The sequence below is a fragment of the Staphylococcus sp. AC872 genome (genome assembly GCF_979255425.1).
Map to the genome: position 1 here is coordinate 209,030 of NZ_CEEDKW010000004.1, position 82,044 is coordinate 291,073.

At 31.6% G+C, this 82,044-nt stretch carries 94 protein-coding genes, 1 other RNA gene, 3 pseudogenes and 1 riboswitch (1 of these 99 running past the window's edge); of the genes and pseudogenes, 62 read left to right on the top strand and 36 right to left on the bottom strand.

All coding sequences use genetic code 11. From position 1 onward, the window contains the following. From rnr to ssrA, 3 genes are all read left to right on the top strand, one after another. Positions 1-1,214, top strand: partial view of a ribonuclease R gene (gene rnr, locus ACZ267_RS08215; protein ID WP_079449043.1) — the 3' portion only. 1,162 nt of this gene lie to the left of the window's left edge; only the last 1,214 of its 2,376 coding nucleotides appear in the window; the start codon falls outside the window, past its left edge; its stop codon occupies positions 1,212-1,214. A 21-nt stretch (positions 1,215-1,235) separates the two neighbouring features. Continuing rightward, positions 1,236-1,700 (top strand): SsrA-binding protein SmpB, encoded by a 465-nt coding sequence (smpB, locus tag ACZ267_RS08220; RefSeq protein WP_002466079.1) that lies wholly within the window; start codon positions 1,236-1,238, stop codon positions 1,698-1,700. A 168-nt stretch (positions 1,701-1,868) separates the two neighbouring features. After that, positions 1,869-2,230: a transfer-messenger RNA gene (gene ssrA / locus ACZ267_RS08225) on the top strand. 166 nt (positions 2,231-2,396) lie between these two features. Here ssrA and ACZ267_RS08230 read toward each other — a convergent pair. Then, positions 2,397-2,882 (bottom strand): hypothetical protein, encoded by a 486-nt coding sequence (locus ACZ267_RS08230; RefSeq protein WP_015365260.1) that lies wholly within the window; start codon positions 2,880-2,882, stop codon positions 2,397-2,399. Between the two features lie 253 nt (positions 2,883-3,135). Next, complete coding sequence (locus ACZ267_RS08235) at positions 3,136-3,744, bottom strand: stage II sporulation protein M (protein WP_002466069.1); 609 nt, start codon at positions 3,742-3,744, stop codon at positions 3,136-3,138. Between the two features lie 215 nt (positions 3,745-3,959). On the opposite strand from ACZ267_RS08235, the gene ACZ267_RS08240 reads away from it, so the two are divergent. From ACZ267_RS08240 to ACZ267_RS08255, 4 genes and pseudogenes are all read left to right on the top strand, one after another. Continuing rightward, positions 3,960-4,118, top strand: a complete 159-nt coding sequence (locus ACZ267_RS08240; RefSeq protein ID WP_019235831.1) for a hypothetical protein — start codon at positions 3,960-3,962, stop codon at positions 4,116-4,118. Between the two features lie 662 nt (positions 4,119-4,780). Further along, positions 4,781-5,246, top strand: a pseudogene (locus tag ACZ267_RS08245) (terminase small subunit). Between the two features lie 375 nt (positions 5,247-5,621). Beyond that, complete coding sequence (locus tag ACZ267_RS08250) at positions 5,622-6,530, top strand: hypothetical protein (protein ID WP_079449044.1); 909 nt, start codon at positions 5,622-5,624, stop codon at positions 6,528-6,530. Between the two features lie 688 nt (positions 6,531-7,218). Continuing rightward, a complete protein-coding gene (locus ACZ267_RS08255; protein ID WP_079449045.1) occupies positions 7,219-7,575 on the top strand; it encodes a hypothetical protein in 357 nt (118 codons plus the stop codon). A 294-nt stretch (positions 7,576-7,869) separates the two neighbouring features. On the opposite strand, the gene ACZ267_RS08260 is transcribed toward ACZ267_RS08255, so the two are convergent. Then, positions 7,870-8,223: a hypothetical protein gene (locus tag ACZ267_RS08260; protein WP_002466078.1), complete on the bottom strand. Its 354-nt coding sequence runs from the start codon at positions 8,221-8,223 to the stop codon at positions 7,870-7,872. 502 nt (positions 8,224-8,725) lie between these two features. On the opposite strand from ACZ267_RS08260, the gene ACZ267_RS08265 reads away from it, so the two are divergent. From ACZ267_RS08265 to ACZ267_RS08280, 4 genes are all read left to right on the top strand, one after another. Next, positions 8,726-8,983: a hypothetical protein gene (locus ACZ267_RS08265; RefSeq protein ID WP_002466073.1), complete on the top strand. Its 258-nt coding sequence runs from the start codon at positions 8,726-8,728 to the stop codon at positions 8,981-8,983. 24 nt (positions 8,984-9,007) lie between these two features. Beyond that, on the top strand, positions 9,008-9,190 hold the full coding sequence (locus tag ACZ267_RS08270; protein WP_015365254.1) for a hypothetical protein: 183 nt from the start codon (positions 9,008-9,010) through the stop codon (positions 9,188-9,190). Positions 9,191-9,660: 470 nt separating this feature from the next. Further along, entirely contained in the window at positions 9,661-10,233 is a 573-nt protein-coding gene (locus ACZ267_RS08275) for a TetR/AcrR family transcriptional regulator (protein ID WP_015365253.1), read from the top strand. 152 nt (positions 10,234-10,385) lie between these two features. Further along, positions 10,386-11,270: an aldo/keto reductase family protein gene (locus ACZ267_RS08280; protein WP_002466282.1), complete on the top strand. Its 885-nt coding sequence runs from the start codon at positions 10,386-10,388 to the stop codon at positions 11,268-11,270. Positions 11,271-11,777: 507 nt separating this feature from the next. Here ACZ267_RS08280 and ACZ267_RS08285 read toward each other — a convergent pair. Continuing rightward, entirely contained in the window at positions 11,778-12,281 is a 504-nt protein-coding gene (locus ACZ267_RS08285) for a hypothetical protein (protein WP_002466281.1), read from the bottom strand. Positions 12,282-12,480: 199 nt separating this feature from the next. Then, a complete protein-coding gene (locus tag ACZ267_RS08290; protein WP_002466284.1) occupies positions 12,481-13,482 on the bottom strand; it encodes a DUF4352 domain-containing protein in 1,002 nt (333 codons plus the stop codon). 448 nt (positions 13,483-13,930) lie between these two features. On the opposite strand from ACZ267_RS08290, the gene ACZ267_RS08295 reads away from it, so the two are divergent. The 3 genes from ACZ267_RS08295 (at position 13,931) to ACZ267_RS08305 (ending at position 15,825) form a co-directional block, all read left to right on the top strand. Then, entirely contained in the window at positions 13,931-14,875 is a 945-nt protein-coding gene (locus ACZ267_RS08295; RefSeq protein WP_002466283.1) for a cation diffusion facilitator family transporter, read from the top strand. A gap of 62 nt (positions 14,876-14,937) precedes the next feature. After that, positions 14,938-15,303, top strand: coding sequence for a hypothetical protein (locus tag ACZ267_RS08300; protein WP_002466279.1), 366 nt, complete (start codon positions 14,938-14,940; stop codon positions 15,301-15,303). Between the two features lie 321 nt (positions 15,304-15,624). After that, on the top strand, positions 15,625-15,825 hold the full coding sequence (locus ACZ267_RS08305; RefSeq protein ID WP_002450876.1) for a cold-shock protein: 201 nt from the start codon (positions 15,625-15,627) through the stop codon (positions 15,823-15,825). Positions 15,826-15,999: 174 nt separating this feature from the next. Here the strand turns inward: ACZ267_RS08305 and ACZ267_RS08310 are convergent, their stop codons facing one another. The 5 genes from ACZ267_RS08310 to ACZ267_RS08330 form a co-directional block, all read right to left on the bottom strand. Continuing rightward, complete coding sequence (locus ACZ267_RS08310; RefSeq protein WP_015365252.1) at positions 16,000-16,233, bottom strand: hypothetical protein; 234 nt, start codon at positions 16,231-16,233, stop codon at positions 16,000-16,002. Positions 16,234-16,461: 228 nt separating this feature from the next. After that, positions 16,462-16,701: a hypothetical protein gene (locus ACZ267_RS08315; protein ID WP_002465943.1), complete on the bottom strand. Its 240-nt coding sequence runs from the start codon at positions 16,699-16,701 to the stop codon at positions 16,462-16,464. 464 nt (positions 16,702-17,165) lie between these two features. After that, positions 17,166-17,381 (bottom strand): hypothetical protein, encoded by a 216-nt coding sequence (locus ACZ267_RS08320; RefSeq protein ID WP_002465949.1) that lies wholly within the window; start codon positions 17,379-17,381, stop codon positions 17,166-17,168. Between the two features lie 77 nt (positions 17,382-17,458). Further along, positions 17,459-17,743, bottom strand: a complete 285-nt coding sequence (locus tag ACZ267_RS08325) for a hypothetical protein (protein WP_002465939.1) — start codon at positions 17,741-17,743, stop codon at positions 17,459-17,461. Between the two features lie 90 nt (positions 17,744-17,833). Then, on the bottom strand, positions 17,834-18,586 hold the full coding sequence (locus ACZ267_RS08330) for a poly-gamma-glutamate hydrolase family protein (RefSeq protein WP_002465946.1): 753 nt from the start codon (positions 18,584-18,586) through the stop codon (positions 17,834-17,836). Between the two features lie 264 nt (positions 18,587-18,850). Between ACZ267_RS08330 and ACZ267_RS08335 the strand changes: the two genes are divergently transcribed. Continuing rightward, positions 18,851-19,084, top strand: coding sequence for a hypothetical protein (locus ACZ267_RS08335; RefSeq protein WP_002450870.1), 234 nt, complete (start codon positions 18,851-18,853; stop codon positions 19,082-19,084). Positions 19,085-19,143: 59 nt separating this feature from the next. On the opposite strand, the gene lnsA is transcribed toward ACZ267_RS08335, so the two are convergent. The 3 genes from lnsA to tsaA all read right to left on the bottom strand — a co-directional run bounded on the left by lnsA (position 19,144) and on the right by tsaA (position 20,288). After that, the gene (gene lnsA / locus ACZ267_RS08340) at positions 19,144-19,725 is read right to left on the bottom strand and encodes a lipoprotein N-acylation protein LnsA (protein ID WP_015365251.1); all 582 of its coding nucleotides are present in this window, start codon (positions 19,723-19,725) and stop codon (positions 19,144-19,146) included. Between the two features lie 100 nt (positions 19,726-19,825). Beyond that, entirely contained in the window at positions 19,826-20,011 is a 186-nt protein-coding gene (gene tsaT / locus ACZ267_RS08345) for a type II toxin-antitoxin system toxin TsaT (RefSeq protein ID WP_002465948.1), read from the bottom strand. Between the two features lie 19 nt (positions 20,012-20,030). Next, complete coding sequence (gene tsaA, locus ACZ267_RS08350) at positions 20,031-20,288, bottom strand: type II toxin-antitoxin system antitoxin TsaA (protein WP_015365250.1); 258 nt, start codon at positions 20,286-20,288, stop codon at positions 20,031-20,033. A gap of 293 nt (positions 20,289-20,581) precedes the next feature. Here tsaA and ACZ267_RS08355 point away from each other — a divergent pair, with 293 nt between their 5' ends. Next, entirely contained in the window at positions 20,582-20,785 is a 204-nt protein-coding gene (locus ACZ267_RS08355; RefSeq protein ID WP_463680309.1) for a sterile alpha motif-like domain-containing protein, read from the top strand. Here the strand turns inward: ACZ267_RS08355 and ACZ267_RS08360 are convergent. After that, a complete protein-coding gene (locus ACZ267_RS08360) occupies positions 20,777-21,010 on the bottom strand; it encodes a hypothetical protein (protein ID WP_002450865.1) in 234 nt (77 codons plus the stop codon). The genes ACZ267_RS08355 and ACZ267_RS08360 overlap by 9 nt on opposite strands. A 208-nt stretch (positions 21,011-21,218) precedes the next feature. On the opposite strand from ACZ267_RS08360, the gene ACZ267_RS08365 reads away from it, so the two are divergent. Then, complete coding sequence (locus ACZ267_RS08365; RefSeq protein ID WP_002465945.1) at positions 21,219-21,809, top strand: histidine phosphatase family protein; 591 nt, start codon at positions 21,219-21,221, stop codon at positions 21,807-21,809. Between the two features lie 132 nt (positions 21,810-21,941). Here the strand turns inward: ACZ267_RS08365 and ACZ267_RS08370 are convergent, their stop codons facing one another. Further along, complete coding sequence (locus tag ACZ267_RS08370) at positions 21,942-22,436, bottom strand: GNAT family N-acetyltransferase (protein WP_002465942.1); 495 nt, start codon at positions 22,434-22,436, stop codon at positions 21,942-21,944. 277 nt (positions 22,437-22,713) lie between these two features. Further along, complete coding sequence (locus tag ACZ267_RS08375) at positions 22,714-23,136, bottom strand: organic hydroperoxide resistance protein (protein WP_002450862.1); 423 nt, start codon at positions 23,134-23,136, stop codon at positions 22,714-22,716. Positions 23,137-23,311: 175 nt separating this feature from the next. Between ACZ267_RS08375 and aroD the strand changes: the two genes are divergently transcribed. Beyond that, positions 23,312-24,028 carry a type I 3-dehydroquinate dehydratase gene (gene aroD / locus ACZ267_RS08380; RefSeq protein ID WP_002465941.1) on the top strand — a complete coding sequence of 239 codons (717 nt, stop codon included), beginning with the start codon at positions 23,312-23,314 and terminating at the stop codon, positions 24,026-24,028. 77 nt (positions 24,029-24,105) lie between these two features. After that, the gene (locus tag ACZ267_RS08385; RefSeq protein ID WP_002465937.1) at positions 24,106-24,645 is read left to right on the top strand and encodes a nitroreductase family protein; all 540 of its coding nucleotides are present in this window, start codon (positions 24,106-24,108) and stop codon (positions 24,643-24,645) included. A 111-nt stretch (positions 24,646-24,756) separates the two neighbouring features. Here ACZ267_RS08385 and ACZ267_RS08390 read toward each other — a convergent pair whose 3' ends face one another. Further along, positions 24,757-25,080 carry a thioredoxin family protein gene (locus tag ACZ267_RS08390; protein ID WP_015365247.1) on the bottom strand — a complete coding sequence of 108 codons (324 nt, stop codon included), beginning with the start codon at positions 25,078-25,080 and terminating at the stop codon, positions 24,757-24,759. Positions 25,081-25,220: 140 nt separating this feature from the next. Between ACZ267_RS08390 and ACZ267_RS08395 the strand changes: the two genes are divergently transcribed. The 8 genes and pseudogenes from ACZ267_RS08395 (at position 25,221) to ACZ267_RS08430 (ending at position 30,492) form a co-directional block, all read left to right on the top strand. Continuing rightward, the gene (locus tag ACZ267_RS08395; protein ID WP_002465944.1) at positions 25,221-25,574 is read left to right on the top strand and encodes an arsenate reductase family protein; all 354 of its coding nucleotides are present in this window, start codon (positions 25,221-25,223) and stop codon (positions 25,572-25,574) included. A gap of 175 nt (positions 25,575-25,749) precedes the next feature. Beyond that, on the top strand, positions 25,750-26,130 hold the full coding sequence (gene gcvH, locus ACZ267_RS08400; protein ID WP_002465947.1) for a glycine cleavage system protein GcvH: 381 nt from the start codon (positions 25,750-25,752) through the stop codon (positions 26,128-26,130). Between the two features lie 308 nt (positions 26,131-26,438). Continuing rightward, complete coding sequence (locus ACZ267_RS08405) at positions 26,439-26,825, top strand: toprim domain-containing protein (protein WP_002450856.1); 387 nt, start codon at positions 26,439-26,441, stop codon at positions 26,823-26,825. Further along, on the top strand, positions 26,818-27,114 hold the full coding sequence (locus ACZ267_RS08410; protein WP_002467441.1) for a thioredoxin family protein: 297 nt from the start codon (positions 26,818-26,820) through the stop codon (positions 27,112-27,114). The genes ACZ267_RS08405 and ACZ267_RS08410 overlap by 8 nt, the downstream gene beginning before the upstream one ends. A gap of 57 nt (positions 27,115-27,171) precedes the next feature. Beyond that, positions 27,172-27,274: riboswitch (SAM riboswitch) on the top strand. A gap of 90 nt (positions 27,275-27,364) precedes the next feature. Further along, positions 27,365-28,390, top strand: coding sequence for a methionine ABC transporter ATP-binding protein (locus ACZ267_RS08415; RefSeq protein WP_002467437.1), 1,026 nt, complete (start codon positions 27,365-27,367; stop codon positions 28,388-28,390). Then, positions 28,383-29,078: pseudogene (locus ACZ267_RS08420) on the top strand (methionine ABC transporter permease). Before ACZ267_RS08415 ends, ACZ267_RS08420 begins: the two are co-directional and overlap by 8 nt. 18 nt (positions 29,079-29,096) lie before the next feature. Continuing rightward, on the top strand, positions 29,097-29,906 hold the full coding sequence (locus ACZ267_RS08425; protein ID WP_002467439.1) for a MetQ/NlpA family ABC transporter substrate-binding protein: 810 nt from the start codon (positions 29,097-29,099) through the stop codon (positions 29,904-29,906). 415 nt (positions 29,907-30,321) lie between these two features. Then, positions 30,322-30,492: a CsbD family protein gene (locus ACZ267_RS08430; protein ID WP_171001918.1), complete on the top strand. Its 171-nt coding sequence runs from the start codon at positions 30,322-30,324 to the stop codon at positions 30,490-30,492. 53 nt (positions 30,493-30,545) lie between these two features. On the opposite strand, the gene popT is transcribed toward ACZ267_RS08430, so the two are convergent. Further along, a complete protein-coding gene (gene popT / locus ACZ267_RS08435) occupies positions 30,546-31,406 on the bottom strand; it encodes a polyprenyl-phosphate transporter PopT (RefSeq protein WP_079449047.1) in 861 nt (286 codons plus the stop codon). Between the two features lie 321 nt (positions 31,407-31,727). Here popT and sufC point away from each other — a divergent pair, with 321 nt between their 5' ends. The 12 genes from sufC (at position 31,728) to ACZ267_RS08495 (ending at position 44,376) form a co-directional block, all read left to right on the top strand. Next, positions 31,728-32,489 carry a Fe-S cluster assembly ATPase SufC gene (sufC, locus tag ACZ267_RS08440; protein WP_002450848.1) on the top strand — a complete coding sequence of 254 codons (762 nt, stop codon included), beginning with the start codon at positions 31,728-31,730 and terminating at the stop codon, positions 32,487-32,489. A 105-nt stretch (positions 32,490-32,594) separates the two neighbouring features. Then, positions 32,595-33,902, top strand: a complete 1,308-nt coding sequence (gene sufD / locus ACZ267_RS08445) for a Fe-S cluster assembly protein SufD (RefSeq protein WP_079449048.1) — start codon at positions 32,595-32,597, stop codon at positions 33,900-33,902. Between the two features lie 35 nt (positions 33,903-33,937). Continuing rightward, on the top strand, positions 33,938-35,188 hold the full coding sequence (locus tag ACZ267_RS08450) for a cysteine desulfurase (protein ID WP_463680310.1): 1,251 nt from the start codon (positions 33,938-33,940) through the stop codon (positions 35,186-35,188). Next, positions 35,178-35,639, top strand: a complete 462-nt coding sequence (gene sufU, locus ACZ267_RS08455) for a Fe-S cluster assembly sulfur transfer protein SufU (RefSeq protein WP_002450845.1) — start codon at positions 35,178-35,180, stop codon at positions 35,637-35,639. Before ACZ267_RS08450 ends, sufU begins: the two co-directional genes overlap by 11 nt. Before the next feature lie 173 nt (positions 35,640-35,812). Next, positions 35,813-37,210: a Fe-S cluster assembly protein SufB gene (gene sufB / locus ACZ267_RS08460; protein WP_002450844.1), complete on the top strand. Its 1,398-nt coding sequence runs from the start codon at positions 35,813-35,815 to the stop codon at positions 37,208-37,210. A gap of 223 nt (positions 37,211-37,433) precedes the next feature. Then, on the top strand, positions 37,434-38,462 hold the full coding sequence (locus ACZ267_RS08465; RefSeq protein WP_002466682.1) for a hemolysin family protein: 1,029 nt from the start codon (positions 37,434-37,436) through the stop codon (positions 38,460-38,462). Positions 38,463-38,476: 14 nt separating this feature from the next. Then, a complete protein-coding gene (locus ACZ267_RS08470; RefSeq protein ID WP_015365243.1) occupies positions 38,477-39,547 on the top strand; it encodes an NAD(P)H-dependent flavin oxidoreductase in 1,071 nt (356 codons plus the stop codon). A gap of 161 nt (positions 39,548-39,708) precedes the next feature. Next, positions 39,709-40,557: a DUF72 domain-containing protein gene (locus ACZ267_RS08475; RefSeq protein WP_002466678.1), complete on the top strand. Its 849-nt coding sequence runs from the start codon at positions 39,709-39,711 to the stop codon at positions 40,555-40,557. Between the two features lie 13 nt (positions 40,558-40,570). Further along, the gene (locus ACZ267_RS08480; RefSeq protein ID WP_002466672.1) at positions 40,571-41,398 is read left to right on the top strand and encodes a sulfite exporter TauE/SafE family protein; all 828 of its coding nucleotides are present in this window, start codon (positions 40,571-40,573) and stop codon (positions 41,396-41,398) included. 91 nt (positions 41,399-41,489) lie between these two features. Further along, positions 41,490-42,809 carry a bifunctional metallophosphatase/5'-nucleotidase gene (locus tag ACZ267_RS08485; protein WP_002466666.1) on the top strand — a complete coding sequence of 440 codons (1,320 nt, stop codon included), beginning with the start codon at positions 41,490-41,492 and terminating at the stop codon, positions 42,807-42,809. 84 nt (positions 42,810-42,893) lie between these two features. Continuing rightward, the gene (lipA, locus tag ACZ267_RS08490) at positions 42,894-43,811 is read left to right on the top strand and encodes a lipoyl synthase (RefSeq protein ID WP_002466676.1); all 918 of its coding nucleotides are present in this window, start codon (positions 42,894-42,896) and stop codon (positions 43,809-43,811) included. Positions 43,812-44,001: 190 nt separating this feature from the next. Further along, entirely contained in the window at positions 44,002-44,376 is a 375-nt protein-coding gene (locus ACZ267_RS08495) for a YutD family protein (RefSeq protein ID WP_002466674.1), read from the top strand. Positions 44,377-44,450: 74 nt separating this feature from the next. Here the strand turns inward: ACZ267_RS08495 and ACZ267_RS08500 are convergent, their stop codons facing one another. Beyond that, entirely contained in the window at positions 44,451-44,717 is a 267-nt protein-coding gene (locus ACZ267_RS08500) for a DUF3055 domain-containing protein (RefSeq protein ID WP_002466670.1), read from the bottom strand. 105 nt (positions 44,718-44,822) lie between these two features. Between ACZ267_RS08500 and ACZ267_RS08505 the strand changes: the two genes are divergently transcribed. From ACZ267_RS08505 to dltD, 8 genes and pseudogenes are all read left to right on the top strand, one after another. Continuing rightward, positions 44,823-45,254 (top strand): DUF86 domain-containing protein, encoded by a 432-nt coding sequence (locus ACZ267_RS08505; RefSeq protein ID WP_002466677.1) that lies wholly within the window; start codon positions 44,823-44,825, stop codon positions 45,252-45,254. A 2-nt stretch (positions 45,255-45,256) separates the two neighbouring features. After that, positions 45,257-46,036 carry a TIGR01457 family HAD-type hydrolase gene (locus ACZ267_RS08510; protein WP_015365240.1) on the top strand — a complete coding sequence of 260 codons (780 nt, stop codon included), beginning with the start codon at positions 45,257-45,259 and terminating at the stop codon, positions 46,034-46,036. 23 nt (positions 46,037-46,059) lie between these two features. Next, a pseudogene (locus tag ACZ267_RS08515) lies at positions 46,060-47,022 on the top strand (2-hydroxyacid dehydrogenase). A gap of 357 nt (positions 47,023-47,379) precedes the next feature. Next, positions 47,380-47,532, top strand: coding sequence for a teichoic acid D-Ala incorporation-associated protein DltX (locus ACZ267_RS08520; RefSeq protein WP_002466673.1), 153 nt, complete (start codon positions 47,380-47,382; stop codon positions 47,530-47,532). A gap of 14 nt (positions 47,533-47,546) precedes the next feature. Further along, positions 47,547-49,004, top strand: a complete 1,458-nt coding sequence (dltA, locus tag ACZ267_RS08525; protein ID WP_002466683.1) for a D-alanine--poly(phosphoribitol) ligase subunit DltA — start codon at positions 47,547-47,549, stop codon at positions 49,002-49,004. Further along, positions 49,001-50,215, top strand: coding sequence for a D-alanyl-lipoteichoic acid biosynthesis protein DltB (gene dltB / locus ACZ267_RS08530; RefSeq protein WP_002466671.1), 1,215 nt, complete (start codon positions 49,001-49,003; stop codon positions 50,213-50,215). The genes dltA and dltB overlap by 4 nt, the downstream gene beginning before the upstream one ends. A 17-nt stretch (positions 50,216-50,232) precedes the next feature. After that, positions 50,233-50,469 carry a D-alanine--poly(phosphoribitol) ligase subunit 2 gene (dltC, locus tag ACZ267_RS08535; protein WP_002433359.1) on the top strand — a complete coding sequence of 79 codons (237 nt, stop codon included), beginning with the start codon at positions 50,233-50,235 and terminating at the stop codon, positions 50,467-50,469. Further along, on the top strand, positions 50,466-51,665 hold the full coding sequence (gene dltD, locus ACZ267_RS08540; protein ID WP_002466667.1) for a D-alanyl-lipoteichoic acid biosynthesis protein DltD: 1,200 nt from the start codon (positions 50,466-50,468) through the stop codon (positions 51,663-51,665). Before dltC ends, dltD begins: the two co-directional genes overlap by 4 nt. Before the next feature lie 64 nt (positions 51,666-51,729). On the opposite strand, the gene ACZ267_RS08545 is transcribed toward dltD, so the two are convergent. Next, positions 51,730-52,722 (bottom strand): YeiH family protein, encoded by a 993-nt coding sequence (locus ACZ267_RS08545; RefSeq protein ID WP_463680311.1) that lies wholly within the window; start codon positions 52,720-52,722, stop codon positions 51,730-51,732. A gap of 122 nt (positions 52,723-52,844) precedes the next feature. Between ACZ267_RS08545 and ACZ267_RS08550 the strand changes: the two genes are divergently transcribed. After that, on the top strand, positions 52,845-53,681 hold the full coding sequence (locus ACZ267_RS08550) for a LysR family transcriptional regulator (RefSeq protein ID WP_002466684.1): 837 nt from the start codon (positions 52,845-52,847) through the stop codon (positions 53,679-53,681). A gap of 111 nt (positions 53,682-53,792) precedes the next feature. Here ACZ267_RS08550 and ACZ267_RS08555 read toward each other — a convergent pair whose 3' ends face one another. Further along, positions 53,793-54,035: a NifU family protein gene (locus ACZ267_RS08555; RefSeq protein ID WP_002433501.1), complete on the bottom strand. Its 243-nt coding sequence runs from the start codon at positions 54,033-54,035 to the stop codon at positions 53,793-53,795. 99 nt (positions 54,036-54,134) lie between these two features. On the opposite strand from ACZ267_RS08555, the gene ACZ267_RS08560 reads away from it, so the two are divergent. Beyond that, positions 54,135-54,449, top strand: coding sequence for a YuzD family protein (locus tag ACZ267_RS08560; RefSeq protein ID WP_002466665.1), 315 nt, complete (start codon positions 54,135-54,137; stop codon positions 54,447-54,449). An 80-nt stretch (positions 54,450-54,529) separates the two neighbouring features. On the opposite strand, the gene ACZ267_RS08565 is transcribed toward ACZ267_RS08560, so the two are convergent. Further along, on the bottom strand, positions 54,530-55,594 hold the full coding sequence (locus ACZ267_RS08565) for an NAD(P)/FAD-dependent oxidoreductase (protein WP_015365237.1): 1,065 nt from the start codon (positions 55,592-55,594) through the stop codon (positions 54,530-54,532). Between the two features lie 329 nt (positions 55,595-55,923). Here ACZ267_RS08565 and ACZ267_RS08570 point away from each other — a divergent pair, with 329 nt between their 5' ends. The 6 genes from ACZ267_RS08570 to ACZ267_RS08595 all read left to right on the top strand — a co-directional run bounded on the left by ACZ267_RS08570 (position 55,924) and on the right by ACZ267_RS08595 (position 61,522). Continuing rightward, the gene (locus ACZ267_RS08570) at positions 55,924-56,169 is read left to right on the top strand and encodes a YuzB family protein (protein WP_002466668.1); all 246 of its coding nucleotides are present in this window, start codon (positions 55,924-55,926) and stop codon (positions 56,167-56,169) included. 12 nt (positions 56,170-56,181) lie between these two features. Next, entirely contained in the window at positions 56,182-56,541 is a 360-nt protein-coding gene (locus tag ACZ267_RS08575; RefSeq protein ID WP_002466675.1) for a HesB/IscA family protein, read from the top strand. Between the two features lie 262 nt (positions 56,542-56,803). Further along, complete coding sequence (locus ACZ267_RS08580; protein WP_002450823.1) at positions 56,804-58,012, top strand: NAD(P)/FAD-dependent oxidoreductase; 1,209 nt, start codon at positions 56,804-56,806, stop codon at positions 58,010-58,012. A 160-nt stretch (positions 58,013-58,172) separates the two neighbouring features. Continuing rightward, positions 58,173-59,654 carry a leucyl aminopeptidase family protein gene (locus tag ACZ267_RS08585; protein WP_047210690.1) on the top strand — a complete coding sequence of 494 codons (1,482 nt, stop codon included), beginning with the start codon at positions 58,173-58,175 and terminating at the stop codon, positions 59,652-59,654. A 155-nt stretch (positions 59,655-59,809) separates the two neighbouring features. Next, entirely contained in the window at positions 59,810-61,126 is a 1,317-nt protein-coding gene (locus ACZ267_RS08590) for a Na+/H+ antiporter family protein (RefSeq protein WP_002467043.1), read from the top strand. Between the two features lie 21 nt (positions 61,127-61,147). Further along, positions 61,148-61,522, top strand: a complete 375-nt coding sequence (locus tag ACZ267_RS08595) for a PaaI family thioesterase (protein ID WP_002467045.1) — start codon at positions 61,148-61,150, stop codon at positions 61,520-61,522. Between the two features lie 44 nt (positions 61,523-61,566). Here the strand turns inward: ACZ267_RS08595 and ACZ267_RS08600 are convergent, their stop codons facing one another. Then, positions 61,567-62,727: an NAD(P)-binding domain-containing protein gene (locus ACZ267_RS08600; RefSeq protein WP_079449050.1), complete on the bottom strand. Its 1,161-nt coding sequence runs from the start codon at positions 62,725-62,727 to the stop codon at positions 61,567-61,569. 216 nt (positions 62,728-62,943) lie between these two features. On the opposite strand from ACZ267_RS08600, the gene bioB reads away from it, so the two are divergent. Further along, positions 62,944-63,921: a biotin synthase BioB gene (gene bioB / locus ACZ267_RS08605; protein ID WP_015365234.1), complete on the top strand. Its 978-nt coding sequence runs from the start codon at positions 62,944-62,946 to the stop codon at positions 63,919-63,921. 61 nt (positions 63,922-63,982) lie between these two features. Here bioB and mnhG1 read toward each other — a convergent pair whose 3' ends face one another. From mnhG1 to kapB, 8 genes are all read right to left on the bottom strand, one after another. Beyond that, entirely contained in the window at positions 63,983-64,339 is a 357-nt protein-coding gene (gene mnhG1, locus ACZ267_RS08610; RefSeq protein WP_002467261.1) for a Na+/H+ antiporter Mnh1 subunit G, read from the bottom strand. Next, entirely contained in the window at positions 64,317-64,610 is a 294-nt protein-coding gene (gene mnhF1, locus ACZ267_RS08615) for a Na+/H+ antiporter Mnh1 subunit F (protein WP_002450815.1), read from the bottom strand. Before mnhF1 ends, mnhG1 begins: the two co-directional genes overlap by 23 nt. After that, on the bottom strand, positions 64,610-65,089 hold the full coding sequence (gene mnhE1, locus ACZ267_RS08620) for a Na+/H+ antiporter Mnh1 subunit E (protein WP_002467260.1): 480 nt from the start codon (positions 65,087-65,089) through the stop codon (positions 64,610-64,612). The genes mnhF1 and mnhE1 overlap by 1 nt, the downstream gene beginning before the upstream one ends. Beyond that, the gene (mnhD1, locus tag ACZ267_RS08625; RefSeq protein WP_002467256.1) at positions 65,089-66,588 is read right to left on the bottom strand and encodes a Na+/H+ antiporter Mnh1 subunit D; all 1,500 of its coding nucleotides are present in this window, start codon (positions 66,586-66,588) and stop codon (positions 65,089-65,091) included. Before mnhD1 ends, mnhE1 begins: the two co-directional genes overlap by 1 nt. Beyond that, positions 66,575-66,922, bottom strand: a complete 348-nt coding sequence (mnhC1, locus tag ACZ267_RS08630; RefSeq protein WP_002450812.1) for a Na+/H+ antiporter Mnh1 subunit C — start codon at positions 66,920-66,922, stop codon at positions 66,575-66,577. Before mnhC1 ends, mnhD1 begins: the two co-directional genes overlap by 14 nt. Further along, positions 66,922-67,350, bottom strand: coding sequence for a Na+/H+ antiporter Mnh1 subunit B (gene mnhB1 / locus ACZ267_RS08635; protein WP_002467267.1), 429 nt, complete (start codon positions 67,348-67,350; stop codon positions 66,922-66,924). Before mnhB1 ends, mnhC1 begins: the two co-directional genes overlap by 1 nt. Then, complete coding sequence (locus tag ACZ267_RS08640) at positions 67,331-69,754, bottom strand: Na+/H+ antiporter subunit A (protein ID WP_002467257.1); 2,424 nt, start codon at positions 69,752-69,754, stop codon at positions 67,331-67,333. The genes mnhB1 and ACZ267_RS08640 overlap by 20 nt, the downstream gene beginning before the upstream one ends. 128 nt (positions 69,755-69,882) lie before the next feature. After that, on the bottom strand, positions 69,883-70,263 hold the full coding sequence (gene kapB / locus ACZ267_RS08645; RefSeq protein WP_002467262.1) for a sporulation phosphorelay system protein KapB: 381 nt from the start codon (positions 70,261-70,263) through the stop codon (positions 69,883-69,885). 65 nt (positions 70,264-70,328) lie between these two features. On the opposite strand from kapB, the gene ACZ267_RS08650 reads away from it, so the two are divergent. The 5 genes from ACZ267_RS08650 (at position 70,329) to ACZ267_RS08670 (ending at position 75,894) form a co-directional block, all read left to right on the top strand. After that, the gene (locus ACZ267_RS08650) at positions 70,329-70,922 is read left to right on the top strand and encodes a peptidylprolyl isomerase (protein ID WP_002467266.1); all 594 of its coding nucleotides are present in this window, start codon (positions 70,329-70,331) and stop codon (positions 70,920-70,922) included. Positions 70,923-71,220: 298 nt separating this feature from the next. Beyond that, complete coding sequence (gene ygs, locus ACZ267_RS08655) at positions 71,221-71,601, top strand: S1 domain-containing post-transcriptional regulator Ygs (RefSeq protein WP_015365232.1); 381 nt, start codon at positions 71,221-71,223, stop codon at positions 71,599-71,601. A 243-nt stretch (positions 71,602-71,844) separates the two neighbouring features. Further along, a complete protein-coding gene (locus ACZ267_RS08660) occupies positions 71,845-72,972 on the top strand; it encodes an NADH-dependent flavin oxidoreductase (RefSeq protein WP_015365231.1) in 1,128 nt (375 codons plus the stop codon). 378 nt (positions 72,973-73,350) lie between these two features. Further along, positions 73,351-74,541: an ornithine--oxo-acid transaminase gene (locus ACZ267_RS08665; RefSeq protein WP_015365230.1), complete on the top strand. Its 1,191-nt coding sequence runs from the start codon at positions 73,351-73,353 to the stop codon at positions 74,539-74,541. Positions 74,542-74,649: 108 nt separating this feature from the next. Beyond that, positions 74,650-75,894 (top strand): Glu/Leu/Phe/Val family dehydrogenase, encoded by a 1,245-nt coding sequence (locus ACZ267_RS08670; RefSeq protein ID WP_002450804.1) that lies wholly within the window; start codon positions 74,650-74,652, stop codon positions 75,892-75,894. Positions 75,895-75,980: 86 nt separating this feature from the next. Here the strand turns inward: ACZ267_RS08670 and ACZ267_RS08675 are convergent, their stop codons facing one another. The 5 genes from ACZ267_RS08675 to ACZ267_RS08695 all read right to left on the bottom strand — a co-directional run bounded on the left by ACZ267_RS08675 (position 75,981) and on the right by ACZ267_RS08695 (position 81,191). After that, positions 75,981-76,274 carry a TfoX/Sxy family protein gene (locus ACZ267_RS08675; protein ID WP_002467131.1) on the bottom strand — a complete coding sequence of 98 codons (294 nt, stop codon included), beginning with the start codon at positions 76,272-76,274 and terminating at the stop codon, positions 75,981-75,983. A gap of 67 nt (positions 76,275-76,341) precedes the next feature. Continuing rightward, a complete protein-coding gene (locus tag ACZ267_RS08680) occupies positions 76,342-77,265 on the bottom strand; it encodes a glycerophosphodiester phosphodiesterase (protein ID WP_171991402.1) in 924 nt (307 codons plus the stop codon). A 249-nt stretch (positions 77,266-77,514) separates the two neighbouring features. After that, positions 77,515-78,453 carry a glycerophosphodiester phosphodiesterase gene (locus ACZ267_RS08685; RefSeq protein ID WP_019235844.1) on the bottom strand — a complete coding sequence of 313 codons (939 nt, stop codon included), beginning with the start codon at positions 78,451-78,453 and terminating at the stop codon, positions 77,515-77,517. Positions 78,454-78,616: 163 nt separating this feature from the next. Further along, positions 78,617-79,996 carry an argininosuccinate lyase gene (gene argH, locus ACZ267_RS08690; protein WP_047210695.1) on the bottom strand — a complete coding sequence of 460 codons (1,380 nt, stop codon included), beginning with the start codon at positions 79,994-79,996 and terminating at the stop codon, positions 78,617-78,619. Continuing rightward, positions 79,989-81,191: an argininosuccinate synthase gene (locus ACZ267_RS08695; protein ID WP_002465521.1), complete on the bottom strand. Its 1,203-nt coding sequence runs from the start codon at positions 81,189-81,191 to the stop codon at positions 79,989-79,991. Before ACZ267_RS08695 ends, argH begins: the two co-directional genes overlap by 8 nt. Before the next feature lie 320 nt (positions 81,192-81,511). On the opposite strand from ACZ267_RS08695, the gene ACZ267_RS08700 reads away from it, so the two are divergent. Beyond that, a partial coding sequence (locus tag ACZ267_RS08700) for a glucose-6-phosphate isomerase (protein WP_463680312.1) occupies positions 81,512-82,044 on the top strand: 533 nt, incomplete at its 3' end.

Here is an 82,044-nt window from a genome sequence, read left to right on the forward strand (position 1 = left end):
TGCGTCGTCAATATAGTGAAGTCACACCAATGCTTGACTTGGCACAAGATTTATCTAACCTTTTAGTAAATATGAGAAAACGTCGTGGTGAAATTGATTTCGACATTAACGAAGCGAAAGTACTTGTTAATGAAGATGGCATTCCAACAGATGTACAAGTGCGCGAACGTGGTGAAGGTGAACGTTTAATTGAGTCATTCATGTTAGCGGCTAATGAAACCGTAGCTGAACACTTTAATAAACTAGAAGTACCATTTATCTATCGTGTCCACGAACAACCTAAATCAGAACGTTTGAGACAGTTCTTTGACTTTATTACGAACTTTGGCATTATGATTAAAGGTACAGGCGAAGATATTCATCCGACAACGCTTCAAAATATTCAAGAAGAGGTTGAAGGACGACCAGAACAAATGGTTATCTCAACGATGATGTTACGTTCAATGCAACAAGCACATTATGATGATGTGAACTTAGGTCACTTTGGTCTATCTGCAGAGTATTACACACATTTCACATCACCTATACGTCGTTATCCGGATTTAACGGTACATCGTTTAATTCGTAAATACCTTATTGAACATTCAATGGATAAAAAGGAACAACATAAATGGGAAGATAAACTACCAGAACTAGCTGAACACACATCTCAACGTGAACGACGTGCGATTGAAGCAGAACGTGATACAGATGAGTTGAAGAAAGCTGAATATATGATTCAACACATTGGTGACGAATTCGAAGGTATCATTAGTTCTGTAGCTAATTTTGGTATGTTCATTGAATTACCAAATACTATTGAAGGTATGGTCCATATTTCAAATATGACCGATGATTATTATCAATTTGATGAACGTCAAATGGCATTAATTGGTGAACGCCAAGCCAAAGTGTTCCGTATCGGTGACGCTGTCAAAGTCAAAGTGACACATGTCGATGTGGATGAACGCATGATTGATTTCCAAATCGTAGGAATGCCATTACCTAAGAATGATAGAAGCCAACGACCAGCGCGTGGTAAGACCATTCAAGCAAAAACACGTGGTAAATCATTAGATAAATCAAAATCTGATGATAAAGGAAACGGTAAAAACAAACGTAAACAACGTAAAGGTAAAAATGCACGCCAACAAGATAAAAAAGGCAACACGAAGCATAAACCATTCTATAAAGATAAAAGCGTTAAGAAAAAATCACGTAAAAAGAAAAAATAAGCAGCAAAGAGGTGAGACAGAATGGCTAAGAAAAAATCACCAGGCACATTAGCTGAAAACCGTAAAGCAAGACATGATTATAATATAGAAGATACGATTGAAGCGGGGATTGTGTTACAAGGTACAGAAATTAAATCTATACGTAGAGGTAGCGCCAATCTTAAAGATAGCTATGCTCAAGTAAAACGTGGTGAAATCTATTTAAATAATATGCATATTGCGCCTTATGAAGAAGGTAACCGATTTAACCATGATCCATTGCGATCACGTAAGTTGCTCCTTCATAAAAGAGAAATTATTAAATTAGGTGACCGCACACGAGAAATTGGGTATTCTATTATTCCGCTAAAATTGTACTTAAAGCATGGTCAATGCAAAGTATTATTAGGTATTGCACGCGGTAAGAAAAAATATGACAAACGACAAGCTTTAAAAGAAAAAGCAGTCAAACGTGATATGGATCGCGCAGTAAAAGCCCGTTATTAAGCAATACTATTGCTTACACGGGCTACATTTGATATATTAATAAGTGCTTTGTTAGAAAAGTGGTCAAGTAAGAACATCTTATTTTAGGTGACTCAGGCGTTGTTCATCAAGTGCGAGTGACAATGATATTAATGATATGTTTGATTTCTACAAAGTACATTTTATTACGGGGACGTTTATGGATTCGACAGGGGTCCCCAGAGCTTATTAAGCGTGTCGGAGGGTTGTCTCCGTCACTAACACACTCAGTTTATAATAACTGGCAAATCAAACAATAATTTCGCAGTAGCTGCGTAATAGCACTCTGCATCGCCTAACAGCATCTCCTATGTGCTGTTAACGCGATTCAACCTAAGTAGGATATGCTAAACACTGCCGTTTGAAGTCTGTTTAGATGAAAACCAATCAAACTAGCATAATGTTGGTTGTTTATCACCTCTCATTATGCGAAACTCAATGATAAACTACACACGTAGAAAGATATGTATCAGGACCTCTGGACGCGGGTTCAAATCCCGCCGTCTCCATTATATAGCCTGCAACCCATGTGGTTGTGGGCTTTTTATTTTCGTTGCCACAGTATTGCCCCAGCACATAAAAACACTACCAATTTAATAAGCTATAGATATATATTGGGAATAATATAAAAACATTTTCGTTGAATTCATATTAAAATGGATCATGCGGAAGTGTTTTTTATTCTGAATCTTTAGGGACTGCACCATCTTTAGGCAGTCCAGTTTCAGGGTCTAATTGGTCGTTAGAATAAGATTTTTCGGAAGTAGGAACGCCTCCCATATCTCCATTAGGTATACCTGTATAGCCATTTTGTTTAGCAACTTTTGCATTAGCTTCCATTTGTTGTTTAGTTAAAGCCCTATTATTGTCTTGAGTCTGAACGTTTTGTTGTTGTGTCTGTTGATTAGTTTGTTCAGTAGATTGTTGTTGATTAGTATTCTGTTCAACAGATTGGTTTAGTGCTTCTTCTTTAGATTGCATTTTATGTTCTTTCTTCTTATCCTTCTTACTTTGTTTATCTTTCTTTGGATCATTAGATTTTTTATCAGACTTAGTTTCTGATTTTTTATTTTCGTCTTTCATTGCTTTGTCATTATTTTGACCACATGCAGTTAGTAAAACTGTTGCTGATAATAATGCAGCTCCTAATAATTTAAAATTCATGCTATTAATATCCTTTCATATGTTATATTTAATTTAATATTACAATTTAATTCCAAAATATTTAATTAAGTAAATGTTATTAAAGGTAATAATAAATATTGATTCTAAAGTAATTGTTGACAAAAAGCTAAGCTGAACGGATTTTATAAAAGTTGGATAAGCATTAATCGAATACTGATTTTCATGTTTGGGATGTATATTAAATTAGAGAAATACAAGGAAGTCCAATATCGATCGTAGAGGGCTTGTTATTTTAGGTTAGTAGATCAAATATAAATTTAGATAAATAATTCTCGAAAAAAGCTGCTATTACAAATAAAGGTAAGGCTATAAATACATATATTTTCAATAAGTTGATTATAGATAATTTTAGAGATAAATTCTCTTTTTTGTTTTTTCTAAATAAGTTGGTGATTTTTCTAATAATAGCTTGGTTAACTTTGACGAGACCGCTAGCAACAAAGCAAAAAGCTAATATTTCTACGAAGAAGTGAGGGATTGAAGATATAGTCACCATAGTCCCTTTATAAATGTCATAATTAATTACGAAACCTAGAGCTATAGCAGGAGGAATCGCTGTAGAGATAATGTTTAAATAATATAAAAAAGGGATTGGAATGATAGCTAATATTAGCATTTGAAAAGGAACTTTAAACCCATTATTTAGTATATATTCCCAAACTTTTTCTAACCCTACTGCATTGGCAACGTTACTGGGTATACCTTTAGATAGATTTTTTATGGTTTCAGTAGAAGGGCTAAATATAATTGCTAAAATAAAGGTGACTAAGAAAATTATTAATATTGTAACTAAAAATTTTATCGTTCTTCTAATATATGTCTCATCATGAATTTTAAACATAACTGCCTCCATTTTTAATTAATTGCCAATATTTGTTGATAGTAAAGGCCAAAATGAAAATGAGTTAAGTTTGAGGAATGAATAAAGTAAAGAGGTATATAAGCGTTTTTGATTTTTTGATACAGGCTATATTTATAATTCAGGTTTTGAAATAAACTGATTATGATATCATTAAAAGTAGGTAACTTATTATAATTACAAAAGGAGTTATACATATGAATAATCAAAATAAAATTTATATTCATCCAATTTTAAGTATATTAGGTTTCACTGTATTATTCAGTTTTATAATGGGGTTTCCTTTTGGAACATTTATTGGTTTAGCAATAGGCTTAGTTATTAGCAAACGAAATAAAGGTTTAGAGAATTATTAAATATGTTTACTATCTAATCAGTATGTTCTTTACTCTTAGAAACGTACTATGTCGATTACTACCTAATAGAATGAATTGTTCACTGAAGCATATAAAATAGCTCATAATTAAAGATAAATATTTGTAGATACTGAGTGCATTAAATTAATATCATTCTTGGTAATATAATTAAAAGTCTATGGAGGGCATCTATTTGGAGTTAATATTCAATATTATTGGTAGTATTTTATACGTGATCGTAGATTTTATAATTCATGGAAAATCTGATGAGGAATTTAGAGAAAGTAAGAAAAAACAAAGTAATTCATAAAAAAAGCATTATTTTGAAGTGAAGAGCAAGAGTGTGAATATTAATTTAATCAAACCTAATAGATACATAAAGCTCTTGTAATTTTTCAATTTTACACGCAACTGAAAAGACATCTTAAACATTACTACGACAAAAATTATAGCAATTTTTATGTGAAAAGATAAACGCATTAATGAACTCCAGCCGTATCCATTATATAGCCTGCGACCCATGTGGTTGTGGGCTTTTATTGTATGTGATGTGGTTAGTAGTAAATATTTGATGTAGCTCGAATAAAAGAACTAAAATATATGTCATTTGAGAGAGACGTAGTGATTATTAGGACGAATAAACAAGTAGAAAAGAGAGTTTTGTGAATGAGTAATTTTTATGATACTTAACGTTACTCAAAGCATTATAAATGCCGGTTATAGCTCAAATAGCGCATATGTAACAGGTAGCAGACTTTTGCGCAATGAGAAAGTAAAAGACTATATTCAAAGCAAGAAAGATGAGATTATAGACGATACCATTTTAACTGCGAAAAAAACACTATACTTGCTATCACGTTCAGCAGTGGGTGAGGAAACTGAAGTGAAAGAAGTTGTAGTTAAGAAAAGTTCATTTGAAAAGAACCCCGACACAGGACACATGAACCTCGTAAACAACGAACATGTGAAGTGCCCATTAAAGCGAATGATCGTTTAAAAGCTTGTGACCTTATTCGACATTAACACATTATATTTACTGATAAAGTGGATATAAATGTGGCAACACCAATATTTATTGATAGTCTTGTTCAAGACGATGAGAAGAATGAGCGAGATTTAATAGAATAGGAAAAGCAATATCCAAATACTGATTTTCATATTGATGATATTGGGAGATTTGAGGAATAAAGGAAGTTATATAAATATATGTGAGGGTATCGTTTAAGTAAAGGAGGGACGATAATATGTCTATTGGGTTATGGGTAAGTGTCATTTTTGCTGTACTTATAGGTGGTGGTGGCGTTTTATATGCCTATATCAAAGGAGAAAATAAGAAATGATTATATAATTAGTACTAGGTGCTAAAATATTGTATAATGGTATTGTGTAGTTGCAACTAATGTCATTCCCCGATATTAGTTGCTTTTTTCATATATAATCTTTTTATTTTGTAGATTTAAATATATAATGTATAAAACTACACACGAAAGAGGTTAAGGGGAAATGAATACGATTACAAAAAAATATGATTTCTTTGTTTTAACTTATGAATTTAAAGGTAAGGTTGACAAAAATTATGAAAGAATGAATGAATATTTAAAAGAATCTTTGGAAGAATTTGAAAAAAATAAAGATTTTAATTTTATTAAATGTAAAAAATCAACTTATATCGGATTTAACTATATTGAAAAATATAAGTACATAAATAATGAAGTTTGGGTTTTTTGTTTATCTAAAACGGTTACTACAAAAATTGCAGTTATAAATGAAATTAAAAAAATAGTAAAAGATGGTAGATCTGAATATGGCGATGAACCGGAGCAAGGCTTAACAGTTGATACTGTAGTGTTATTTTGCCCTAGATATGGAGTAGTGATTATTCCATCAAATAGAGGAGGGATTTCTCAATCAGATTTTAAAAGTTTTTTTTATAGAACAGTTAAGAAAAAAGGTGCCAAATTGAACGTTGCTATAAATAACACAAAAATTGATAATTTAAAACACATTGATGATCTAAAAGAAATTGAGTTTAATATTTCTAGAATTGTAGATGTAGATAAAATAAAGAATAAAAATCAGTCAACGCAAAGAGATAAAAAAATGATTGATAAACTAAATGCAGATTCTATGAAGGTAAAGTATACATCAAAAGCTTTAGATATTTCAGAGTCATTAAAACAAATAAAAAATATTTTAGCGAAAGATGAGACAAAAGAAGTCAAAAAAATGGTTATTAGAGGGGAGAATGATGGCCATGAACAAATTATTGATCTTATCGCTAACAGATTAATATATATAGATGATGATGTAGAATTAAACAACAATAATAAAATAACTATTAATTCTATGATTAAATCGATAAAAAAAGCTTATAGAGATAATTTAAAGATTATTGAAAAAGATATTCTTTAACAATTTGATAAAGGGTTGTGATTTTGTGTTTAAAAGAAACATAGATGTTGTTTTGTTTTTTATAATCCTAATTATTGTGTTCTTGTGTTTGAATGTTCAATATTCTGTTATTCAGAATAAAGAACAATATAGTGATTTTTTGGAAACAGTAATATCTTTTTCTTCTTTAACAACAGCATTTTTGTTTTTTTCTGTTACTCTTATACCACTTTTAAACGATAGAGCAAAATTGTTTGAGAAGTTAGACACAGAAAAGAAATTGATTGAAAATATTATGCTAAATACAGAGATGTTCTTATTGTTATCTATTTATACATTGGTTTTGTACTGTTTTAAATTATATGATATTGAAATTGATAACATTTATTTTGTTATTTGGTATTCAATTATATGTGCTTCTATTTTTAAACTAATAAGAACTTTCTATTTTTTGACAATCAATATTGCTAAGACCATTAAATGAAGATTAATATATATTAAAACACTTATATAAGGAATAATAAATAATGTATGACACATGATTTTAGAAAGATCTTTGTTCTAATAGTGGTGTTATCCATTCTGAGAAATGTCCTGTGTAGCAGTGAGGAATGAGTTTGTGTAACTATATAGGTAAAATATCTATTGTAACTAAATGGTATTTATTACGTAATAAATATTAATAATATGATAAAAATGAGGTAGGATTATGAACAATATTTTATTTAAAATACCCAATGACATAACTAAACAAGAGGTTATTAATAAGATGAATTACTTTAAGGAAAAGTCGCAAGAAATTAGCGAGGTATTCGAAGATGATGTTACTAATGGGAGAGATTTAGCTAGAGAGTTAAGGAAAGAGTTTGAATTAGAGTATAAAAATAATAATTTAATTAGAACTCAAAAATATTATGTTAATAATATTTATTTTAAAACTTTTAAGGTAGCTGTTAGAGATTCTTATGTTAATGTAATAGGTCAACTAGATAAAGGGCGTAAAACAAGAAGTTTTCTATATGATGTACAAGATTATATGACATATTACGAAAATGACTTTAAATGATTTAAGGGCGAAAAAGGGCATAATTTTGAAATAAAGAGCAAGAGTATGAACAGTAGTATAATCAGACCTATTCATTGCCCCAAATATCTTGTGTTTTTCAAATTTAACATTTTACACACAACTGAATAGACAATGTAAACTTTGCTATGACAATACTTATAGCGATTTTTATACAAATATATACGCATTAATGAACTCCCACCGTCTCCATTATATAGCCTGTAACCCATGTGGTTGTGGGCTTTTTTGATTTGGTTCTAAAATGGTGTATTGCACCAATCAATTTCAATTTAGTTATACGCGTATTTCGAGATAAAGTTTCTCGGCGTATGGCAGTAGTTCGGGAATATAGTTACGTGCATAGCCTTCAATAAATCTTAATGTTTGAGAATCCGTAAGGTCATCATATTTTTCAATAAACTGAATTAATATCTTTTTAAAATCATTTATTTCCATTTCTTCTGTATTTTTACTATGTGCTAATTTTAAGAATGCTATCAGTACTTTTTGATATTCTTCGAGTGTTATACCTAAATCCAAACATAAAAGGCTAATTGATTTTGTGTTGTAAGGATGGTGACCTATGATTTCAGCTAGTTCTGAAATAGCTTGATAAAGTAATGTAATATCATCTTTATTTTCGAACACGATTATTCACTCCTAAATATATAGTTTTATCTTGCAATTGGACTATATTTTCAGTTTAGAGTAATTCATATAGAGTTGTTTTGGATTTCTTAAGTGTCCAATTCTAATACATAAGTGTTAAAAAGAGAACATTTATATTAATGGTTATGAAATATTAAAAGCATCATTGAATAATTTAACTTCATCACTTTAATGACGAAATAACTAAAGTTTGTTAATGTTTTTATAAAAGAAGGTGCGAATATGGCAAAGTATTTTACTTCAATAAAATTAGGTATGTTTCTATTATTGTTAATCATATTGCAACCAATTGTTTTTAATTTATTAAATTTGAATCAATCTAAAATTTTTAGTGTAATAGGACATTTGATGTTTATATTGATTGGTATTTTATTAATTTATATTCATGCTCAATTTAATAAAAATAATTGAATTCGTAGAGCATTGAGCTAAACAATTCATTATTATGACTCTGTTATAACGCTTATTAAAGGATGATTAGATGCTACCTCATATATTAATGTGGGCTGTTACCATATTAGGAATAATATATATTGTATATAATTTTATATTAGCTAAATCCATAATTAATATTTTTTTTGCTATTTTATTTCAATCAATTTTGTTATTCTTAATTCGTTTCTTTTGGTTAGATCATTCATTTGGCGATGCATTTATACATTCGTTTGACTTGCTTACGATTATTGTTGTTGTGGTATATGTTATATATCAATTAATGGGCGATTCATCTGAAGATTAATACTTTGTATAAGAAGGGAATTTTATGAAAGATTCATTATTTTGGAAAAAAACTTTTATTCCTGTTTACTTTATTATCGCGTTATTATCATTTATACTGTTTAAATTTTATATCAAGACGGATAATATGGCTGTTTATTTGATGATTTTCTTTTTATTTTGTTTAGGAATAGCGTCTATTATTATTAACGCCAAGCAAAATAGGTGAACTCTTATATTGTTTATTGAATGTAATATCACTTCATAATATAAAGGATGATTAATATTAGTATATATGTAGCAATAATTTTAGGATTATTATTTATATTAATATATGCAACGTTTTGGACATTTTTATATCAATTAAATTATAAGCGTATGAATAGGGGACAGAGCTTGAATAAAACGCAAATTAAAATTAATATGTTTGGACATGGTGTAATTGCATTAGTATTAGTGGTAATAGCAATATATTTATCATATTTAAAATAGAACTTATATTATTATTGAAAAGTTACCTTCAATGGTAGCTTTTTTATTGTTTTATAGAAAACTTTTATGAAAACACATAGATAGACATATCTTATAATCTGCAAAAGGATAGACGAATTTAACAAGGTGGTGCTTGTATTACTAAATGGTAGACGGTATCATACAAATAGATATCAGACGATTATAAAAAGGAAAGTACTTGAATAAATGAAATACGATACAAATAAAAAGATGACTAAGTTTGCAGAACGAACATTAAAAGAATTTGCTAAAATACTCTTTTGGACATTGAAAACTAAACCATTGGAGAAAATTACCATTAATGAGTTGTGTGAGAAAGCCAACTATCCAAGAGCAACCTTTTATAATTATTTTGATGATATTAATGATCTTTTAAATTATTGTTGGCAAAGAATAGCTAGTGATATGGTCGTTGACAATTATGATTCACTTACGCCAGAAAAAAGACCTTATATACTATTTGAGCGATGTTACGACTATTTAAATGGATACAGAGATAATATTGCAAAAATTATGACGCATAATACTAATGATGGCCGATTTGCTGAATCGTTAAGAAAATATATTAGGCAACAGATTTATACTATTCTAGTAACTTGTCCACCTTCTAAAAAGTATCAATTATCATATGATCAGATGTCAGAACATTATGCCAACACCATTCATATGATTTTGGACTGGAGTTTTATTCGCAAAAATCAGATGGATAAAGAAGAGGCAATGGAGGCACTACGTTATTTAATAGGTGGGATACAGTAGTTATAAATCAGTTGTTTGGTGAAATGAAGAATACCATTTAGTTGAAAAATTAGTGACAGATTCTTTCTCTCTATCAATGCGACATTGAAATATAGCATTAATGCAAAGAAAATACAGAAATGAAACGAGACAAATCAAGGAGGAAGATATTTATGGTATTACAAGAAAAATATACACTAAATAACCAATTAGAAGTGCCAAAAATTGCTTTTGGAACATGGCAAATTTCTAATGAAAATGTGATATTAGCAGTGAAAGAGGCGCTTGAAATAGGCTATCGTCATATTGATACTGCTATTCATTATGAAAATGAAGAAGGTGTAGGTGAGGCAATTCGTGAATCTAGTATTCTAAGAGAAGATATTTTTGTCACTACAAAGATTCCGCCAGAGGTAAAAACCTATGAAGGCGCTAAAGCTTGTATTGAGAATTCTATTGAAAGATTGGGTATTGGAGTAATTGATCAAGTATTAATTCATTCGCCGAAACCTTGGAGAGAACTTCTTGTAGGTAGTCCTAAGCCATATTTTGATGAAAATCTTGCAGTATGGAAAGCAATGGAAGAAGCTGTAGAAGAAGGTAAGATTCGTTCTATTGGTGTTTCTAACTTTGAAATAGCAGACTTAGAAAATATTCTGAAGAACGGGAAGATTAAACCTGCAGTTAATCAAGTTGAAGTACATATTGGACTTACACCTAGGGATATTATGGAATACTGTGAAAAGCATGATATTTTGATTATGGCTTATTCACCTAATGCCACAGGCAAACTGATAAACGATCCGGTTGTTAAACGCGTTGCTGATAAATATGGCGTATCTGTACCACAATTATCTATTCGATATGACTTGCAAATTGGTGTTTTACCACTTCCAAGAAGTACCAATCCTGTTCATATGAAAGAAAATGCAAATCTTGATTTTGTTATCTTAGAGGAAGATATGATTACTTTAAGTAAGGTGAAAGAAAGACATAATTTGTGGTGGCGTCGGGTAAGTAAAGTAATAAGAAATATTCGAAGTTTTGGTAAAAAGTAAAAAATAAGGTGTCCTTTGAAAATGAAAGGACACCTTATTTAATATTGCATAATGATATGTAATTTCGTTTGAAAGATAAAAGAACAATACATATAAGTTATATGTTAGAGATTTTTTAATATTAGAATAGGATTGTTTTATGTTACATTACTATTATTTCGTGGTAATTATTATTAAAAGCCTATGGAGGTCATATGTATGGATTTGATAGGTAAAATGATTGCATTTATCATGGCAACGATTTCTAATTGGTTAGGATCTAGTGGTTTAATCAGAGATGTTAAAAGAGGTTTTAAATCATTAAAGAAGTAAAGACTTGTCGATAATAAAATTAGAATTTAAGCGGATGACTTAACCTGCAATTCCTAGAATTGTGGGTTATTTTCACACTAATATTTATATTTTTGGAAAATCAAAAATCCCACTCCTAATATGTTAGGAAAGCGGGACTTGAATCATAGTTTCAATATTATATAGTTAGTTCGGATTACTATGTTTTAACTATAGTTAATTTGAAGCGGGCATTGTGTTCTGACCACTAGATTGTGGTTGTTGTGTATTCTGTCCAGTGGATTGTTGAGGTTGTTGAGATTGCGATTGTTGTTGATTTTGGCCATTAGACTGTTGCGGTTGCTGATATTGTGATTGTTGTTGATTTTGACCATTAGACTGTTGGGATTGGCTTCCTTGTTGTGCATTTTGCCCGTTATTTTGAGTAGATGATTGTTTATTATGTTTAGGTTTACTTTGAGATGAAGATTGTTTTTTAGCTTTATCTTTCTTTTTATCCTTATCTTTTTTTGACTCTTTCTTCTCTTCGTCATAATCTTTGATATTATCTTTCTTAGGATCGTTTGAACGTTTGTTTTTAGACTTCTCTTTGTCTTTTTTAGAGTCATTTGACTTTTTATGTTCAATTTTTTTATGTTCTTCTTTATGTTCAGAATCATGGTTGCCACAAGCGCCTAAAATTAAACAACTTGATAATAAAATAAAAAAGGGTTTCTTCATTTCTCAATCTCCTTCATTTATATTATTTGGCTACAATGTAATTAGTGACATTGTGGTGTCATTCTAACGTATAGCGATATCAAATTTAAAGCAATATCATATCAAGGTAATATTTCAAAATATAAAAATGCCACTCCGAATATGAGTGGCAATGAAATGATACGTATTTATCTTTTAATGAGATGACAATGTTAATATTTTATTCTGACTTTGAACTACTGTCACTAGGTGCACTCGAAGGCGCACTATTTGATGAAGTGTTATTAGATGGTTTTGGTGTATTTTCACTATTTGGTATAGCTGATTTTGACTCTTGAGGTTCACTTTCTTTAGGTGCAGAAGATGATGAATCTTCTTTAGATGGTGTTGCTTTTGACGAACTACTACTAGCGTCTTGATGACTGCCAGTGTTTGATGAAGGTGATGCAGATGATGAAGTTGAATTACCGGTATTACTTGATGAAGTGTCATCCGATGAACCTGATGTGGTAGATGAAGTACTTTCGTCGTTAGTAGCATCATCATCTTTTTTATCTTTAGTAGATGTTTTAGCATCTGATAGATCCACAGTTATACTTTTAGTGCTGAATAAGCTAGATGTGATTTCTAGTTTTTTATCTTTAGTATTAGCAACTTTTTCGGAAACATCGAATACAACTTTTCCTTCGGCCGTACTGTCAGGATTAATTTGTTCTAAGAAAAATGAATTGGTGATACTTCCGTCATCACTTTGGTTAGCTGATACTGAACCAGTGGCATCTGCTTCAAATGATTTATCTCCAGATTTTAATTTAAACATTTGACTATCGATTGTTAATGCTTTGTCTCCCTTATTTTTAATTGAAACATCTGCAACAACAAATGTATCTTTCGCATTAGTAGGTGCAATTGAAGGACCAACGGCTTTAGTATTTTCAATTGATTTAACTTTAACTTCTAAATCACCGTTTTTAATTGTATCACCGATTTTATAATTTTTTGTACCGGTGGCATGATGCTTAAATCCACCATTCATACTAAAGGTCAATGCAACAATGCCAATAATAATTAAAATAAAGAAAACGAGACAACCTACACCAACCCAAATCCATGGTTTCTTAGATTTAGACTTTACATACTTTTGCTTTTCTTGTTGTCTTTGAAATTCTTGAAATTGTTCCCATTGTTTTCTTTGCTGTTCTTCATTATAGTTTTCTTCCATTCAACATAGCTCCTTTATTTGTTATTTACATATATATTAATAATACTGTTATGACAGGTTTTTTAGTAATCACTTTTAGTTATAAAGGTTGATAACTTAAATTACTTTTTATCAATTTTAAAATGATAATAGATTGTATAGATACTAATTTGTTATATAAGTCAATTTTATCTGATATAAAAATAGAAACTATAAATTGATTCGTGTCATTTTGAATTGATATAGAACAATTGGTACTATAAAGTTGAAAGAATGAAAAAATAATTTTAATGAGTTGCATTCTAGTAAAAGGAGAATTGATATGACTTTTTTCATTATCTTCTTCCCAGTATTTGTTTTTATAATACTGAACCTATATAGCCAAAATAAGAAGGGAAGAAATAAAGATTAAAAATATAACTTAAGAAACTGTATATGATTGATGTGTTTCTAACAAAGGAGACTATCTATGAATAATCAAACAAAATATTTTCATCATGTTGAACATCGTAAATTTCAAAATAGTTCTAAGACGACATTATGGTTATCTTTAATTATCACGCTCTTTTTTACAATAGTAGAGTTTGTAGGAGGGATCGTATCTAATTCGCTTGCCTTACTATCAGATTCATTTCATATGTTGAGTGATGTGCTTGCTTTAGCGCTATCTATGGTAGCAATATATTTCGCAAGTAAAGCACCCACTAAGAATTATACTTATGGTTTTATGAGGTTAGAAATTATAGTTGCCTTTTTAAATGGTTTGGCGCTTATAGTGATTTCACTAGGTATTATGTATGAAGGAATTATGAGGATTATTCATCCAAAACCTGTAGAAAGTGGTCTTATGGTTGTCATAGCTGTCATAGGATTAGTCGTTAATGTTGTTTTGACATTAATTTTAGTAGCGTCTTTAAAGAAAGAAGATAATATTAATATCCAAAGTGCATTATGGCATTTCTTTGGTGATTTATTAAATTCTATAGGTGTTATCGTAGCAGTAGTGATCATTTATTTCACAGGGTGGAATATTATTGATCCAATCATTAGTATTATTATTTCTTTAATTATATTTAATGGTGGGTTTAAAATTATTAAAAATGCATGGAAAGTATTGATGGAACGCGTGCCTGATGGTTTTAACACAGATATCATTATGGCAGACATGAAATCAGTAGAAGGGGTCATTGATATACATGAATTTCATCTATGGAGTATTACAACTAATCATAGGTCTTTAAGTGCTCACGTTGTACTAAGTGATGAATATATTAAGTCTCCTTATGAAACAATAAATAAAGTTTCTAAATTACTTAAAGATAAATATGGATTAAGACATGTCACATTGCAAATAGAGAATATACATCTCAATCATTTAGATGAAGCATATTTTAAACAATACGAAGAAGTATAGATATTAAAAATCTTTGCTCAGAATTATAAAAACATGACAATAAATGAGTAGGTGGAAATCTAATGGATAAAAATAAAGAGTTCCGCTTTTTAAAGGGAAATATGACAAGTCTTTATATGAAACTTACGAATCTATATGAAATATTACTTAAAAATTCGTCGTGCAATGTCAATGATGAGAAAATGATTTTATTGAATGAGGTGGATCATTTATTAGTAAATCTCAGTTTTTATTGTCATATTCATGATGGTTATAGTAAGTTAAATATTGAATTTATTGCTACTATGAGAACGTTTTATTTATTAGCTAGGGAGTACCTAATTAGTGAAAACGTAAATAAGGATGATATACACCTATATGTATATGAAATGGAATCAGTATATGATCAAGGTATTAATATATTAAACGAGATGTTCAATGAAAAGTAATCAAATTCAACATAGTTTAAATTAAGAAATATTGTCCGAAAAATATTTTGCTTATAAAATAAATAGCATTTATAAGTTCTAACGTATTAGATTAATTTAAAGCTGATTTTAATACAAATAGAAGTTCACAATTTTTGAAAATAAAATAAATTTAAAAGAATTTAGTAAAAAGGCTTTACTTTTCTCAAAATAAGCGTATAGTTGTAATTAAGTAATCAAGTACGTGAAGTTAATTGAGAGTTATTTATAAGAATACACTCCTTTTGATTCAATGAAATTTGTTACAAATATTTAGTGCAAAAGCACGCGGAGGTATTCTATATGAATAACGGTACAGTTAAATGGTTTAATTCAGAAAAAGGTTTTGGTTTCATCGAAAGAGAAGATGGAAGCGACGTATTCGTACATTTCTCAGCAATCGCTGAAGAAGGATACAAATCATTAGAAGAAGGACAAAAAGTTGAATTCGACATCGTTGAAGGCGATCGTGGAGAACAAGCAGCTAATGTCGTAAAAATGTAATAACATTTTTAAAGCAACCGTCATGGTTGCTTTTTTTTATGCCATTATTTAATTAGAATTATTTAAATATGAAAAACACTCCCAGTTCATTAATGAAATTGAGAGTGTTTAGTATAAATATAATATATAAAACAAAAAACTATCAATCAATGTTAATACTTAATAGATTTTAATTTAAAATTTTGCGTTATGCATAACATTAAGATTAAAAATTTTAGTTTGTCCACAGTTTTCGCAATAAGTAGCGAAAGCTTCGATGCCGTTAGATTGATTTGCTGCTGTAGGAATAAAGAAGACATCTTCTGAAAATGTAAGTTTTGGGTTTGAACAACAAACTGTTCGTCTTCTTGAATTATAGAAACGTTGAATTGTTTCTAGTTCTTCCGGACTAAATTTTGTGTCTCTCATGTTAATCACATCCTTTCCTCAGTTATGTATGTGAATAAGGATTACTATCATAAAGATGTTACAACATGGTTTACGCAAAAATATCAATTGACTATCTATTAAAGTACAAAATTGATATTAAATAGAGTTTAATACAATTAAGTACAATTTTGTTGGTTTTTGCTTAAGTGTTTGAAAAAACAGCTTAAATGTAATTAACATTTAAGCTGATATTTTTTAGTACGATGATTAATTTGTTTTATCACCATCAACGCGCTCTTTATTTCCTTTGTCATCTTGTGATTTAGGATTATCTTTCTTTTTAGCACTATCCTTCACTTTTTTGACTGTATCATCATTACTAGTCTTAGAGTCTTTTTTATCTTTTTGAGTTGATTTCTTTTCATCATGTTTTGAATCATGATCACTTTGACTACATGCACCTAAAACTAAAAAACTACATAAAACCAACCAAAATACCTTTTTCATATAATCCTCCTAAGATTCTTAATTATCTTAAGTTTACTACATATTATTGTTATTTTACATCTTTTTCTTTTTCAAAATTGTGAATATTTTTATTAATTTGTATAAATAAATGTAATAATAGTTCAAAGTAATTTATTATAATTAAAAAAGCGCCAACGTAAACTTTAATAATGACGAAAATTAAAGTTAAGTTGACGCTAACAAGAAGTAATGTTAAACACTCACAAAGTTTAACAAATTAAGATTACCATAAATATAAGCGTTTTACCACTTTATTATATTGATAATTAGAAAAGGAAAATTAAACTTCAAGTTATATAATTTATATAGTTGAATGAAACTTAAATATACAAAAAAATTAAAATTGAAAATGATAAAAGTATTAGAAATAATGCGAGGTCAAAAATATTGTGTATTGTTCAATTCATTCTATCAAGCATGTCGCCTTTATACTCAGTCAATGTTTATGAATGATCAAAGATATTTAATTCTTCATTATTAGTATCAGCTGACACATATAATAGGGGATCATATACATTGGTGATTTGATTATATGTGTCGATTTCAGCTAATATTTTAAAACTTCCATTGCTTTGTGGTTCAACAATAGAGATTTCATGATCATTTCGTTGAATTGCAAATTGTCTTTTTGAATGATTGTTAATTTTCCATTCTGCCACGTTTAATATACCTCCCATAAAGAAAATTCATTACAAACAAATCATACATAAGTTGACTTGATTTTGTACTAATCGTATTAGCCAAAACTTTTTTCAATATCCGTAAATGCTTTTGTTGTCATTTTGATATCATTGATTTGGTTATCTTCAATATGACCATCAATATAACCGTGTTTAATTAGAACTTTTAAATTTTCTACGAAGTCATCATAATTTCGATCACAAAAATAATCATCTTGAGTCGTTATGGAATCTTTAAAATCATTGGCTTCTTTTTCAGTTTGTCCTTCATTAGAGCGTTCCATATATAATTTGTAAAATTTTGCGATGGTATATTTTTGTTCTTTAGTTAGTTCGTCCATTTTTACTTTCCTCCCCAATATTGCACTACATATGTTTTACCCTATATTTTCAATTTACAAAACGAATTATCAGATCAATTACTGACAAAATTATGACTCTTTAGCTTTTTTGACACCATCTTGAACGGCATTAGCAAATTGATAGAACGTTTTTGTATAATTATCAGGATTAGAACGAACTTGTCTACTTAGCTTATGATTTTTGAAAAACTGTTCTCTTTGTTTTGTGGTTAATTCTAATTGTACACCTGAGTCATTTTCATTCTCATTGACAAAGTTTTTAGACGATTTGGCATCAATCTCGTTTGGGCTTTCTTTAACAGTAAATCCTTTATGTCGAAGTGATTTGGCTATAGATTTGGCCATTTTTTTATCTTTGCCACCAACAAAAACGATTGGGTCATCTCCTGAAAAACCGTGTATTGAAACGGTTTGCTCAGCATTTTTTAACATATCATGTAATTTAGGTTCGTCATAATTCGTAGATGTAATATGAAGTTGATCATTATTTTTCTTACGTAATCCTTCAAATGAATAAAAATCATAATGACCTACATTAGAAATACGACGCGCAAGTTCAGTTGTCCCTGGTTCAATACCGCCACCATGTATGGCAGTGACTAATATATCGTGATGTTTACGCTCTTTAGTGACAATTCTCCAATCCTTATGCTCTTTGGTATTTGTTTTAAGTTCTTGAAAATTATTGTATCGATCTAAATTCGATTGATTCATGTTTTTTCGTGTATTATAAAATATTAAAGCGACAATCAAGATTGCGATGACTATTAATATGATTGATAAATAATATAATTTAGTATAAAGACTCGTGTTCCTTTTCATACTCTCTCCTTAATTATCAATTTTTTGATTTATAAATCATATCAATTTTTTAATACGTTTAACAAGTAATTTGACTATAACTACATATTAATTATATTAATTAAAATATTTCTCAAAACCTAAAAATATGAAATAATAATAACTTCAATTATATCAAGGCGTACACTATAAAATTCTTTTTATTTAGTTAATGTAAAATAACGCTAAATATTAACAATCTCTTAATGTTAACGTGGTAATATGTAAATAAAGGGATGTGATGATATGGATAAAGAATTATTAAGACGATACTTAAATGACGATGGTTTCAAAGCAGTTGCGGTAGTATTTGGGAATAAGCGTGTCATTTTAGAAAACGATATCCACGTTGATTATGAACATGAGGTCATTATTTATCCTATGAAGAATTGCACAAGAATTATTCCATTCGGTGCGATATCTTATCTTGATTTATTAGAGAAAAATGACCAGTTTGTTAATTATTTTAAAGAAGTCTAATCGCATGAATAAACGCCTTACTCATCATTTGTAAAATGACTTAAATAGAGTAGGGCGTTTTAATATGTTTTCACTAATTTTAAATGGTATTCGTCTGTAAAGTTATCTTTAAGTGCATAAGGTGAAATGATATACATACCGTGGTCGGTTACTGCATTTTGACTTACACCTTCTTTATAGGCTTGATAGATAATTTTTGTACAGTAAGTGAAATGTTTACTTTTAAGATTTAATGTTACTAAGTATCTATGATTAGTATTTTCATAGTTCTCCTTAGTCCATCGAGCAGCTTTTTTACCGGCACCAGGCTTAGCGCAACGATATATTTTAATCCAGTCATCTTTACCTTCACCAAATCTTGACTTAAATGATTCAAATGACTCAGTGATAGGTTTGTCACCAGGGCCTTCAATTTGTAAAACCGTATCATGATCAATGGCGATACTTGAATGACCAAAAAAGCCGAATAAGACAGGACCTTTAGTTATAATGATATCTCCAGGTTGAAGTTGGAAGTCTTGTTTTGATTTCGACATAGAAGAATCTTCGGCATTAGCAATATTGATATGAAAAGGTGATAAGGTCAAGCATATATTGAAGATGATAGTGAAAAGTAATATATATGCAAACTTTTTATACAATGGTTAGAGACTCCTTTATAAATGTAAAATACATAAAAATTAATAAAGTATTAAAATAAAACGTTCAGCTACAACGGCAACTGAACGTATTTGTTTTGGACTAGAGTCCGAATAACAATGTATATATCAACATAGCTAATCCAAAAATGAAGAATACAATGGTGAAACCAAGATAAGATTCTTTCTTAGATTCTTTTTTAGTTTTAAGCATGATAGCTAGAATAATCGCACCAGCTACGATAAATATAAGTGAAAGCCAAAAAAGAATTGTAAAATGCAAGCTCATTTTTTAACCTCCTATCTCTTTAAAGAAAATCATAAAAAATTGGATAAATGTAGTACAGTGTAAGAATAATATTAATAAAGAAAAGAACTTCACTTAACAAGTCCTTTTTAGTTATAGCAATAGCAAAACTAATCATCATAATCAAACCGCATACAATTAATCCAGGCACTAACCATAAGGTATCGTCTAGGTTTGCATTATAAGTAATAATTACATTAAAAATAATAAATAATATCGTTAAAATAATATTGATTGCATGTATAATGTATAGTTTCATAGGTGCTTCACCTCTGGAAAATGCATCTTTGATTTCAAAATCCTTATTCTTATCATATCATTAATTGAGATTTGGTAAATATAGAAATGCTGTAACTATCAATTAAATGTGAATAAATAATGAGAAATTAATGAAAAAATGAATTTCAAACTGAAAAAGGAGCAATTAATTGAATAAATATTACAAATTAATAAAAAATGTGCAAAATTGAATTTTGCACATTTACAATCTCGAGTTTTCTGATAAGATTAAATACAAATCAACTATTGATTAAGATAAGGGGGTATGTGATTATGACATTTTATGATTTTATTATAGGTTTTATTAATGATGATACACCATTTGGAAGTTTAGCTAACTATATTAATAAAGATCACAAATTCCCAAAAGATGAAAAAAATAAGCATGTTATTCGATCATATGTGCTGTCTAATTATAAGGGCCCTCAACTTATTGAAAGCACCAATAGAGCGATTAGTTTATATCAACTAACTTAAGTAATACCAGTTTTGTTGGTTTAAAGCATGCCAAACGTCTTTCGTTTTAAAATTGATATCATTGTTTTTGATACTAAATGGCTTTATGATGTCGTTATCTAACCAGGTGTTAATGAGCTCATTTGGTACGCCGTCTAATAACATATCACTTTTACTTACTATAAAACATTCCCAATCAAGTGATACATTTTGCGGGTTCACATAATTGTAATCATGAGACTCCATTTTATTTAACACTCCTTTAACAAATGTAAATCTAGTGTTAAGTTATACCCTTTTTAAGGGTAGTCAAACCCTATCAGACAGTTAATTTATCAATAAATTGTTGATTTACTAACGACTTTAGTAGTGATTTAATGGTATTAGATAAGTAACTCGTTATCATTTAGTGTATAGCGAATTGTGAATAGTAGTTTAGTAGAGGTGTGAAAAATTGACGAAGATTTTATATTTAATGAGACATGGTCAAACTGTTTTTAATTTAAAGGGTAAAATCCAAGGGGCAAGTGATTCACCATTAACAAACCATGGTATTGAACAAGCTCAAGCCGCTGCACGTTATTTTGAGAATAATCATATTGAATTTGATACCTTGTTTTCATCTTCTCAGGAACGAGCGTGTGATACACTTGAGAATGCTGTACCTAACCATCAACATAAATATGTTCGGTCAAAAGGTTTAAAAGAATGGCATTTTGGTGTTTTTGAGGGTGAAAGTATTGAATTGCTTAAGAAAATCAAACAGCCTACAACGCTTTATGGAGATTATGTCGTTCCTTTCGGTGGAGAGTCGCGTTTACAAGTAGAACAACGTATGACAGATACATTAACTGAAATTATGGAACATCATTGTGATAAAACAACATTAGCTGTAAGTCATGGTAGTACTATAGGTCTTTTTATTAGAAAGTGCTTGGGTTATGAAGAGGGTAGTTCATTTGATATAGGAAATTGTCATATTTTAAAATTTGAATATCAAGATGGTCAATTTAAATTTATTGAATTGATTGATCCTACATTATAAAAATAAGCTCGACGTTGCAAATAAGGCAATGTTGAGCTTTTAATATATTTTATCATCTTAATTTGTTTAAATCTTTGAATGCATAATTAGAATATGGCCCACATATATCCTTAATTTAATCAAAGACATATATTAGCTTTTTCTTAAATCATAAGATAGCCAATGTTCATCAAAATATTCGTCACCAATTTTACTAGCATTTTTCTCAAAACCAAGATTTTCAAATCCTAGAGAACTAAAAAATACTTTAGCGCTGATATTACTAGATGTCACTGAAGTAAGTATTGTTTCTAAGTTCTTTTGTTCAGCAAAATGAAGTATATAATTGATTAATTCTCTGTTAATCACTTCATCATTGTCTTTTACAAAGTTATTTAGGATAACTGCTTTATGTTGTTTACCTACATATTTGCTTTGTCTCAATGTTGCAGTTGCAACTAGGACATCATCTTCAAAAGCACCAAAAACATTGATATGAGCTGTTTCTGAAGATAAAATTTTTGTCAAAGCTTCATCGGATACATGATCCAAATAATAGCGATCCCATGAATATGTGTGATGTTCCCCTGATAAAAGTGATTTGTATGAAGCTAAATCATCTAGGTTTAATGTACGTATGTTGTTCATAGTGACCTCCTGATTCAAATAGTTGATTAATTTGAAGTGGCTAGTTAATTACATAATAAAATATTTAATTAAAACTTTCAATAATAATTTAAAAATAGACAAAAACACTTTCGAAAATTTTGATAAAATAATTATTTAATTACATGGTTATGTATATTATATATTCAGTATACCAGAGTTATCGTCAGGATGGGGAAAATTACTTAAGGAGATTATATGAAAAAAAGACACGTTCTTATAAGAACGTGTCTTTTTATTTAATCTTTTAAACTATTATTTAGTCTTCTACTTTAACATTTAAATTGACATCGATATTACCGCGTGTCGCTTTAGAATATGGACAGAAGTCATGTGCATCTTGAAGATATTTTTCAGCATCTTCTTGAGATAATACATTTTTCACTTTCGCGTCAATATCTACGCTTAATTTTGGACTTTCAGCATCTGGATCATCTTCTAATCTTACTGTAAGTGTTACTTCTGGCTCTGCATCACGTACTTTATTTTGTTTTAAGATTAAATCAAACGCGCCATTAAAACATGATGCATAACCTGCGGCAAATAATTGCTCAGGGTTTGTTGCTTTACCATCTGCTTGTTGTGGTGGTAATACATCTACATTTATCGCATTATCATCAGTTTGAACGTGTCCTTTACGTCCACCAACGTTTGTTGCTTTAGTTTCATATTGAACTGCCATATATGATTACCTCCTATATTTTGTATATATTTTTCTATACCCGTAAATATTCATCTCAATCATGTGTGAATTTTTTTTAAGATATGTTACTGCAAAGCACTTTATGGCGGTTTGATGTAATTTAGTTTAGAATAATTATCAATTAATGATGTATTGAATGAAATGAGGGATTGATATGCAAAAGGTAGATATAGCCGTAACGATTGCGCCTAAAGAAGCAACGATAACTGACTTGTTTAAAGACTTAGAGTTCTTTCAAGACAGTATTGATATTATTGAATTACGAATAGATCAATGGGCAGATATTACAGGAGTTAATCAGGTTGTCGATGAGTTAAATGAATTGCCTTTTGAATTTAAAGTATTAATCACATATAGATCTAACTCCCAAGGAGGTAAGGGTTATGTGAATGAAGTTGAATATCAAAGTGTAATTCAAAACCTCATTGATGAATCAAATTATGACATGTTAGACATTGAATGGGATGACCAAAAAGACAAAAATACTTATTTAACTCTTATAAATAAGGCACATCAAAAAGGCATTCAAGTGGTACTATCACATCATAATTTTAATGAAACACCATCATTAGAAGAATTAAAATTCACTTATTATAAAATGCACCAATTCGAAGCAGACTATTTAAAAGTGGCAGTTATGCCTAATGATGAAAAGGATGTATTACATCTATTGGAGGCAGTCAAAGACTCGGCTGATGCTTTAAATCAGCACATTGTTGGTATAGCAATGTCGGATATAGGCTTAGTTAGTCGTACGGCACAGGGCGTATTTGGTGGTACTGTATCTTATGGTTGCTTAAATGAACCGCATGCTCCAGGACAAATTCATGTAGAAGAATTGAAAAAACAAATAGATTTCTATAATAAGTAAGTCGACGATTTGAACATTACCTTAATATATTTTATAATTGATAAAGATTATCAATGAACGAAGAAGGAGCGATATGATTGGAACTACAAGATGCAATATCAAACAGAAGAAGCGTCAAGAAGTTTAAACACGATATGACTATCGATGATAATGCTTTATATGAGGCTATAGAAAAGGCTACCGATGCTCCTAACCATGGTATGAGAGAGCCGTGGAGAGTTGTACATGTTGCTAAAGATAGATTAGGAAACATGAGTGAAGATATCACACGCTTTGCTTTCCCCGATAGTCCGGAAAAGCGAGCTGATCATTATGATAAAGTGACAAAACTAGGCGGCATGTTGTTGTTGATTATGAAAGCAGATCCAAGACAACGTCAAAATAGAGAAAATTACTTTGCATTCGGTGCATTTGCCCAAAATTTAATGTTGTTACTTTATGAAGCAGGTATTGGTACTTGTTGGAAATCACCTGCATATATTTTTGAACCTAAAATCCGTAAAGCATTAAATATTGAAGATGATGAAATATTAGCAGGATTCTTATATCTTACTGATTTAGAAGAACCAATGACAAAAGCTAAACGTAAGAATAGAGACCTAATTTCAGAGTATTAAAAGTGATGATGTAGAGCAATATAATAAAATAAGGTCGAGACGTTAACTAAGTCATAAACCAATAAGTTGGTACTATGATACTTAATCAATGTCTCGACCATTTTTTGTATATTATTTATTGAATGTTTCGTCTAAGAATGATTCTACTTGTTCAGGAGATTTAGCATTTGCTGAGTGTAAATGAGCTAACTTTTCACCATTTTTAAATACTAAAATACTAGGAATACCCATAACATCATTTTCAGCAGTTACATCTTCCAATTCATCACGATTTACAGTATACCATTCATAATCCTTATATTTTTCAACGATAGGGTCTATCCACATATCCATTGCTTTACAATCAGGGCACCAACCTGCTTCGAATTTGACGATAACAGGTTGATCGTTTTGGACAGTGTCGTTAAATTGTTCAGTTGTTTTAATACTTTCCATTTATAAAAGCTCCTTTGAAAAAATTTAGTAAATTTATTATAACGGATGAAAATACTTAAATAAAAAAATAAGCTTAAAAAGTAGAGCGTTTTCTAAAATAACATGATATATTGGATTTAAGAGATAAAGGAGGCAAAGCGATGATTAAATTTTACCAATATGCAAATTGTACAACTTGCAAAAAAGCAGCAAAATTTTTAGATGAATACGGTGTGAGTTATGAACCAATTGATATTGTTCAACATACACCAACGAAAAATGAATTTAAAGAAATTGTTGATAAAACTGGTGTAGACACTAAAAAATTATTTAATACACACGGTGCCAAATATCGTGAATTAGATTTAAAAAATAAATTAGATGATTTATCAGACGAAGAACGTTTTGAATTACTTGCTTCAGATGGCATGTTAGTGAAAAGACCTTTAGCTATATTAGGTGATAAAATCACATTAGGTTTTAAAGAAGAAGAGTATAAAAATACTTGGTTATAATTGGATACCATTTCAAAATATAAAAAGTGAACTTTCATTTTAATAAAGTCATAAAAATACCAATTTACATCTTAAATCCGAATATTTAAAGGTTTAAAATTTTTAGATAATAGTTGATTGATAATTGTGGGTATGGCATCATTAAAATGTACTTAAAATTAGGAGGGGATTTATCGTGGCAGTACCAAACGAATTTAAATACTCTAAAGAACATGAATGGGTTAAAGTTGAAGGAAATGTAGCGACAATTGGTATTACTGAATATGCTCAAAACGAGTTAGGTGATATCGTATTCGTTGAATTACCTGAAACTGATGATGAATTAAACGAAGGCGACACTTTCGGTAGTGTTGAATCTGTAAAAACTGTATCTGAATTATATGCACCAATTACTGGTAAAGTAGTTGAAGTTAATGAAGAATTAGAAGATAGTCCTGAATTTGTAAACGAATCACCATACGAAAAAGCATGGATGGTTAAAGTAGAAATTAGTGACGAAAGCCAAATTGACGAATTATTATCAGCAGAACAATATTCAGAAATGATTGGCGAATAATATTTGCAAACTCCTCGATCTCGTATCAAGGAGTTTTTTTTAGTGTTTCTTAAATCTTTAGATTTTAGAAACACTTATGCCATTGCGAAAGCAGAGGCGAACCGAAGGAAGAATTTTATAGGCATGCGTACATATAATCTGATGAACTTAGATTTAAAAAGACATTGATGCTATTTGTAAAAAAGATATTAACAGTGTAATGAAATGGTTAATTCATTTTAAGTTTTTGTAGTATATGTTTTATAAATAGCATCTTCGTGGAATTAAATAGTGATAGCTAATTTTCGATTTTTAAAGGGTGAATACTTATGACTATTGTGAATAAAGTAATCATTGTTGAAGGTAAATCTGATAAAAAACGAGTGCAGCAAGTCATTGCAGAACCAGTAAGTATTATTTGTACGCATGGTACTATGAGTATAGATAAGATAGATGATATGATAGAATCACTTTATGGTAAACAAGTTTTCGTCTTAGCTGATTCAGATGACGAAGGGGATCGAATTAGAAAATGGTTCAAACGGTATTTAAGTGAGTCTGAACATATTTTTGTAGATAAAACATTTTGCGAAGTGGCCAATTGTCCTAAAAATTATTTAGCGCATGTACTTACCAAACATGGATTTAATTGCAAAAAAGAGAAATCCCTTATACCTAATTTAAAAACTGAAAGGTTAGTTTTAGTGAATGAGTAAATCAATCGAAATAGACGATGTGACTGAAAACTTTGGTGAAGATAAACATCTCATTTTCGGATATACGCCTACATGCGGTACATGTAAAGTGTCTGAAAGAATGTTGGATATTGCAAATGAAATTTTGAAACTTCCGGTTAAGAAAATTGATATGAACTTTCATCCAAAGTTTAGTGAAACACATCAAATTATGTCAGTACCAGTATTAATGTTAATGAATAAGGATAAAGAAGTAAAAAGATTGTATGCGTTTAGGTCTGTTCCTTATTTGTTAGAAAATTTAAAATAATTATTGACGAATCTCTACCGTGATGGTAGGATTAAATAAAATTAAATCATGCAAACACTCTTATCGAGAGAGGTGGAGGGATGTGCCCTACGAAGCCCGGCAACCGTCTTATATAGAAATGGTGCCAATTCACATAAAGGTAAACTTTAGAAGATGAGAGAAAGATATTTTAAAATGCTTTCTCAAACAGTCTAAAGTTTTGAGGAAGCATTTTTTAATTTGTATTAGTTATAAACAAGGAGGCATTAACGTGATTGAGTTAAAACAAATCGTGAAACGATATCATACGAAAAATAAAGACGTACTCGCTGTAGATCACGTTGATTTAAACATTCAATCCGGTTCCATTTTTGGGGTGATTGGTTTTTCTGGAGCAGGTAAGAGTACCTTAATTAGAATGTTTAATAATTTAGAAGCACCCACTTCTGGAGAAGTTATTATTGATGGAGATAGCATAAGTCAATTATCGAAGTCAGATTTACGTAAGAAGCGCCAAAAAGTAAGTATGATTTTCCAACATTTTAATTTACTATGGTCGAGAACTGTACTTAAAAATATTACATTCCCACTAGAAATTGCAGGATTATCTAGAGGAGAAGCAAAACGTAAGGCAAATGAATTAATAGAACTTGTAGGCTTGAAGGGACGAGAAAATGCTTATCCATCTGAGTTGTCTGGTGGACAGAAACAAAGAGTTGGTATTGCCAGAGCATTAGCCAATGATCCGACAGTATTGCTTTGTGATGAAGCTACAAGTGCACTTGATCCTCAAACTACAGATGAAATTTTAGACTTATTATTAAAAATACGTGAGCAACAAAATTTAACAATCGTGTTAATCACACATGAAATGCAAGTGATTCGCCGAATTTGTGATGAAGTCGCAGTTATGGAAAACGGACGCGTGATAGAACAAGGTCAAGTTAGCCAAGTATTTGAAAATCCACAACACGAAGTAACGAGACGATTTGTAAAAGATGATTTAAATGAGGATTTTGAGGAATCATTAGATGCGTTAGAACCATTAGATAACAATGCTTACATAGTTAGATTGAATTTTAACGGTGAAAATACGACTCAACCAATTGTATCGTACATTACAAAAACGCATCAGATTGACGTTAATATTTTAGAAGCTGACATTAAAAATACAAGAAATGGTACATTAGGATTTTTAGTTATCCATATACCTTTTATAAGTTCTGAAAATTTCGAAGATTTCAAATCTAATCTTAATGAGAAACATGTGAATGTGGAGGTGTTAAGACATGGGTAAGTCAGTTGGAGAAATACTCCAAGAAATGATTACAATGCCGAACGTCCAATGGCCAGAAGTTTGGCAAGCCATTGTTGAAACACTTTATATGACTGTCGTATCAACAATATTTGCTTTTATATTTGGATTGATTTTAGGTGTTTTATTATTTTTATCGGCTAAGAGTCATTCAAAAGTGGCAAGAATATTTTATTCAATCGTTTCATTTATCGTGAACCTATTTAGAGCGATACCGTTCATCATTTTAATCTTGTTATTAATACCATTTACAAGTGTCGTTTTAGGCACAATAAGTGGTCCAACAGGTGCACTACCTGCATTAATCATAGGTGCAGCGCCATTCTAGGCTAGATTAGTAGAAATTGCTTTCAAAGAGATAGATAAAGGGGTAATTGAGGCAGCGTGGTCTATGGGTGCTAATACTTGGACTGTAGTAAGAAAAGTATTACTACCTGAAGCAATGCCGGCGTTAGTATCAGGTTTAACAGTAACAGCAATTGCATTAGTGGGATCTACAGCAATTGCCGGAGTTATCGGTGCTGGTGGTTTAGGTAACTTAGCTTACTTAACAGGTTTCACTCGAAATCAAAAAGACGTTATTTTAGTTTCAACAGTTTTCATCTTAATCATTGTATTCATCATCCAATTTATTGGTGACTGGGTTACAAACAAAATTGATAAACGCTAAAGAAAAGGGGACAAATCAATGAAGAAAATTTTAGGTATTTTATTATTATTATCTTTAACTGTAGCATTAGCAGCATGTGGAGGTAAGGATGACGACAAGACAATTAAAGTAGGTGCTTCACCTGCACCTCACGCAGAAATTTTAGAAAAAGCAAAACCATTATTAGAGAAAAAAGGTTATAAATTAGATATTCAAACAATCAACGACTATACAACACCTAACAAATTATTAGATAAAGGTGAATTAGATGCCAACTTCTTCCAACATACACCTTATTTAAAAACTGAAAGTAAAGAAAAAGGATACAAAATTGAATCAGCTGGTGACGTAGAATTAGAACCAATGGCTGTCTACTCTAAAAAGTATAAAAGCTTAAAAGATTTACCTAAAGGTGCAACAGTATACGTTTCTAACAATCCTGCAGAACAAGGTCGTTTCCTTAAATTCTTCGTGGATGAAGGATTAATTAAAATTAAAAAAGGCGTTAAAATTGAAGACGCAAAATTCAGTGACATCACTGAAAACAAAAAAGACATCAAATTTAACAACAAACAATCAGCAGAATTCTTACCAAAAATCTATCAAAAACAAGATGCAGATGCAGTTATCATTAACTCAAATTATGCTATTGATCAAAAATTAAATCCTAAAAAAGACTCAATCGCTTATGAAAAAGCTAAAGATAATCCATATGCTAACTTAATCGCAGTTAAAGATGGACATAAAGACGATAAGAAAATTAAAGAATTAATGAAAGTTTTACGTTCAAAAGAAATTAAAGACTACATTAATAAAAAATATGATGGTGCTGTAGTGCCAGCAGAATAATTATAGAAATAGTAAAATCCTCAAGACAAAAGTGCTTGAGGATTTTTTATATTTATATCATTTGTATAATTTTTTTAATATCTAATAAGCTCATTTAAATAGGTTATAAAGTAACAAAATTAATGAAGCAATAAGTAGAAGTGTAGAAGGTAACATAGCATTATTATCAGGCTTAGTAAATTGATTTTTAATAATTAAAATCAAGGATATGAGTATTAATAATATTGCTACTATATGGACAATTATTGTAAACATTTAACCATCCCTTTTTTATAAGCGTAATATATTTGAAAGGCATTATTTTCATATTAGACCATCAATTAATATTAATTTTTTGAAAATAAATGTTTATATAGTATGAATAGTGGTATAAATTAAGCATAATAACTTACTAAATAAATACTAGGAGGAATTCATCATGGCTGAAGATAAATTCGAACAAGCAAAAGGTAATGTAAAAGAAACTGTAGGTAACGTAACTGATAACGAAAACCTTGAAAAAGAAGGTAAAGAAGATAAAGCTTCTGGTAAAGTAAAAGAAGCAGTAAATAATGTTATCGATAAAGTTAAAGGTAACAAAGAATAATTATTAAATAATCAAAAGGCTCTCATCCACATTAGTGTTTGAGAGCCTTATTTTTATATTTGTTCTTCATTTTTAGCAGTTATTTGTCCTAAGACATAGCTAACAATAAAGCCAACAATTAAAGTGACAATAGAAATGATCCATGTCAAAGCGGATTTAGGTAAGCCTGGATAAACAGCAAATATGGATCCAATAACAAAGCCTATAATTAATGCGAATGTCATGGTTGTATGATGATGTAACAAGTATTGGATTAATTTACTTGACACTAAGAATCCAGTTAGGATACCTAAACCTACTATTAAAAGTATAGGTAAAGCATTGAAATTAAATTTTACTAATTGAGATATAGCATACATTACAGTACCATAAGCACCAAATATAAGTAACATAAATGAACCTGAAATACCTGGTAAGAGCATTGCACTAGAAGCACATATACCTGCAATATAATATTTAATAATAAGACTAGTAGATAAAGATAATGTTTCTCCTGTGTGCTTGTCTCCACCATTAAGTAGGGTCATGATCACCAATATTGCGATGCCAACCAAAACTACAATGTAATGCTTTGCTATAAAAGTTGATTTAAAATGTGACACTTTAAGAAGGTAAGGAATAATTCCAATGATTAACCCGGTGAAAAAGAACATTGTTGGAATTTCATGTGTACTAAGCAAATAGTTAAATAGATTGCTTAATATACCGATTGCTAAAAGCATACCTATTATAATAGGTAATAAAAATTTCAAACTAGGCCAAAACCTTCTTGAAAATAAGCCACTAATGGAACTAATAAAACCATCATAAATTCCAAGTAAAAGTGCTATAGTGCCACCACTGACACCAGGTACTAAATCACTTGTACCCATACCAAAACCTTTTAATACATTAATCCATTTAAAGTTTTTCATTAATGTCTCCTTTCTTAACCCTAAAAGGTTAAAGTGTATAATAACATAATTCATTGGCTTGAGTTAAATAAAACAACTATTTGTCTAAAAAGTGTCTATTGAGAAAGATGCATATTTCGTTATCATTTGAAATAACTAAAAACAATAGATGAAAATCGTTTTTTGAAAAGAATTACTCTAATTTACGGTTTTAAAAAGTTTATATTATCCAGTAAGTACGTTATAATGAACAGGATTGAAAATTCCAAAGGCTTTTTGACTACAGATTAAAATTATTATAAACTAGTTAAGAAAACTTTATATTTTATGGAGGGAATATAAATGTCATCAACATTAGAAATTAAAGACCTACACGTGTCTATTGACGATAAAGAAATTTTAAAAGGTGTTAATTTAACAATTAATACTGGGGAAATTCATGCCATTATGGGACCAAATGGTACTGGTAAATCAACATTATCATCTGCAATTATGGGTCATCCAAGCTATGAAGTAACACAAGGTGAAGTATTACTTGATGGTGTTAACATTTTAGAATTAGAAGTTGATGAAAGAGCTAAAGCAGGATTATTCTTAGCAATGCAATATCCTTCAGAGATAACAGGTGTTACTAACGCTGATTTCATGCGTTCAGCAATCAATGCTAAACGTGAAGAAGGACAAGAAATCAACTTAATGCAATTTATTAAAAAATTAGATAAAGAAATGGATTTCTTAGATATTGACCAAGATATGGCACAACGTTATCTAAATGAAGGTTTCTCAGGCGGAGAGAAAAAACGTAACGAAATCCTACAATTAATGATGTTAGAACCTAAGTTTGCAATTTTAGATGAAATTGACTCAGGTTTAGATATTGATGCGTTAAAAGTAGTATCTAAAGGTATTAATCAAATGCGTGGAGAAGATTTCGGTGCATTAATGATTACTCACTATCAACGTTTATTAAACTATATTACACCTGACAAAGTACATGTTATGTATGGTGGTAAAGTAGTTAAATCTGGAGGACCAGAGTTAGCGAAACGTCTTGAAGAAGAAGGTTACGAATGGGTTAAAGAAGAATTTGGTGCAGCTGAATAATCGATATTGATTCATCGATTGTAAGCTCGTTGAGATGTTCGTATAAATGATGAAACTGAACATTGACTTATTAATACTATTTCATCAAGTGGGAGGATAAGAGTTATGACAACTGAAACTTTGAACATTTCTGAAGAACAACTTGTTGATTATTCAAAAGCGCACAATGAACCTTCTTGGATGACAGAATTACGTAATAAAGCGTTGAAATTAACAGAAACTTTAGAAATGCCAAAACCTGATAAAACAAAATTAAGAAAATGGGACTTTGATAGTTTTAAACAACATCACACTGAAGGCAGTGTATATCAAAGTTTAGAAGAACTACCTGAATCTGTTAAGAAAATTATCGATGTTGAAAATACTGAAAACTTAGTTATTCAACATAATAATGACTTAGCTTACACACAAGTTTCTGAGCAAGCTAAAAATGATGGTGTCATTATTGAAGGTTTATCAGAAGCGCTTGTTAATCATAGTGATTTAGTTCAAAAATATTATATGACAGATGCTGTAAATGTTGATGAACACCGTTTAACTGCTTTACACACTGCTTTAATGAATGGTGGCGTATTCGTTTACGTACCTAAAAATGTAGTAGTTGAGCATCCAGTACAATATGTTGTGTTACATGATGATGAAAATACAAGTTTTTATAATCACGTCATCATCGTTACTGAGCAAAGTGCAGAAGTAACTTATGTCGAAAACTATTTATCTAATGCAACCGGTGAAGGAAATCAAATTAATATTGTTTCTGAAGTTATCGCAGGTGCAAATTCTAATATTACGTATGGTTCAGTAGACTATTTAGATAAAGGATTTACTGGACATATCATTAGAAGAGGTACTACAGAAGCGGATGCATCAATTAATTGGGCTTTAGGATTAATGAATGAAGGAAGTCAAATTATTGATAATACTACAAACTTAATGGGTGACCGTTCAACAAGTGAACTTAAATCTGTTGTAGTCGGTACTGGTGACCAAAAAATTAATTTAACTTCTAAAATTGTTCAATATGGTAAAGAGACAGATGGCTATATCTTAAAACATGGTGTAATGAAAGAAAATGCATCTTCTGTATTTAACGGTATTGGTTACATCAAACATGGTGGTACTAAATCAATCGCAAACCAAGAATCACGTGTGTTAATGCTTTCTGAAAATGCACGAGGAGATGCTAACCCTATCTTATTAATCGATGAAGATGATGTAGAAGCGGGACACGCAGCGTCTGTAGGTCGTGTAGATCCAGAACAACTATACTACTTAATGAGCCGTGGTATTTCTAGAAGAGAAGCTGAACGCCTAGTTATTCATGGATTCTTAGACCCAGTTGTTAGAGAATTGCCAATTGAAGACGTAAAACGTCAATTAAGAGAAGTTATTGAGCTTAAAGTATCTAAATAAACTACAAATAAGAGATTTTTAATTAAAGAAAGGTCGTGAATAAAGTGGCCGAACAATCATTTGACGTTAATGAAGTTATTAAAGATTTTCCGATTTTAGAGCAACAAGTTAATGGCAAACGTTTAGCTTATCTTGATTCAACTGCGACAAGCCAAACACCAGTTCAAGTATTAAATGTATTAGATGATTATTATAAGCGTTATAACTCTAATGTACACAGAGGAGTTCACACATTAGGTTCTTTAGCTACAGATGGATATGAGAGTGCTCGTGAAACGGTAAGACGTTTCATCAATGCAAAATATTTTGAAGAAATCATCTTTACAAGAGGAACAACAGCGTCCATTAACATTGTTGCACATAGCTATGGTGATGCTAATGTTGAAGAAGGCGATGAAATTGTAGTTACTGAAATGGAGCATCACGCTAATATTGTGCCATGGCAACAACTTGCCAAACGTAAAAAAGCATCATTAAAATTCATTCCAATGACAGACCAAGGCGAACTAAATATTGATGACATTAAAGCGACAATTAATGATAATACTAAGATTGTTGCTATCGCACATGTTTCTAATGTTTTAGGGACAATTAATGATGTGAAAACAATAGCAGAAATTGCGCATCAACATGGTGCTATTATTAGTGTTGATGGTGCACAAGCAGCACCACATATGGCATTAGATATGCAAGATATTGATGCAGACTTTTACAGTTTTAGTGGACATAAAATGTTAGGTCCTACAGGTATCGGTGTGTTGTACGGTAAGCGTGAACTACTTAAAGACATGGAGCCTGTTGAATTTGGTGGCGATATGATTGACTTTGTAAGTAAATATGATGCTACTTGGGCAGATTTACCAACTAAATTCGAAGCAGGCACACCTTTAATTGCACAAGCAATCGGTTTAGCTGAAGCAATCCGTTATATTGAAAAATTAGGATTCGATGCTATTCATCAACATGAAAAAGAATTAACAGAGTATGCATATGAACAACTATCAGAAATTGAAGGTTTAGACATTTACGGTCCGCCTAAAGATAGACGTGCAGGTGTGATTACCTTTAATTTAGCTGATATTCATCCGCATGATGTTGCAACTGCTGTTGATACAGAATGTGTTGCGGTCAGAGCAGGACATCATTGTGCACAACCATTAATGAAATGGTTAGGCGTATCTTCAACTGCTAGAGCAAGCTTTTATGTATACAATAATAAGCAAGACATCGACCAATTTGTATATGCATTGAAACAAACGAAGGAGTTTTTCTCTTATGAATTTTAATAATTTAGATCAACTTTATCGATCTGTAATTATGGATCATTATAAAAATCCTAGAAACAAGGGCGTATTAGACAATGGTTCGATGACAGTTGATATGAATAATCCAACATGTGGTGACCGTATTCGACTAACCTTTGACATAGAAGATGGCGTTATTAATGATGCCAAATTCGAAGGTGAAGGCTGTTCAATCTCTATGTCCAGTGCCTCAATGATGACCGAAGCAGTAAAAGGTCACACATTAGCTGAAGCGATGCAAATGAGTCAAGAATTCACAAAAATGATGTTAGGTGAAGACTACGAAATAACTGAAGAAATGGGAGACATTGAAGCATTACAAGGTGTTTCTCAGTTCCCTGCACGTATTAAATGTGCCACTTTAGCTTGGAAAGCGCTCGAAAAAGGAACAGTTGAAAAAGAAGGTAAATCAGAAGGGACTACCGAAGAATAAGACTGGAGATGTTTCTATCTGACATAACGGGTAAACATGAACTAGATAATGAATTTTATCATTCATGTTGGCTTTTTACTTTCCTTAATCGTTGTTATAATATGATAACAATTTAAAACTTGTAATTAAAAATCTCACGCATGACGTTTAAATATATATAAGGAGTGATTGAAATGGCTAAAAAAGCACCTGATGTTGGGGATTACAAATATGGTTTCCACGACGAAGATGTTTCCATTTTCAGATCAGAACGAGGTCTAACTGAAAATATAGTTAGAGAAATTTCAAAAATGAAAGATGAACCTGAATGGATGCTTGATTTCCGTTTGAAAGCTTTAAAACTATTCTATAAAATGCCAATGCCTCAATGGGGTGGCGACTTATCAGAATTAGACTTTGATGACATTACTTACTATGTAAAACCATCAGAACATACTGAACGTTCATGGGATGAAGTACCTGAAGAAATCAAACGTACATTTGATAAATTAGGTATTCCTGAAGCTGAACAAAAATATTTAGCAGGTGTATCTGCTCAATATGAATCCGAAGTTGTTTATCACAACATGGAAAAAGAATTAGAAGAAAAAGGTATCATCTTCAAAGACACAGATAGTGCATTACGTGAGAATGAAGATTTATTCCGTGAATATTTCGCTACAGTTATTCCAGCTGCTGACAACAAATTTGCGGCATTAAACTCAGCTGTTTGGTCAGGTGGATCATTCATTTATGTACCTAAAAACGTTAAATTAGATACACCATTACAAGCATATTTCCGTATTAACTCTGAAAATATGGGACAATTTGAACGTACATTAATCATTGCTGATGAAGGCGCTTCTGTAAACTATGTAGAAGGTTGTACTGCACCAGTTTATACAACAAGCTCACTACACTCAGCAGTAGTTGAAATTATTGTTCATAAAGATGCACATGTGCGTTACACTACAATTCAAAACTGGGCAAATAATGTTTATAACTTAGTTACTAAACGTACATTTGTTCATGAGAATGGTAATATGGAATGGGTTGACGGTAACTTAGGTTCTAAGCTAACGATGAAATACCCTAACTGTGTATTATTAGGCGAAGGTGCAAAAGGTAGCACATTATCAATTGCATTTGCAGGTAAAGGACAAGTTCAAGACGCAGGTGCTAAAATGATTCATAAAGCGCCGAATACGTCTTCGACTATTGTCTCTAAATCTATTTCTAAAAATGGTGGTAAAGTTATCTATCGTGGTATTGTTCATTTTGGACGTAAAGCAAAAGGTGCACGTTCAAATATCGAATGTGACACATTAATTTTAGATAATGAATCAACTTCAGATACTATTCCATATAATGAAGTATTTAACGATAATATTTCATTGGAACACGAAGCAAAAGTTTCTAAAGTATCAGAAGAACAATTATTCTATTTAATGAGTCGTGGTATCTCTGAAGAAGAAGCGACTGAAATGATTGTTATGGGCTTCATTGAACCATTTACAAAAGAATTACCAATGGAATATGCAGTAGAAATGAATAGATTAATCAAATTTGAAATGGAAGGATCTATTGGTTAAACATAACTTATAGATGAACATTGTTTAATATAATTTGAGATATCAATCTCAGTCATTGCTAGCCAATGGATTTAATAATCCATTGGCTAGTTTTTATTTGGGTAGTTTTAATTAAAAATGATTTATAAGATAACGCTAGGAACTGAATAGTTTATAAAAGTATATTCAAGGGAATGTTTTAATTATTATTAAAGAAAATTTGTATGACTAAGGGGTATGCTTCATGATAATAGCTATCATATTCTTATTATTAGTATCATTCTTTTTTTCACTTAGTGAAACAGCATTAACGGCAGCAAACAAAAGTAAATTTCAGACTGAAGCGAAAAATGGTAATCAAAGATCACAAAAACTTTCTCAATTATTAGATAAACCAAGTGAGTTTATAACTACAATATTAATCATAAAAAATATAAGTAATATCATATTACCAGTGCTTGTAACACTCTTTGCTATTAAAATGCAATTTAATGTATTAGTTGCAATTATTATCATGATCATAATCATTGTATTAGTATCTGAAGTGATACCCAAAGCAATTGCAGCAGCGAATCCTGATAAAACTTCACGTATTGTATATCCAATCATTCGGACATTTGTTATCATTCTTAAACCAATTACAAAAATGTTGAATACTATTACAAGTAAAATTAGTAAATCATTTTCAAATGACAAATCTGATGATAATCAGTACTCTAAAGAAGAAATACGTACAATGTTGATTGTTGCAGGACGTGAGGGTGCATTTAATGAAACAGAACAGAATCGATTAAAAGGCGTATTAGATTTTGAAAATCTTAAAATAAAGGATGTAGATACAACGCCTCGTGTCAATGTTGTAGCATTTCCAAAAGATATTTCATTTGATGAAGCATATGACACAGTAATGAATGAACCATATACACGTTATCCAATTTATGATGAGGATATAGATCATGTCGTAGGTGTATTCCATTCTAAATATCTATTAGCATGGAGTAAGAAAAAATACGAATCAATAACTAATTTCTCATCAGACCCCTTATTTGTAAATGAACATAATAGGGCTGAATGGGTACTTAGAAAAATGACGGTTTCTAGAAAACATTTAGCAATCGTACTAGACGAATTTGGAGGGACAGACGCAATTGTTTCACATGAAGATTTAATAGAAGAGTTGCTAGGAATGGAAATCGAAGACGAATTAGATAAAGAAGAAGAGGAAAAATTAGAAAAGCAAACCTATCTCAATAAAACAAAGCGTAATAATTAGAAAAGGTGAGTAAAATGTGGAATGACAATAAGTTAACACGTTTATTAGGCATTCAATATCCCATTATACAAGCAGGTATGGCTGGTAGTACTACTGCATCTTTAGTTGCTACTGTCAGTGAAAAAGGTGGACTTGGTACTATAGGAGCTGGATATTTTAGTATTGATAAGTTGGAAAGTGAAATTAAAGCAGTAAAAGAAAAGTCCTCTCAACCGTTTGGTGTCAATTTATTTGTACCTAATCAAAATGCCACTGTAAATCCACTACAGGTCGATCAAATGAATGAATGGCTAAAACCGTATAGAAGAGCTTTTCATTTAGAGGAACCAGTGGTTAACATTGACGAAACTCAAAAGTTTAATGAAGCTGTAAACATGATTATTAAGTATAAAGTACCAATCTGTAGTTTTACATTCGGTATCCCTGATGCGCTAACTATTAAAAAGTTAAAAGAACATCAAGTGATATTGATTGGTACAGCTACAACAGTAGAAGAAGCTATAGAAAATGAAAAGGCAGGAATAGATATCGTCGTAGCACAAGGAAGTGAAGCGGGAGGGCATAGAGGAGCGTTCTTACAAATTGGTCATAGTACTGAACCAATGGTTGGCACAATGTCTTTAGTACCTCAAATTGTCGACCATGTATCTATACCTGTTGTCGCAGCTGGTGGTATTATGGAGGAAAGAGGTTTACTTGCCAGTCTAATGTTAGGAGCACAAGGAGTGCAAATGGGAACTGCATTCTTAACTTCTCATGAAAGTGGAGCAAACGAGTTACTTAAAGACACTATATTAAAAAGTAAAGAGACTGATACAGTGGTCACTAATGTATTTAGTGGCAAAAATGCTCGTGGTATTAATAACCAATTCGTTAAAGAAATGAACGAATATCAAGGGGATATACCAGATTACCCGATACAAAATCAGTTAACTGCTCAAATTAGAAAGGCTGCTGTACAACAAGGTGAAAGTGAACTAACCCATATATGGAGTGGTCAATCACCAAGATTAGCTGAAAAACAAAAAGCTGCAGATTTAATAGAACGTATGGTCAGTCGTATCAATGATATGTCAAATTTATAAATCTTAAATCAAACTCTCTCTTAAAATAATTAAGGGAGAGCTTTTTAATTATTAGATTCATAATCTGTTAGTTGATAATGGATTACTAAGAATCTGTAAATTTGAAATAGATAAAGTGAATCGTTGTTTTATTCTGTGGTATCATTAATTTGGTGATATAAATGATAAATATAGGTCTAACTGGTTGGGGAGATCATGATACATTATATGAAGATCTAGCTAGAAAATCAGATAAATTAAAAACATATTCAAGTCATTTTCCTATTGTAGAACTTGATGCATCATACTACGCGATTCAACCAGAACGTAATATCAAGAAATGGATTAATGAAACGCCAGAGAGGTTTCAATTTGTAGTTAAAATACATCAAGCTTTGACGCTACATGCAGATTTTAGAGATTTTTCAGAAACACGCCAAGAACTCTTTGATGCATTTAAAGAAATGTTGGCGCCATTACAAGAAAGTCAAAAACTAGCAATGGTTTTAGTACAATTTCCACCATGGTTTGATTGTTCAAGTCAAAATATTAAGTATATTTTATATGTTAAACAACAATTGCAAGACTATCCAATGTGTGTTGAATTCAGACACCAGTCTTGGTTTAACGATCAATTTAAAGAGGAAACGTTGTCCTTTTTAACTGAACATCAAATTATACATGCGGTTGTAGATGAACCCCAAGTCAAAGATGCAAGTATTCCACTTGTTAATAGAATAACTAGTGATATTGCTTTTGTTAGATATCATGGAAGAAATGTACATGGTTGGACAAAAAAAGATATGACCGATCAAGAATGGCGAGATGTAAGATATCTATACAATTATAATAAAACAGAATTACTGGATTTAGCACAGAAGGTTAAAATTTTAGAACAAAAAGCTAAAAAAGTATACGTTGTTTTTAATAATAACTCTGGTGGTCATGCAGCTCAAAATGCTAAAACATATCAAAATATTCTCGGTATTGACTATGAAGGACTCGCACCACAACAACTAAAATTATTCTAAGAGGCGAAAGTAAATGTTATTAACAATTTTATTATTAATTATCATTGGTGGATTGTCAGCGATTATAGGTTCAATAGTAGGTATTGGCGGTGGCATCATTATTGTACCTACATTAGTCTATCTCGGAGTAGATCATAGTATTTTACATGGTATTACTACTCAAATCGCAATAGGGACATCCTCTGTCATTCTCATTGTGACTGGGTTGTCGTCCTCATTAGGCTATTTAAAAACGAAACAAGTTGACATTAAAAACGGTTCTATTTTCTTATTTGGATTATTACCCGGGTCATTAATTGGTTCTTTTTTAAGTCAGTATTTAACATTAAAGTCATTTAATCTCTACTTTGGGATATTTATGATATTTGTAGCCATATTGTTAATGGTAAGACATAAAATTAAACCATTTAAAATATTTAACAAACCAAAATATGAGAAAACATATATAGATGCAGAAGGAAAAACTTATCATTATAGCGTTCCACCATTAGTTGCTTTTGTTGCTACCTTATTGATTGGTATTCTTACAGGACTTTTTGGTATTGGTGGTGGAGCATTAATGACACCGTTAATGCTAATTGTTTTTAGATTTCCACCTCATGTGGCAGTTGGAACGAGTATGATGATGATTTTCTTTTCAAGTGTGATGAGTTCCATTGGTCATATCATTCAAGGTCATGTGGCTTGGGATTATTCAATTGTACTTATTATTTCAAGTTATATAGGCGCTAAAATTGGTGTTAAGGTCAATCATTCTATTAAGTCTGATACAGTTGTAATGTTGTTACGTACTGTAATGTTGCTAATAGGTGCATATTTAATTATTAAATCTATTATTTAAAATGTTAAAAGTACATATATCTATTTATTTTTACGATACATGTTACATTATATAATGGCTTAACAAAACAACTTAAAAAGGGGGAAGCATTTTGAAGTTAACAATATACCATACTAATGATATTCATAGTCATTTAAACGAATATACACGTATTCAATCATATATGACAGAACATCGCTCAAAACTTCAACATCCCTCACTATATTTGGATATAGGTGATCATGTTGATTTATCAGCACCGATTACGCAAGCAACCCTAGGAAAGAAAAATATAGAATTATTAAATGAAGCTAAATGTGATATTGCAACAATAGGTAATAATGAAGGTATGACAATTTCGCATGAGGCATTACAAAATTTATATACAAATGCACAATTTGAAGTGATTTGTGCCAATGTATTTGATGAAGAGGGACATCTGCCTAACCGTATAGCATCATCATATATAAAAGAAATAGATGGTGTCCGCATATTATTTGTAGCTGCAACAGCACCATTCACACCATTTTATAGAGCTTTGGATTGGGTTGTTACAGATCCACTTGAATCCATCAAAGATGAAATAAAGGCTAACGACGGACATTATGATGTGTTAATTGTAATGAGTCATGTAGGCGTGTTTTTTGATGAGAAATTATGCCAAGAAATTCCTGAAATTGATTTAATTCTTGGTAGTCATACACATCATCATTTTGATCACGGTCAAATGAATAATGGTGTATTAATGGCAGCAGCTGGTAAATATGGACACTATTTGGGAGAAGTGAACTTAACAATTGAAGATAATAAGGTCACAAGTAAGACTGCGTGTTTGCATCCATTAGAAACCTTACCAGAAGTAAATACCAATTTTGATGAGGAAGGTAAGTCGATGATGAGTACGCCAGTTGTGAATCACCCGCTTAAGTTAGATAATAAAACAGATGTGATCACAAAAACGTCGTATTTATTAGCAGAAAGTGTCTATGAATTCACAAATGCGGATTGTACAATTATAAATGCAGGGTTAATTGTCAAAGGCATTGATGCGGATGAAATCACGGAATTCGATATTCATCGTATGTTACCTCATCCTATCAATGTTGTAAGAGTAAAATTGACTGGAGAAGAACTTAAAAAAGTTATTGTTAAAAGTCAAAAGCAAGAATATCTGCATGAGCATGCACAAGGTCTTGGTTTCCGAGGAGACATTTTTGGTGGATATATTTTATATCGATTAGGCTTTATAGAATCAGAAGGACGTTATTTTGTTGATGGAAAAGAAATACAAAATGATGAATATTATATTCTAGGAACAGTAGATATGTATACATTTGGTAGATATTTCCCATCGTTAAAAGGACTTCCAACAGAATATATCATGCCCGAATTTTTACGGGATATATTTAAACAAAAGTTACTAGAATTTTAAAATAACAATAGATTAGATTTTAATTTATGGTTAATTTCGTTATAATAAAATAGAGAGAGATTAAACAGGAGGGTATGCGTTGTTATGGCTACAAAAAATGAGGAAATACTACGAAAACCAGATTGGTTGAAAATAAAGCTGAACACGAACGAAAACTATACTGGCCTTAAGAAAATGATGCGTGAAAAGAATTTACACACTGTTTGCGAAGAAGCAAAGTGTCCAAATATACATGAGTGTTGGGGAGAAAGACGTACTGCTACATTTATGATTTTAGGAGCTGTATGTACACGTGCTTGTCGTTTCTGTGCTGTTAAAACTGGTTTGCCTAACGAATTAGACTTAAATGAACCAGAACGTGTTGCAGAATCAGTAGAATTAATGAACTTAAAACATGTTGTTATTACTGCGGTAGCGCGTGATGATTTACGTGATGCAGGTTCAAATGTGTATGCTGAAACAGTAAGAAAAGTTAGAGCAAGAAACCCATTCACTACAATTGAGATTTTACCGTCAGACATGGGCGGTGACTACGACGCGTTAGAAACGTTAATGGCTTCTAAACCAGATATCTTAAATCACAATATCGAAACAGTTCGTCGTTTGACACCTAGAGTTCGTGCTCGTGCAACATATGATCGTACATTAGAATTCTTACGTCGTTCTAAAGAATTACAACCAGATATTCCTACAAAATCAAGTTTAATGGTTGGCTTAGGGGAAACAATGGAAGAAATTTATGAAACAATGGATGATTTACGTGCCAATGATGTAGATATTTTAACTATAGGTCAATATTTACAACCTTCACGTAAACATTTAAAAGTTGAAAAATATTATACACCATTAGAATTTGGTAAAATGAGAAAAGTAGCTATGGAAAAAGGATTTAAACATTGTCAAGCAGGACCATTAGTACGTAGTTCTTATCATGCAGACGAACAAGTTAATGAAGCTGCAAAAGAAAAACAACGTCAAGGTGAAGAACAATTAAATAGCTAATCATAGTAATGACATTCATTAAATGAAGTTGAATGTTTTGATAGAACCACTTTTTTATGAGAATAAATGAAGTGGTTCTTGTTTTTTAATACTATCTATGCAGTATATGAAAGTGAGTAAAATTGAATATTATAGGTCAAAATTGTTAAAATAGAGACATAATCATTCGAGAAGTGGATTAGGTGAAAAAATGATAAAAGTAGAACAACAATATTTTGAATTAATAGAAGATTATAGAGCGTGTTTCGATGAAGAGATATTTGCCAATAGATATTCAGATATATTAGATAAATATGATTATGTCGTTGGAGACTTTGGATACGATCAATTACGTTTAAAAGGTTTCTATAAAGATACAAATAAAAAAGCTGAAATCAGTAAACGCTTCTCAAGTATTCAGGACTACTTATTGGAATATTGTAATTTTGGGTGTCCTTATTTTGTGGTTAAGCATTTATCTAATATCGAAGTAAAACAACGAATAGATGACCCGGCAATTATAGATCAAGAAGACAAATTACATGATGTCAAAATACAACCAACAATCCAAGATACTGAAAAATAATAATATAACTATAATCAAATTAATGATCTCCCTCTAAATACTCTAACGTAAGCAGAGGGAGATTTACTTTATTTTTATTGAATAACTTCATTAAGATATTCTATGATTTCATCGCCTTCTTCAGATGATACGCCAAGAATATGAGCGATATAACCTTCTTCTTCAATATCATCTGATCCTATGATACCAAATTTATTAGTCTGCATATTTAAGACAAGTGTTTTTCCATAATGACGATCTGTTTGTACTAACATCAAATCGTATCGACTATGTTCTCCAACAAAGCCCACAAATTGAACTTGGCTTTGTTCTTCATCATCATATAAGTACATATCAATCATTTTTTAAGACCCCTTTAATACGAAATTTACTAAAGTTAGTATAACGACAAATGAAGTGTACTGCAAAGTTGTGATATGATTAAGATAATAAGAGGTGACTAAGGAATGTATTTTGTAGACAAAGATAAACTTTCAGAAAAACTGAATTACTTACAACAATTAACGAATGATTATGAAACAAATAAAAAAAATCAATATGCATTTGAAAGAATTGCACAGATGTTAATCGAATCTTCAGTCGATATTGGCAATATGATTATTGATGGATTTATTTTAAGAGATCCAGGTAATTATAAAGATGTCATCGATATTTTAGAATTAGAAAACGTCATTTCAAAAGAGACACAAGAGCATATTAATCAAACTGTTGATGTTAGAAAGCAATTTGCACACAACTACATTCAACTAGATACTAAGGAAATTGAACCATTATTTGATCATGCATTACCATTTTATAAACAATTTATCGATGAGGTCGTGCAATTTTTAAATAATGAAAATGTTCCAATTACTGCATTTGGTAAAGGAGAGAATTAAGCGTGAAGCATTACAAGGCATATTTAATTGATTTAGATGGAACGATGTATAAAGGTACTGATGAAATTGATGGTGCAAGTCAATTTATTGATTATTTAAATCAAAATCAAATCCCTCATTTATATGTAACAAATAACTCAACAAAAACACCTGAACAGGTCGCAGCAAAATTACATGAAATGAACATTAATGCAACTGCAAATGAGGTGGTTACGTCTGCATTAGCAACTGCAGATTATATCTCAGAAAAATCACCAGGTGCTTCTGTATACATGTTAGGTGGAGAAGGTTTACATACTGCTCTAACTGAAGCTGGTCTTGTAGTTAAAGAAGATGAAAATGTAGATTATGTTGTCATTGGTTTAGATGAAAATGTAACATATGAAAAGCTTGCGATTGCAACACTTGCAGTAAGAAAAGGTGCAACATTTATTTCAACTAATCCAGATGTTTCAATACCAAAAGAACGTGGCTTTTTACCTGGTAATGGTGCGATAACAAGTGTTGTAACAGTTTCTACTGGTGTTCAACCACAATTCATCGGTAAACCGGAAACAATTATCATGGAAAAATCATTAGATATATTACAACTTGATAAACAGGATGTAGCCATGGTTGGTGATTTATATGACACGGATATTATGTCAGGTATCAATGTTGGTATTGATACGATACATGTACAAACAGGTGTAACAACATTTGATGAAATTCAAACAAAAGATGTGCCACCAACATATTCATTTAAAGATTTAAATGAAACTATTAGTGCATTAGAAAAATAAATTTATATAGAGGAGATTTTATATTGAATAAAATTGTCGTATCTCGTCAAATTCCTCAAAAATTCATAACACAATTAGAAGACATTGCAGAGGTAGTTGTCTGGAATGAATCATTAATACCTATGCCGAGAGATCAATTTTTAGCAGAATTACAAGATGCTGTAGCATGCTTTATAACATTAAGTGAAACAATAGATGAAACGTGTCTAGCGAATGCGCCACATTTAAAAATAATTGCAAATATGGCGGTAGGATATGATAATATTGACGTTAATTTAGCTAATCAAAAAGGTATCACAGTTACTAATACGCCGGAAGTACTTACTGAGACAACTGCAGAACTAGGTTTCACATTAATGTTGGCAACTGCACGTCGTATCGTTGAAGCTGAGAAATATGTTCAAGAAGGTCAATGGAAAAGTTGGGGACCATATTTATTATCAGGTAAAGATGTATATGGTTCAACAGTTGGTATATTCGGAATGGGAGACATTGGAAAAGCATTTGCCAAACGTTTAAAAGGATTCGATACTAACGTCCTTTATCATAATCGTTCGAGACATGAAGATGCAGAGCGTGATTATAATGCAACATTTGTATTCTTTGAAGAACTATTATAGAAAAGTGATTTTGTTGTTTGTACTGCGCCATTGACGGACGAAACTAAATATAAATTCAATGCCGAAGCTTTTGCAAAAATGAAAGCAGATGCCATTTTTATCAATATCGGTAGAGGTGCAATTGTGAATGAAAATGATTTAGTACATGCATTGAATACTGGGCAAATCTTGGCATGTGGATTAGATGTGTTAGAGCAAGAGCCAATTGAAGAGCAACACCCACTACTTAAAATGCCTAATGTAGTGATTGTCCCACATATTGGAAGTGCGTCAGAATATACGCGAGACCGCATGGTACAATTGTGTGTAGATAATATTAAAGCGGTTCTTAATAACGAACCAGCCATAACGCCTGTATCAAGTTAAATAACTTAGAACAAAGCTTGTTTACTAATTACGTAAAGTAAATAAGCTTTTTTGATTGAATTTTTGTTAATCTAACAATTTTGTTATATGGTCTGTAATTGTTTAATTCACGCTTAAGATTTAGAATAATAATATTCAGTAAATAATTACTCATGCATAAGAGGTATATCAAGACATTGGTATAAACAGATAAGCGTTCAATGTTTAAAAATTGTTTTGAATTTCAGCCGAAGAATGAGTATAATGAATTATAAAAATAAAATATAAATAATTAATTATATATCAGAGCTATTTAAAGAGACTATGGATACTTAATAGCTTGAAATAAAGATATTTAAATTTTAGGAGAGGTGCCAAATGAAATCTAAAGGTAAGGAACCTACGAATAAGTATTACCTAGCAATGAAGCCGTACCTTTTAACATTGTTATATTTAGCAATATTTATCGCACTATATTTAATTTATGGAAGCGGAGATACACAGAATAACTTCATTTATAATGAATTTTAATGAGGGAGAAAACTATGACAGATATTATTAATATTCTCAGTCAATTAAGTAAACAACAACCAGAAGCAATTGCAGTAAGACATACGACTGATGAAATCACTTATAAACAACTAGATGAATTTTCTAGTAAACTTGCACATCAACTACAAGGCAGTCGACAACCTATGATTCTATTTGGACATATGTCACCATTCATGATTGTAGGTATGATTGGTGCAATTAAAGCAGGATGTGGATATGTACCTATCGATACGTCAGTGCCAGAAGAACGTGTGAAGATGATTATCGATAAAGTACAACCTGAATATATCTTTAATACGACTGATTACACATTAGATCAACATAACGCTCAAGTTATCACAATTGAAAACGTTGAGAATTCACAAGATCCTGTAATTTTTGATAGCCAAATGAAGGCGAATGACGTTGTATATACAATCTTTACATCAGGTTCTACAGGCGAACCTAAAGGTGTACAAATTGAATATGCAAGTTTAGTTGAATTTGCAGAATGGATGGATTCATTGAATAAATCTGGCAATGGCCAGGAGTGGTTAAACCAAGCACCATTTTCATTTGATTTATCAGTAATGGCTATTTATCCATGTTTAGTTTCAGGTGGTACATTAAACCTAGTTGATAAAGATATGATTAATAAACCTAAATTATTAAATGATATGTTACAAGCGACACCGATTAACATTTGGGTTTCTACACCATCATTTATTGAAATGTGTTTATTATTACCGACTTTAAATGAGGAACAATATGGTAGTTTGAATCATTTCTTCTTCTGTGGAGAAATTTTAGGACATAGAACTGCTAAAGCATTAGTAGACCGTTTCCCTAATGGAACGATTTATAATACGTATGGGCCTACAGAAGCTACAGTTGCAGTGACTAGTATTCAAATTACACCAGAGGTACTAGAACAATATAATCCACTTCCAGTAGGTGTGGCTAGACCAGGTACTAAATTGACGACAACTGAAGATGGCGAATTAGTTATTCAAGGTCAAAGCGTCAGTGTTGGTTATTTAAAAAACGAAGAAAAAACAGTGGCTGTGTTTAATTTTGAGGACAGAGTAAGAACTTACCATACAGGTGATAAAGCAAAAGAAGAAAATGGTTTATGGTTCATACAAGGTCGTATCGACTTCCAAATCAAATTAAACGGTTATCGCATGGAATTAGAAGAAATAGAGTCACAATTACGTGATTCTGACTTAATCCGAGAAGCGATTGTAGTGCCAGTTTATAAAAATGATAAAGTTATTCATTTAATTGGTGCTGTCGTATCAACAGAAGAAGTTGAAGATGAGAGACAAATGACTAAAGCTATTAAAGACGAATTGAAATCGCGCTTACCAGAGTACATGATTCCGAGAAAGTTTGTTTGGATGGAGCAGTTACCACTGACATCTAATGGTAAACTTGACCGTAAGAAGATTGCTGAGGTAGTTAACGGATGATACCTTATGGCACATTTACATTCTTCCTAATATCATTTATCGTACTTATTCCTGTTATTATTCTTGGCTTTTTAGGTAAGCGAAGCTATATATATAACGGTATTAGTACAGCAATTATGATTGTACTTATCTTTTCTTCAGATAAGCATAATTTGTTTGGACAAAAGTACCTAAGCGTACAGTTAATAAGTTTTATCATATATATTATTTGGCAAGTTGGCCTAATCATGTTTTATTATAAATCTAGACAGAAAAATAACACATTTGCAAAATTTGTAACTATCATGATTCTGTCTATATTACCTTTAGCATTAGTTAAAGTATTACAAAGTACATGGCTAGGTGGCCACCAAATTCATTTCCATGAAAGTAAATTAATTGAGTTTGTAGGATTCCTTGGAATATCTTATGTTACATTTAAAAGTGTTCAATTAATTATGGAAATTCGTGATGGGTCTATTAAAGAGATTAAAGTGGGTAAATTAATCCAGTTTATTTCATTCTTCCCAACTATTTCTTCTGGACCAATTGACAGATATAAACGATTTGTTAAAGATGATAAAAAGGTTCCAACTGGTGGGGAATATAGAGAATTAGTATTAAAAGCAATCCACATGATTATGATAGGCTTTTTATATAAATATATTATTGCCTATTTCATTCAAGTATATGCAATTAATCCATTACAAATGAATTTACATGGATTCACACATATGTGGTTATATATGTATGCATATAGCTTTTATCTATTCTTTGACTTTGCAGGTTATAGTTTATTTGCTATAGCGCTTAGTTATTTATATGGAATTAAAACACCACCTAACTTTAATAAACCATTCCAATCCAAAAATATTAAAGACTTCTGGAATAGATGGCACATGACATTATCATTCTGGTTTAGAGACTGTATTTATATGAGATCTTTATTTTATATGTCTCGTAAAAAGATGTTTAAGAGTCAATTAGCAATGTCCAATATTGCATTCTTCCTTAATTTCTTTATTATGGGGATTTGGCACGGTTTAGAAGTTTACTATATTGTATATGGTTTATACCATGCAGCACTATTTATAGGTTATGGTTATTATGAAAAATGGAGAAAACAACATCCTCCACGTTGGCAAAATAAATGGACTACAGCATTAAGTGTTGTGATTACTTTCCATTTTGTTGCGTTTGGCTTTTTAATTTTCTCAGGTAAATTTATTTAATAAAGGAGTAATTAATTATGGAATTTAGAGATCAAGTATTAGATTTATTAGCAGAGGTTGCAGAAAACGATATCGTAAAAGAGAACCCTGATGTAGAAATTTTCGAAGAAGGTATTATTGATTCTTTCCAAACTGTAGGTTTATTATTAGAAATTCAAAATAAATTAGATATCGAAGTATCAATTATGGACTTTGACCGTGATGAGTGGGCTACACCAAATAAAATTGTGGAAGCATTAGAAGAACTACGATGAAATTAAAACCTTTTTTACCAATTCTAATTAGTGGCGTTATTTTTATCATATTCGTCCTGTTACCAGCACAGTTGTTTACAGGATTAATATCTGATAAAACGCTTGCTAATAATAGAATTTCATTAACAGATCAAGTATTAAAAGGCACGCTCATTCAAAATCAACTTTATAAGTCAGATAAATACTATCCTATTTATGGTTCTAGTGAATTAGGTAAAGATGATCCATTCAATCCAGCAATTGCATTGAATAAACATAATTCTGACAAAAATGTATTTCTATTAGGTACTGGTGGATCAACAGATTTGATTAATGCAGTGGAACTTGCGTCTCAATATGATAATTTAAAAGGTAAAAAATTAACTTTTATTATCTCACCACAATGGTTTACTAATCATGGATTAACTAACCAAAACTTTGATGCACGTATGTCACAAACACAAATTAACCAAATGTTTAATCAAAAGGATATGCCGGAAGATTTGAAACAACGTTTTGCTAAACGTTTGTTACAATTCCCACATGTTCATAATAAAGATTATTTAAAACAAGTTGCGAAAGATCCGAATCATGTATCTGGGAATTACATCTCAGCATTTAAAGAAAATCAATTAATTAAGATTGAAGCAATTAAATCATTATTCTCTTTCACTAAACCACCATTGTCTCATGTTGATCCTGTAACAGATGAAAAAGCATCATGGAGTCAAATGAGAAATAAAGCAGAAGAAATCGGTAAAGATAATACGAAATCTAATCAATATCATATTAGAGATCCATATTGGAAATTAATCAAAGAAAATAAACGTAAAATCAAACGTGATTATGAATTTAACGTTAACTCTCCTGAGTTCCAAGACTTAAAATTACTCGTTCAAACAATGAATAAAGCTGGCGCAGATGTGCAGTATGTAAGCATTCCTTCGAATGGTAAATGGTACGATCATATTGGTATTGATAGTGATAGACGTCAAGCAGTCTATAAAAAAATACATTCTACTGTCGTTGATAATGGCGGTAAAATATATGATATGTCAGATAAAGACTATGAAAAATATGTTATTAGCGATGCTGTTCATATAGGATGGAAAGGTTGGGTCTATGTTGACCAACAAATTGCCAAACATATGAACGATGACAAACAACCTAAAGTTGATCACAAAGATAAACATAAGCATCAAGAAGATAACAAATAATAATAAACGCCTTTCAAGTATCAATGATGATAAATATCATCATAAATATCTTGAAAGGCGTTTTTTAGAATAAGTTTTGAGTGACAAAGTAACTTATGATCGATAAGCAAATAGATACGATAATAATAATGAATAAGGGTTTTAATGCTCTAGATTTTAAATCTTTAAAAGAAACATTTAATCCAAGTGCTACCATCGCCATTAGTAAGAAGATATTGGTTATGATTTCTAATACTTTTATTAGAATTGATGGAAGTGGAATATATGTATTAATTAATGCCATTACAATAAAACCAATTAAAAAATAAGGGAAATCGATACGATGTGATTGTTCGCTATCCTTATTTTTATATTTAACGCACAGTATAAAAATGATAATCACAGGTATTAGTAGAAATACCCGTCCTAATTTAGCTAATAAAGCAATTTTTAATGAATCAATACCAGCATAATTTCCGGCTAAAACAACTTGAGCAATTTCATGTAAACTTGTACCAGACCAAATACCAAAATGGATAGATGACATATGAACAATTGAATAGATTAAAGTATAAAATAATGAAAAGACAGTGCCGACTAATGCGATAATACCAACACTAATGGCAATATCTTTATCCTTAGATTTTATTACAGGTGCAATAGCCGCTATAGCTGCTGCCCCACAAATACCAGTACCGACACCTAATAGAGTAGTAATTGACGTCTCAGCTTTAAACAAACGACTTAAGGCATATGTCATAACAATGCTAAAGATGATTATTCCTGCATCCATTATTAACAGTGGGCCACTATGTCCTAAGATTTCATCGATATTCAACTTGAGACCGTAAAAGACGATAGCAATTTTCAATAGGCGTTTAGATGAAAATGTTATACCAACTTTGTATTGATCTGGATAACTTTTAAAGTGGCGGTATAATATTGCAATAAGTATTGCAATAGATAAGCTACCGACATGTGTGAGTATAGGTAATTTAGATAAAGCAAGACTTAACATCGCAATGCCAAATGTAAATAAGATACCCATGATAAAATTTTTATGCTTCTGTTGAATCATATGACGTTCCTCCCATACGAGAAAGTTTAGCATTGCAATGTTATAATGTTAAATAAATCTTTGATATAGTATATATAACGAAAACGATATGATGAAAATGGAATTTTAAAAGGGGAATATCTATGGATCCATATAAAGTATTAATAGAAGTTGTTAAGACATCGAATTTTACAAAGGCAGCAGAGCGTCTGTACACCTCACAGCCATCTATTAGCCGTGACATTAAACGACTTGAAACTATGTATAATGTTAAAATTTTTGAATTTACTAGACCATCTATCCGCCTAACATCAGATGGAGAGAAGATTTTAAAATATGCACTGCAACGTGAAAATATAGAGCAGGAACTTTGGCAAAATTTAAAGAATGATAGAAAAGAAGTAGCGGGTGAACTATCTTTAGGCAGTAGTTATACATATGGTGAGCAATATTTATCACAAAAATTAATAGAAATGGCTAACCAATATCCAGAATTACATGTAAATGCTTATTTAACCAATTCAGATACGGTATTAAATAATGTTAAACACAACGTTGTAGACATTGGAATTGTAGAAAGAGAAATTCAAGACAATACCATTGATTTAGCATGCATAGCACAAGATGAAATGGTGTTAATTTACAATCAAAAAGTAGGCTTTAATGAGAAACAAATTTGCTTTGTTCGAGAACAAGGATCAGGTACAAGAATTTATCAAGAAATTGGGCTAACTAACTTATCATTACATCCATATTTAGTGGAAATTAATAGTAATCAAGTTATCGTTGATATGGTAAAAGCTGGAAAGGGATTTACTGTGATTTCTAAATCTGTATTAGACGAAGAACATCATAATGTTTTAGGTGCTGTTAAGTTAGACGTCTTTCGAAATTTTTATCTCATAAAGCATAAAGATAAATATCAAGATAATAATTTAAATGCTTTGATTGAATTATTTCAATGTCGATATGAAGAATAAACAATGCAAAATAATACAAAAATACCCATCAATGGATTAATCATCCGTTGATGGGATAAAACGAAATCAATCATTTTATATTATATCTTTATATTTCACTAACGAAAAACATTAGAATACTTGTTCAACTTCGATAACGCCAGGTACTTCTTCGTGTAACGCACGTTCAATACCAGCTTTTAATGTTATTGTTGAGCTCGGGCAAGTACCACAAGCACCATGTAATTGTAATTTAACGATGCCGTCTTCAACATCAACTAACGTACAGTCGCCACCATCACGTAATAAAAATGGACGTAAACGTTCTATTACTTCAGCTACTTGATCAAACATTGTCGCATTCTCAGTAGGCATGAGATATGTCTCCTTTCAAGTAAATTATTTCATTATCATTATTAGTACATTATAATAGATTAAGAAAGAAAAATCTATAAATCAAAACGAGGGATTTCAATGACTAAAGTAAGTGTTGTTGTTTATGGGGCAGATGTGGTATGTGCGAGTTGTGTGAATGCACCGACATCAAAAGATACATTTGAATGGATACAACCATTATTAAAAAGAAAATTTCCACAACATCATTTTGAATTTACTTATATTGATATTGAAAAGGATACAGAAAATTTAACAGATCACGATCAACAATTTATTGAACGTATTCAAGAAGATGAATTATTTTATCCTTTGATCACAATGAACGATGAATATGTAGCAGATGGTTATATTCAAACGAAGAAGATTACTCAATTTGTAGATCAACATTTTTAAATATGGAAAGATATCATAGGATATTAAAAATAGGGACGGTGAAACCAATTGAAATGATTTCACTGTCCCTTGTGTTTATTTTAGCCATTATGATATTTATATAACCACAGGACACCTGATTTTAAGATAGAAGCGAGACGTCCCGTAACAGTTCTATCCATAATATATGCAAATCCTTGTTTATCACCTAGAGAGCCTAAGAAACCTTGTACTTTAAGTTCTGGCATTTTTTCAGGTAATGGTTCATTATTCCATTGCTTTTTCATGACGTCAGCGATTTGTTCACCTTGTAATTCTGCTAATTGAGCACTAGGCGCATGTGGTAAATCTGCACAGTCTCCAACAACATAAACATTTGGATAAGTAGGAATTTGGTGATACTGATTTAAAATGACACGGCCGTTATTGTTGATATCTATAGGTAAGTTTCTTACTACTTCAACTGGTTGAATACCAGCAGTCCAAACGACTAAATCGACATTTTCAGGAACACCATTATTAAAGATTTGTCCAGGTTCAACTTTATCAATGACTGAGTTTGGCACTACAGTAACATCGTGTTTAGAGAACCATTTTGAAATATAGTTACTAAGTTTTTCCGGGAAATTTCGTAATATTCGTGGGCCACGATCGTATAGTAATATTTCTAAATCTGCACGACTTTCACGTAATTCACTAGCTAATTCAATACCACTCAACCCAGCACCAACAATAGCAACTTTAGCACCTTTAGGTAATTCACTAATACTATGAAAAGTATCACGTGCCTTCGAAAGGGTTTGAATACTGTGTGTATGCGTATCTGCACCTGGAACGTTATGATATTTATCTTCACAACCTAAGCCGATAACTAACTCATCATAATCCACTTTTGAATTGCCAACTGAGATGATTTGCTCATCTAAATTAATATCATTAATTTCCCCATAAACTGTATTGATATTAGCATCATTTGGAAATGACATACGTACATCTTTATCTGATTTTGTACCAGCAGCTAGTGCATAAAATTCTGGTTTTAAACCATGGAATGGCATACGGTCAATAAGAGTTAACCTGTATCCTTCTGGTAATGCATTAGGCAATATACGAGACATAATACGCATATTACCGTAACCCCCGCCTAATAAAACAATGTTTTTCATTTTAGTATACCCCTTTATCCTAAAAAATCATGTTATAAATAAGAGCATTAATTTCAATATTGCCCTTCAGACTAATGTCATATTAAGCATTTTTGCCCAAAAAAATGATGGAAATGAACAAAACTTTAACCATCTTATCTTATATGACTATGTATTTATATGATTATTATATCGGTTTTTCAAATTGACTACAAATATATATCGAATTAAATAGAATAAATTGTTTTATTAGCAAATTTTTCTATTTTTAACATTTTAAGCTCAATGATAGTCATATTAACTTGTTGTTTGTTATAATATTATAACTATTGTAATAGAGAGGGTGTCGTATGTTTCCGTTAGTTGAATTCTGCATTTCCAATATGGCTAAAGGTGGAGATGTAGTTTATGAAAAGTTAGAAAATGATCCCGATGTAGATGTATTAGAATACGGATGCTTACAAAATTGTGGTATATGCTCCGACGGCTTGTATGCACTGGTCGATGGTGATATTGTTGAAGGAGATACACCGGACGATTTGTTAAATAATATATATAAACATATAGAAGAAAATGATTTTACGAATTTATTATAGGAGGTTATGGCAATGCAAACAGTTATTTTAACTGAAGCGGCAGCATATGAAGTAAAAGATATGTTAGAAAGTAATGATATGCCTGATGGTTATCTTAAAATTAAAGTCAATGGTGGTGGATGCACAGGATTGACTTATGGTATGTCAGCAGAAGCTGAACCAGGTGAAAACGATGAAGTATTAGAATTCTTTGGTTTGAAAGTATTAGTAGATAAACATGATGCCCCAGTGTTAAACGGTACTACAATCGATTTTAAACAATCACTAATGGGTGGCGGATTCCAAATTGATAATCCAAATGCTATTGCTTCATGTGGTTGCGGTAGTTCATTTAGAACTGCAAAAGTTGCAGGTAATCCAGAAGATTGCTAGGCGATATGACGGTTTTAATCCAATAAATTAAATTTTTCACAAAGTAGACTATTGTCGCTTGAAAATATTGTGTAAAAGCTATAGAATTAAACTTGGATTAAATATTGTCTTTTCTGTGAACTTCACGAGATATAGCTTAAAGAAAAAAGACGTAATAATTACTGTGTTGACGTGGTTAAAAAGCAAGACTTTAATTAAAGTTCGTGTATTTTTAAGTATGTTACACTGGAGTTAAAATATTATGAAAGCTTAGGTGAAAACAATGGCTCAAGAACGTAAAAAAGTATTAGTTTTAGGTGCGGGTTATGCAGGTTTACAAACTGTTACTAAATTACAAAAAGAACTTTCTGCAGAAGAAGCGGAAATCACTCTAATTAACAAAAATGATTATCATTACGAAGCAACTTGGTTACATGAAGCTTCAGCAGGTACAATTAATTATGAAGATTTATTATACCCAGTTGAAAGTGTATTGAAAAAAGACAAAGTGAACTTCGTAACTGCGGAAGTTACTAAAATCGACCGTAATGCTAAAAAAGTAGAAACTGACAAAGGCATCTATGATTTCGATATCTTAGTTGTAGCATTAGGATTTGTTAGTGAAACATTTGGTATTGACGGAATGAAAGATCACGCTTTCCAAATTGAAAATGTTTTAACTACGCGTCAATTATCTCGTCATATCGAAGATAAATTCGCTAATTATGCAGCTTCTAAAGAGAAAGACGACAAAGATTTATCAATCTTAGTTGGTGGTGCTGGATTTACTGGTATCGAATTCTTAGGTGAATTAACTGATCGAATTCCTGAATTATGTAGCAAATATGGTATTGACCAAAACAAAGTGAAAATCACTTGTGTTGAAGCAGCACCTAAAATGTTACCAATGTTCTCAGATGACTTAGTTAACCATGCTGTAAACTACCTAGAAAACCGTGGCGTAGAATTTAAAATTGCTACACCAATCGTTGCTTGTAACGAAAAAGGTTTCGTAGTAGAAGTAAATGGTGAAAAACAACAATTAGAAGCAGGTACATCAGTATGGACTGCAGGTGTACGTGGTAGCCACTTAATGGAAGAATCATTTGAAGGCGTTAAACGTGGCCGTATTGTAACTAATCAAGACCTTACTATTGCAGGTCATGATGATATCTTTGTTATCGGTGATGTTTCTGCATTCATCCCAGCTGGTGAAGAACGTCCATTACCAACAACAGCTCAAATCGCAATGCAACAAGGTGAACATGTTGCTAAAAACATCAAACATATCTTAAATGGCGAAGCTAAAGAAGAATTTGAATATGTTGATCGTGGTACAGTATGTTCATTAGGTTCTCATGATGGTGTAGGTATTGTTTACGGTAAAGATATTACTGGTAAAAAAGCTGCATTCATGAAGAAAGTTATCGACACTCGTGCCGTATTTAAAATCGGTGGCGTAGGTCTTGCATTCAAAAAAGGTAAATTCTAACTTTTTATGATAAATGAAGCCTCCTTACTTAAAAGTTTGGAGGCTTTTTTGTATGCTTATATATAAATAATAGTTTTTACGACTATATAAAGAGTGGCTTTAAAGAGTATCACTTATAAAGGTAGTTGATTTGAATTAGTTATCAAAAGGAGATCGTATTATGAATATACATATTAATTCTACTAATCAAGATGACATGCAAACATTAATTATTGGTGTTCCTGAACATATGAATCAATTAAAAGATATTGTGTATCATGAACAATCATTAATAGATGACTTAAATGTATTAAAGAAAAATCATATTATACAGGGGGCAATTGGAAAACTAGCGACGTCAATAATCTATATTCAACAACAACCTAAACGTCTTGTTACTGTTGGATTAGGTAATGTTAAAGAATTAACTTATGCTGATTATTTAATCATTTGGGGAAATGTGTTTCAGTTTTTAAAACAAGAACATATCACAGAAGCAGAATTGTTACTAACCTCATTTTTAAGTCCACATATAGAAGAGGATGTAGTGACTAAAACGCTAGGTTTACAAAGTGAACAAGCCATTTATCAGTTTGACAATTATAAATCTGATAAGCGTGCACCTTATCAACCTGATTTATACGTAAATGTTGACCGTGACCTTGAGAAAATTGAAACTAACATACAAGAAGGTAGAACGATAGGAGAAGCAATTAATTTAGCGCGTGAATTTAGTCAAATACCTCCTAATCTATTAACACCACAATATTTTGCTGAGCTTGTCTTACAACGTTTTAAAGACTCATCTGTGAAGGTAGATATTAAAGATGGTCAGTCAATACAATCAGAAGGATTTGGATTGATACATGCAGTAGGAAAAGGATCAATGCACGAACCTAGAGTTATAACGATGCGATATGAAGGTGGTCGTAATAATGAGAAGCCAATTGTTTTAGTAGGAAAAGGTATTACCTATGACTCAGGTGGTTACAGTATTAAAAGTAAAACAGGAATGCAAACGATGAAATTTGATATGTGTGGCGCTGCAAATGTTGTTGCAATGATTGAGGTTGCTCGTCAATTAGCGTTACCCATTAATATTATAGGTATCATAGCTTCTGCTGAAAATATGATTATTGACAAGGCAATGAAGCCAGATGACGTTTATACCGCTTTAAGTGGTGAAACAGTTGAAGTACTCAATACAGATGCTGAAGGTCGTTTAGTATTAGGTGATGCTGTTGCATATGCAACTCAATTTCAGCCTCAAGTTATTTTAGATTTTGCTACATTAACAGGTGCAGCAATTGTAGCTCTGGGTGAAGATAAGGCAGCAGCGTTCGAATCAAATGCCAGAGAACAATTAAATACAATTTTAACCATTTCTAAAACTGTTGATGAACAAGTGTTTGAACTACCTATCACTAATACAGAAAGACAGTTAATTAAAAATAGTGATGTCGCCGACTTAGTCAACCATACAAATGGACAAGGTAAAGCCTTATTTGCCGCTTCATTTATTAGTCATTTTAGTGGTTCAGTGCCTCATTTGCACTTTGATATTGCAGGTCCGGCAACGACAAATAAAATGTCACATAAAGGTCCGAAAGGCCCAACAGGATATATGATTCCAACGATTGTTGAATGGTTAAAATCACTATAGTTATTAAAGGAAGCGCCTTAGCGCTTCCTTTTTTATTTTTTGAAAGGGTTATTTAAACCAGATTTCAATTTCGTATTGACTTTATAATATTGAGTTGCTATGATATTATGCATAAATGCTTTAGTTCGATAGAGTAGTAAAGGATGGTTTTGCGTATGATTAATGCAGTAGTGATTGCTGTTATTTTAATGATTATTTTATGTTTATGTAGGTTGAATGTTGTCATTAGTTTATTTATCAGTGCTTTAGTTGGTGGTATGCTATCAGGCATGAGCCTTGAAAAAGTCATTAATATATTTGGTAAAAATATAGTTGATGGTGCTGAAGTCGCACTGAGTTATGCATTATTAGGGGGATTTGCTGCTTTAATTTCCTATAGTGGTATTACCGATTACTTAGTTGGTAAAATTATTAAGGCCATTCACTCTGAAAATAGTCGACTTTCAAGAATTAAAGTGAAAGTGATTATTATCATTGCGCTTTTAGCAATGAGTATTATGAGTCAGAACTTGATACCTGTACATATAGCATTTATTCCAATTGTAATACCGCCATTATTAAGTCTATTCAATGATTTAAATATGGATAGACGTTTGATTGGTTTAGTTATTGGATTTGGTTTATGTTGGCCATATGTATTACTACCATATGGATTTGGTCAAATATTCCACCAAATTATTCAAAGTGGGTTCCAAAAGGCGCACCATCCTATCGAATTTAATATGATTTGGAAAGCAATGCTTATTCCTTCAATGGGCTATATTGTAGGTCTGATTTTAGGACTAATATACTATCGTAAGCCTAGAAAGTATGAAGAAAGAAATATTAATGATAGAGCAACTGTTACTGAACTAAAACCATATATATTAGTCGTAACTGTCATTGCCATTTTAGCGACATTTATAGTACAAACATTAACAGATTCAATGATTTTTGGTGCCTTAGCAGGTGTACTTGTTTTCTTCGTATCACGTGCATATAGTTGGTATGAATTAGACGAGCAATTTGTCGATGGTATTAAAATCATGGCCTATATTGGAGTGGTTATTTTAACGGCCAATGGTTTTGCTGGTGTTATGAATGCTACTGGAGATATTGATAGTTTAGTTAAAAGTTTAACTAGTATCACTGGAGACCACAAGTTAATTAGTATTGTAGTGATGTACATTATCGGATTGATTGTGACGTTAGGCATAGGTTCTTCATTTGCAACTATACCGATTATCGCCTCATTGTTTATTCCATTTGGTGCATCTATTGGTTTAGATACAATGGCATTAATAGCGTTAATTGGTACAGCTAGTGCCTTAGGTGATTCAGGTTCACCTGCAAGTGATTCTACATTAGGACCTACGGCAGGATTAAATATGGATGGTCAACACGATCATATTAGAGATACTTGTATCCCAAACTTTTTATTCTACAATATCCCATTAATTATTTTTGGTACGATTGCAGCCATGGTATTATAGTATAAAAAGAGGAGTGTTAGGTTGACCAATTTATTAGAAACATTTGAAATGAATGTTGAAATTGAAGAAGAAGGTAAAGTTGTCATTTCAATGCCAGTAACAGATAAAGTGAAACAACCATTTGGTTATCTACATGGTGGCGCAAGTTTAGCTTTAGGTGAAACTGCATGCTCGTTAGGTGCAGCAAACTTAATTGATACTTCTAAATATATTCCATTAGGTTTAGAGATGAATGCCAATCATATTCATTCTGTTAAAGAAGGTAAAGTCATTGCAATTGCCACCATTATTCATCAAGGCAAATCAACACAAGTATGGAATATTGAAATTAAAGATGACAATAATCAGTTAATCAGTATAATGCGAGGAACAATGGCTATTAAAGCCTTGAAATAAATAAAAGCTACCGTTTCGTTTTGAAGCGGTAGCTTTTATTTATTTTATGATGCGAGTTGTTTTTGTAGACGAATAAATGCTTGGTAAATTCTTTCTGATGCCTCTCTACCACCCATAATGTTTCTACCAAAAGGCCCTAGTTCTAAATCAGCTAAGCCTCCTGCTACGAATAAATGAGGTAACCATTCTAGTTCATGTGTTATGTCTGGAAAACCACATTGCGTAATCGGGGCGTTGCATTGTAAAACTAAATCTTGAATCATAGGTTGTGACATTACAGTATTTTCAAAACCTGTAGCCAACAAGATATGATCATAATACATATTGCCATTTGACGTAATGATATGATGATTTTTAATATCTTCAATCTCATTTTTATGAATGATTAAACGACCTTGGCTCATCTTTTTCTTTAATCGTAGGTATAATTCATGAGGCATCGAACCTTTATGACGTTCTGTTTGTATAATACGCATTCGTTCTTCAGAAGAATCAATATTTAAGAATGTGTTCATATTCTTGGGACCTAACCATCCTGGATCAGCGTCAAAGTCATGAATTTCAATATCTTTATTAAGCCATAAATGTATTGTTTTACTGTCATCATTATTAATTAATTTTAGTACTAAATGCGCAGCAGATATACCACTACCTACAACATGAGATGTTTGTTGTTCTTTAATTTGTGATTCTTCTTCATCAAAAATATGTTGAATATCAGGTTGCTGTTGAAACATTTCTGGAATGTAGGCACGATGATTACAACCATGAGCAATAATTAAATACTGCGTTGACATTATTCGACCATCATTTAATTCTAATTCCCATTGTTGTTGATGATTGCGATGTATATGCTTTACTGAACCTCGTATATGACTTTCATTCAAGCGATATTGATGGATGAGTTCATGGGTATGATGCATGAACATATCGCGTTGAGGACGTTTATAAGGTCCATAAGTAGCACCTGTATACTGATTTAATTTAGCATATTGTTTTAAATGAAATGGTTTTGGGTGTATATGGTGTACAAAAGGTGATCTTAAAAAAGGCATACTAATACGATGTGTATAACTATTAAATTGTTCGCACAATGTACGATAAGGATCAATAATCGTTAAATCTTTAGCGTCTAAACCAGCCTGTCTTAATTTTAAAGCTATCGTTATCCCTTGAATGCCACCACCAATAATTGTCCAATGCATACTATCAACTCTTTCCTAATTGTTATAAAACGTAATTATTTCGATTTATAAAATTGTAGCATATTCTCAGTATGAATACAATTTTCAAATAAAAGTGGTGTATGCCTCATTAAACTAAATGTAAACTTTAAATTGTGAAAAGTTTACATTATACTAAAATAAGTTGATGATTTTAGATATATTAAATGATTACTTTTTGTAGGAGGGGGATTTCTGATGACATTATCAGAACGAATTTTAAACAATGAGCATCTTTCTAAAGAAGAGTGGATACATATATTTGAAGATGAACATTTTGATACATTTGATTTATTACATGAAGCGTATAACATTAGAAAGCATTACTATGGGAAACGTGTTAAATTAAATATGATATTAAATGCTAAAAGTGGTATTTGTCCTGAAGACTGTGGCTATTGTGGTCAATCTAGAGAAATAAAGCAAAAACAAAGATATCGTTTGGTTGATAAAGAACAGATAAAAGATGGTGCCAATGTAGCGCAAGAACATCAAATTGGAACATATTGCATTGTGATGAGTGGCCGTGGTCCAAGTGATAAAGAAGTTACACATATTTGTGATACAGTAGAAGAAATTAAAAGTATCCATCCTCAATTAAAAATTTGTGCGTGTCTAGGATTAACAAATGAAGAACAAGCTGAACGGTTAAAAAATGCTGGTGTCGATCGTTATAATCATAACCTTAATACGAGCGAACGATACCACGACAATGTAGTGACAACGCATACGTATAGAGATCGTGTTAATACAGTTGAGATTATGAAACGACATCATATATCACCTTGTTCAGGTGTAATATGTGGTATGGGAGAATCAAATGAAGATATCATTGATATGGCCTTAGCATTAAAAAAGATTGATGCTGATAGTATACCTATTAATTTTTTACACCCGATTAAAGGTACTAAATTTGGAGATATGGATGAGTTAAATCCAATCAAGTGTTTAAGAATTATTGCGATGTTTAGATTAATCAATCCGTCTAAGGAAATAAGAATAGCAGGTGGACGAGAGGTGAATTTAAGGTCACTACAGCCCTTAGCCTTACAAGCTGCTAATTCAATTTTTGTTGGAGACTATTTAATTACTGGGGGACAACCCAATCAATTGGATTACGACATGTTAGAAGATTTAGGATTTGAAATAGATATAGTCAATAACGATAACTCATAAATTGATTACTAATAAAAAAGCCAACCGGTTGATGCATAACATCTCGGTTGGCTTTTTGTTTCTATAATTTTTTATCTTTTAAATCGTCTTTGATTTCATCTAGTTTAGTATTTTTACTGTACGGTGTTTTAATATTGTAGGCTGCTTTCATAATCATATGACTTGAAAGTGGACCAGTGATAAGAACAAAGATAATACCTATAATCAACTGCATATTTGTATAACCATCTTTGACAATAAAGTATAAAAAGGCCCCAAATAACAAACTCATTGCACCTAAAGTAGATGCTTTTCCTGCGGCATGTGCACGTGAATAAACATCTTCAAGTCTCAATAATCCAATAGCTGCTACTGCACTAATGAGTGCACCAATCATAATTAAGATAATTGAAATACTAATGATGATGGTTTCGATCATGTTCAATCACCTTACCTTTATCCATGAATTTTGAAAATACAGCAGTACCTAAAAAGGCTAAAATACCAACTAGTAGGATAACCACAATCATATATTTGATATCCATTAAAATACTAAAAAGAGCAATGACTGCCATCAACTGTAGTCCCATTGCATCTAAGGCAACCACTCTGTCGGCTAGAGAGGGGCCTAAAATAACTCTAACTAACATTGCTAGCATCGATAATACGACAATGACTAATGCAATAATTATTAATGTTTTGGTAATCATTATTGTTCGCCCACCTCTCTAACTACTTTTTCTAATGAAGATTTGATACCTTCTGTTTCTTCTTCAGTAGTACTAAAGTCAATGGCATGGATATAAATTTTCGTACGGTCATCGCTAATGCCAAGTACGACAGTACCTGGTGTTAGTGTAATGAGATTAGAAAGTAGTACTATTTGCCAATCCGTTTTCAAATCTGTGTGATAGACAAAAAATCCAGGTTTATTTGAAATATGTGGTTTTAAAATAATTTTCAACACATCTAAATTTGCCTTAATCAATTCTAATAAGAAAATGAAAACTAATTTAATCATTCTATAAATACGTACTAGATAAAACTTACCAGGCATCACACGGTGGAGTAGGTAAACTAAAATGAGACCAAATAGATAGCCTAATACGAAATTGTTAAGTGTATAACTATCAGAAATTAGTAACCAAATGATTGAGACTAATAAATTGATAACAATTTGGACTGCCATTATGATTTACCCCCCAATACGCTATTGATATAAACAGTTGGATCGTAGAATGTTGTTGCGCCTTCTTTAATGATAGGGTATAACACATCTGCTGATAAACCGAATATCACAGTAATAATCACAGCTACAATAGATACGGTAGTCATACCAAACGTATTTGCTTTAGTTGTGATGTCATACCCTTTCGGTTCTCCGAAAAATCCTTTTAAGAAAATTCTTATGACTGAATATAAGACAACTAAACTTGATAATAAGACAACGATACCAGTGATGTAAAAGCCTTTTTCAAATGTAGCTTGTACAATATATAGCTTTCCATAAAAACCACTTAAAGGTGGAATTCCGGCAAGACTTAAAGCAGCAATGAAAAAGGTCCAACCTAGTACTGGATATTGTTTAATTAAACCACCAAACTGACGTAAATCAGTAGTTTTAGTGATTTTATACATGACTCCAATGAGTAAGAATAGTGATGCTTTTACCAACATATCATGAATAGTGTAATAAATAGCACCTATCATACCTGCTTCATTCATCATAGCTACGCCAACTAAAATAACGCCAACAGCAATCATAATATTGTATAGAATGATTTTCTTCGTATCGTAGTATGCTATTGCGCCTACACAACCAAATATAATCGTCATAATAGCTAGGAATAAAATGACATAGTGAGAAAAACTTACTGTATTGTTAAAGAATAAGCTTAAAGTTCTAGCAATTGCATAAACACCGACTTTCGTTAATAACGCACCGAAGAATGCAATAATAGCGAAAGGTGGAGCATAGTATGCGCCTGGTAACCAAACATACATAGGGAAGACACCAGCTTTTGTAGCAAAGACAAATATAAATAATATAAATACAATGTTTACTAAGCCACTTTCATGTGTTGATAAATCATTTAAACGTTGACTAATATGCGCTAAATTTAATGTGCCTACTACAGAGTATAGTATTGCTACACCCATAACAAAGAATGATGACGATACAACATTGACTAGAATATACTTAATCGTTTCTTGTAATTGAATCTTTGTCGTACCAATAACTAATAAACAGTAGGATGACATTAAGAATACTTCAAAGAATACGAATAAGTTAAAAATATCACCTGTTGTAAATGCACCGATGATACCAATAAGCATAAACATAATAGAAAAATAATAATAAAACGTTTCTCTTTCAACACCAATAGATTGATATGAATATAAAATAATGAGTGCGGTAATGATAATACTCGTAATAATCAATAGGGCACTAAAAATATCTAATACAAAAACGATACTATATGGTGCTTTCCATGAACCTAATTCTAATTTAATAGGTCCGTCTTGTAAGACATTTTTTAAATTAAGTATTGCAATAATTAATGTAATCATTGTACCTGCTAATGCGACATAACGTTTGATATGCGGTCTTTTTCCAATGAAGACGAGTAATATTGCCGTCAGAATTGGTACAACTAAAGTTAGAGCTAACATATTACTCTCTGACATCTTCTGGAACTCCTTTCATACTTTCAACGTTATCTGTACCAAGTTCTTTATAAGTTCTAAATGCTAAAACTAAAAAGAAAGCAGTAGTAGCAAAAGCGATAACGATGGCTGTTAATATCAGTGCTTGTGGGATTGGATCAACATAGCTTTGCGTACCTTTTTCATAAATAGGTGCTTTGCCATGTTTTAATCCGCCCATAGTTATTAGAAATAAATTTGCTGCGTGTGTTAGTAGTGTCGTCCCCATAATGATTCGTATCAAACTCTTAGACAAAACGAGATAGACGCTGATTGCTGTGAGGATACCACTAACAAATATCATTATAATTTCCACTATTCGTTCTCTCCAATCGATAAAATAATAGTCATTACAGTTCCAACTACGGCACATAAGACACCGAAATCAAAGAATACAGCGGTAGTCATATGCATGGGCGCTAGCATTGGAATAGGTATGTCAAATGTGACATGTGTAAAAAAGTTGTTGGACATAAACCAACTTGCCATTGGAGTACCAACGCAAAATAATAATCCGATACCAATTAATATTTTAAAATCTATTGGAAAAATACGTCTCATTGTCTTGATATCAAAAGCAATAGCAATCACAACCAAGGCGCTTGAGAATAATAAACCTCCAACGAAACCGCCACCTGGTGTATAGTGACCTGCTAGAAATAGTGAAAAACCGAACATCATAACCATGAAGAAAATGATGACTGCTGTATATTGGAACATCAAATCATTTTTCTGTCTGTTCATGACGTTTCACCTCACTTGTTTCTGAACGATGTTGATGTTTCATACGTAATTTAATCATTGTATAAATACCTAAACCTGCGATACCTAATACTGATGATTCGAATAAAGTATCCATGCCACGGAAATCCACTAAAATAACATTAACCATGTTTTTACCTGAAGCAAGATCGTAAACATGATTTTGATAATAGTGAGTGATTGATTCGAAATGTCTATTACCATACGCAATTAGCCCTAAGATTGTAACAACAAGACCAACTCCAGCAGAAATTAAAGCATTTGTAACTTTAAATGATCGTGTTTCGTTGTAACGGTTAAGGTTAGGCAAGAAATAGAAACATAGTAAAAATAACGCGGTAGAAATTGATTCTACGACAAATTGTGTTAACGCTAGGTCAGGTGCCTTAAAGAATATAAACAACACTGAAACAGAATAACCGACAGCACTTAACATAATAATGCTAAATAAACGAGATTTAGCAAAGATAATTAAGAACGAGGCAATGACAAGCAATACAATAATACCTACTTCAAATATTCTAATGTGACTGACATCTTTAAAATTAATTGTGAATGGCACGCTTAATAAAATAACTGTAGTTAATAAAATTAATAAACCAAAGATAATCACAAGATTATTTCGAGAAGATTCAGTTACATAGCTATTTGTCATATTTTTAGAATACGTTGGCATTATTTTACCAGTACGATCGTACCAATAATTAAGTGTCAGTTGATTAGGTTGTGACTGTAATAATTTAATCCAATAAGCAAACGTTATGATGAGTATAATACCGACGATATAGATACCAATTGTAGTCATAAATGCAGGTGTTATACCGTGGAATAAATGGAACTCGGCATTTACTTGAGTCGTTTGACTCATTGATGTTGTCGCTGGTTCAATAATAGATTGTGTCAATATTCCTGGGAATAAACCCAAAATAATAACTAATATAGCTAATATTGATGGTGAAATAAGCATTAATATAGAAGCTTCATGAGCTTGTTGTGGTAATTGATTAGGTTTATATTCTCCAAAGAATATATGCATTATAAATTTAATTGAATAGACAAATGTAAAAATACTTCCGACAATTGCAAGTATTGGGAAGATGACGCCTAATGTATTAAGACTCATCACATGTGCGTGTGTTAACTCAATGACTGCTTCTAAGAATTTCTCTTTAGATAGAAAGCCATTAAAAGGTGGTACGCCTGCCATACTTAATGAAGTAATAACGGTGATTGTGAACGATATAGGCATAATAGTTAATAAACCACCTAATTTCTTAATATCACGTGTTCCGGTACTATGGTCAACAGCACCAGTAATCATGAATAACGCACCTTTAAACGTGGCATGATTAATTAAGTGAAACGCAGCTGCAGTAAAGGCGGCAACATAAAGTTGACTATCTTGACCTTCAAAATGATAGCTAACTGCGCCCATACCTAACATAGACATAATCATTCCAAGTTGTGACACAGTTGAAAAGGCTAGTATGCCTTTTAAATCTTGTTGTTTTGTAGCGTTTAAAGAGGCCCAAAATAAAGTGATTAGCCCAACTAATGTCACTGTCCAAATCCAACCTTGTGATACGGCAAAAATGGGTGTCATTCTTGCTATTAAATATAAACCAGCTTTAACCATTGTTGCTGAATGTAAATAAGCACTAACAGGCGTTGGTGCTTCCATTGCATCCGGTAACCATATGTAAAAAGGTACTTGAGCTGATTTAGTAAAAGCACCAATTAAAATGAATATCATAGCTAGGATAAAGAACGGACTGTTTTGTATTTCTGCTACATGTTGAATAATATAATGTAAACTAAATGAATCTGATGCAACAGAAAGTAAAATGATACCTCCTAAAAGGCTAAGTCCTCCAAAAACTGTGATGATTAACGACTTTTGAGCCCCATAAAGGGAAGCCTGTTTCTCTCTCCAAAATGAGATAAGTAAAAAACTTGAAAACGAAGTTAACTCCCAGAATAAATATAAGATAATAAGATTATCTGAAAGAACAACGCCTAACATTGCACCCATGAAAAGTAATAAATAACAGTAAAAATTCCCTAATTGTTCTGATTGGTTTAAATAACCAATGGAGTATAAGACAACTAAACTGCCGACACCAGTAATCAGTAAACTGAATAACAACCCTAAACCATCAACATAAAGGTTAAAATTCATACCGATATGTGGCATCCACTTAAAAGTTTTCATTACGGTATTACCTGACATAGTAGTCGTAATAAAAGATAAGAAATATATAAATAAGACGACGGGGACAGGTAATACAAACCAACCTATGTGAATTCTTTTGAAGAAGCGATATAGGATTGGAATAATGAGTGCAAATATTAACGGTAATAGTACCGCAATATGTAACAAACTCATTAAATTGTCCTCCTTTAAAAATGTTTATGATATTCATTATACATGAATCATATCATTCTGAAAAACGTCTGAACGCTTGAAATCAGTGAATTTCTATTACTGTTAAATAAGAAGAAACACGTCATTTTTTAATGAAATTTTTGTTTATATTGAATAGAATAATCATCTTTAAGCTGGTCTAAATTTTGTAATGAACGAGTTGCATGTGCGTCATTTTTTTCTTTTAATTGCGCCTCTAAATTTGTGATGGCTTGTTGAAGAGAATCTTCATATGACATTTTTTCGACATTAAAATCACGTAATTGTGAACGCTTAGCGTATCGTTTTTCATAATGGCTTAATGCTTTGCGTTCATGGAAAAATACACCTGTCGATTCATTAGGATTGTGTAAATCTCCTTGTTTAGGGTGTTTGATCACTTGTTCTACTTGAACTAAAACGTCGTCACCGTTATCTTCTTTAATTGATACACCGTAGCTTCCAGTCTTATGAGAAAATCGATATAACATGCTATATTACTTCCTTTCAAATGTGTTAATATATACGTATATCATAACATGAATGGAGAATTTTAATGACGAACTATCCGCAGTTAAATAAAGAGATACAAGAAGATGAAATTAAAGTTGTAATGCATACAAATAAAGGTGACATGACATTTAAGTTATTCCCTAACATTGCACCTAAAACAGTTGAAAACTTTGTTACACATGCTAAAAATGGTTACTATGATGGTGTAACTTTCCACCGCGTCATCAATGACTTTATGGTGCAAGGTGGCGATCCAACTGCAACTGGTATGGGTGGTGAAAGTATTTATGGTGGTGCATTCGAAGATGAATTTTCATTAGAAGCATTTAATTTATACGGTGCACTATCTATGGCTAATGCTGGTCCAAATACAAACGGTTCACAATTTTTTATTGTTCAAATGAAAGAAGTACCACAAAATATGCTAAGTCAATTAGCTGATGGTGGTTGGCCAGAACCAATCGTCAAAGCATATGGCGAAAACGGAGGTACGCCTTGGTTAGATCAAAAACATACTGTATTTGGTCAAATTGTTGAAGGTGAAACAACATTAGAAGACATTGCAAATACGAAAGTTGGACCTCAAGATAAACCTGTACATGATGTAGTAATCGAATCTATTGATGTTACCGAATAAGGTGACTGTTAGCATTTCACGATTCGTCAAATGTAATTATGATAATTTCAATTAAAACTAGATTAGAAACTTCACGTTAAAGTAAAATCACACTTTAATTGTGAAGTTTTTGTATGTTTGACATCATAGAAGTGTGCAACAGTTTATCAAAAATTTATTATAATCATCATAAGGATGAAAATTGTTTCAGAGAGTCTATTTCAAAATAATTCAAAAAATTCAACGTTATAGTTAGTCCATTAATTTGTTTTATGCTATGATAATAGTGTTAAGAAAAACGAAATAAGGGGTTATCAAGTTGAATAATCACTACAAAGAAGGTCAACATATTAAGGTACGTGTGACTGGTATTCAACCGTATGGCGCATTTGTTGAGGCCCCTGACCATACTGAAGGACTTATCCATATTTCTGAAATCATGGATGATTATGTCCATAACTTGAAGAAATTTCTATCTGAAGGACAAGTGGTAAAAGCTAAGATTTTATCGATTGATGAAGAAGGTAAACTCAACTTGTCTTTAAAAGATAATGATTACTTTAAAAATTATGAACGTAAGAAAGAAAAACAGTCGGTGCTAGATGAAATAAAAGAAACAGAAAAGTATGGGTTTCAAACACTTGAAGAACGCTTGCCGGTCTGGATCAAACGGTCTAAACGTACTATACGTCAAGAATAAAGTGACGTAATTATATTCGTTATATTTATACAAAGAATATAGGGATGATTTAAAACGATAGTATCTATTTTGTGATGGATATTATCGTTTTTATTTTGATAAAATTTAACAAATATACATCTTATAGAAAACATATTAATAAGTTTAATCATCATTCATTTAAAAACATGTATAAGCAAATTAATAGAGCATAAGATTTTTTCGTGTTATAGTCTCCATTATTATTAATCTGGAGGTAGAGTTATGAATAACAAATATAATTCATTATTTGACAGTGTGACATTGCCAAACGGCGTTGAATTAAAAAATAGGTTTGTTTTAGCACCTTTAACACACATTTCATCTAATGATGATGGCACAATTTCAGATGTCGAATTAACATATATAGAAAAACGTGCGAAAGATGTTGGATTAGCGATTAATGCAGCAAGTAATGTGAGCGATCTTGGTAAGGCATTTCCTGGACAGCCATCTGTAGCGCATGATTCAGACATGGAAGGACTTAAAAAACTTGCACAATCAATGAAGAAAAATGGTGCCAAAGCACTAGTTCAAATTCATCATGGTGGGGCTCAAGCATTACCTGAATTGACTCCCAATGGTGATGTAGCTGCTCCAAGTCCCATTTCATTAAAAAGTTTCGGTCAAAAACAAGAACATGATGCAAGAGAAATGACGTCAGAAGAAATTGAACAAACGATTAAAGATTTCGGTGAGGCAACACGACGCGTTATAGAAGCAGGGTTTGATGGTGTTGAAATTCATGGTGCTAACCATTATTTAATCCATCAATTTGTTTCACCATATTATAATAGAAGAAACGATGTATGGGCTGAGAATTTGAAATTCCCAATGGCAGTCATTGATGAAGTACTTAAAGCGAAAAAAGAATTTGCATCTGATGATTTCATTGTTGGATATCGTTTATCTCCAGAAGAAGCGGAATCTCCAGGTATTACGATGGATATAACTGAAGAATTGGTTAATGCAATTACTAAAAAAGATATAGATTATATTCATGTATCAATTATGGATATTTATTCTAAAACACGTGAAGGACAGTATGAAGGACAAAATAGATTAGAACTGATTCATAAATGGATTAACGGGCGTATGCCATTAATCGGTATAGGCTCAGTATTTACTGCAGATGATGCATTAAATGCAGTTGAAGATGTTGGCGTAGAATTAGTGGCTTTAGGGCGCGAGATACTACTAGATTATGATTTTGTCGGTAAGATAAAAGAAGGTAGAGAATCTGAAATTATAAGTTATTTTGATCCAGAACGTGAAGATAATCATGATTTACCGCCTAAATTATGGCAACAATTTAATAATGGTTTTTATCCTTTACCTAGAAAAGATCAATAATATAATTAAAGCTAGAAAATATCAGTTACCGATGATTATTTTCTAGCTTTTTACATAGGCTTTTATAGAATTTTTGATGAATTTTAAAATTAATAATGGCTGTCATTATAAGGTTTTTGAAGTACCAAAAGATATATTATGACGAATTTTTAAACTTTTACTTGTACAACATAGTGGGCATGTGTCATTATATTTGTAAGGGCTTTCAAAACATAGAATTTTAAGTAATAGGTGTTGTAATAAGAGATAGAAAAATTGCAATTTTAATAAAATTAGAAAATTTAGAAATATATTAATGTAATTTGTTTGAGAGCCACTAGAAATCAGTTATGATATTGGTAACTAGCTTTAGTATTTATTAAACAAAGGGGAGATATTATGACTAAGTCAGAACAAATTATTGAATTAACAAATCACTATGGAGCACATAACTATGTACCGCTTCCAATTGTCATTGCAGAAGCAAAAGGTGTATGGGTGACTGATCCGGAAGGTAATAAATACATGGATATGTTATCTGCATATTCAGCAGTAAACCAAGGCCATAGACATCCTAAAATTATTCAAGCACTTAAAGAACAAGCAGAAAAAGTAACTTTAGTATCACGTGCTTTCCATAGCGATAATTTAGGTGAATGGTACAAGAAGATTTGTGAATTATCTGGAAAAGATAAAGCATTACCAATGAATACTGGTGCAGAAGCTGTTGAAACAGCATTAAAAGCAGCACGTCGTTGGGCTTATGATGTGAAAGGTATCGAACCGAATAAAGCAGAAATCATTGCTTTCAATGGTAACTTCCATGGTCGTACAATGGCGCCAGTGTCATTATCATCTGAAGCCGAATATCAAAGAGGATACGGTCCATTATTAGATGGTTTCCGTAAAATTGATTTTGGTGATGTAGAAAAATTAAAAGCAGCCATTACTGATAATACTGCAGCTATCTTAGTGGAACCCATTCAAGGTGAGGCTGGTATTAATGTGCCACCAGAAGGTTATTTGAAAGCAATTAGAGAATTATGTGATGAACATAATATTTTATTTATAGCTGATGAAATACAAGCAGGGTTAGGCCGTTCAGGTAAGTTATTCGCGACTGATTGGGATAATGTTAAACCAGATGTATACATTTTAGGTAAAGCACTTGGCGGTGGCGTACTGCCAATTTCAGTTGTCTTAGCTGATAAAGAAGTTTTAGATGTATTTACACCGGGTTCACATGGTTCTACATTTGGCGGTAATCCATTAGCTTGTGCAGTATCATTAGCTGCTCTAGATGTTATTGTAGATGAAGACTTACCTGGTCGTTCATTAGAATTAGGTGAATACTTCAAATCTGAATTACAAAAAATTGAACATCCTTCTATTAAAGAAGTACGTGGTCGTGGCTTATTCATCGGAATTGAATTGACTGAAAATGCAAGACCATACTGTGAATCATTAAAAGAATTAGGTTTATTATGTAAAGAAACACATGATACAGTAATTCGATTCGCACCACCACTAGTCATTACTAAAGAAGAATTAGACCTTGCAATTGAAAAAATTAAACAAGTATTTAAATAAGTTCAAAAAGTTGTAACAATCATTTTGCAATCCCTTTAAAAAGGATAAAGTTGTGTTACAATAATAAATGAAAGCGAAATCATTAGTTAAAAAGAGGCGAAAAGGATCATGACTGAGAATAATAATTTAGTGACTTCTACTCAAGGAATTATTAAAGAAGCTTTGCATAAATTGGGCTTTGATGATGGTATGTACGACCTAATCAAAGAACCACTAAGATTTTTACAAGTACGTATTCCAGTGCGTATGGATGATGGTACAGTTCAAACATTCACTGGCTATCGTGCACAGCATAATGATGCAGTAGGTCCAACAAAAGGGGGCGTGCGTTTCCACCCAGATGTTGACGAAGAAGAAGTTAAAGCATTATCAATGTGGATGACATTAAAATGCGGCATTGTCAATTTACCATACGGTGGTGGTAAAGGTGGTATCGTTTGTGACCCTCGTCAAATGAGTATCCATGAAGTAGAACGTTTATCTCGTGGATATGTTAGAGCGATTTCACAATTCGTAGGACCTAACAAAGATATTCCAGCACCAGACGTATTTACTAACTCACAAATCATGGCTTGGATGATGGATGAATACAGTGCATTAGATAAATTCAATTCTCCAGGATTTATCACTGGTAAACCAATTGTACTTGGTGGATCACAAGGACGTGACCGTTCAACTGCACTAGGTGTTGTTATTGCAATTGAACAAGCAGCTAAACGTAAAGGCATGGATCTTAAAGATGCTAAAGTTGTTATCCAAGGATTTGGTAACGCAGGTAGTTTCTTAGCTAAATTCTTATATGATTTAGGTGCTAAAGTAGTTGGTATTTCAGATGCTTACGGTGCTTTACATGACCCTAATGGTTTAGATATTGACTATTTATTAGATAGAAGAGATAGCTTTGGTACTGTAACAAACTTATTCGAAGAGACAATCTCAAATAAAGAATTATTTGAATTAGACTGTGATATCTTAGTTCCAGCGGCGATTTCAAACCAAATTACTGAAGAAAATGCTAATGATATCAAAGCAAGTATTGTGGTAGAAGCTGCAAACGGACCAACTACACCAGAAGCAACACGTATTTTAACTGAACGTGGCATCTTATTAGTACCCGATGTTTTAGCTAGTGCAGGAGGCGTAACAGTATCATACTTCGAATGGGTTCAAAACAATCAAGGTTATTACTGGACTGAAGAAGAAGTTAATGAAAAACTACGCGAAAAATTAATTACTGCTTTTGATACTATTTATGAATTATCACAAAACAGAAAAATCGATATGCGTTTAGCAGCATATATTGTTGGTATTAAACGTACAGCAGAAGCAGCTAGATATCGTGGATGGGCATAATAACCTTTATAAATATTGGTTAAACCCATTTATATATATAAGAAAAACATTCACTCAATAATTATTGAGTGAATGTTTTTTGTCGTTTAATTTAAATCATTTTTTACTTGCTTTACGACTTTTAATATAGTTTCACTATCTTCAATATTTGGATAGTGAATCATTTGCTTGGCATTGGGATAAGGAGAAATCACTTTACAATCTTTCAATATTTCTGATGAGGAAGGTGTAGATTTAATCAATAGACGATTGTCGTATAAGCCACCAACCACAGTTTTATCAAAGTAAATGATATATTCTCCCATCATTTTACGAGTCGTAATATGGTCATCGTCAATGTATTTCATAAAACGATTGAGTGTATCTTCGGATGTTGCCATTTTTTTTCACAATCCTTAAATTAAATATAAATCTATCGTTAGTATACACAATGATTTATAATTATTGCTATTTTTGGTTTAAATTTTTGTACTTATCTGCGTAGTTAGTGAATACACCATCAACACCATAGTTATTTAAACGTTGCATATCTGCTTCTTCATTAACAGTAAATGGATGTATAAGGAATCCTAAATCTTTTAAATGCTTAGTATTTTTTTCATTTAAATCTGTATATTCAGGACCTACACCAACTGCATAAGACTTAATACGTTTTAAGTCTGCTTCACTTTGGAATGGCAACTCGCCTTTATCTAATAAACGGATTAAAGGAATATTAGGATTTAATTGTTTCATTTTTTGTAAACTAGGTTCAGAAAAGGATTGAACAATGACATGACCATTTTTGAGTGATTGATTTGTCAACATACCGTGTTTGTTTAAACTTTGAATTAATTGATTTTCCATACCTGGATAAACATCAGGAGATTTTGTTTCGATATAATAATTAGCATTTTTACCGTAACGACTTAAGATCTCATCCAAAGTAGGGACCTTTGCATTGTTATATTCAGATTGAGCTAGGTCTGGATGTTGCTTATTAAACCAACTACCGGCATCGAGTTTCTTTAATTCTGCTAAGGTATAATCTTCTACTCGTCCATGACCATTAGTAGTACGATTAACGGTTTCATCGTGCATAGCAACGAGGTGACCATCTTTCGTTCTTTGTAAATCAATTTCTATGTATGATGCACCTAATTCATTATGACTTTTATCATAGGCATTAAATGTATGTTCAGGCGCATAACCACTCGCTCCTCTATGAGCAATAGTCGTGTGAGCTTCACCAGTTAAATTTTTCTGCCATTGTGAATGACTTTGATTAGTATGATTAGGTGTTTGAGCTTGAGTTTGATTTTGAGATGAATCTGAAGTTTGAGTAGATTGACCATCTCCGCTTGCAAGTGCTGGTGTACTGACACTTAGCATAGATAAAGTGATTGTTGCAACTCCGACAGATACCCATTTATTTAATTTCAAAGTAATAACATCCTTTCAATTTGAGTGTTACTACTATCATGGCAATATTTTTAAATATGAGAAATAGAATTTACTGAATAATTAAATAACTCTCAAAGACTTAATATTCAATTCAAAATATATTAATAATTAACAAACTTTTTACATAGTTGAAGTTTTAAAAATATTAATAGTTTTGCTATGAAGTTTGAAATTAGCTTAATGCGATATATGTTTATATTTATCTGCATAGTTGGTGAAGACTCCGTCAATACCATAACGATTTAATCGTTTCATGTCGGAGATTTTATTAACAGTGAAAGGATGTATAATAAAACCTAAATCTTTTAAATAAACAGTGTTAGATTCATTTAGATCAGTATATTCTGGACTAATACATGTTGCGTAACTTCGGATATATTTTAAATCTTTATCTGTCAATTGTTCTAATTGGTGTTTTTTTAATAATCTAACTAATGGAATATGCTTATTTTGGTGATGCACTTTTAACAGACTATCTTCAGAAAAGGATTGAATCATAATATGACCATTGTTTAATGAGCTCTTATTTAATAAACCGTGCTTTTGAAGTGTTTGTAAAAGTTGTTCCTCCATTCCTGGGTAAACATTAGGTGATTTCGTTTCGATATAATAATTAGCTTGTTTACCATATCTTGATAGAATTTCATCTAAGGTTGGTACTTTGGCATTTTGATACTCTGGTTTAGCCATTTTAGGATGTAATTGATTAAACCGTGCACCGGCGTTAAGACCTTTAATTTGTGCAAGTGTTAAATCTTTGACTTTGCCATGTCCGTTAGTTGTTCGGTCAACAGAATCATCATGCATCGCTATGAGTTGACCATCTTTCGTTCTTTGTAGATCAATTTCAATGTATGAGGCGCCTATATCATAATGACTTTTATCATAGGCATTAAATGTATGTTCAGGCGCATAACCACTCGCGCCTCTATGCGCAATTGTTACAAATTTCTCATGTGTGGGATTGGTATGCCAATTTGAATGTTGACTAGTTTTGTTATTGAACTGTTCGGATTTAACACGGCTGTTTTGGAAGTGAGTATAAATAAACAGACTAATGAAAGACATAAATATCAAAAATAATGATAATAAAGTAATTTTAGGATGTTTAAACATAGATTGCCCTTTCTAATAATTTTTGAATACTTGATTATTATACTATAAGTTGATAGGCAATATAATTATAATTTAAAACAGTTGTCTTGATGTTTATGTTGGAAGATGTGAGGATTGGAGACTAAAACAAGGAGAGACAGTTTGTCTCTCCTTGTAAAATATATTATGAATTCATTAATTGTTGTGCAACTGATAGTTGGTGTTTAACTGCATCTTGACCTGTTGAACCATAACTCTTACGACGTTTTAAACAATTTTCAGGTTTTAAAAAGTCATAAATATCAGCTTCGATACTTTCATGATGTGATTGATAATCTTCTAAAGGTACATCGAGTAAATAAACACCCTTATTAATACAATCTAAGACGATTTTTCCAACAATTTCATGTGCTGTTCTAAATGGAACGTTCTTACTTACTAGATAATCCGCTAATTCAGTAGCATTTGAAAAATCTTTAGTAACTGTTTCATTTAAACGATTGGTATTTACCGTCATAGTATCTAGCATACCTTCAAATATTTTTAATGAACCTTTAATGGTATGAATCGCATCAAATAAGCCTTCTTTATCTTCTTGCATATCCTTATTATAAGCTAATGGCAACCCTTTGAGTGTTACTAACATACTCATTAAATGTCCTGTGGTACGTCCAACTTTACCTCTAATCAATTCAGCCATATCTGGATTTTTCTTTTGAGGCATGATGGAAGAGCCTGTAGAAAAGGCATCAGATAAAGTAATGAATTTAGCTTCATCTGTAGACCAAAAGATAATTTCTTCAGAAAATCTTGATAAATGAATCATAGTTAATGAGATATTATGCAAAGTTTCAACAATATAGTCACGGTCACTTACTGCGTCCAAACTATTTTCATAAACTGCACTAAAATTGAGTAATTTTTGTGTTTCATGACGATCAATAGGATGTGTTGTCCCACTTAATGCTGCTGCACCAAGAGGGGAGATATCGATTCTTTTCATACTATCTTGGAAACGTGATTTATCACGTTCTAACATCCAAAAGTAAGTCATAATGTGATGTGCAAATGAAATAGGTTGTGCACGTTGCAAGTGTGTATAACCAGGCATAATCGTATCGACATGTTGGTTAGCAATTGACAGTATTGTTTGTTGTAATGATTTAATTAATTCAATAATGCCATTTACTTCTTCTTTAGTATATAAATGCATATCTGTAGCTACTTGGTCATTTCTACTTCTTCCTGTGTGAAGTTTACCTCCAGCTTCGCCAACACGTTGAATCAGTTCATGTTCAATATTTAAATGAATATCTTCTAATGACGCTTTGAATGCTATTTTATTTTGATGTACGTCTTTTTGAATTGCTTTTAGCCCTTCGATAATTGTATGGGCTTCATCTTGACTGATAATATTTTGATTAGCGAGCATTGTAGCATGTGCTATACTGCCTTGTACATCTTGATCGATTAGATTTTGGTCGAAATCAATTGAAGCATTAAATTCATCAACCCATTCTTCTGGTTGTGCTTCAAATCTGCCTCCCCAAGCTTTATTACTCATTACTATAGCCTCCATGTAACATAGCATTGACTTGTGTTGGTAAACCATAAATATCGATAAATCCTACTGCAGCTTCTTGATTAAAGGCATCTTCTTTAGTGTAAGTCGCAAGTTTTTCATCATATAGTGTATATGGTGATTTTCTTCCATTTACAATCGCATTGCCTTTGAATAATTTAACTCTCACGTCACCTTCAACATATTGTTGTGTACTGTCAATAAATTGTTTAAGACTATCAGTCAATGGAGAGAACCATAGACCATTGTACACTTGTTCAGAAAATTGCTTTTCAATGACTGGTTTGAAGTGTGCCACGTCTTTAGTTAGGGTAATTGTTTCTAATGCTTTATGTGCTTTTAAGATAACTTCCGCACCTGGTGTTTCATAGATTTCTCTTGATTTAATACCTACTAATCTGTTTTCAACATGGTCAATTCTACCAATACCATGTTTACCAGCTAATTGATTTAAATAAAGGATTAAGTCATCTAAATTATAATCTTTACCATCGACTTGAACAGGTACACCATTTTTAAATGAAAGGATAATTTCATCAGCTTCATCAGGTGTATCTTCTAGTGCATTAGTTAAATCGAAGGCATCTTCAGGGGGAGCAGCATATGGATCTTCTAAAATACCGCATTCGTTAGCTCTACCCCATAAATTTTGATCGATGGAATAAGGTGAATCATAGTTAATAGAAACTGGAATATTATGTTTGATAGCATAATCAATTTCTTCTTCACGACTCCATGCCCATTCTCTTACTGGTGCAAATGCTTTTAAGTTAGGATTAAGTGCTTTAATAGCAACTTCGAAACGTACTTGGTCATTACCTTTACCTGTACATCCGTGAGCAATACCTACTGAATTTGTTTTTTCAGCAATTTCAACTAACTTTTTAGAGATTAGGGGACGAGATAATGCAGATACTAATGGATATGCATTTTCATACATTAAATTCCCTTTAATAGCATAGCTAACATAATCATCACTAAATTCTTTTGTTGCATCAATGATGTGACATTCTACAGCACCCATTTTTAATGCTTTGTCATGAACAAGGTCTAAATCTTTACCTTCTCCTACATCTAAGCAACAAGCGACTACGTCGTATCCTTTGTCAATTAACCATTGTACTGCAACGCTTGTATCTAATCCTCCGGAATATGCTAAAACGATTTTCTCTTTCATATTTACACCTCAAATTATTTTCAGAATTTTAATATAAATTCATCATAGCAAATTCTTGATGAAAAATAAACCATAAAACTACATAAATATACATTTTAGGTAAAACTTTTTAGAATAGAAATACATGTAATAGTTGGTATGCAGGCATTTTAATTAATTAATAATTTTTAGAAAATTGTATAAAGAAGGAAGGTTGTTTAAATGATTTAAGAAGATGACACTGAAAATTCACTTTTTGAATATAAAATAGAGACTTGTGAATTGAATAGCATATACAAACTTAGTAGAATTAAAGTAGTAAAACATAGGAGGCTTTTTAGATGACTCATATTCAATTAGATTATGGTAAGACTTTAGAATTTTTTGGAGAACATGAATTAGAACAACAAAAAGATATCGTGAAGACATTACACAAAACGATACATGAAGGAACTGGTGCAGGAAATGATTTCTTGGGTTGGGTAGACCTTCCAGTTGATTATGATAAAGAAGAGTTTTCAAGAATTGTAGAAGCTTCTAAACGTATTAAAGCAAATTCTGACGTGTTAGTTGTTATTGGTATTGGTGGCTCATACCTTGGTGCACGTGCTGCTATTGAAATGCTAACATCTTCATTTAGAACAAATAATGACTATCCTGAAATTGTTTTTGTAGGTAATCATTTATCATCAAGCTATACAAAAGAATTAGTAGATTATTTAGCTGACAAAGATTTCTCTGTAAACGTCATTTCTAAATCTGGTACAACTACAGAACCAGCAGTTGCATTCCGTTTGTTCAAACAATTAGTTGAGAATAAATATGGCAAAGAAGAAGCTAAAAAACGTATCTTTGCTACAACAGATAAACAAAA

Coding starts and splice junctions, on each gene's coding strand:
- dltB (WP_002466671.1), top strand. CDS start 49,001: ATGATACCTTATGGCACATTTACATTCTTCCTAATATCATTTATCGTA.
- ACZ267_RS08255 (WP_079449045.1), top strand. CDS start 7,219: ATGAACAATATTTTATTTAAAATACCCAATGACATAACTAAACAAGAG.
- ACZ267_RS08480 (WP_002466672.1), top strand. CDS start 40,571: ATGTTATTAACAATTTTATTATTAATTATCATTGGTGGATTGTCAGCG.
- ACZ267_RS08465 (WP_002466682.1), top strand. CDS start 37,434: ATGATAATAGCTATCATATTCTTATTATTAGTATCATTCTTTTTTTCA.
- ACZ267_RS08330 (WP_002465946.1), bottom strand. CDS start 18,586: ATGAAAAGGAACACGAGTCTTTATACTAAATTATATTATTTATCAATC.
- ACZ267_RS08395 (WP_002465944.1), top strand. CDS start 25,221: ATGATTAAATTTTACCAATATGCAAATTGTACAACTTGCAAAAAAGCA.
- lipA (WP_002466676.1), top strand. CDS start 42,894: ATGGCTACAAAAAATGAGGAAATACTACGAAAACCAGATTGGTTGAAA.
- ACZ267_RS08675 (WP_002467131.1), bottom strand. CDS start 76,274: ATGGCAACATCCGAAGATACACTCAATCGTTTTATGAAATACATTGAC.
- ACZ267_RS08270 (WP_015365254.1), top strand. CDS start 9,008: ATGAAAGATTCATTATTTTGGAAAAAAACTTTTATTCCTGTTTACTTT.
- ACZ267_RS08300 (WP_002466279.1), top strand. CDS start 14,938: ATGGATAAAAATAAAGAGTTCCGCTTTTTAAAGGGAAATATGACAAGT.
- ACZ267_RS08290 (WP_002466284.1), bottom strand. CDS start 13,482: ATGGAAGAAAACTATAATGAAGAACAGCAAAGAAAACAATGGGAACAA.
- ACZ267_RS08315 (WP_002465943.1), bottom strand. CDS start 16,701: ATGAAAAAGGTATTTTGGTTGGTTTTATGTAGTTTTTTAGTTTTAGGT.
- popT (WP_079449047.1), bottom strand. CDS start 31,406: ATGAAAAACTTTAAATGGATTAATGTATTAAAAGGTTTTGGTATGGGT.
- ACZ267_RS08370 (WP_002465942.1), bottom strand. CDS start 22,436: ATGAACAACATACGTACATTAAACCTAGATGATTTAGCTTCATACAAA.
- argH (WP_047210695.1), bottom strand. CDS start 79,996: ATGAGTAATAAAGCTTGGGGAGGCAGATTTGAAGCACAACCAGAAGAA.
- kapB (WP_002467262.1), bottom strand. CDS start 70,263: ATGTTATATCGATTTTCTCATAAGACTGGAAGCTACGGTGTATCAATT.
- ACZ267_RS08665 (WP_015365230.1), top strand. CDS start 73,351: ATGACTAAGTCAGAACAAATTATTGAATTAACAAATCACTATGGAGCA.
- ACZ267_RS08310 (WP_015365252.1), bottom strand. CDS start 16,233: ATGAGAGACACAAAATTTAGTCCGGAAGAACTAGAAACAATTCAACGT.
- sufC (WP_002450848.1), top strand. CDS start 31,728: ATGTCATCAACATTAGAAATTAAAGACCTACACGTGTCTATTGACGAT.
- ACZ267_RS08565 (WP_015365237.1), bottom strand. CDS start 55,594: ATGAAAAACATTGTTTTATTAGGCGGGGGTTACGGTAATATGCGTATT.
- mnhE1 (WP_002467260.1), bottom strand. CDS start 65,089: ATGGCAGTCCAAATTGTTATCAATTTATTAGTCTCAATCATTTGGTTA.
- ACZ267_RS08360 (WP_002450865.1), bottom strand. CDS start 21,010: ATGGAGTCTCATGATTACAATTATGTGAACCCGCAAAATGTATCACTT.
- ACZ267_RS08580 (WP_002450823.1), top strand. CDS start 56,804: ATGGCTCAAGAACGTAAAAAAGTATTAGTTTTAGGTGCGGGTTATGCA.
- ACZ267_RS08235 (WP_002466069.1), bottom strand. CDS start 3,744: ATGTTTAAAATTCATGATGAGACATATATTAGAAGAACGATAAAATTT.
- dltD (WP_002466667.1), top strand. CDS start 50,466: ATGAAATTAAAACCTTTTTTACCAATTCTAATTAGTGGCGTTATTTTT.
- sufU (WP_002450845.1), top strand. CDS start 35,178: ATGAATTTTAATAATTTAGATCAACTTTATCGATCTGTAATTATGGAT.
- ACZ267_RS08575 (WP_002466675.1), top strand. CDS start 56,182: ATGCAAACAGTTATTTTAACTGAAGCGGCAGCATATGAAGTAAAAGAT.
- ACZ267_RS08650 (WP_002467266.1), top strand. CDS start 70,329: ATGACGAACTATCCGCAGTTAAATAAAGAGATACAAGAAGATGAAATT.
- ACZ267_RS08375 (WP_002450862.1), bottom strand. CDS start 23,136: ATGGCAGTTCAATATGAAACTAAAGCAACAAACGTTGGTGGACGTAAA.
- dltC (WP_002433359.1), top strand. CDS start 50,233: ATGGAATTTAGAGATCAAGTATTAGATTTATTAGCAGAGGTTGCAGAA.
- ACZ267_RS08570 (WP_002466668.1), top strand. CDS start 55,924: ATGTTTCCGTTAGTTGAATTCTGCATTTCCAATATGGCTAAAGGTGGA.
- ACZ267_RS08585 (WP_047210690.1), top strand. CDS start 58,173: ATGAATATACATATTAATTCTACTAATCAAGATGACATGCAAACATTA.
- ACZ267_RS08600 (WP_079449050.1), bottom strand. CDS start 62,727: ATGCATTGGACAATTATTGGTGGTGGCATTCAAGGGATAACGATAGCT.
- ACZ267_RS08640 (WP_002467257.1), bottom strand. CDS start 69,754: ATGAGTTTGTTACATATTGCGGTACTATTACCGTTAATATTTGCACTC.
- ACZ267_RS08590 (WP_002467043.1), top strand. CDS start 59,810: ATGATTAATGCAGTAGTGATTGCTGTTATTTTAATGATTATTTTATGT.
- tsaA (WP_015365250.1), bottom strand. CDS start 20,288: ATGAAACTATACATTATACATGCAATCAATATTATTTTAACGATATTA.
- tsaT (WP_002465948.1), bottom strand. CDS start 20,011: ATGAGCTTGCATTTTACAATTCTTTTTTGGCTTTCACTTATATTTATC.
- ACZ267_RS08335 (WP_002450870.1), top strand. CDS start 18,851: ATGGATAAAGAATTATTAAGACGATACTTAAATGACGATGGTTTCAAA.
- ACZ267_RS08295 (WP_002466283.1), top strand. CDS start 13,931: ATGAATAATCAAACAAAATATTTTCATCATGTTGAACATCGTAAATTT.
- ACZ267_RS08390 (WP_015365247.1), bottom strand. CDS start 25,080: ATGGAAAGTATTAAAACAACTGAACAATTTAACGACACTGTCCAAAAC.
- aroD (WP_002465941.1), top strand. CDS start 23,312: ATGCAAAAGGTAGATATAGCCGTAACGATTGCGCCTAAAGAAGCAACG.
- ACZ267_RS08355 (WP_463680309.1), top strand. CDS start 20,582: ATGACATTTTATGATTTTATTATAGGTTTTATTAATGATGATACACCA.
- ACZ267_RS08425 (WP_002467439.1), top strand. CDS start 29,097: ATGAAGAAAATTTTAGGTATTTTATTATTATTATCTTTAACTGTAGCA.
- ACZ267_RS08305 (WP_002450876.1), top strand. CDS start 15,625: ATGAATAACGGTACAGTTAAATGGTTTAATTCAGAAAAAGGTTTTGGT.
- mnhD1 (WP_002467256.1), bottom strand. CDS start 66,588: ATGTCAGAGAGTAATATGTTAGCTCTAACTTTAGTTGTACCAATTCTG.
- ACZ267_RS08280 (WP_002466282.1), top strand. CDS start 10,386: ATGGTATTACAAGAAAAATATACACTAAATAACCAATTAGAAGTGCCA.
- ACZ267_RS08240 (WP_019235831.1), top strand. CDS start 3,960: ATGAATAATCAAAATAAAATTTATATTCATCCAATTTTAAGTATATTA.
- ACZ267_RS08250 (WP_079449044.1), top strand. CDS start 5,622: ATGAATACGATTACAAAAAAATATGATTTCTTTGTTTTAACTTATGAA.
- ACZ267_RS08560 (WP_002466665.1), top strand. CDS start 54,135: ATGACTAAAGTAAGTGTTGTTGTTTATGGGGCAGATGTGGTATGTGCG.
- ACZ267_RS08505 (WP_002466677.1), top strand. CDS start 44,823: ATGTATTTTGTAGACAAAGATAAACTTTCAGAAAAACTGAATTACTTA.
- ACZ267_RS08275 (WP_015365253.1), top strand. CDS start 9,661: ATGAAATACGATACAAATAAAAAGATGACTAAGTTTGCAGAACGAACA.
- ACZ267_RS08680 (WP_171991402.1), bottom strand. CDS start 77,265: ATGCTAAGTGTCAGTACACCAGCACTTGCAAGCGGAGATGGTCAATCT.
- ACZ267_RS08545 (WP_463680311.1), bottom strand. CDS start 52,722: ATGATTCAACAGAAGCATAAAAATTTTATCATGGGTATCTTATTTACA.
- smpB (WP_002466079.1), top strand. CDS start 1,236: ATGGCTAAGAAAAAATCACCAGGCACATTAGCTGAAAACCGTAAAGCA.
- ACZ267_RS08555 (WP_002433501.1), bottom strand. CDS start 54,035: ATGCCTACTGAGAATGCGACAATGTTTGATCAAGTAGCTGAAGTAATA.
- mnhB1 (WP_002467267.1), bottom strand. CDS start 67,350: ATGAACAGACAGAAAAATGATTTGATGTTCCAATATACAGCAGTCATC.
- bioB (WP_015365234.1), top strand. CDS start 62,944: ATGACATTATCAGAACGAATTTTAAACAATGAGCATCTTTCTAAAGAA.
- ACZ267_RS08695 (WP_002465521.1), bottom strand. CDS start 81,191: ATGAAAGAGAAAATCGTTTTAGCATATTCCGGAGGATTAGATACAAGC.
- ACZ267_RS08230 (WP_015365260.1), bottom strand. CDS start 2,882: ATGAATTTTAAATTATTAGGAGCTGCATTATTATCAGCAACAGTTTTA.
- ACZ267_RS08685 (WP_019235844.1), bottom strand. CDS start 78,453: ATGTTTAAACATCCTAAAATTACTTTATTATCATTATTTTTGATATTT.
- ACZ267_RS08500 (WP_002466670.1), bottom strand. CDS start 44,717: ATGATTGATATGTACTTATATGATGATGAAGAACAAAGCCAAGTTCAA.
- ACZ267_RS08265 (WP_002466073.1), top strand. CDS start 8,726: ATGCTACCTCATATATTAATGTGGGCTGTTACCATATTAGGAATAATA.
- ACZ267_RS08670 (WP_002450804.1), top strand. CDS start 74,650: ATGACTGAGAATAATAATTTAGTGACTTCTACTCAAGGAATTATTAAA.
- ACZ267_RS08660 (WP_015365231.1), top strand. CDS start 71,845: ATGAATAACAAATATAATTCATTATTTGACAGTGTGACATTGCCAAAC.
- ACZ267_RS08410 (WP_002467441.1), top strand. CDS start 26,818: ATGAGTAAATCAATCGAAATAGACGATGTGACTGAAAACTTTGGTGAA.
- sufD (WP_079449048.1), top strand. CDS start 32,595: ATGACAACTGAAACTTTGAACATTTCTGAAGAACAACTTGTTGATTAT.
- ACZ267_RS08405 (WP_002450856.1), top strand. CDS start 26,439: ATGACTATTGTGAATAAAGTAATCATTGTTGAAGGTAAATCTGATAAA.
- ACZ267_RS08470 (WP_015365243.1), top strand. CDS start 38,477: ATGTGGAATGACAATAAGTTAACACGTTTATTAGGCATTCAATATCCC.
- ACZ267_RS08520 (WP_002466673.1), top strand. CDS start 47,380: ATGAAATCTAAAGGTAAGGAACCTACGAATAAGTATTACCTAGCAATG.
- dltA (WP_002466683.1), top strand. CDS start 47,547: ATGACAGATATTATTAATATTCTCAGTCAATTAAGTAAACAACAACCA.
- mnhG1 (WP_002467261.1), bottom strand. CDS start 64,339: ATGATCGAAACCATCATCATTAGTATTTCAATTATCTTAATTATGATT.
- mnhF1 (WP_002450815.1), bottom strand. CDS start 64,610: ATGATTACCAAAACATTAATAATTATTGCATTAGTCATTGTCGTATTA.
- ACZ267_RS08495 (WP_002466674.1), top strand. CDS start 44,002: ATGATAAAAGTAGAACAACAATATTTTGAATTAATAGAAGATTATAGA.
- ACZ267_RS08285 (WP_002466281.1), bottom strand. CDS start 12,281: ATGAAGAAACCCTTTTTTATTTTATTATCAAGTTGTTTAATTTTAGGC.
- ACZ267_RS08550 (WP_002466684.1), top strand. CDS start 52,845: ATGGATCCATATAAAGTATTAATAGAAGTTGTTAAGACATCGAATTTT.
- sufB (WP_002450844.1), top strand. CDS start 35,813: ATGGCTAAAAAAGCACCTGATGTTGGGGATTACAAATATGGTTTCCAC.
- ACZ267_RS08475 (WP_002466678.1), top strand. CDS start 39,709: ATGATAAATATAGGTCTAACTGGTTGGGGAGATCATGATACATTATAT.
- ACZ267_RS08325 (WP_002465939.1), bottom strand. CDS start 17,743: ATGGACGAACTAACTAAAGAACAAAAATATACCATCGCAAAATTTTAC.